The sequence below is a fragment of the Pedococcus sp. P2_D9 genome, assembly GCF_056404275.1.
In genome coordinates this window covers 402,540-516,000 of sequence record NZ_JBFUEI010000004.1, presented here as the reverse complement: position 1 = coordinate 516,000, position 113,461 = coordinate 402,540, and the positions used below count along the sequence as shown (strand labels likewise).

Genomic DNA, 113,461 nt, shown 5'->3' with positions numbered 1-113,461 from the left:
GTGGTGTGGGCCATCGACGGGGACGGGTGCTTCCAGATGACCAACCAGGAGCTGGCGACCTGCGTCATCAACAACATCCCGATCAAGGTCGCGATCATCAACAACAGCAGCCTGGGCATGGTCCGCCAGTGGCAGTCCCTGTTCTACGACAAGCGCTACTCCAACACTGACCTGCACACCTCGGTCGGCCGCCGCATCCCCGACTTCGTCAAGCTGGCTGACGCCTACGGCTGCGTCGGACTCCGGTGCGAGCGTGCGGAAGACGTGGATGCGACCATCAAGAAGGCCATGGAGGTCAACGACGTCCCGGTCATCATCGACTTCGTCGTCCACCGCGACGCGATGGTCTGGCCGATGGTCCCGGCCGGGGTCAGCAACGACGCCATCCAGGTCGCGAAGGACACCGCGCCGCAGTGGGACCGTGAAGAGGACGAGGCCACCGAGCAGCCCGAGGACGCAGACAAGGACGGACGGTAGATGGCGATGAGCAAGCACACCCTGTCGGTCCTCGTCGAGAACAAGCCCGGCGTCCTGGCCAGGATCGCAGCGCTCTTCTCGCGGCGCGGCTTCAACATCGACTCGCTCGCCGTGGGCCCCACCGAGCACCCGGAGATCTCGCGGATGACGGTGGTCGTCGACGTCGACGCCCTGCCGCTGGAGCAGGTCACCAAGCAGCTCAACAAGCTCATCGAGGTCCTCAAGGTCGTCGAGCTCGAGCCCACCGCCTCGGTCCAGCGCGAGATCCTGCTGGTCAAGGTCCGCACCGACGTGCACAGCCGCAGCCACGTGCTCGAGACGGTTCAGCTGTTCCGTGCCAAAGTGGTCGATGTCGCCAGCGACACCCTGACCATCGAGGTCACCGGCAACCGCGACAAGCTCGCCGCTTTCCTCGAGGTCATCGAGCCGTTCGGCGTCAAGGAGCTCGTCCAGTCCGGCATGGTCGCGATCGGACGTGGTACGCGGTCGATCACCGACCGGGCGCTGCGGACGGCCTAGCGCAGGGGAGCAGCGCAGACGGTTCGAAGCCACGCTGCATACCTGAATGTCTTTGCAGTCCAACAGATTTCACTGATCACCCGAAGCAAGCCAGACAACACTAAGGAGTGGCCACCGTGGCCGAGATGTTCTACGACGACGACGCTGACCTGAGCGTGATCCAGGGCAAGAAGGTGGCCGTCATCGGCTACGGCAGCCAGGGCCACGCCCACGCGCTCAACCTTCGCGACTCCGGGGTCGACGTGCGCGTCGGCCTCGCCGAGGGCAGCAAGAGCCGCGCCAAGGCCGAGGCCGAGGGGCTCACCGTGCGATCCGTGGCGGATGCCGTGAAGGAGGCCGACCTCGTCGTCATCCTCACGCCCGACCAGGTGCAGCGCACCGTCTATGCCAACGACATCGCGCCCAACCTCAAGGACGGTGCCGGCCTGCTCTTCGGGCACGGCTTCAACATCCGGTTCGACTACATCAAGCCCGAGGCAGGCTCCGACGTGATCATGGTGGCCCCCAAGGGTCCCGGTCACCTGGTGCGCCGTGAGTACGTCGACGGCCGCGGCGTCCCCGTGCTGCTGGCCGTCGAGCAGGACGCGTCCGGCGACGCCTGGGCGCTGGCCCAGTCCTATGCCAAGGCCATCGGCGGACTGCGTGCCGGCGGCATCAAGACCACCTTCACCGAGGAGTGCGAGACCGACCTGTTCGGTGAGCAGGCCGTCCTCTGCGGGGGTGCATCCCAGCTCGTGCAGTACGGCTTCGAGACGCTTGTTGAAGCCGGCTACCAGCCCGAGGTGGCCTACTTCGAGTGCCTGCACGAGCTCAAGCTGATCGTCGACCTCATGGTCGAGGGCGGCATCGCCAAGCAGCGCTGGTCGGTGTCCGACACGGCCGAGTACGGCGACTACGTCTCCGGTCCCCGGGTCATCGACCCCCGCGTCAAGGAGAACATGCAGGCGGTGCTCGCCGACATCAAGAACGGCGCCTTCGCCAAGCGGTTCATCGACGACCAGGACGCGGGCGGCCCGGAGTTCAAGGCCCTGCGTGAGAAGGGTGCCCAGCACCCGATCGAGGGCACCGGCAAGGAGCTCCGCAAGCTGATGAGCTGGATCAAGGAGACGGACTCCGACTACGTCGAGGGCTCCGCGGCCCGCTGACAGCGCGCCCGCTGACGGTCCCCACCAGGCATGCCGGCCGGCCCCGTTCGCGGGGTCGACCGGCACTGTTGTCCCCAGGTTGTCCCCAACGGTGGACAAACCTTGCACACCAAGCGGGTGCCGGTGATCCGCGTGTCACATGTCGAGCCGGGGCATCCACATGCTGAGCGCGGTCGTATGCTGACCGCGGGCACAGCGCGGTGCCGGACCCCCCATCAGTGACCCATCAGTGGCCGACCACTGACCCACCAAAGGACTGACACGTGAGCAAGCCGATCGTGCTGATCGCCGAGGAACTCTCGCCCGCCACCCTCGACGCCCTAGGGCCCGACTTCGAGGTGCGCCACGTCGACGGCGCCTCCCGCGAGGCCCTCCTCCCGGCTCTCGCCGACGTCGACGCGGTCCTCATCCGTTCCGCCACGAAGATGGACGCCGAGGCCATCGCCGCCGCCAAGAACCTCAAGGTGATCGCGCGAGCGGGCGTCGGCCTCGACAACGTCGACGTGCCGGCCGCCACCCAGGCCGGTGTCATGGTCGTCAACGCCCCGACCTCCAACATCACGTCAGCGGCTGAGCTCGCGGTCGGTCTGCTGCTGTCCACGGCCCGCAACATCGCCCCCGCCAACCAGGCCCTCAAGGAGGGCGCCTGGAAGCGCAGCAAGTACGGCGGCGTCGAGCTGCTCGACAAGAAGGTCGGCGTCGTCGGGTTCGGTCGTATCGGCCAGCTCGTCGCCGAGCGTCTCAAGGGCTTCGGCATGGAGATCCTGGCCTACGACCCCTACGTCTCGGCCCAGCGCGCCGGTCAGCTCGGCGCCCAGCTGGTCACCCTCGACGAGCTGCTCGAGCAGAGCGACTTCATCACCGTGCACCTGCCCAAGAACGCGGAAACCGTGGGCCTGATCGGCAAGGAGGCCCTGACGAAGGTCAAGCCCACCGTGCGCATCATCAACGCAGCCCGCGGGGGCATCGTCGACGAGGAGGCCCTGGCCGAGGCGCTCCGCGAGGGCCGGGTGGCCGGGGCGGGCATCGACGTCTTCGCCACCGAGCCCACGACCCAGAGCCCGCTGTTCGAGCACGAGTCCGTGGTCGTCACGCCGCACCTCGGCGCCTCGACCGACGAGGCCCAGGAGAAGGCAGGCGTCTCCGTCGCGAAGTCCGTGCGGCTCGCTCTCGGCGGCGACCTCGTCCCCGACGCGGTCAACGTGTCCGGTGGTGTGGTGCCCGAGGAGGTGCGGCCCGGCATCGCCCTCGTCGAGAAGCTCGGGCGCATCTTCACCTCGCTCGCTGGCTCGGTGCCGGTGCAGCTGGACGTCGACGTCCAGGGGGAGATCACCCAGCACGACGTGTCGATCTGGAAGCTGGCCGCGCTCAAGGGCCTGTTCACCGACGTGACCGAGGACCCGGTGACCTATGTCAACGCGCCCCTGCTCGCCGAGCAGCGTGGGTGCGAGGTGCGCCTGCTCACGGACCCGACGATGCAGGACTTCCGCAACGTCACGATCCTGCGAGGGACCCTGGCGGACGGTGCGACGATCAGCGTCGCCGGCACGCTCACCGGCCCGCGCCTGATCGAGAAGATCGTGGGCGTCAACGGCTTCGACATCGAGGTGCCGCTCACCGAGCACCTCGCCTTCTTCACCTACGTCGACCGTCCCGGCGTCATCGGCACCGTCGGCCGGCTGCTGGGCGACGCCGACGTCAACATCGCCGGGATGCAGGTGGCCCGCAACGAGAAGGGTGGCCAGGCCCTGGTTGCGCTCACCGTCGACAGCAGCATCCCCGCTGACGTCCTCGCCGCGATCGCCAGCGAGGTCGGTGCCGACGTGAGTGTCGTCGACCTGAGCTGAACCGTCCGCGCCGCACGGCGCGAAAGGACAACCACCAGGTATGCCGGCTGGTCCCCGCTGTGGGGACCAGCCGGCATACCTGTGTCTGGGCATGGTCGGTGTGCAGGCTCAGACCGGCGGTGGGTCGTCGTGGAGCACCAGGTTGAACATGATGTTGTCGCGCCACTCTCCGTCGAGGTACAGGAAGGCCGGGATCCGGCCGCACTCCTCGAAACCACACCGACGCAGCACTCGCTGGGAGACGAGGTTCGAGACGTTCGTGCCTGCCCCGAGTCGGTGCAGGTCCAGGTCCCGTGCTCGCCGGATCAGGAACTCGAGCGCGGCCACGGCAAGGCCCCGGCGCAGGTGGGCGTGGTCGATCCAGTACCCCACGTCCGCCCCGTACATGGCCCCCCTCACGATGTTCTGGAGGGTCGCTGTCCCGACGACCTCGTCACCGTGCCACAACAGCCAGGCGTCGAACAGGCCGAGCTCGACCTGGCGCAGTCGGTCGCGGATGGCCTCGCGCTGGCCCTCCTCGGTGAAGAACGCGTCCGGCCTGACCGGCGCCGGTCGAAGATGTTCGCGGTTGCGGGTGTAGGCGGCCGCGAGGGCGGCGGAGTCGTCGAGCGAGAGTGGGCGCAGGGAGTAGTCGTCGGGCAGCACCTCGTCACCCTAGGCACTGGCATGGTCCGCGACGCGGCAGGGCGTCAGAGGTTGAGGGGAAGCACTGTGGCGGCGCTCACGTCCAGACGTGTCTCACTGCGTGGGAAACGGGTGTCGTTTAGTTGGACGTCCACGTAACCTCGAAGACATGACGCGGCAGGTCGTAATTCTTATCCGCCGCGGCGAGTTCCGGTAGTCAGCCCACTCGCCGCGGAGATCCCGCGTGCGTGGCTGACAGTGGCGCCCCGTTAACCGGAGAGCGCCCAGCGAGACACCGAGAACCCAGACAAACCCGAACCCTGTTGGGACACAGGGGCATCCGCAAAGGAATGAGTGACATGAGCGAAGAGGCCGAGAAGGCACGTCAGGCACTGCAAGAGTCGATGGACCTGCGCGAGCAGGGTCACTCCGACGACTGACGTCGCAGGCATGATCCACCGCACCATCTGGGTGCGACGACGAACGGCTTCGGGCACCCGCCCGGGGCCGTTCGTCAGGTGAGACACCAGTATCAGATCGCAAGACCGTCTTTAGGCTGGAGACATGGCTCCCGACAGCACTGGCAACGACACCGTCAACCTCGCCGTCATCGGCGGCGACGGGATCGGTCCGGAGGTCGTGGCGGAGGGCATCAAGGCCCTCGAAACGGTCACTGCCGGCACGGGGGCCAAGTTCCACACCACCGAGTACGACCTGGGCGCCCGTCGGTGGCACGCCACGGGCGAGACCCTGCCCGACTCGGTGCTCGAGGAGCTCCGCGGCCACGACGCGATCCTCCTCGGGGCGATCGGCGACCCGACCGTCCCCAGCGGCGTGCTCGAGCGCGGTGTGCTCCTGCCGCTGCGCTTCGCCCTCGAGCAGTACGTCAACCTTCGTCCCGCCAGGCTCTACCCCGGCGTCCTGAGCCCGCTGGCCGTGGAACGCGTGGCGCCCGGCGGCATCGACTTCGTGGTGGTCCGTGAGGGCACCGAGGGCCCCTACGTGGGCAACGGTGGTTCGTTGCGCGCGGGCACCCCGCACGAGATCGCGACCGAGGTCAGCGTCAACACCCGATTCGGCGTCGAGCGGGTCGTCCGCGACGCGTTCGCCCGCGCGCAGGCCCGCCCCCGCAGGCACCTCACGCTCGTGCACAAGCACAACGTGCTGACCCACGCCGGTCACCTGTGGCGGCGCACCGTCGACGAGGTGGGCGCCGAGTTCCCCGAGGTCACGACGGCCTACCAGCACGTCGACGCGGCCACGATCTTCCTGGCCACCGACCCCGGTCGGTTCGACGTGATCGTCACCGACAACCTGTTCGGCGACATCATCACCGACATCGCGGCCGCCATCGTCGGCGGGATCGGCCTCGCCGCCAGCGCCAACATCAACCCCGACCGCACGGCACCGAGCATGTTCGAGCCCGTCCACGGGTCCGCACCCGACATCGCAGGTCAGGGCAAGGCCGACCCGACCGCCACCATCCTGTCCGTCGGCATGCTGCTCGAGCACCTGGGGCGCACCGACGAAGCCGCCAGGGTCGAACGCGCGGTCGCCGCCGACCTCGCGACGCGGGGGAGCGCCGTTCGCAGCACGACCCAGGTCGGCGACGCCATCGCGTCCCTCCTGTAGGTCACCGGCTGCATCCGACGTCTCCTGCCCGGGTGGTGTGCCGGACAGGTAATCTCGGCAGGAGCAGCCCCGCCCTGACGGGGGCGACACCCAGGAGGACTTCATGAGCCAGACCACCGCCCCGCTGACCTTCGAGGTCACGCGTCGCACCGACCCGCGGCCGGACGCGGAGCGCGAGGCAGTACTGGCCAACCCGGGGTTCGGCACCACGTTCACCGACCACATGGTCACCGCCGTGTGGCGCAAGGGCGAGGGGTGGAGCGAGGGCAAGGTCACGGCCTACGGACCCATCACCCTGATGCCGTCGGCGGCGGTGCTGCACTATGCCCAGGAGATCTTCGAGGGCATGAAGGCCTACCGGCACGCGGACGGGTCGATCTGGACCTTCCGCCCGGAGGCGAACGCCCAGCGGATGCGGCGCAGTGCCCGTCGGATGACGCTGCCCGAGCTGCCCGAGGAGGACTTCCTCGCCTCGCTGCGGGCACTGGTCGAGGTCGACCAGGCCTGGGTGCCCTCCGGTACCAGTGGTGAGTCGAGCCTCTACCTGCGGCCCTTCATGTACGCCTCGGAGGCCTTCCTCGGGGTGCGACCCGCGACCGAGGTGACCTACTCGGTCATCGCCTCCCCGGCCGGCGCCTACTTCAGCGGCGGCATCAAGCCGGTCACCCTGTGGCTCTCGACCGACTACGCGCGCGCCGGCGAGGGCGGCACCGGCGCGGCGAAGTGTGGCGGCAACTACGCCTCGAGCCTCGCGGGCCAGCTCGAAGGAATCGAGAACGGTTGCGACCAGGCGGTGTTCCTCGATGCGTCGACGCACACCTTCGTCGAGGAGCTCGGCGGCATGAACCTGTTCTTCGTGACCAAGGACAACAAGCTCATCACGCCAGAGCTCACCGGCTCGATCCTCGAGGGTGTCACGCGTTCCTCCGTGCTCGCGCTCGCCAAGGAGATGGGGCTGGAGCCCGAGGAGCGACGCATCCCGATCCAGGAGTGGAAGGACGGAGCGGCCAGCGGGGAGATCGTCGAGATCTTCGCCTGCGGCACCGCGGCCGTCATCACGCCTGTGGGCGAGCTGCGCTGGGCAGGCGGCTCCTGCGACCACCGGGGCGGCGTCGACTACGGCGAGGTGACCCGCACGATCCGTGAGCGGCTCCTCGACATCCAGTACGGCCGCACCGAGGACACCCACGGCTGGTTGACGCGCCTCGTCTGACCCGTCGGGTGACTAGTCAATGGTTTGTGATTGGACCATTGACAGGGTGAGTCTCGTGGGTGAAATATCGGCTCCACTTCGCACCGAAGACTAGGAGCCCGTATGGCCAGCGTCAGCAAACTCTCGGACGACGAACGCCGGTTGGCGGAACTCGGCTACAAGCAGGAGCTCAACCGGTCGTGGTCGGGCTTCTCCAACTTTGCGATCTCGTTCTCCATCATCTCGATCCTCGCGGGCTGCTTCACGACGTTCGGCCAGGGCTTCAACAACGGTGGCCCGATTGCGATCTCGTGGGGCTGGCCCATCGTGTCGCTGTTCATCCTCATCATCGGTTTCACCATGTCCGAGCTCGTGTCGGCCTACCCGACCTCCGGCGGCATCTACTGGTGGGCCAGCAAGATGGGCGGCGCGCGGGCCGGCTTCTTCACGGGCTGGCTCAACCTGATCGGTCTCGTGGCCGTCACGGCCTCGGTGGCCTACGGGTGTGCGACCTTCATCGACCTGACCCTCAGCACGTTCTCCGAGAGCTACGCCGGCAGCTACTCGTTGACGAGGGTGTTCTGGACCTTCCTCATCGTCCTGGTGCTCGCCTCCGTGCTCAACATCTTCAGCGGCCACCTGATGGCACTGATGAACAACGTCTCGGTCTGGTGGCACGTCGTCGGTGCGGCAATCGTCATCCTGATCCTCATCCTCGTGCCTGACCACCACCAGAGCTTCTCCTACGTCTTCACCGAGCGGTTCAACAACTCGGGCTACAGCGGAGGCTCGAACAGCTCGGTGAAGTACTGGTTCCTCGTGGTGCCCTTCGGGCTGCTGCTCACGCAGTACACGATCACCGGGTTCGACGCCTCGGCCCACCTCTCGGAGGAGACCTCTGCCGCCTCACAGGCAGCCGCCAAGGGGATCTGGCAGTCCATCTTCTACTCGGCCATCGGTGGCTGGATCCTGTTGCTGTGCTTCCTGTTCGCCGTGCCCGACAAGGACGGTGCGCCGGACAACGCCGGCGTCGGCGGCGGGGGCGTGGCCTACATCTTCACGAACGCGATGAGCTCCAAGTGGGCCACCGCGATCCTGCTCATCTCCGCGATCGGCCAGTTCTTCTGCACGACGTCCTGCATGACCAGTGCCTCGCGCATGACGTTCGCGTTCAGCCGCGACGGTGCGATCCCGGGCTCGCGGCTGTGGTCCTCGCTCTCTGCCAACAAGGTCCCGGCCAACGCGGTCATGCTGGTTGCCGTGGTGGCCGCGCTGATCACCCTGCCGGCTCTCAAGGAGGTCAACATCGGCACTGCCGACAAGCCCCTCATCGTGCCGGTGGCCTTCTACGCCGTCGTCTCGGTGGCGGTGATCGGCCTCTACCTCGCGTTCCTCATCCCCATCTGGCTGAGGTGGCGGATGGGTGACTCCTTCCAGCCAGGCAGCTGGAACAACGGTGCGAAGTACAAGTGGATGAACCTCATCGCGGTCATCGAGATCGCGATCATCTCGGTGTACTTCATCATGCCGTTCGTCCCCGCCGGGGTGCCGTTCACGGACGACTTCGACTGGAAGTTCGTCAACTACGCACCGATCCTGACGATCGGGTCGCTGATCGTGCTCGCCGTGTGGTGGCAGGTCTCGGCCCGCAAGTGGTTCAAGGGCCCGAAGCACACCATCGACCAGGCGGTCGTCGAGGCCTTCGGCGAGTGAGCCACGGGGTCACCCTCGACCAGGCGCTCGCCCAGCTCCCTGCCCTTGCGGGCGATCGGGAGGTGAGTGAGCTGGCCGGTGGGCTGACCAACCACAACTACCGGGTCCGGACGGCGACGCAGGACGTCGTCGTCCGGATCTCGCCGCCCACGACGGACCTGCTGGCCGTCAACCGCGAACACGAGTGGCTCAACAGCCGTGCCGCGGCGCTGGCCGGAGTCGGCGCTCCCGTCGTCGACTACCTCCCGGGACAGGGGGTGCTCGTCGTCGGCTTCCTCCCGGGGCGGACGTATGCCGCGAGCGACGTCGCGTCCAACCTGCGGCGGATCGCCGCTGCGCTCCGCCTGCTCCACGCCGGGCCCCCCTTCGCCTCCGACTTCGACATCTTCGACATCCAGCGTCGCTACTGGGGCATCGTCACCCAGCGAGGGCTGCGCGTCCCCGACGGGTATGTCGAGCTGCGCGACGTGGCTGCGCGGGTCGAGGCCGCGCTGCGCCGGTTCCCCGAACCCCGGGTGCCGTGCCACAACGACCTGCTGGCGGCCAACTTCCTGGACGACGGCGGCAGCATCCGCATCGTCGACTACGAGTACTCCGGCACCAACGAGGCGTCGTTCGAGCTGGGAAACCTGGTCAACGAGTCGCAGCTCGACCATGAGCACCTCGTGGAGCTGGTCGACTCCTACTACGGGTCGGTGGACGAGCGGCTGTTGGCACGAGCGGAGCTGTGGGGCCTCGCCGGCCGCTACGCGTGGACCCTCTGGGGAGCGATCCAGCACGGCGTGTCCGACGTGGAACACGACTTCTGGGACTTCGCCCTCGAGCGCCACGACCTCGCGGCGGCGCTCTTCACGAGCGCGCGGCTTGACGAGCTCATCGATGCGGCCACCACTGCGGTGTCCGGCGACGTGACGGGCGACCCGGCGTGAACGAGCAGCTGCCGGAGCGGGCCCGGGTCGTCATCATCGGTGGCGGCGTGATCGGGTGCAGTGTCGCCTACCACCTGGCCCATCTCGGCTGGACCGATGTGCTGCTCCTCGAACAGGGTTCGCTCTCGTGCGGCACGACGTGGCACGCTGCGGGGCTGGTCGGCCAGCTGCGGGCCACTGAGGCGAGCACGCGACTCGTGCAGTACTCGACGGACCTGTACTCGCGCCTCGAGGCGGAGACGGGTCTCGGCACGGGATACCGCGTCTGCGGCGGGCTCACCGTGGCCCGCACCGAGGAGCGCATGGTGGCGCTGCGGCGCACGGCTGCCAGCGCCGCGGCATACGACCTGGACTGTGAGCTGCTCACCGCGGGGCAGGCGCACGAGCGCTACCCACTCATGCGCGCCGAGGACCTGGTCGGTGCGATCTGGCTCCCGGGTGACGGGAGAGCGGACCCGACGGACCTCACCCAGGCCCTGGCGAAGGGCGCGCGGATGCGTGGGGTGCACATCGCTGAACGGGTGCGCGTCACGGACGTGCTGACGAAGGGCGGCCGGGCCACGGGCTTGCGGACCGACGAGGGAGACGTCGAGGCGGAGGTCGTCGTCAACTGTGCCGGCCAGTGGGCCAAGGCCGTGGGGGAGCTGGTCGGGGTCACCGTGCCGCTGCACTCCGCCGAGCACTTCTACGTCGTGACCGAGCAGATCGAGGGGGTGCACCGTGACCTGCCGATCCTGCGCGACCCGGACGGCTACACCTACGTCAAGGAGGAGGTCGGGGGTCTCCTCGTGGGCGGGTTCGAGCCGGTGGCCAAGCCGTGGGTYCCCCCGGACCAGATCCCTTACCCGTTCGAGTTCTCCCTGTTGGACGAGGACTGGGAGCACTTCGAGGTCCTCATGGACAGCGCCGTCCACCGGCTGCCTGTGCTCGCGGAAACGGGGATCCGCAAGTTCTACAACGGGCCGGAGAGCTTCACCCCCGACAACCAGTTCATCATCGGCGAGGCGCCCGAGCTGGCCGGCTTCTTCGTCGCGGCGGGCTTCAACTCAGTGGGGATCGCGTCGGCGGGCGGAGCCGGTCGGGCGCTCGCGGAGTGGATCGTCGAAGGCGAGCCGACCACCGACCTGATCAGCGCCGACATCCGCAGGTTCTCCCCGTTGGCGGGCAACAACGACTGGCTGCGCCGCCGCGTGGGCGAGGTGTTGGGGCTCCACTATGCAGTGCCCTGGCCCAACCGTGAGCTCGAGACAGGGCGACCGCTGCGCCGTTCACCCGTCCATGACCTGGTCGTCGCCCAGGGTGCCTGCCTGGGGAGTCGGAACAACTGGGAGCGGCCGAATGTCTTTGCGCCCCATGGTCTCCCGCCTGTCATCGACTACTCCTGGGAACGTCCCACGTGGGTCGACTGGTCGGTCGCCGAGCAGCTGGCGACGCGGGAGGCGGTAGCTGTCTTCGACCAGACCTCCTTCTCGAAGTACCTCGTGGTCGGGGAGGGCGCCGAGCGCGCCCTCCAGTGGGTCTGCACCGCCGACGTGGGTGTGCCCGTTGGTCGCTCGGTCTACACGGGGATGCTCAACTCGCGTGGCACCTACGAGTCCGACGTGACGGTCACGAGGACTGCCGCCGACGAGTTCTTCGTGGTGAGCAGCGCCGCGACGACGGTCCGAGACATCGACTGGATGCGCCGTCACTTCCCGCCCGACGCGTCGGCGCACGTCGTCGACCTCACGAGTGCGTATGCCGTGCTCGGCGTCATGGGACCACGGTCCCGTGAGCTGCTGCAACGGTTGTCGCCCGATGCGTTCGACGACGCGTCGTTCCCCTTTGCGACCAGCAGGGAGGTCAGGGTCGGGCAGGCGACGGTGCGGGCGACTCGCATCACGTATGTCGGTGAGTTGGGCTGGGAGCTGTACGTCCCCACGGATCTCGCCGCCGGCGTCTACGAGGACCTGTTCGACGCGGGCAGCGACCTGGGTGTCGTGCCGGCCGGCTACTCCACGATCGAGTCGATGCGCCTGGAGAAGGGCTATCGCGCCTTTGGCCGCGAGCTGACGACGGAGACCGGGCCGGTCGTCGCCGGTCTCACCTTCGCGTGCAAGCTCCGGACCGACATCGACTTTCTGGGGCGAGCGGCCGTCGAGCAGTCGCGGCTGGTGCCTCCGGCCCGGCGGATCGTCTCGTTCGTGGTCGACGACCCCGCCGCCTACCCATGGGGTGGCGAGCTCGTGCTGCGCGACGGCGAACCGGTCGGCCAGGTCACCAGCGCCGCCTGGGGCGCCAGCCTGGGGAGCGGGGTCGGACTGGCCCTTGTGGGCGACCGGGCCACGGGCAGCGCCACCGCTGACTGGCTGCGCAGCGGCAGCTACGAGATCGACCTCGCGGGGAAGCGCTACGCCGTGGCGGTGGGCCTGCGTCCGCCGTTCGACCCCGACGGGCTGAGGCTCGCGCGCGAGACGGCGACGTGACGAAATGGTTCTTTCGCAGACCATTGACGCGACCCGGTGGGGGGTATTGGATCTGAACGTGAGTCCCGCCCCGCAGACGTCCCTGCCGCACGTCGTGCTGCGGCCTGCATCGGGCAACGCGTTCGAGTCGACCGTCGAGCAGCTCGCGACAGCCATCCGGCTGGGGGTCTTCACCGACGGCGACCAGCTCCCTCCCGAACGCGAGCTCGCCGAGCGCCTCGGCGTCAGCCGCAACACGCTTCGCGAGGCGATCGCGGCGCTGCGCGAGTCCGGGCTCGTCACGACGCGGCGCGGCCGCGGTGGTGGCACTGTCATCACCTACGCCGGACTGGAGCCGGGGACCGGCGCAACGCCGGTCCGCACGGGGGCGGCGCTGGCCGACGCGATCGACTTCCGGCGGGTGGTCGAGCCGGGCGCTGCCGCCCTGGCGGCCACCAAGGCGCTGGCCGCCGACCAGCGGGCCTGGTTGATCGAGAGCGCCAAAGCGGCGCGCGAGGCTCCGGACAACGCCGCCCACCGGCTGGCCGACAGCCGCTTCCACCTGGCCATCGCGACCCTCTCCGGTTCGCCGATGCTCATCGAGGCCGTCACCCGCGCCCAGTCCGCGCTGCACGAGCTGCTGACCGCGATCCCGGTGCTGCCCCTCAAYATCGCCCACTCCAACGACCAGCACGAGGCCATCGTCGCGGCAGTCCTCGGCGGGGACGCCGACACTGCCCGGGCCACCATGGAAGAGCACTGTGACGCCACGGCAGCCCTGCTGCGCGGGTTGCTGGGCTGAGGCAGGACAGGGAGACGCCATGACCACACCACCCCAGCTCACCGTCGACGAGCTCAAGGCGGACATCGCCGCGGGCACCATCGACACGATCATCGTGGCCTTCACGGACATGCAAGGACGGCTGCAGGGCAAGCGGATCCACAGCCAGTTCTTCCTCGACTCGGTCCTCGGGCACGGCACCGAGGGGTGCAACTACCTGCTCGCCGTGGACGTCGACATGAACACCGTCGACGGCTACGCGATCAGCTCCTGGGAACGCGGTTACGGCGACATGATGTTCGACCTCGACCTGTCGACCCTGCGGCGCACGCCAGGTCAGCCCTACTCGGCCACCGTCCAGTGCGACCTGTCCTGGCTCGACGGCAGCGGGCCGGTGCGCCCGTCACCACGGTCGGTCCTCAAGGCCCAGGTCGACGCGGCCGCCGAGCTCGGCTTCGTGGCCCTCACCGGCACCGAGCTCGAGTTCATCGTGTTCGAGGAGAGCTTCGAGCAGGGCTGGGACCGGCGCTACCAGGGCATGACCGGCGCCAACCGCTACAACGTGGACTACTCGATCCTCGGCGGCACCAAGGTCGAGCCGCTGCTGCGCGAGATCCGCAACGAGATGTATGCCGCGGGCGTGACCGTGGAGAGCGCGAAGGGCGAGTGCAACCCAGGACAGCACGAGATCGCCTTCCTCTACGACGAGGTGCTGCGGACCTGCGACAACCACGTCGTCTACAAGACGGCTGCCAAGGAGCTCGCCGCCAAGCACGGGCAGTCGCTGACCTTCATGGCCAAGTTCGACGAGCGCGAGGGCAACTCCTGCCACATCCACCTGTCACTGCGAGGGCTCGGTGGGGAAACGGTCTTCGCCGACGAGGACCGCGAGGGTGGACGCTCACTCGTCTTCGAGCACTTCGTCGCAGGCATCCAGGCCACCATGCGGGACTTCACCCTTCTCTACGCACCGAACATCAACTCCTACAAGCGGTTCCAGCCCGGTTCCTTTGCGCCCACGGCCATCGCCTGGGGCACGGACAACCGGACCTGCGCGCTGCGGGTCGTCGGGCACGGTGCCGGGCTCCGCGTCGAGAACCGGGTCCCCGGGGGCGACGTGAACCCCTACCTCGCGGTGGCGGGCATGCTCGCCGCCGGGCTGCACGGCATACGCGAGGAGCTCCCGCTCGAGCCGGCGTTCGGCGGCAACGCCTATGCCTCCGACAAGGAGCGCGTGCCCTCGCTGCTCAGCGAGGCGCGTGAGCTGTTCGTCGCCTCGCCCGTCGCCCGAGCCGCGCTGGGGGACGACGTGGTCGAGCACTATGCCCACGCCGCCAAGATCGAGCTCACCGCATTCAACGCGGCGGTCACCGACTGGGAGCGGGTCCGGGGGTTCGAGCGGCTGTGAGCGCGACGATCCACGAGGTTCTCAACCCCGCAACAGAGGCGGTGGTGACGGAGGTCAGCCTGGCCTCGGTCGAGGACGCCGACGCGGCGATCGCCGCAGCAGAGGCTGCCGGCCCCGCCTGGCGCGCCCTGGCTCCAGCCGACCGGGGCCGGCTGCTGCGCAGGTTCGCGGAGGTCGTGGACGACCACCTCGAGGAGCTGGCCCGGCTGGAGGTGGCCAACGCCGGCCACACCATCGGCAACGCGCGCTGGGAGGCAGGCAACGTCCGCGACGTCCTGACGTACTACTCCGCCGCACCCGAACGCCACTTCGGCAGGCAGATCCCCGTCGCGGGCGGAATCGACGTGACCTTCAAGGAACCCTTGGGGACGGTCGGGATCATCGTGCCGTGGAACTTCCCGATGCCCATCGCCGGGTGGGGATTCGCCCCGGCGTTGGCAGCAGGGAACACGGTGGTGCTCAAGCCTGCTGAGCTCACCCCGCTGACGGCTCTGCGACTCGGTGAGCTGGCCCTCGAGGCTGGACTGCCCGAGGGCGTGTTCACGGTGGTCGCGGGCAAGGGGTCGGTCGTGGGCGAGCGGTTCGTCACGCACCCCGCGGTGCGCAAGATCTGCTTCACGGGATCGACCGCCGTGGGGCAGCGGATCATGCGTGGCGCGGCCGACCGGGTCAAGCGGATCACCCTGGAGCTCGGTGGCAAGAGCGCCAACATCGTCTTCGCCGACAGCGACCTCGAGAAGGCTGCAGCCACGGCCCCGTATGGCGTCTTCGACAACGCCGGCCAGGACTGCTGCGCACGGAGCCGGATCCTGGTGCAGCGCAGCGTGTTCGACAGGTTCATGGAGCTGTTCGAGCCGGCCGTGGCCGGGGTCGTGGTCGCCGCACCAGGCGACGAGGGCACCGAGATGGGTCCGCTCATCAGCGCGGGTCAGCGCGAGACCGTCCGGTCGTATGTCGAGGAGTCGCCCGAGCCGGTCGAGGTTGCCTTCCGGGGTGGGGCGCCCGAAGGCGCCGGCTACTGGTACCCGCCAACGGTCGTTCTGCCCCGAGCCACGACCGACCGCGTCTGGCAGGAAGAGGTCTTCGGGCCGGTGGTCGCCGTGATGCCGTTCGACGACGAGGCCGACGCGGTCGCGAAGGCGAACGACACGGCATACGGGCTGTCCGGCTCGATCTGGACGCGCGACGTGGGTCGGGCGCTGCGGGTGGCGCGCGGGGTCGAGGCCGGCAACCTGTCGGTCAACTCGCACAGCAGCGTGCGGTACTCCACCCCCTTCGGGGGCTTCAAGCAGTCCGGCCTCGGCCGGGAGCTCGGACCGGACGCCCTCGACTCGTTCAGCGAGGTCAAGAACGTCTTCATCTCCACTGACAGCTGAGAGGACACTTCATGGCAGGCAGGCTCCAGGGCAGGGTGGCCGTCGTCACGGGCGGGTGCAGCGGCATCGGGCTCGCGACGGTGCGACGGTTTGCCGAGGAGGGCGCCACGGTCGTGATCGGCGACCTCGACGACGCCGCGGGGGAGTCGATCGCCGCGGAGCTGGGGGGTGCCTACGTCCACTGCGACGTGACCGACCCCGAGGAGGTCGAGGCGCTGTTCCGCACGGCCAAGGAGAAGTTCGGCAGCGTCGACGTCGCGTTCAACAACGCCGGGATCTCGCCTCCCGACGACGACTCGATCCTCACCACCGGGCTCGACGCGTGGCGCCGGGTGCAGGAGGTCAACCTCACCAGCGTCTACCTGTGCTGCAAGGCTGCCCTGCCCTACATGCTGGAACAGGGACGGGGTTCGATCATCAACACCGCGTCCTTCGTCGCGGTGATGGGTGCCGCCACGAGCCAGATCTCCTACACGGCCAGCAAGGGCGGCGTGCTGTCGATGTCGCGTGAGCTGGGCGTGCAGTTCGCCCGCGAGGGGGTGCGGGTCAACGCCCTCTGCCCCGGGCCGGTCAACACGCCACTGCTGCAGGAGCTGTTCGCCAAGGACCCCGAGCGGGCGGCCAGGCGGATGGTGCACATCCCGGTCGGCCGGTTCGCCGAGCCGGTGGAGATCGCCAACGCGGTCCTCTTCCTCGCCAGTGACGAGTCCAGCTTCATCACGGCCTCGCAGTTCCTCGTCGACGGCGGGATCAGCGGCGCGTACGTCACCCCGCTGTGAGAACGAGCGCCCCTGTGAGCACCCGATGAGGACCCCGTGAGCCGCCGCCCCGTGAGCCGCCCCGTGATCGGGCTGACCTGCTACGTCGAGCCGGTGTCCCGTACTGTCTGGCGGGACGTTCCCAGCGCCACCGTTCCGTACTCCTACATCCGCAAGCTCGAGCAGGCCGGCGGGGTCGTCGTGATCATCCCGCCGCGGGCGGACGGCGACCCTGGCCTTGCCGCGGAGATCCTCTCGCGACTCGACGGCCTCGTCATCGCAGGGGGGGCCGACGTCGATCCCTCGCGATATGCCCGCGAGCGCCACCCAGCGGCCCAGGAGCCCCGGGAGGACCGGGACGCCATGGAGCTGGCCCTGGCAGCGGCCGCCGCCGAGGAGGGAGTGCCACTCCTCGGGATCTGCCGGGGTATGCAGGTCATGGCCGTGGCCGCCGGAGGCGACCTGGAGCAGCACGTGCCGGACCGGGTGGGCCACCAGGACCACTCGCCCCACGTGGGGGCCTACGGTGCCCACGCGGTGACCACCGTGGCCGGGACGCGGGTGAACTCGCTGCTGGGCGACTCCACGGTCGTGCCGAGCTACCACCACCAGTCGGTGCTGACCCATCCCGGGTTCGTCGCCGCCGCCTGGGCGGAAGACGGCACGCTGGAGGCGATGGAGGACCCGGCGGCCGGGTTCCGGCTGGCTGTCCAGTGGCATCCGGAGGAAGGCGACGACCCGCGGTTGTTCGCCGCGCTGGTGGACGCGGCCGCGCGGCACATCTCGTCGACGAGCTGACCATCATCTGGACGGGGGATGCCAACAGGCGGACCGCCCTGTCACTCTTGCACCGTGACGTCCTGGCACATGGCCACCACCATGGTGATTATCGACTAGCGCGACGAGAACTCCCTCGTCGCGCAGACCTCCCACACCCGGGGGGTCTTTTCGTTTGTCAGGCACTGTCTGTCAGCCGCTGCCAGCACCATCCCCGCCCGGCAGCGGGCGCGATGCCGGGGAGAATGACCACCAGGAACTGCTGTACCACCGAGGCGAGACCGAACCGATGAGGACACCGCGATGAGCGACCTGCACGTCTACGACACCACCCTGCGCGATGGTGCGCAGCAGGAGGGGCTCAACCTCTCCGTGTCGGACAAGCTGGCCATTGCCCTGCACCTCGACGAGCTCGGCGTCGGCTTCATCGAGGGTGGCTGGCCGGGCGCCAACCCGAAGGACACCGAGTTCTTCGCGCGCGCCAGGACCGAGCTGACGCTGCGCAACGCGACCCTCGCGGCCTTCGGCGCGACCAGGCGGGTCGGCGGCAACGCGGCCGACGACCCGCTGGTCCGTGCCCTCGTCGACTCCGGTGCCCCCGTCGTCACCCTCGTGGCGAAATCCCATGTGCGCCACGTGGAGTCGGCCCTGCGGACCACCCTCGAGGAGAACCTCGCCATGGTGCGCGACACCGTCTCCTTCCTCCACGGCGAGGGGCGTCGCGTCTTCCTCGACGCCGAGCACTTCTTCGACGGGTATGCCGCCGACCGGGCCTATGCGCTGGAGGTCATCCGTGCCGCCATGGAGTCCGGCGCCGAGGTCGTCGCGCTCTGCGACACCAACGGCGGCATGCTGCCGAACCAGGTCGCCGACGTGGTGGCCGACGTCGTCAGCACCACCGCTGCCCGGGTGGGCATCCACTGCCACAACGACACCGGTTGTGCGGTGGCCAACTCGATGGCGGCGGTCGACGCGGGGGCGACCCACGTGCAGGGGACCATCAACGGCTACGGCGAGCGCACCGGCAACGCCGACCTCCTCACGGTGGTCAGCAACCTGCAGATCAAGCGAGGCCTGCCGATGCTCGACAGCGGACGGCTCCGCGAGGCGACGCGCATCGCCCACGCGATCTCCGAGATCACCAACGTGCCGCCCTACTCGCGTCAGCCCTACGTCGGTGCCAGTGCCTTTGCACACAAGGCCGGGCTGCACGCCAGCGCCATCAAGATCGACCCCGACCTCTACCAGCACACGGACCCGCAGCACGTGGGCAACGACATGCGGATGCTGGTGTCGGACATGGCTGGTCGCGCGAGCATCGAGCTCAAGGGCCGCGAGCTGGGTTACGACCTCTCCGACGACAAGGACCTGCTCACCCGGGTGCTGGCCAAGGTGAAGGACCTCGAGCTGCGCGGCTACACCTTCGACGCGGCCGACGCGTCCTTCGAGCTGCTGTTGCGCCGGGAGGTCGAGGACGCGAGCTACGACTTCTTCGAGGTCGAGTCCTGGCGCGTCATCACCGATGCCCGTGGCGGCGGCGAGACCGCCCTGTCCGAAGCAACGGTCAAGCTCGTCGCGGGCGGCGAGCGGGTCGTGGCGACCGGCGAGGGGAACGGTCCCGTGAACGCTCTCGACCACGCGCTGCGCCGAGCACTGGCCCCGGCCTACCCCGAGCTCGACAAGCTCGAGCTGATCGACTACCGGGTGCGCATCCTCGACGCGGCCCACGGCACCGACGCGGTGACCCGGGTGCTCATCGAGACGTCCGACGGCTCGACGTCGTGGGAGACCATCGGCGTCGCGGGCAACATCATCGAGGCGTCCTGGCAGGCACTCGTGGACGGTGTCACCTACGGACTCGTGCGGGCGGGCGTCCCCGTCAGATAGCCCACCCGACCGCCGGGGTGTCTGTGGTGGTCAGTCGGTGCCGAACTCGATGGCCGCGCGGTCGAGTGCGTCGTCGTCGGAGTCGGCCTGTGCTGCATGGGGATTCGACGAGATGGCCTTGGCACCACCGGGCTCGAGATCGCCCACGAGGTCCTGGTGACGGGCGACGAGCTGGCCCTGCGCGGCATACAGCTCGAGCTTGGCCCGGGAGTCGGCGATGTCGAGGTTGCGCATCGTCAGCTGGCCGATGCGGTCGACGGGGCCGAAGGCCGCTCCCTCGGTGCGCTCCATCGAGAGCTTCTCCGGGTGGTAGCTGAAGGCGGGACCGGTCGTGTTGACGATCGAGTAGTCGTCGCCCCGGCGCAGCCGGACGGTGACCTCTCCGGTGACGACCGAGGCGACCCAGCGCTGGAGCGACTCGCGCAGCATGAGTGACTGCGGGTCGAGCCAGCGGCCTTCGTAGAGCAGCCGACCGAGGCGACGGCCCTCGGCGTGGTAGTTGGCGATGGTGTCCTCGTTGTGGATCGCGTTGAGCAGTCGCTCGTAGGTGATCCACAGCAGGGCCAGGCCGGGGGCCTCGTAGATGCCGCGGCTCTTGGCCTCGATGATGCGGTTCTCGATCTGGTCGGACATCCCGAGCCCGTGGCGTCCGCCGACCTTGTTGGCCTCGTCGACGAGGGACACCGCGTCCGGGAAGGTCTGGCCGTTGATGGCCACCGGGCGCCCCTGCTCGAACCGCACGGTGACGTCCTCGGTGGCGATTGCCACTGACTCGTCCCAGAACGCGACGCCCATGATCGGCTCGACGATCTCCATGCTCTCGTTGAGGAACTCGAGGGTCTTGGCCTCGTGGGTGGCGCCCCAGATGTTGGCGTCGGTGGAGTAGGCCTTCTCGGTGCTCGAGCGGTAGGGGAGGTCACGGGCCTGCAGCCACTCCGACATCTCCTTGCGGCCGCCGAGCTCGCTCACGAAGTCGGCGTCGAGCCACGGCTTGTAGATGCGCAGGGCCGGGTTGGCGAGCAGGCCGTAGCGGTAGAACCGCTCGATGTCGTTGCCCTTGAAGGTGGAGCCGTCGCCCCAGATGTCGACACCGTCGTCCTTCATGGCACGCACCAGCAGCGTCCCGGTGACGACCCGGCCCAGGGGGGTGGTGTTGAAGTAGGTCTTGCCGCCGCTGCGGATGTGGAACGCACCACACGCGATGGCGGACAGTCCCTCCTCCACGAGCGCGGGCCGGCAGTCGACCAGGCGCGCCAGGTCGGCGCCGTACTGCCCGGCGCGGTCGGGGACCGTGTCGATCTCGGGCTCGTCGTACTGGCCCAGGTTCGCGGTGTAGGTGCAGGGGATCGCCCCCTTCTCCCGCATCCAGGCAACGGCGACAGAGGTGTCCAGACCACCCGAGAAGGCGATCCCGACACGCTCACCAACAGGCAGGGACGTCAGAACTTTCGACACGGTAGGTCAGCCTACGGGCCGCCGCAGGAGCGCGCGCACGGGTCCGGTCCGTGGCCCGGAGCCGGGCCGGAGAGGTGGAGGTCGAGGGTGGAGGTCGAGAGTGGGACTTGACATCGATATATCGACGAGTGCATCATTCGATATATCGACGACAGACTGTCGATTGTGCGAGAGAGAGCCGTCCACCAGAGCGACGGCCCCCGCACCCCCATTCGTAGGAGAGAACCCATGAATCGCATGAACCTGAACATCCAGATGTCCCACCCCCGTCGAGGGAGCAGCTCCGGCGAGTCCGGTCACCCCGGTCACGGCCACCACGGGGGACCCCGCCGTGGCCGCGGCGAGTTCGCCGGCTTCGGACCCGGCGCGGGCTTCGGCCCGGGTGCCGGTTTCGGCCCGGGTGCCGGTTCCGGCAGGGGGCTCAGTGGCGAGGGCCGCGGCCCTCGCGGCGGGGGTCGCGGACCACGTCGCGGCCGTCGCGGTGACGTCCGACGCGCGATCCTCGCCCTCCTCGCGGAGGAGCCGATGAACGGCTACGGCATCATCACCGCCATCGCCGAGCGCTCGGACGGCTCGTGGCAGCCGGGTCCCGGGTCGGTCTACCCGGCCCTGCGCGTGCTCGACGAGGAGGGCCTGATCGCCCCCGACGAGTCCGACGACGATCCGCGTCGCAAGGTCTTCGCACTGACCGACGACGGCCGCGCCTACGCGGAAGGCCACGGCGACGAGCTCGCGCAGGCGTTTGTCGACGCGACCACTCCCCGTCGCGGGTTCCGCGAGATGCGCCGTGAGATCGGCCAGCTGGTGGTCGCCGTCGAACAAGTCGTCGTCGCGGGCCAGCCGGCCCAGCTCGACGCCGCACAGCAGGTGCTCGCCGATGCTCGCCGCTCGCTCTACCGCATCCTCGCGGAGGACGAGACGGGCAGCGTCGACGTCACCCCGGTCGACACGCCGACCGACGCCGGCGCCTCAGCCGACTCGAGCACGGCGGCCGAGTAGTCCCCACTGATCGCGTCCAGGGCCTGCAGGAGTCGCTCCCGCAGGCCCTGGCCGCGCGTGGCGAAGTCGCGCTGGGCGGCGGCATACTCCGCTCGGCCTTGCGGTGTCTCGATGGCGACCGGGACGTAGCCGAGGGCGCTCAGGTCGTAGGGCGAGGCGCGCATGTCGAGCTCGCGGATCTCACGGGCGAGGTCGAAGCAGTCCATCACCAGCGAGCTCGGGATGGCGGGCGACAGCTTCATGCACCACTTGTAGAGGTCCATACCGGCGTGCAGGCACCCCGGCTGTTCGAGCGCCACCTGGTCCTCCCTGGTCGGCTGGAGGAGGTTCAGCGACCGGGCCGCGGGAGTGTAGAAGCGAAACGCGTCGTAGTGGGTGCACTTGATCTGCAGGCCGTCGACGACCTCGTCGGTGCCCCTCGGGCCGAGCCGTAGTGGCCAGGCTGCGTGGCGGACCTCCTCGGCGGGCTGCCGGTAGACCATCGCCCACTCGTGCAGGCCGAAGCACCCGAGCTGCGCCGGCCGCGCGTGCGTCGCCGTCACGAGCCGCCGCACGAACTCGACCGTGGCGCCGCGCGCTTCGAGGTATGCCGCGGCGTCCAGCTGGGTGCCACCGTCCACCTCGCGGTAGAACCGCCACGCGCCGCGGTCCAGGTGCGCGGCGCCCTCGAGGACCACGCCGGGTCCGGGGTGCCAGCGACGCAGCTGCGACGGCTTGAACGGGTAGTACGTGAAGAGGAAGTCCTCGACCGGGTGGGCGACGCCGCTCTGGCGACGCTCTCGATGACCCGAGGTGGCCGCGTCGACGCGGTCGGCGTGCTGGGCCTCGAGCGCCAGCCACACCGACGGCTCGAGCACCTTGGCGACCATGGTCACCAAGGCTAGCCGCGCGGCATACGCTTCCGAACTTTCGGCCACTCGCCCGAAAGTCGGCGTTGATCGCGCTGCCAGCCCCGAACTTTCGGCCACTCGCCCGAAGGTGCGGGGCGAGTGGCCTGCGCGTCAGGAACGCGCCTCGGCGTCGTGCAGGACGCGGTCCCAGTCGTGGTCGAGGTCGGTGAAGGCGATGGTTGAGTCGGATCCGTGCGGTGCGTGCGGGAGCGACCAGGTGCGGCGGTGGTGTCGCTCGACGGCGAAGACCAGCGCAGTGACGAATGCCAGGAGCAGGATGATGGTCATGACTGAAATCATGCGCTCAACCGATTCCAGACACGAGTGGCAGAACTGTCGCTGAGGGCAGTTTTTCTGCCATACTGTCGCCCATGGCCCTGTCCACCATTGCAGCGCTCATCACCGACCCCGTCGCGATGTTCGAGACCGCCATCGCGTGCGAGGTCTTCGGGCTCGACCGCACCGACGACGGAGTGCCGCCGTTCACCTTCATGATGTGTGGCGAGACCGCCGGCGTAGCTGTCCCCACGACGAGCGGTGGCGCGCTGACGCCGACGCACCAGTGGCAGGACGCCCTGGATGCCGACCTCGTGGTGATGCCTGCAGGCGGGGTCCGCGACACATATCCGGAGGAGCTGCTCGACGTGATCCGCGGCGCGCACGCCCGCGGCGCCACCATCCTGTCGATTTGCACGGGGTCGTTCATCCTCGGCGAGACCGGGCTGCTCGACGGACTGACCGCGGTGACGCACTGGCGCTACGCCGAGTCGTTCGCCCGTCGGTTCCCCAAGACCACGGTCTCCATGGACGTGCTCTACCTCGACCACGGCCAGATCGTCACCGGGGCCGGGACTGCCGCAGGCATCGACGCCGTGCTCCACCTCGTCCGTCGCGAGCTGGGGTCGACGGTGGCCACCCGCATCGCCCGCCGCATGGTCGTCCCTCCGCAGCGCGACGGCGGCCAGCGCCAGTACGTCGAGGCGCCCCTGCCCGAGACCGACTGCGAGAGCATGCAGCCGGTGCTCAACCACATCACCGATAACCTCGATGCCCCCCACACGGTCCCGGACCTCGCTCGCCTCGCGATGATGTCCGAGCGCACCTTCGCCCGCCGCTTCGTCGCCGAGACCGGCACGACGCCGCACAAGTGGCTCGTCCAGCAACGAGTGCTGCGCGCTCGCGAGCTGCTCGAGTCGACCGACCTCCCCGTGGAGTCGGTGGCGTCGCACAGCGGGTTCGGGTCGGCAGCGTTGCTGCGCACCCACTTCCAGACCGTCGTAGGCACCTCCCCCCAGCGCTACCGTCGCGAGTTCTCGCGGCGCTGAGCCGCACCTCCCCGACCTCTCCCGCGCCCGGGACGACCACGTCGCCCCGATAGGCTCGTCGGGTGCGCATCGCGAGATACACGACAGGTGAGGACCCGGCCTACGGCATCGTCGAGGGGGAGCCGGGTCGCGAGTTCATCGCCCAGGTCCAGGGCGACCCGCTCTACCAGCCCCTGGTGCTCACGGGCGAGCAGGTTGCGCTGGCCGACGCAAGGCTGCTCGCGCCCGTCATCCCGCGCAGCAAGGTGATCGGCATCGGTCGCAACTACGCCGACCACGCCAAGGAGATGGGCGGCGAGCCGCCGGCCCAGCCCATGATGTTTCTCGTTCCCAACACCGCCGTCGTCGGCCCTGGCGACCCGATCGTGATGCCCGCTGGGGCGGAGGAGATCTCCTACGAGGGCGAGCTCGCAGTCGTCATCGGCCGGATCGCCAAGGACGTGCCACGGGAGCGCGTGAAGGAGGTCGTCTACGGCTACACCTGCGCCAACGACGTCACCGCCCGCGACTGGCAGCGCGGCGACGGGCAGTGGGCCCGCGCCAAGGGTTTCGACACGTCCACGCCGCTCGGTCCGTGGATCAGCACCGAGCTCGACGTCAGCGACCTGCGGATCCAGACCCGTCTCGACGGCCAGACCCGCCAGGACGGCACCACGGCGGACATGGTCTTCGACGTCGAGACCCTCGTCTCGTACGTCAGCTCGGCTTTCACGCTCCTGCCCGGAGACGTCATCCTGACCGGCACGCCCGCCGGTGTCGGCCTCGTGGAGGCAGGTCAGCGGGTGGAGGTCGAGATCGAGGGCATCGGCACGCTCAGCAACACCTTCGTGCGCCGCTGAGACGAGGTATGCCGCGGGGCCTGCCACGCGGCATACCTCGCGTGTGCGGTCAGCGGTCCGAGGCGGCGCCCACCGGGGCGCCGGACGGTGAGTCGTCGAGGGCGCGGTCCCTCAGCTCTGCGATGGACGGGGCCGGTCCGCCCACGGGCCCGACCGGGCCGACGGACAGCCGGGCGGCCAGGTCCTGCAGCTCCACCGGGACTGCGGACTCGCCCAACCCCGCCCTCGCCGCCGCCCGCGAGACGTCGTGGAGCAGCGCTTCCGCTTCGGCGTCCGGGCCCTCCGCCAGCGTCGCGATGGCCATCGCAGCAATCGTCTCCAGCTGCCAGCCGAGGTCGCTCGGGTCATAGTGTCGGATGGACTCGGCGAGGACGCCACGGCCGCTCTCGGACTGGCCGTCGCACACCAGGGCGAAGCCGAGGATCTGGAGTGCGTTGGTCAGGGCGTAACCGGTGCTCATGCGACGGCTGCGCCGCACGGCGTCCTGGGCGATGGAGATGGCGAGGGCCGGTGCGTCCGCCATGAGGTGGCCCCGCGCCAGGTCCACGAGGGCCGAGATCGCCTCGGTGTCGTCAAGGGCGAGCTCGAGCCCGATCTGGCCGTGGCGCACGACCTCGGCTGCGTCGTGGCGCTGGGTGGCCGCCCAGGCTGCGGCACTGTGCGCGCGATGTCGCATCCCACGGTGGTCCGCGGCCGTGGCCACCGCGATCGCCAGGTCACTCTCGGCTCGCGCAGCCTCATGGTCGTCGAGCTCCGCGGCGATCACCGCACGGAAGCAGTGCGCCAGGACCCGGTGCACCGTGTCCGAGGGCTCGAGCTGGTCGACGGCCGCGAGCAACGGGGTCGCGAGCTCGGGCCCCTCGACGACATAGGACGCGCTCCCCGCGACGACCCGCGCCCTCGGCAGCCACGGTCCTCGGTGCCGCGACGCGAGGACTGTCCTCATGAGGTCGAGCAGGACGTCCTGGCGTCCCAGGAGTGCAAGTGCCCGACGTCGGCTCCCCAAGAGGGCGGTCGCGCGGTCCGGTCGTGCGGTGGCAACCAGCTCTGCGACCACCTGCCGGAGGATGGGCAGGTCATCATTGGTCGCAGCCAGGAACTCTTCGGGAACGAGCTCCTCGAAGTCCACCCGACCAGCCTCCTCGAGCCACTGGTTGGCCACCGCCAGCAGGACAGCGTGCTGGCGAGCTCGTTCGCCGTCGACACCCTTCGCGCGGTCCGGATCGCCTGCTCCCGGTGCGGCGGCCCCTCCATCGGCCAAGCACACCGCCCGCACCGTGTGCAGAAGTCCGAAACGGCGGCCGGAAGGGGATTCGATGGGCTGCACCAAGGCGTGCCGGACCAGCGCCTCGATGGCGAGGAGCGCATCCTCGTGCGGCGATCCCGAGGGAGCGGCTGCCACGGCTGCCACGGCGGCGGACGCGGTGAGGCGGTCGGGGGAGCCGTCCAGGACGGCGAGAGCCGCGAGGGCCGCCCGCTCGTCGGGACGTAGCAGGTCGAGGCTCCAACGCACGAGGGCTGTGAGGGAGGACTGGCGGCTGCCGGGCTCGGTCACGCCGACCTCTTCGACCAGGGGTAGGCGGGCAAGGAGCTCCTGCGGGGGGAGCGTCGCGACTCGTGCCGCAGCCAGCTCGATCGCGAGGGGCAGTCCGTCGAGACGCTCGCAGAGCTGCACCACCGCCTCGCCGTCCGAAGCACCCGTGTACCCCGCGACGACCGCCCCTGCGCGTTCCACGAACAGCTGCCGCGCCGTGGTCCCGGGATCGAGGAAAGGGACCGTGACGACGTGCTCGCCCGGGATGCCCAACGGCCCCCGCGACGTCGCCAGCACGCTCGTGGAGCCATGACGCTCCAGCAGCTCGCGGATCTCGCCCGGCGCGTCGGCAAGGTGCTCGAGGTTGTCGAGGGCCAGCAGCATCGGCTCGTCGTCGAGCACGTCGCCGAGGTCAGCAGGGGCGACGCCCAGTGTGCGTGAGACCGTGTCGACCACTGATGCGTCCACGGGTTCGTTGGCGAATGACACCCACGTCACGGGTCCCGGGTCCCGGAGGGCGAGGGCCTCCTGGGCCGTGCGGGTCTTGCCGACCCCGCCCGGCCCGGTCAGCACCACGAGACGGCGGGAGCGCAGGGCGTCCGCGGTGCGTGCGATGACTTCGTCCCTCCCGATCGAGGGTGCGAGGGGCACGGGAACCGGCTCCACCCGGATCACGGGAGGTCGGGTGCCCAGCAGCGCCGGGTTCTGGTGCAGCACGCGATCCGCCAGCGATGCCAGGGCTGGGCCGGGGTCCAGTCCCAGCTCGCGAGCCAGGTGATGCCTGGCGCGTCGCAAGGCGTCGAGGGCGTCGGCCTGACGGCCTGCGCGCGCGAGCGCGGTCACCAGCAGCTCCCAGAGGTGTTCGTGGTCGGGGTGCTGCTCGGTCAGTTCCTCGAGGTCGGGAAGCGCCGCCTGGTGCTGGGCCAGGGCCACCTGGGCCTCGGCGAGAAGCTCGCGGCCGAGCAGCCGCTCCCGGTGGAGGGGTTCGAGCCAGTCGGCGGCGAACGGCATCGCCACGAGGTCTGCCAAGGGGTCCCCTCGCCACTCCTGCAGGGCCCGGGAGACGAGCTCCGCCGCAGCCTTCGGACGACCGGCGGCGAGGGCGTCGCCGCCGGTCGCGAGCAGGTCCCGGAAGCGCGAGACGTCGACCTCGTCGGGGGCCGCGCTCAGCTCGTACCCTTCGCCATGGCCGACCAGGCGGCTCGGCGACCCGGCTGGTCGCTGTGGCTCGAGGGCCTTTCGAAGGGTCGAGACGTAGACCTGGAGGTTCTGGCGGTGGTGCTCCGGTACGTGCTCCCCCCACACGCCCTCCGCCAGGCGGTCCACGGAAACGGTGTGGTTCGGCTCGAGGGCCAGCTGGGCCAGAACCGCCCGCTGCTTGGGGCCTCCGCAGTCGATGGGGGATCCGTCCTCTGCGAGGACCCGCATGCTGCCCAGGAGCTTGATCTCCACCGACCCTCCGGCTGCTCAGCCACCCGGCCCGCGCCGGAGGGCCTCATGGTAGGCACCAGCCCCGGTGCCCAGACACCACCAAACAACGCAGAAGGGCCGACAGGCGGGGGCCTGTCGGCGCTTCGGTGGTGGCGAGCTATTGCACGCGGCACCAGGTGGGGGAGGTGGAGACCCAGACCCCGGCGGTCGAGTGGATCTCGGACTGGTACTGGTAGCCCTGGTACACGCCGTTGTAGTACCAGTACATCTCGATGCTGACGTTGTAGGCGTAGCCGGAGCGGGCCGCGAAGGTGAAGACGTCGTTTCCCATGCCCAGACCGCTGCGGGTGGAGAGGTAGCCAGCGGAGGGGTAGACGGTCCGCAGCACCCAGCCGGAGGTGTTGTACTCGAAGACCTTGAACCGGTAGGAGACCGCCCAGCCGGGTCCCCACCAGTGCAGGTCGGGGGCCTCGGCGGAGATCGTGCGGTAGTTGCAGGTCGCCGCGAGCGTGATGCTCGGCGTCGCGGCCGAGGCGGAGGTCGCGGTGACCGTGCCGAGTCCGACGACGCCTGCGAGGACGAGGACGAGGGCGGCGAGGCGTCGACGCAGTCGACGCGGGGTCCGGTGGCTGGATGTCGGGGTCGGGGTGGGCTGGGGGGTGCGGGTGCTGGTCGTGGTGGGCTGGGGGGTGCGGGTGCTGGTCGTGGTGGTCATCGTTCTCTCCTCCTCAGGGAGTCGGTCCGGGTGGTTCTTGCTGACAGGGGAACCGTCCCAAGACCCGCTTCAGGACCACTTCAGCCCGATCGCGCAGGCCCTGAAGCGAGGTATGCCGCGCAGCTGGCCACGCGGCATACGTCCAGTCCGTGGGTGGTCCCTAGAATCGGGGCACCATGACTGAGAAGCCCTCCACCGCACCCCGCCTCCGCGTCGCGCCGTCACCCACGGGCGACCCGCACGTCGGCACGGCCTACATGTCGCTGTTCAACCTCGCCTTCGCGCGCCAGCAGGGCGGCTCGTTCGTGCTGCGCATCGAGGACACCGACCGGGCCCGGTTCCAGGCCGACAGCGAGCAGCAGGTCTTCGACACGCTGCACTGGCTCGGGCTGCGATGGGATGAGGGCCCGGACGTGGGTGGGCCGTTTGCGCCGTACCGCCAGAGCGAGCGGCTGGACACCTACCGTCCCTACGTCGAGCGACTGCTGGAGGAGGGCAAGGCCTATCACTGCTGGTGCTCGACCGAGCGACTGACGCAGATGCGCGAGATGCAGCAGAAGCTCAAGCAGCCGACCGGCTACGACCGGCTGTGCGTCGGCAAGACCCGGGAAGAGCGCGCCGAACTGCCTGGTTTCTCGCAGACCCCCGTCGTCCGCATGCTCATCCCCGAGGACGCCCCGCTGCAGTTCGACGACCTCATCCGCGGCCGCGTCTCGGCGCCCCGCCCGGACGACCAGGTCATCCTCAAGGCAGACGGGTTCCCGACCTACCACCTTGCCGTCGTGGTGGACGACCACGAGATGGGGATCACCCACGTCGTGCGCGGCGAGGAGTGGATCTCGAGCACTCCCAAGCACATCCTGCTCTACCAGTGGCTGGGGCTGGAGCCGCCGGCGTTCGCCCACATGCCGCTGCTGCGCAACACGGACAAGTCCAAGATCTCCAAGCGCAAGAACCCGGCCGCCAGGCTGACCTGGTTCAAGGAGCAGGGCTACCTGCCTGAGGCTCTGGTGAACTTCCTTGCGCTGCTTGCCTATCCACCCGCCATCGGCGCGGACGGCAGTGACGTGGAAGTCTTCACGTTCGAGGAGTTCAGCGCCGACTTCGACTGGGGCAAGGTCAACCCGGTCGGGCCGATCTTCGACCTCAAGAAGCTCGAGTGGCTCAACGGTGTCTACATCCGCGAGCTGGGAACCGGTCAGCTCGCCTCCCGGCTGCTGCCCTACCTCGAGCGTGACGGCGTCCTGTCGGGCAACCCGAGCCTGGGCGAGCTCGCCCGACTGGAGAAGGTCACCGAGCTGATCCAGACCAGGATGGCGCTGCTGTCCGAGGCGAGCGCGCTGGTGGCGCCGTTCTACACCGCCGACGACGCCTTGGAGATCGCCGAGGACGCGCGCGCCCAGCTCAAGGACGACTCGCGTGAGGTGCTCGGGGCGGCGATCAAGGCCATCGAGGACCTCGACGACAGTCGTTCGGGCGTGCTCGGCTCCGAGAGCGGCTGGAAGGCCGCGGTGATCGAGGCGGCACTGCGGTCGGCGATCGTCGAGGGGATGGGCATCAAGCCCAAGTTCGCCTTCGGCCCGCTGCGCACCGCCGTGTCCGGGCAGCGGATCAGCCCGCCGTTGTTCGAGTCGATGGAGATCCTCGGCAAGACCTCGACCCTGGCGCGACTGCACCGGCTGCACGACGAGCTCGCCTCTTCCTGACAAACCCCGGCGAGGGAGCCGATTTGGGAACGCACCCGACGGGCCGGTAGTATCGCGTCTCGGTTCACTCCCATGAAGGCCTTCGGGCGCGCTGGAAGTGATACCCCCTTGGGGTATGGTGTAATTGGCAACACTACGGTTTCTGGTACCGTCATTCTAGGTTCGAGTCCTGGTACCCCAGCTCAGGCGCAAGCCCTTGTGGCACACGCCGATTCGGAGAAATCCACTGCCTGCCGGTATGGTTCTCTCCGCTGCCCGCCGCGCAACTGCGTGCGGGCAACACGCTAGGGCCCCGTTGTGTAGCGGCCTAGCACGCCGCCCTCTCAAGGCGGTAGCGCGGGTTCGAATCCCGTCGGGGCTACCAGCAGAAGCCTCCGTCCACGGACGGGGGCTTCTCCCATGTCCGGCTCCGTCCCGGGCGACCGGGGCCCCGTGCTGCGGAGGTCAGGCGTGGTTCTGCTGCTGCTGCTGCGCGTGGTGCCGCGCGAGCACCTCGGTGAGCTTGTTGGCACCGGCGATCACCGTGGCCGCGTGCAGGCGCCCGGGCTGGCGCGACAGCCGCTCGATCGGACCTGAGATGGAGACGGCGGCGACGACGCGACCGGAGGGGCCACGGACGGGCGCGGACACGGACGCGACGCCGGCCTCGCGCTCGCCGACGCTCTGGGCCCAACCGCGGCGACGGACGCCGGAGAGGGTCGTCGCGGTGAACTTCGCGCCGTGCAGCCCGCGGTGCAGCCGGTCGGGCTCCTCCCAGGCGAGCAGCACCTGGGCGGCGGACCCGGCGAGCATCGACAGGGTCGCGCCGATCGGGATCGAGTCCCGCAGGCCGACCGGACGCTCGGCTGCCGACACGCAGATGCGGTGGTCGCCCTGGCGGCGGAAGAGCTGGGCGCTCTCGTTGGTGTGGTCGCGCAGGGCTCCGAGCACTGGGCCCGCGGCGGCGAGCAGACGGTCCTCACCAGCGGCAGCGGCGAGCTCGGCAAGCCGGGGACCCAGCACGAACCGACCCTGCAGGTCACGCGTGACCAGGCGGTGGTGCTCGAGTGCCACGGCAAGCCGGTGGGCGGTGGGGCGAGCCAGGCCGGTCGCGGTGACGAGCTGGGCGAGGGTCGACGGCCCGGCCTCGAGGGCGCCCAGGACGATGGCTGCCTTGTCGAGAACGCCGACTCCACTGGTTGTGTCCATGGCTTGATATTGACGTCTCATTCGCTGAGACGCAAATCCGTGGGCGTGTCCTGCGTGCGAACCTCGGATGGCAGCACGGCGCCGTGCTCACGAAGGACGCGGCGACGCCCTGCCCACGACGTGACGAAGGCCGTATTCGAAAAGAAGGGTGAAGACGTGTCAGGAACGCTGGCCGAGAAGGTCTGGGATGCGCATGTTGTCCGGCGCGCCGAGGGCGAGCCGGACCTGCTCTACATCGATCTCCACCTCATCCACGAAGTCACCTCGCCGCAAGCCTTCGACGGCCTGAGACTGGCCGGTCGCACGGTCCGCCGCCCCGACCTGACCCTGGCCACCGAGGACCACAACGTCCCGACGACACCCGGCCCGATCACCGACCTGGTGAGCAAGACCCAGGTCGACACGCTGCGGCGCAACTGCGAGGAGTTTGGCGTCCGGCTCTTCCCGATGGGCCACGCAGAGCAGGGAATCGTCCACGTCGTCGGCCCCCAGCGCGGCCTGACCCAGCCGGGCATGACCATCGTCTGTGGCGACTCGCACACCTCGACCCACGGCGCGTTCGGTGCCCTGGCCTTCGGCATCGGCACCTCCGAGGTCGAGCACGTGCTGGCCACCCAGACCTTGCCCCTCAAGCCGTTCCGCACCATGGCGGTCAACGTCGAGGGTGAGCTCCAGCCCGGAGTGACCGCCAAGGACATCACCCTTGCCGTGATCGCCAAGATCGGCACCGGCGGCGGCCAGGGCTACGTCCTGGAGTACCGCGGGAGCGCCATCCGTGCGTTGTCGATGGAAGCCCGGATGACGGTCTGCAACATGTCGATCGAGGCTGGTGCCCGCGCGGGCATGATCGCCCCCGACCAGACCACGTTCGACTACCTCCAGGGGCGCGAGCACGCGCCGACCGGCGCTGACTGGGACGCCGCCGTCGCCGACTGGAGCACCCTGCGCAGCGACGACGACGCGATCTTCGACGCCGAGGTCGACCTCGACGCCAACACGCTCACGCCGTTCGTCACCTGGGGCACCAACCCCGGCCAGGGACTGCCCCTCGGCGAGTCCGTGCCCGACCCGGAGACGATGGGCGACGACAACGAGAAGGCGGCAGCCCAGCACGCCCTCGACTACATGGGCCTGACCGCCGGCACCCCGCTGCGCGAGATCCGCGTCGACACCGTCTTCGTCGGCTCCTGCACCAACGGCCGGATCGAGGACCTGCGGGCCGCCGCCGAGGTGGTCAAGGGGCACAAGGTCGCCGACGGAGTCCGGATGCTCGTCGTCCCCGGTTCGGCGCGGGTGCGCCTCCAGGCCGAGGAGGAGGGCCTCGACAAGGTGTTCACCGCTGCGGGAGCCGAGTGGCGTCTCCCCGGCTGCTCCATGTGCCTGGGCATGAACCCCGACCAGCTCGCCCCCGGGGAGCGCAGCGCCTCCACGTCCAACCGCAACTTCGAGGGCCGGCAGGGCAAGGGTGGTCGCACCCACCTGGTCAGCCCGCTCGTCGCCGCGGCCACCGCGCTGCGCGGCACCCTGTCCAGCCCGGCGGATCTCGTCGACCTCGTCGATGCCGGCACCTTCGAGGGGAGCAAGTGATGGACGCCTTCACGACCCACACCGGCATCGGGGTCCCACTGCGCCGCAGCAACGTCGACACCGACCAGATCATCCCGGCCGTCTACCTCAAGCGGGTGACGCGCACCGGTTTCGAGGACGGCCTGTTCGCCGCCTGGCGCAAGGACGAGACGTTCATCCTCAACAACCCGTCGTATGCCGCGGGGTCGGTCCTCGTGGCCGGCTCCGACTTCGGGACGGGATCGTCTCGCGAGCACGCCGTGTGGGCGTTGATGAACTACGGCTTCCGCGTGGTCCTGTCCTCGCGGTACGCTGACATCTTCCGGGGCAACAGCGGCAAGCAGGGCCTGCTGACCGCCCAGGTCGCCCAGGACGACATCGAGCTGATCTGGAAGTACCTCGAGAACGAACCCGGCGCATCGGTGACCGTCGACCTCGTCTCGCGCACCGTCACCGCCGGAGACATCGTCGCGCCCTTCGAGGTCGACGACTACACCCGCTGGCGGCTGCTCGAAGGGCTCGACGACATCAGCCTCACCCTGCGCCACGAGCAGGACGTGACGGACTTCGAGGCCCGCCGACCGGCATACAAGCCGTCCACGACCGTGGCCTGACGCGCGCGGCGCGCCGAGAGGGCGCAATTTCCCCGAAGTCGCAGGCCGAGGCAGGCGAAGACGGCCCCCGATGCTCCGCGTCGGGGGCCGTTCCGGTCCCCGTGCGGTGTCCTGCAGGTCTTCAGGGGCGCGAATTGCGTTGTTGCGCAACGGGATTGGCGCCAACGGGAATCTCCCCCCCTCGAAACCAGCCACCAGCCCGGGTGGGGGTCCGCGTCCTCCGTGCGGCCCGGCTGAGCGCCGCAATCCGTTGCGACACAACAGATCGGGCGCTCGGGATGGTGGACTCGCACGCACAACCGCCCTAACGTCAGACGCAAGTCGGGCATTGGCTCGGCGGCTCACCTCGTCGGGCTAAGGGGTCCGGCGTCACCAACCCTGTGGAGGGGAAGACGTGAACAAGGCAGAACTGATCAAGGAGCTGGAGAGTCGCTTGGGCAGCCGCAAGGCAGCCAGCGATGCACTGACGGCCGTCGTGGACGTGATCATCCGCGAAGTGGCCAAGGGCGGCAGCGTTGCCATCACCGGCTTCGGAACGTTCGAACAGGCCGCCCGGGCCGCGCGCACCGGCCGCAACCCCCGCACCGGTGCAAGCGTGAAGATCAAGAAGACCGTGGTGCCCAAGTTCCGGGCGGGCTCGGCGTTCAAGGATGTCGTGAAGAACCCGCGCTCCCTGCCCAAGGCCGCTGTCGCCGGGGCTCGCGCCGCCGCAGGCACCGCGACCAAGGCCGCGGTGAGCACCGCCAAGAAGGCAGCGCCGGCCACGAAGGCAGCTCCCGCCAAGAAGGCGGCTCCGGCGAAGAAGGCGGCACCGGCGAAGAAGGCTGTCGTCAAGAAGGCCGCTCCGGCCAAGAAGGCGGCTCCCGCCAAGAAGGCTGTCGTCAAGAAGGCCGCTCCGGCCAAGAAGGCGGCACCGGCGAAGAAGGCTGTCGTCAAGAAGGCCGCTCCGGCCAAGAAGGCGGCACCGGCCAAGAAGGCTGTCGTCAAGAAGGCCGCTCCGGCCAAGAAGGCGGCACCCGCCAAGAAGGCTGTCGTCAAGAAGGCCGCCCCGGCCAAGAAGGCGGCACCGGCGAAGAAGGCGGCACCCGCCAAGAAGGCTGCGACCAAGCGCGCGGCCAAGAAGGCCTAGTTCGACGCGGGGCACCAGCCCCACGAGCCGCACGACAGAGGCCGGCACCCCCTCGGGGTGTCGGCCTCCGTCGAGTGCCGCGATACTTGCCCCATGGCAAACATCCTCACCGTGAATGGCGGCGTACCGCTGGTCGGAGACCTCGAGGTCAGGGGTGCCAAGAACCTGGTCTCGAAAGCCATGGTGGCCGCACTCCTCGCTGAGGGACCGTGCCGGCTCCGCGGGGTTCCCGAGATCTCCGACGTCAAGATCGTCTCCGGCCTGCTGGAGCTGCACGGCGTCAAGATCGACTCCACCGACCGGGACGGTGAGCTGCTGCTCGACCCCACCAACGTCGAGCAGGCCCACGTCGCCGACATCGACGCGCACGCCGGGTCCTCACGCGTGCCGGTGCTGCTGTGCGGCCCGCTGCTGCACCGGCTGGGGGAGGCCTTCATCCCCGACCTCGGTGGCTGCCGCATCGGTGAGCGCCCGATCAACTACCACCTCGACGTGCTGCGCCAGTTCGGTGCCGACGTCCAGAAGCGACCCGAGGGGCTGCGTCTGACCGCCCCGAACGGGCTCAAGGGCACTCGCATCAAGCTGCCGTACCCGTCGGTCGGCACCACCGAGCAGGTGCTGCTGACCGCGGTGCGAGCCCAAGGTGTCACCGAGCTGCGCAACGCCGCAGTCGAGCCCGAGATCCTCGACCTCATCGCCGTGCTGCAGAAGATGGGCGCGATCATCAGCGTCGAGACCGACCGCGTCATCAAGATCGACGGCGTCGACCGGCTCGGAGGCTACGACCACCTGGCCATCCCGGACCGCATCGAGGCCGGCTCCTGGGCGTGTGCGGCTCTGGCGACCAAGGGCGACATCTACGTCCGTGGCGCCCAGCAGCAGGCGATGATGCCCTTCCTCAACGTCTTCCGGAAGATCGGTGGCGACTTCGACATCGACGACGAGGGCATCCGCTTCTGGCACGCCGGTGGGACCCTCAACTCCCTGGTCCTCGAGACCGACGTCCACCCGGGTTTCATGACCGACTGGCAGCAGCCGCTGGTCGTCGCCCTGACCCAGACCAGCGGGCTGTCGATCGTCCACGAGACGGTCTACGAGAACCGCCTGGGCTTCACGGAGGCACTGGGGGAGATGGGTGCGGTCGTCCAGCTCTACAAGGAGTGCCTCGGTGGCTCGCCGTGCCGCTTCGGGCGCGCCAACTTCCGCCACAGTGCGGTGATCTCGGGACCCACGCCGTTGCGCGGTGCCGAGATCACGGTCCCCGACCTGCGAGGTGGCTTCAGCTACCTCATCGCGGCCCTGGCCGCCGAGGGCCAGTCCAAGGTGCACGGGATCGAGCTGATCTACCGCGGCTACGAGCGGTTCTCCGACAAGCTCGACTCGTTGGGTGCGGACTACGAGGTCGGCTGAGCGCGCGGCTGAGTTCAGCCGATCCGCTGGTCGTCGCCGATCCCAACGATCCACAGTCTGCTGATCTCGGTGCTGGCACCGAGATCCAGGCTGAGGCGCTGGCCCACACGCAGGTGCCGCAGCGCGCTGGCGGCGAACACCTCACCGGTGAAGGTCACCTCGCGTCCGTCGTCCAACAGCGCGGATCCCGCACCGGTTGCTTCGTCGAAGGTGTGCACGCTCGCCTGCATGGGCGGCAGCGTAGTCGGCGTCGCGCCGAGGATGCGTCGTGTGGCCGGTCCCACCCCGAGCGCCAGCGCCGCCTGAAGTCCCGCGTCGTCGTCGACGTCGGTCCGCAGGCGCGGCAGGTCGAGCTCGAGGAGGTGGTGACCCGCCGCTTGGTGCCGCAGCGCGGAGCCTGGGCCGAACGCCGGCACGAGGTCCGCACCGGTCAGGGCCGTGAGGAGCACAGTGCCCCCACCCGCCGCATCGGGCACGACCGCCCGAGGGTATGCCGCTGCGGCGCCCAGTGCCGCTGTCAGGTCCCCTTGGCGGAGCGCGGGCAGGTCGCCCAGCAGCACAGCAACAGGGGTGTCGGCTCCCGCGGTCACGACGACGTCCCGCCCTGCTGCCGCAGCCACGTTGAGCCCGCCCCCGGGGTCGGCGGTGACGCGTGCCCCCCGGTCAACCGCCATCTCGGCCACGCGCTCGTCCGAGGTCACCACGACGACCCGACCGGGCGGCATACCGGCGCAGCAGGCGGTGAGGCAGTCGGTGGCGAGGGCGAGCGCGAGCGCCTCGCGGTCGACGCCCGCCGGGGGGTGCAGCCGTGACTTCGCGGTCGCGCCGCCCTTGACGGGGACGACGAGGTGCCAGTCGGGAAAGGAGGTCATCGGGACGATCGTCGCAGTGCTGGCGCGGTTGCTCGACACCGACCCCGGGAGCCGCGAGGATGCTCACTCACACGTTCCCGTCGATCTGGAGACCTGGTGACCGCCAGCGGCACACGCGCTCTGCCCTTCGCCTACCGCTTCACCGTGGCAGTCCTGCGTCCGCTGCTGATGCTCCTGACCAAGCGCGACTGGCAGGGCATGGAGCACCTGCCGACCACCGGCGGGTTCGTCGCCGCACCCAACCACCTCTCGTACTTCGACCCCCTGGCGTTCGCCCACTACCTGGTCGACAACGACCACCCGCCGTACTTCCTCGGCAAGGAGGGTGTCTTCCGGGTCCCGGTCGTGGGGGCGATCCTGCGTGGTGCGCAGCAGATCCCGGTCTACCGCAACACCGGCAAGGCCGCGGACGCCTTCCGCGCCGCCGTCGCGGCGGTCGAGAGCGGCAAGTGCGTTGCGGTCTATCCCGAGGGCACGCTGACCCGCGATCCAGACCTCTGGCCGATGGTCGGCAAGACGGGTGCCGCGCGCATCGCGCTGAGCACGAAGTGCCCCGTCATCCCCGTGGCGCAGTGGGGACCGCAGGACGTCCTCGAGCCCTACGGCAAGCGTCCGAGGCTGCTGCCCCGCAAGACGATGCACCTGCGCGCCGGGCCGCCCGTCGACCTCGGCGACCTCTATGACCAGCCGGTGACCGGGGCCCTCCTGCGCGAGGCGAGCGACCGGATCATGGCTGCCATCACGGCCGAGCTCGAGAAGATCCGCGGCGAGCAGGCCCCTGCCGAGCGGTTCGACTCGCGCAAGCACGGCCTTCCCGAGACCGGGAAGTTCCGCCGACAGCATGGAGAAGACGCATGACGACTGCTGCTGTGTTCGGGACGGGCAGCTGGGGCACTGCGTATGCCGCGATCCTCGCCGATGGTGGGACGACGGTCCGGATGTGGGGTCGCCGGCAGAGCGTGGTCGACCAGATCAATGCCGGCTGCAACGAGGACTACCTCCCCAACCTCGTTCTGCCCTCCTCGGTGTCGGCCACGCACGACCCCGCCGAGGCTGCCGAGGGCGCGGACATCATCGTGCTCGCGGTGCCCTCGCAGACGCTGAGGGCCAACCTTGGCGACTGGGGCTCCGTGCTGGGTGACACCGCGGCCGTCGTCTCGCTCATGAAGGGCGTGGAGCTCGGAACGACCAAGCGGATGAGCGAGGTCATCGCCGAGGCCGGGGGTGTGGCGCACGAGCGCATCGTCGTCGTGTCGGGCCCCAACCTCGCCAAGGAGATCGCCCTGAAGCAGCCCGCAGCCAGTGTGGTCGCCTGCATCGACGAAGCAGTGGCCGGCAGGGTCGCCGAGGCGTCCAACCCGGCCTACTTCCGCCCCTACACCTCGACCGACGTGGTCGGCACCGAGATCAGTGGTGCCGTGAAGAACGTCATCGCCCTCGCGGTCGGCATGGCCGAGGGGCTCGGCATGGGCGACAACTCCAAGGCCTCCATCATCACCCGCGGTCTCGCGGAGACCACCCGCCTCGGCATGGCGCTGGGCGCAGACGTGATGACGTTCGCGGGGCTGGCGGGCGTGGGCGACCTCATCGCGACCTGCATGTCGCCGCTGTCCCGCAACCACACCTTCGGGGTGAACCTCGGCAAGGGCATGAGCGTCGAGGAGGTCATCGCCGTGACCAAGCAGACGGCCGAGGGCGTGAAGTCCTGCGAGTCGATCCTGCAGCTCGCGCAGAAGCACGATGTGCGGGTGCCCATCATCGAGCAGGTCGCCGCGGTCGTGCACGACGGACGACGGGTCGAGGACGTCGTGGGTGCCCTGATGGTGCGGGCGCTCAAGAACGAGACCGACTAGAGGCACGGTCGCAGCGACCGCGTCTCGCACGACCGGAAGGACCGCGTCGGGGTTCGATCCCTGCGTGGCCGAGCTGAGTCGCGGTCGAGTGACCGACGGGTCGGTTCGACGTTCTTGCCCGACTGCGTAACGGTGCGTGCTGCCCCGGGGTCTCTAGGGGGACCACACATCGGATGGGCCGCGGCGGGTACGGCACTCAGTCGGGAAGGACCATCATGAAGAAGTCGACCAAGGGCGCGTACGCCGCCACCGCCGCCGCCGTGCTGTTGCTCGGAGGAGCCGGGACGCTCGCCTACTGGAACGACACGACGACCGTGGCGGGCGGCGAGATCGAAAGTGGCGTGCTGTGGCTCGGGAACCCGGACTGTGGCCAGGGCTGGACGCTCGACGGTGGGGACGTGTTCACCACCCAGCTGCTCGTCCCCGGCGACACCCTGACCAAGGTCTGCACGATCGACCTCGTGGCCGAGGGCGAGCACCTCGGCGCCGACCTCGCCCTGGACACCCCTGCGTGGGAGGCGACGAACCCCCTGACGAACCAGCTGACGGCGTCGGCAACCTTCAGGGTCAACGCCGCGGCCAAGACCCACATCACCTCGGCCGACGACACCGGTGTCGACGAGGTCGAGGCGACGGTCAGCGTGGTGTTCGCCGGACCTGCTGCGACGAACGCGAGCCAGGGCCTGCTGGCGACGCTGGACGAGATCAACCTCGTGGCGACCCAGACCCACGACGGCTGACGGCTGACAGGGCGGTCGCGGACATGGTCCTCCGGTCGAACCCCACCCGCGCACGACGTGCGACGCGGTGGTTGGGGCAGGTGCTGGCCTGGGTGATGATCGGCGGAGTCGCCGGGGTCCTGGCCGTGGCTGTCATCGTCCCGCGCGCGTTCGGTGCCACCCCCTATGCGGTGCTGACGAGCTCGATGCGGCCCTCGCTGCCGGAGGGCACCCTCGCCGTGGTCCGGCCGACGTCGATCGGCATCGGGTCGGTCATCACCTACCAGCTCCGGTCGGGCCAGCCCGCCGTCGTGACCCACCGTGTCGTCGCCCAGGGAGTCGATGGCGCGGGGTCGCCGATCTTCCGGACGCGGGGCGACGCCAACGACGTCGCGGACACGGGATGGGTCAAGCCGGTGCAGGTCAAGGGCAAGGTCTGGTATGCCGTCCCCCACCTCGGGCGGGTCAATGCCGCCTTGAGCGGGCGGGAGCACCGGCTGCTCGTCCACCTCGTGGCAATCGTGTTGCTGGGGTACGCCGCCCACAGGTTCACGGGGGCCCTGCGAGACCGGAGTCGGGCCGCACTGCAACGGGAGGGAAGCCATCCATGACTCGTCCACGCCACCTGGGGTCCACCCGGGTCAGGGCAGCTCTCGCGCTGGGAGCCGTCCTGGCCGCAGGGGTGAGTGGGACCTATGCCCTGTGGTCCGACACCGTGCCGGTCACGGGGGTGACGATCTCGTCAGGGGTCCTGGACCTCAAGGTCAACACCCTCGACTCCGTCCCGGCCTACACCGACCTCAACCTGACCGGGATGGTGCCGGGCAACACTGTGGCGGGCATCCTCACCGTCCGCAACGCCGGAACCATCCCCTTGACGTACTACGCGACCGCAGCCGCCACCAACGCCGACGGCAAGGGCCTCGGTGCCGCCCTCGTCGTCAAGGTCACCGCTGACTCCGCCGTGACCGGGACGGCTCCGGCACGGACCTGTGCCGGAGCCTCCCTCCCGACGACGGGCACCGCGTTTGCCGGGAACCTGGTCGGCGTCCCGGCGACCCAGCGGGCACTGGCCGTGGGGGCGTCCGAGACGCTGTGCATCCAGGCGACCTTGCCGGCCACCGCGGTGAGCACCCTGCAGGGCGCGACGACCAACGTCACGTTGGCCTTCAACGCGAGCCAGTGAGCCCATGACTCCTCGTCGAGCACTCCACCGGGTGGGCCACCTGGCCCTGTCCCTGGGTGCTGCCATCGGGGTGCTGTGCCTGGTCATGACGGTGGCCGGCGTGGCCTTCGGGGTCCGGCCGGTGATCTTCCTCTCCGGTTCGATGTCTCCCACGATCCCGGCCGGAAGCCTCGCCGTGGCCCGCCCCGTGCCAGCCGCAGACCTGCGCGCCGGTGACGTCGTCGCCGTGCGGGCTGGCGACGCACAGGTCACCCACCGCATCGTCGCCATCACCCACCACGACAGGTCGGCAACCCTGCGGCTGCGCGGAGACGCGAACGCCAGGGCCGACGACCAGACCTACGAGGTCGAGGCGGCGCCGCGAGTCCTCCTGTCGGTGCCCCGGGCCGGTGTGCTCCTCGCGTGGCTCTCGCGGACCCCTGGCGTCTTCGTGCTGGCGGGGTATGCCGGCCTCCTCCTTGCGCTCGTCCTGCGAGGAGCGGCCCCGCTGTCGTCGGGGAGTGGGCCCGAGCGTGTCCAGGAGGCCGAGAGGTCGTCGCCCGGTCCCAGGAAGAGGATCCCGCGCCACTCGGCACGGACCTCGCTCCGGGCAGTCGCTGCGGCAGCCGTCCTGGGGTCGGGGACCTTCTCGGCGGCCCCCGCGCGAGCCGCCTGGACTGACCCGGTGGCCGTCTCCGGCAGCACCGTGGGGACCTACACGGTCCCGGCGCCCGCCACGTTCACCTGCGGCGGGTTGGGGGTTCTCTCGGTGACCTTCAACTGGACCGCCGTCGCCGGCGCGACGAACTACACCCTGCACTACGGCGCCGGTGGCGGCCAGACGAAGGCCGTCACAGGGACCTCCACGACCGTCGTCGCAGCGATCTCCGGCGGCACCGCGTGGCTCCAGGCCAACCGGAACTTCGGCGCCACCACGTGGACCTCCGCCGCGTCGGCGACTCGCACCTACACCGTGGCAGCCGTCAGCCTCTGCAGCTGACCGAACGACAGGATGAGCCGATGACGGGACGAGAGCGGGGAGCCCAGCCCCTGATGGGCGCTTTGTCGGTGGCGGAGTCACTTCTGTCGCGCACACGCGTCTCCATAAGTGCCCGGGGCCTCACCGATGCCCAGGGCAGGGATCCCAGCGCTGGCTGGTCGCTGTCGGTGTCGGCGCTGGGATCCCGTCCTCACACTCCAGGCAAGGGATGGCTGATGCCCCGAAGTCAACACCTCGTCGCCGAGCGGGTGGTCACGAGCTACGGCGCCCACAGACATGCCGCGCCGATCGACGGCGCCCGGTCTCCGGGCACCCCGAGCTCGACGTCCGCCCCCACCGGCCCGCAGCAACACGTCTGGACCTGGAGGCCCACCCCGGACACTGGCGGCAGCCTCGACCGGGCCTAGACAGCCGACAGGGCACGAGGCTGGCAGTTGCCAGCCCCGTGCCTTGGGTGTTTGCCCTGAGACGTCTGCTCAGCCGGACCGGTCAGCCGCCGTACGAGATGACCGATGCAGGGTCCAGCACGTCGGCGGGGCCAAGCAGGGTCGCTCCTTGGTCGTCCGGCTGCTGTACGTGCAGCACTGTGGCGACCGCCGAGGTCGCCGCTCCGGCGCCGAGGGCGGCGCACAGCAGAGTGATGATGATGGCGCCGCGGGTACGACTGCGGCGGTCCTCGTCCTGGGCCATGCGGTGGTTCTCCTTTGGTCGACTACCCAAAGGACGCGCAAACGGCGGACTCATGACGCTGGAACGGTCAGGTGGGCTGCCAGAGCTCGATCCGAGTGCCCTCGGGATCGGTGACCCAGCCGAATCGGCCGACTCCCTCCATCTCCTGCGTCTCCGGCGCCACGTCCGCCCCCTTGCTGCGCAGCTGCTCGAGCATGGCGTCCAGGTCACTGACCCGGAAGTTGAGCATCGCCTGCTGGGTGCTGGACCCGAAGTAGTCGGTCCCGGACTCGAACGCCGCGAAAACGGTCGGCCCGGCCCCTTGCTCCCAGACTCCGGTCTCGTCGACCTCGAGGCCAAGGCAGTCTCGGTACCACGCGAAGAGGGACGCCGGGTCCGAGGACCGCACGAAGTAGCCGCCGATTCCCAGGACGCGTTCCATGTCACCGGTCCGTCAGCGCGCGGTCAAGGTCGTGCCAGAGGTCGTCGACGTCCTCGATGCCGACGGACAGCCGGAGCAGGGCGTCGGGGACGGTCGGCGGCTCAGCGGCATACCGACGGCGCCTCTCGATCTGGGACTCGACACCCCCCAGACTGGTGGCGTGCGTCCACAGGGCGGTGCTGGTGGCAACCCGCTCCGCCGCCTCGGCGCCACCCTGTACCTCGATCGCGATGATCGCGCCGAAACCGGGATAGCGCGTCAGGCTCACTGCGGGATGCCCCTCGAGCCGGGCGGCGAGCTCGCGGGCGTTGGCGGTGGCCCGCTCGAGCCGCACGTGCAGGGTGCGCAGACCGCGCAGCGCCAGCCAGGTCTCCATCGGTCCGGCGATGCCACCACCCAGGAGGCGTGCGGTCGACAGACGGGCGTGCAACCCGCGACCAGCTTCCGTGAGCGGGGTGACGAGGGCGCCGAGGATCACGTCGGAATGGCCGGAGAGGTACTTGGTCACCGAGTGGAGGACGACGTCGACGCCGTCGGCGAGCGGCTGCTGCACCAACGGGGTGGCGAACGTGTTGTCGCAGACGGTCAGCGCGCCCGACTCGCGGGCCATCGCGACCAGGGCCCGGATGTCGGACACCTCGAGCATGGGGTTGGTGGGCGACTCGATCCACAACAGTGCCGCGCCCTCGACGGCGACGCGCACGGCTTCCTGGTCGGTGGGGTCGACCCGCCGGACCACGACGGCACCGGAGTCGGCGAGCTGGTCGAGCAGCGTGGTCGTGCCGTTGTAGGCGTGGGCCGGCACCACGACGGCGCCCCCGTGCGGAACGAGCGAGAGTGCCGCCGACACGGCGGCCATCCCGGAGGCGAAGACGAGGGCATCCCCGCCCTCGAGTCCGCCCAGCGCCTCCTCGAAGGCCGACCACGTCGGGTTCCCGGCGCGCGCGTAGTTCACCGGCCCGTCCGCGATGTAGGTCGACGTGAACTCGAGGGGCGCGTTGACCCCGGCACCCGGCATACGGGACTGGCGTCCCAGGGCGACGACGCGGGACGCGGGGGACAGGTGCTCATGGTTCACGCGGCCAGCGTAGAGGCGCCGCCAGGCGAGCCGCGCGGGGTGCCCGGCGGATGGTCGGGATACGCTCGGCGGCGATGACTACGGACCAGCCAGCGACCCACAAGCCTCGAGTCGCCATCGTCTTCGGTGGCCGCTCGTCGGAGCACGCGGTCTCGTGTGCGACCGCGGCTGGGGTGATGCGGGCGATCGACCGCGACGCCTACGAGGTCATCCCGATCGGCATCTCCCGGGACGGGCACTGGGTGCTCTCCGACGGCGACCCGCAGCTGCTCGAGCTGACCGCCGACAGCACGCCCGAGGTCGCGCCGGGAGGCGCTGGCGTGGTCGTGCCGCTGGCCACGACGGATCGCACGCTCACCACCCTGGAGCCCCAGGAGGTCCCGAGGAGCCTCGGCGAGGTCGACGTCGTCTTTCCGTTGCTGCACGGGCCTTTCGGCGAGGACGGCACCATCCAGGGCATGTTCGAGATGGCCGACATCCGCTACGTCGGGTCCGGCGTCTTCGCGTCCGCCGCGGGGATGGACAAGCACTACATGAAGGTCCTGTTTGCCGGCGCCGGACTCCCGGTCGGCCCGTATGCCGTGATCACCGACTCGCAGTGGCGGCGCGACAAGGCCGCGGCGATGGACGCCGTCGGTGCGTTGGACTACCCCGTCTTCGTGAAGCCGTCGCGGGCCGGCTCGAGCATGGGCATCTCGAAGGTGTCGACACCCGAGGCGCTCGAGGCGGCCATCGAGATCGCCCGCGAGCACGACCGCAAGGTCATCGTCGAGCAGGGCATCGTGGGACGCGAGATCGAGTGCGCGGTGCTCCAGGGACGGGGGACCGACGCGCCGCGGGTCTCACACGTCGGCGAGATCGAGGTGACGACCGCGGGCGGTCACGAGTTCTACGACTTCGAGGCCAAGTACCTCGACGACGGTGCGGTGCTGTCGTGCCCGGCCAACGTGCCCGACTCGGTGTCGGCCGAGGTCCAGCGGCTCGCGGGCGCCGCGTTCGAGGCGCTCGGCTGCGAGGGACTGGCGCGGGTGGACTGCTTCTACACCGACACCGGCGACGTCGTCATCAACGAGATCAACACGATGCCCGGTTTCACGCCGCACTCGATGTATCCCCAGATGTGGGAGGCGACGGGGCTGCCGTACCCGGAGTTGATCGACGAGCTCATCCAGCTCGCCCTGACCCGCCCCGTCGGACTCCGCTGAGCGCTCCGTCACCGCTGGGAGTCCACACGCGACGGGCGCCCATGACGGCTGGCTAGCTGCGGAACCACCGCTTCTTCGTGGGCGGGGCATCGGTCTCGACCGGAGGCTGGGTCTCGAAGTCTGCGCTGCCCTCGAAGCCTTCGGCCCTGCCCTCGAAGTCCTCGGCGCTGCCCTCGACTGCTATCAGGTTCAGGCTGAGGAAGTACCCGGACTCCGGGTCTCCCGTCACGGACTCGAGCTCGACCTGCCCGTCCTCGGCGAGAAAGTGGAACACATCCAGACCGGGGAGACGCAGCTCGGAGATCCACACCGCCTCGAGGAAGCTGGACACCTGACGCTCGGGCGTGCCGGGCCGGTAGCGGACCAGGGCGACCAGAAGACGGTCGGGGTCCTCGGTGGCCTCCACCTCGACGTGAGCGAACATGACGCTCGACACCAGTCGTTGACGAAGCCTGGCTGCAGCGGCGTCGATGAGCGCACCAGATGCCGGCGGCAGGTTGGATGTCAGCGCGGTTCTGAGTCGCAGGAATTCCACGCGGTCCACGATGGTGAGACTGCCCGACGACGATCGATTGGGCAAACCGCCTGGCCTGGCTGGCGGGTCGGCGACTGCTCGCGTGGGCGTGGCCGGCAGTCACCACGCGTACGCTGGCCGAACGGTCGACGGCGGCCGCGAGACGAGCCGCGCGAAGGGACCACCGATGAAGGTTCTCGTTGTGGAAGACGATGTCGACATCCAGGATCTCGTCATCAGCTTGCTGAGTCGCGCCGGCTACGACGTGCTCGCCGAGGGCAACGGTGACGCGGGACTGGCCACTGCCCTGACGCAGCAACCCGACCTGGTGATCCTGGACTGGATGATGCCCGGGCTGAGCGGGGTCGAGGTCTGCCGGGCTCTGCGTGCGGACCCTCGGGCGAAGAACATCCCCGTCCTGCTCCTGACGTCTCGAGCCCAGGAGGCCGACATCGACCAAGCCTTCACCGCAGGAGCCGATGACTACATGGTCAAGCCGTTTCGGGGGCGCGAGCTGGTCAGTCGTGTCCAGTCGCTGACAACCAACGGTGTCGGACGTGTCTGACCCACCCCGGCCGTCACCTGCAGGAGCGGCCGTTGGTGGGCAGCGCCTTGGCAGCTGGTCCGAAGGCAGGGAGCAGCAGGGGCTCGGGTTTGTAGGAGTCCGGCACGAGCACCTCGATCGCCGGCGCGCGTCCGAAGGACGTGAACTTCACGCCGTCCCCGAGCCGCTCGACGACCCAGTAGACGCCGTCGACGTCAAGGCACTCCTTGTCGGTGGCGCCGAGCGCCGGCCAGCCGCACGACGCGATGACGGCGGGGTCGCCCCACGCCCTGGCATCCCTGCCTGCGGGGCCCGTGGTGCGCTGCCCACTGTCCACTGTCCGGGGTTCCTTGCCCGCCACCTTCGCCGGCCACAACGCGGTGGCGGACTCACAGGCTGCGTCGTGCGGGGGAGGGATGACCTCGACCGAGTCGGAACACCCTGACAGCAGACCACCGGCCACCCCGAGGACGAGGAGGCCGGTGGTCGTGGTGCGCAGTGGGCGCGCGGCCGCGTGGCGGGCGCCGGGGCACACAGAGGTCGGTGGGACGCTCAGACGTGGACGACGGTGCAGGTCAGGGTGCGGGTGATGCCCGGCACGTCCTGGATCTTGGCGATGACCAGCTTGCCCAGCTCGTCAACGGTGTTGGCCTCGACACGGGCGATCACGTCGTAGGGCCCGGTCACGTCCTCGGCGAGGACTACACCGGAAATTGCGGCAATGGCCTCGGCAACGGACGCCGCCTTGCCGACTTCGGTCTGGATCAGGATGTAAGCCTGGACCACCACGAGACACCTCACACTTTCTGTTGACAACAGGTTGAGCCTGTTTCCTTGTGCACAGCCTGCTCTTGAGACAGAGCCTGTTTCCACGACCCCGGAGAACCGCATGGCCGGGGGCGCACCTCGGCCACGGCAGACGCTACCGTGCCCGTGTCCCGCCCGTCTCCCCCGGGCCGTCACGAGGAGGTCAAGTCATGGTCACGGCCGCGCTGACGCTGGCGGAGGTGTCCGAGTCGGACCTGCTTCAGCGGATCTTCCCGTTCTTCGAGGCTGGTCCGTCATTGGCGGTCGGCCCCGGTGACGACGCCGCGGTCCTTCGCACCGGTTCGACCACCGTGGCGACCACGGACTCGATGGTCCGCGGCCGCGACTGGCTCGACGAGTGGTCGACGGCGGCTGACGTCGCAACCAAGCTGCTCACCCAGAACCTCGCCGACGTCGCGGCCATGGGCGCGCGGTCCACCGCGATCCTGGTGTCGCTCGTCGCCGACCCGGCGACCCCGCTGGACTGGGTGGTCGAGTTCGCGCGCACCCTCGGGGAAGATGCGGCCGCGCTGGGGGTCGTCGTCGCCGGTGGCGACCTGTCATCGGCGCCGGCCGGCGTGCTCATGGTGTCGGTGACGGCGCTCGGTGACCTGGACGGCCGCGAACCGGTGCTGCGCAGCGGTGCTCGGCCGGGCCATGTCGTCGCGGTCCACGGCACCCTGGGCCGCTCCGCCGCCGGCCTGGCCATGCTCGAGGGGGGCGCCGACCCCCGAGCGGCTGCGGCCGGCATACCCGCGGCCTGCCTGGCTCACCACCTGCGACCCAGGGTCCACGTGATCGCCGGGAGGCAGGCGGCCGAAGCCGGCGCGAGCGCCATGATCGACCTGTCCGACGGCTTGCTGCGCGACGGACACCGCATCGCCCAGGCCAGCGGAGCGCGCCTCGCTCTGTCCCCGGCGGCGCTGCACGACGACCTCGCCGCCGTCGAGCAGGCCGTCGGTGACGCTGCCTGGGAGTGCGTGCTCGCGGGCGGCGAGGAGCACAGCCTCCTGGCAACCTTTCCCGTGGGCGTCCCGGACGGCTGGCGCACCATCGGCGTGGTCGAGGCGGGCGAGGGCGTCACGCTCGACGGCGTGGTGCAGCAGCCGCGCGGCTGGGATCACTTCAGGGGTTGAAGCATGAAATCAGACACTTCAGGGACAGGCATGAAAGGAGCCGACCTCCCGGTGGGGAGATCGGCTCGTTTCGGTATGCCGCARGGGCAGGGTCAGCGCTTGACCTTGCCGGCCTTGAGGCACGAGGTGCAGACATTGAGACGCTTCGGGGTCACGCCCGCGTCGCCCACCAGGGCCTTGACGCGCTGGATGTTGGGGTTCCAGCGACGCTTGGTGCGGCGGTGCGAGTGCGAAATGTTGTGACCGAAGCCCGGTCCCTTGCCGCAGACGTCGCAGTTGGCAGCCACGGGTGTTCTCCTGAAATCGATTGGTACAAGAAATGGGGCGCTCCCGGTGTCTCCTCGCGCGGGCACAGGCCAGCGACGCAGAGGTCCATGGGAACCGGTCAAGCGTAGCCGAGGTGTGGCGCAACGGCCAAAACGGGGCTGACGAGGGCGTCTGCGACTAGCCTGCCACCGTGCTCGAAGCCCTCAGTGCCGTGGACGCGAGGCGATGGGCCGTGCTCACGCGCGCCGCCTTCGCCGCGCGACGGGCCGAGATCGACGCGCTCAACGTCTTTCCCGTCCCCGACGGTGACACGGGCACCAATCTCTACCTCAGCCTCGACGCGGCGCTCGACTCGGTCCGCACCGAGCACGAGAGGGCCGGCATCCTCGGTGCCGCCTCGCTCGAGCAGGAGTGCAGCGCCATGGCGCGCTCCCTGCTGCTGACGGCCCGTGGCAACTCCGGCGTGATCCTCAGCCAGCTGGTCCGCGGTTTCGCCGAGGCCATCGCGGAGAGCGGCAAGGACCTCGCCGATGCCGGGACGATTGCGGATGGACTGGAGCGCGCCAGCCAGCGTGCCTACGCGAGTGTGACCAGGCCGGCCGAGGGGACCATCCTCACCGTCGCTCGGGCGGCAGCAAGCGCGGGTGCGGCCGCCGTCGACCGTGGGCTGGTCGCCGTGGCGGAGGACGCCCTCGACGCTGCCACCGAGGCCCTGAAGGCCACGACCGCCCAGCTGCCCGCCCTGGAGCGCGCGGGCGTCGTCGATGCAGGAGCCGCGGGCTACCTCCTGCTCCTCGAGGCTCTCGCGCGGGTCGTGCACCAGGACGGAACCCACGTCGGAGAGCGGATGGAGGTCTTCGCCGACGACACCATGCACCGCCGAGAGGACTGGAGCCAGGCCGGCGGCGTGGTCGCGCCGATGGGCGCCTCTGGCGGCTCGCCCACGGGCGAGGGCGACCTCGTCCCCGGCGGGCCGGCCTACGAGGTCATGTACCTGCTGCGCGACAGCGACGAGGAGCGGGCGGCGGTGCTGCGCGACACCTTGGACGCGCTCGGTGACTCGCTGCTCGTCGTCGGCGGTCCCGACCTGTGGAACGTCCACGTGCACGTCGACGACGTCGGAGCCGCTGTGGAGGCGGGGATCGAGGCAGGGCGTCCCTACCGCGTCCGGGTGACTCACTTTGCCTCTCAGGGTGATCGTGCCACCCACGGTGATCGTGCAGGTCAGGGTGACCGAGCGGACCAGGTCGGCGGTGCCCACCCCGCGGCCGGTGTTGCCGTCGTCGCCTGTGCGGCGGGTCCGGGGCTGGCGGCGGTGCTCGGGCAGGCGGGGGCCAAGGTCGTCGAGAGCGGGCCGGGCCGGCGTGCGTCAGCAGGACAGCTGCTCGACGCGGCCCGCTCGGTGCATGCGCTCGAGGTGATCGTGCTGCCCAACGACGGCGACACCGTCATGGCGGCCGAGGCCGCGGCGAGTGCGGCCGAGCAGGACGGGATCATGCTGCACGTCGTGCGCTCGCGGACAGCTGTCCAGGGCCTGGCGGCGCTGGCGGTCTTCGACCCGACCGCGAGCGGTTCACGCAACGCCGCCCAGATGAGCCACGCGGCGGCTGCGACCCGCCATGGCGCGGTGGCTGTGGCGAGCAAGCAGGCCCTGACCAGCGCGGGCCCGTGCGAGCCCGGAGACGTCCTGGGTGCTGTCGCGGGAGATGTCGTCATCGTGGGCGCCGACCTCGAGGAGGTCGCCATCGACGTGGTGGCCAGGCTGCTGAGCAGTGGCGGCGAGATCGTCACCGTGATCGGTGGCGCCGACGCGCCACCCGGACTCACCGAGTCGCTCGGCGCCCGCATCGAGCGCGGGCACCGGGACGTCGAGGTCAGCCTGATCGACGGCGGCCAGCCGCACTACCCCTTGTTGCTCGGAGTCGAGTAGGCGTGGTCGGTGTGGTCACGCAGTCCACCAAGCTCTCACAGATCGTCTCCACGGCCGCGCCCAAGCTGGCGAAGCACCGAGGGATCAAGGTCGTGGGGGACCTGCTGGAGTTCTGGCCGCGGCGCTACCTCGAACACAGCGCTGACCTCGGCATGCTGCACGTCGGGATGTACGTCGTGGCGGTGGCCACCGTCAAGACCGCAGCGACCCGGTCGATGAAGAACCGCCGTGGCGAGATGCTCACCGTCACCATCACCGATGGCGCACACGAGGTGGACCTGGTCTTCTTCAAGGCGTGGGGGCACAAGGACTCCCTGGTGCCCGGCACGACGGCCTTGTTCGCCGGCACCGTCGGGAAGTACCGCGGGAGATGGCAGCTGGCGCACCCGGCATACCAGCTCATGCACGGCGGACTCGGCGATGCCGCCACCGACCGTGGGCCGATCCCGGTCTACCTCCAGGTCAAAGGCATGCAGAACTGGGCCGTTGCCGAGTGCGTGCGCCTGACGCTTGACCAGCTCGACGCGCTGCCGGATCCGGTCCCCGCCGACCTGCGACAGCGGCGCGGCCTGCCCGGTCGGCTGGAAGCTCTTCGCGGCATCCACGTCCCGAGGGAGATGCCGGAGGTCTATCGCGCCCGTCAGCGGATGCGCTACGAGGAGGCCCTGGTCCTGCAGACGTTGCTGGCGCAGCGTCGTGCCCGGGCAGCCCTCCAGCACACCGCGGTCGCGCGGACGCCCCTCGTGGGTGGGCTGCTCGACGCGTTCGACGCCCGGCTGCCGTTCGAGCTGACGGAGGGTCAGCGGGAGATCGGGGCGACCCTCGCCCGCGAGATGTCCGGCGACACCCCCATGAACCGCCTGCTGCAAGGTGAGGTCGGCTCCGGGAAGACGGTCATCGCGCTGCGGGCCATGCTGGCGGCCGTCGACGCAGGTGGTCAGGCTGCACTGCTTGCCCCCACGGAAGTCCTTGCGGCACAACACCATCGCTCGATCACAGCGATGCTCGGGGAGCTTGCCGAGCGCGGAATGCTCGGAGGCAGCGAGATCGGGACGCAGGTCGCACTGCTCACCGGCAGTCAGTCGGCGGCCGCCCGGAAGAAGTCGCTGCTCGACCTGGCGAGCGGCGACGCCGGCATCGTGATCGGCACACATGCCCTGATCCAGGAGCACGTCCAGTTCTTCGACCTCGCCCTCGTCGTCGTCGACGAGCAGCACCGCTTCGGGGTCGAGCAGCGAGATGCCATGCGGGACAAGGCAAGGCAACCGCCCCATGTGCTCGTGATGACGGCCACCCCGATCCCACGGACCGTGACGATGACGGTGTTCGGCGACATGGAGACCTCGACGCTCACCGAGCTGCCGCGAGGTCGCGCCCCCATCACGACGCACGTCGTCCCGACCGACAACCCCCGATGGGTCGAGCGCACCTGGGAACGCATCGCCGAGGAGGTCCGGACCGGCCGCCAGGCGTACGTCGTGTGCCCGAGGATCGTGGACACCGAGGACTCCAGCGGCGTCTCCGACGAGGAGGTTCCCGACGCGCGCCCGACGGCCGAGGATGCCGAGCTCGACGAAGGGGAGCCCGCGGAGTCGACGGCGCCACGCGTCTGGGCCAGCGTCCTCGCGGTCGTCGAGCAGCTGCGGTCCGACCCTGCGCTCCACGGCATCACCGTCGACGTCCTGCACGGCCGGATGACCCCCGAGGACAAGGACGCCGCGATGGCGCGCTTCACCCGCGGAGAGACCGGAGTCCTCGTCTCGACCACCGTCATCGAGGTAGGCGTCGACGTCGCGAACGCGACCGTGATGGTCGTGATGGACGCAGACCGGTTCGGGGTCTCCCAGCTCCACCAGCTCCGTGGACGCGTGGGTCGTGGGGGACACCCCGGCCTGTGCCTGCTCATGACCGGTGCCGAGGCCGACGGGGGAGCCCGCGAACGACTCGAGGCAGTCGCCGCCACCACCGACGGGTTCGCCCTCGCCCAGCTCGACCTCGAGCTGCGCGGGACCGGTGACGTGCTCAGTGGACGACAGAGCGGTGGTGGCCGGTCCACCAGGGGGATGGGAAGGGGCAGCTTCCGGTTCCTGTCCCTCGTGCGCGACGAAGAGCTCATCCTGCAGGCCCGTGAGGACGCTGCCGAGCTCGTGGCCTCCGACCTCGACCTCACGGCCCACCCCGAGCTCAGCGTGGCGGTCGGCGAACGCCTCGACGAGGAGCAGGCAGCCTTCCTCGAGCGGGGATGACGCGAGGGTTGACCGAAATTGCAGGGGCGCTCACATGCGAGTTCGCCCTAGTCTCGAAGGGTGCTGCTCTCCCATGACGACGAAGGTTCCGGCCCAGCGGTCCTGCTGCTCCATGCGGGAGTCGCCGACCGCCGCATGTGGGACCCCCTGGTCCCGGGGCTGCGCCACACCTTCCGCGTGATCCGTCCCGACCTGCGAGGATTCGGCGACTCGGCGCAACCGGGCGAGGAGTACGCAGACGCCGACGACCTCGACGGGCTGCTCGACTCGCTGGGGGTGGGCAGCGCCGCGGTGGTCGGGTCCTCGTACGGCGGGCGGGTGGCGATGGAGCTCGCGACGGCCCATCCGGCGCGGGTCTCCTCGCTGGTCCTGCTCTGCCCTGGCTATCGCGGGCTGGAGCCCTCCGAAGCAGACGCGCCGGCCTTGGAGGCCTATGGCGACGAGGAGGCACGGCTGCTCGAGGCGGGCGACCTCGCGGGTGCCGCCGCACTCACCGTGGACACCTGGGTGGGACCGGAGGCGGGGCCCGAGGTGCGAGAGCTCGTCGCGACGATGCAACGCCGTGCCTACGAGGTCCAGCTGGCGGCCGACGAACAGGACCCGCCGCCTTCGGCGCGCCGGATCGAGGTCGACCCGACGGCCCTGGCGGTGGACACCTTGGTGGTGTCGGGCGCGCACGACCTGGACCACTTCCGCGCCATTGCCGCTCATCTCGGCAGGCAGATCCCGGGGGCCGAGTGGGTCGAGCTGGACTGGGCCGGCCACCTGCCGTCGATGGAGCGGCCCGACGCCGTGCTGACGCTGCTCCTGGACGTGCTGCGGGACGACCCGACGGTGCACGCGCCCTGAGCGAGGGACCTGGGTCCGGCGGCGCTGCTACGTTGCCGCCGTGACGCGGATCATCAGTGGGCGGGCCGGGGGCATGCGGCTGGCCACCCCGGCAGGCTCGGGCACCCGACCGACGAGCGACCGCGTCCGAGAAGCGCTGTTCTCGCGTCTCGAGCACCTCGAGGTGCTCGTCGGTGCGCGGGTGGTGGACCTGTATGCCGGGTCCGGCGCCCTCGGTCTCGAAGCGGCCAGCCGTGGCGCGGCGACCGTGCTGCTCGTGGAGTCGGACAAGGCCGCCGCGAAGGTGACCCGTCAGAACGCGGGAGCACTCGGCATACCCGGGATCACGGTGCGGCACGCCACCGTGCAGCGGGCTCTGTCTGCGGCTCCGGCGCAGCCACAGACGCTGGTCTTCCTCGATCCGCCGTACGAGCTCGGCGAGGAGGAGCTGGCCGCGGACCTCGTCGCCCTGGTGGAGCAGGAGTGGCTCGATCCCGAGGCGCTGGTGGTGGTCGAACGGTCCGCGAGGTCACCGGAACCGGCCTGGCCCGAGGAGCTCGAGCGCGAGGGGGAGCGACGCTACGGCGAGACGAAGATCTGGTTCGCAGGCCCACGCCTGCCCGACGTCGTGGCCTGAGCGCCGCTCGGCAAGGGATGCGAGCCGGCCCGAACGCGACGGAGCCCGACCGCGCAGTGCGGTCGGGCTCCGTGACGTTGCGGTCGGTCAGACCGCAGGGGAGGAGGGCAGCAGGCTGAACTGCACACCCCCGGTCTCGTCCACCGCGGCGTCGAGCACCTGGTCGCCCAGGGCCACGGCGGCGGTCTCGTCGAGGTAGACCTTGGCGCCGTCCTGCTCGACGACGGCGTCACCAGGCAGGGCCTGCTCGGCGGTGGTCACCGTCAGGCCGCCGGAGTCGACGCCTTCCTGGCTGAAGCGCAGACCCGCGTCCTCGGTGCTGAGGTTCTGGTCCACGAGGGTCTTGACGATCGTGCTGGCGTTCTCGGTCAGGGTGAGCATGTGGCTCCTTCTTTTCCGACAGTGTCAGGCTATGGAGGTCAGGACCCCTCCACCGTGTCGCAACCCGCGTCCCGACTTCAAACCAGGCGTCCGGTGGGTGGGACGTCGTCTCGCCGCGACCCCCGAGGTGTGACATCGCCGCAGGTGGGAGAGGGTATGGACATGACGGACTACGAGATCCCCCGGCCGACCAACGGCGACGTCGTCGAGCTGATCCTCGACGACCACCGATTCTTCGAGGCACTCCTGCGCGACCTGCGCGACGCCACGGCGGACCGCGAGGCGGCCCGGGCCACCCTGGCCGCGGTCCTCATCGCCCATGGTGAGGCGGAAGAGGCGAAGGTCTACGCGAGCCTCAAGCGCAAGGACGCCATCACGGCCCACGAGGCCCAGCACGGCGAGGAGGAACACGCTGAGGGGAACGAGGCCCTGCTGGCGCTCCTGGAGTGCAAGGGCACCGACACCCAGAAGTTCGACGACGCCGTCGAGGACCTCGCCACCGCGCTCAACCACCACATCGGCGAGGAGGAGCAGACGATCCTCAACCCGGCCCGCACCGAGGTGTCGGAGGAGGTCCGCCAGGACCTCGGCGTGAAGTGGGCGACCGAACGCAACCGCCTCCTCGAGGCCGGGGTCRGGACCCTCACCAACGTCCGCRAGATCGTCGCGCGGGCGCACAAGGAAGGCCTCCTCCCGGCCGACGACGAGGGCGAGGACGACAAGGAGTAGCCGGGTGCGCTGCTAGCGTGCCGGTGTGACCAGCCCAGCGACGAGACGGTGTGTGTGCCCCGGCTCCTACGACCCCGTCACGCTCGGCCACGCCGACGTCATCCGGCGCGCCGCAGCGCTCTACGACGAGGTCGTCGTCGCGGTGCTGCACAACCCTGCCAAGCGCGGGACCTTCAGCCCGGAGGAGCGTCGCGACCTCATCCTCGACGGCTGCCGCGACCTCGGAAACGTCCGCGTGGAGCTGTTCGCCGACCGGCTGCTCGTCGACGTCTGCCGCGAGCTGGACGCGACGGCGATCGTGAAGGGTCTGCGGGGCGGCACCGACTTCGCCTACGAGCTGCCGATGGCCCTGATGAACCGGCACCTGACCGGCGTCGAGACCGTCTTCCTCCCCGGTGACCCGAGCCTCGAACACATCTCGAGCTCGCTGGTCAAGGAGGTCGCGCGCTACGGCGGCGACGTCTCCGGGCTGGTCAGCGACCGCGTCCGGGACGCCCTCCTGGCACGCCTGCGGGAGCAGTGACCTGACCGCGAGATCCCCCCGGCCGGAACGCTTTCGGCCCGACATCGAGGGGCTGCGAGCCATCGCCGTCCTGCTGGTGATGGCCTACCACGCCGGTGTCCCGCTGGCGAACGGCTTCCTCGGGGTGGACGTCTTCTTCGTCATCTCGGGCTTCCTCATCACGAGCCTCCTGGTCCGCGAGCTGGTCGCCACCGGCACCATCGACTGGGCCCGCTTCGTGGGTCGCCGGATCCGTCGGCTGCTGCCCGCGGCGATCCTCGTCCTCGTCGTCACTGCGCTCGTGGCCCTGGCGGTGGTTCCCGGCCTGCGCCGCCGCGAGATCGGCACCGATGTCGCTGGTGCGGCCCTGTACGTCGTCAACTGGGTGTTCTCGCACCGGGCCGTCGACTACCTCGCCTCGGACAGCATCCCCTCACCGGTGCAGCACTTCTGGTCGCTCGCGGTCGAGGAGCATTTCTACGTCATCTGGCCGCTCGCGCTGATCGCGCTCGCGCTCGTGCTGCGCCGGCTGGGTCGGCGCCCAACCGTGGGCGCGGTGGGGGTCCTGCTCGCCGCCATCGCCGTGCCCTCCTTCGCGTATGCCGTGTGGCTGGGTGCCGTCGACCCGGCGCGGGTCTACTTCGTCACCACCACGCGGGCGTGGGAGCTCGGGGTCGGTGCGGCGCTCGCGGTCTGGTGTGCAGGCAGAGGCGAGCGGGCGCGGCATACGGGAGAGGGCCCGGCCGCTGCGTCCTCATGGGGCAGGGGGCTGCTCGACGCCGCCATCGGCTGGGTGGGCCTCGCCGCGGTCCTGGGCTCGGCCTGCTGGCTTCCGGCCGACGCGGTCACGCCCGGCGGGTGGACCCTGGTGCCGACGCTGGGGGCCGCCGCGGTCCTCTACGCCGGCTGGACGGGAACGCTGGCCGGCCCGGTCCGCGTCCTCGGCACCGCGCCGATGGTCTGGATCGGTGGGTTGTCCTACTCGCTCTACCTCTGGCACTGGCCGGTCCTCGTCCTGAGCGAGTGGACGTTCGACGGGCTCGGCGCGACGCAGCAGGCGCTGGCCGTCGCCCTCGCCGTCGTGCCCGCCTGGCTGAGTCACCGGTTCCTGGAGAGCCCGATCCACCACAGCCGGACGCTGGCGGCCCGCACCCGGCCCGTGCTCGCCCTGGGACTCGCGCTGTCCGCGGTGGGCGCCCTCGCCGCGCTCCCGCTCGCGCAGGCGTCGTCGCCGTTCCGCACCACGCCGATTGCGGGCCCCCGACCGGCCATCGAGACCCTCGGCGCGGCCACGCTCACCTCGCCGCCCAGCACCGACCCCGCGAACTACGCCGTCGACGACTGGGAGTGGCTGACCCCCGATCCGCAGCTCGCCGGCGAGGACCGCCCCAGGGCCGACGTCGACCGGTGCCAGGTGGACCGTTTGGTCGAGGACCCGGTGACCTGCGAGTTCGGGGTGTCGGGGGGAGCGACCACGGTGGCCCTGGTCGGGGACTCCAAGGCGATGCAGTGGTTGCCGGCCCTCGAACGGCTGGCTCCGGACCGGGGCTGGAGGATCGTGACCTACGGCAAGTCGGCCTGCGCCTTTGCCGCCGGCCGTGCCCAGAACGAGGGCAGGCCCTATCCGGCGTGCGACGAGTGGAACCGCCGTGTCGTGGACCGGCTCCGGGCCGACCCTCCCGACCTGGTCCTCACGTCCGGGTATGCCGCGACGGCCTGGGACGGCGCCCACGCCACGAGTGCCGCGCTGGTGGCCGGGCTGGCAGGCCGCTGGTCGGCGCTGCGTGGCGCCGGGATCCCCGTCGTCGTGCTGGGGGACAGCCCGGTGTCGCCCAACGACCTGGACGTCTGCACTGCCCGCCACGCGCACGAGCTGAGCCGGTGCGCCTTCGCCCGGGACCGCGCCGTGGCGGGGAGCGGGTTGCCCGCCCAGCGCGAGGCCAGCACCGCCTCCGCCACCCCGCTGGTCGACCTCACGGAATGGATCTGCCCGGTGGAACGCTGTCCCGTCGCCATCGGCAACGTCGCCATCCACCGGGCCGGCGACCACCTCACGGCGACCTATGTCCGCACCCTGGCACCTGTCCTTGGGGCGGCGCTGGAGCGTGCGGAGCCCCTTGGTGCGGTCCGGTGAGGGCGGCGGTTCGAGGGTCGGCAGCCACCCGGCATACCCGCGCATTTGGGGGACTGGGCCGTGCTCCGGTAATCTCGTGCGTCGGTCTTGTCCTCGCCCGAGGCGAAGTCCGAGTCACTCGACGTCTGCTGGAGCCATGGAACACCTGAATCCCCGATCGCCGCTGGTCTTCGACACCACGGACCTCGGTCGGCGACCCGGTTCGATGGAACGCCTGCAGCGCACGATCGAGGCACCTGCCGACTTCGGCACGGACGTCATCGCGGTCCCGCAGGGGTCCACGATCGAGCTGGAACTCCGGCTCGAGTCCGTCGTCGAGGGCGTGCTGGTCACCGGCTCGGCCCGCGCCACGGCGACCGGCGCCTGCGTGCGGTGCCTGGACCCCGTCAGCCACGAGGTTGAGGGGAACTTCCAGGAGCTGTTCGCCTACGCCGATCGCGCGGCCCACCACCGTGAGGTGGGAGCGGACGACGACGAGACCGAGGAGCACACCCTCGAGGGCGACCTGTTCGACCTCGAACCCGTGCTCCTGGACACGGTGGTGCCTGCACTGCCGTTCCAGCCCGTGTGCCGTGCCGACTGTCCGGGACTGTGCTCCGAGTGTGGAGCGCGCCTGGCGGACGACCCGGACCACCACCACGATGTGTTCGACCCCCGGTGGGCCGCGCTGAGCGCGCTGTCCCCCGAGAGCACCGACCTCCTGGGCAGCGCCCAGGTCGAAACCCACAGCAACACCGAAGAGAAGAGGAACTGACGTGGCTGTCCCGAAGCGGAAGACGTCGCGCTCCAACACCCGTTCGCGTCGTGCGAACTGGAAGGCGACGGCGACCACGCTCACCACGTGCCCGCAGTGCAAGGCTGCCATGCAGCCGCACATCGCCTGCCCGTCCTGTGGCACCTACAAGGGTCGTCACTACACGCCGGCCGAGCGCACCGAGCACCAGGGCTGAGTCAGTCTGAACCGCGCGTGAGTCCCACTCCGTCCCTCCCGGGGGACAGCGCGATGCAGCGGCCCGTCGACGGCTTCGTCCAGCACCTCACCGAGGTGGTGGGGGGGGCCGTCGACGAGTCGCTGCTCCTGCGTGCCCTCACGCACCGCTCGTACGCCTACGAGAACGGTGGACTGCCCAACAACGAGCGCCTCGAGTTCCTCGGCGACTCGGTTCTCGGGCTCGTGGTCACCGACACCTTGTATGCCACGCACCCCGACCTGCCCGAGGGGCAGCTCGCGAAGCTGCGCGCCGCCGTCGTCAACATGCGCGCCCTGGCTGACGTGGCCCGCACCCTCGGCCTCGGTGACCACGTGATGCTCGGTCGCGGCGAGGAGAGCACCGGGGGACGCGACAAGGCCTCGATCCTCGCCGACACGATGGAAGCCGTCATCGGGACGGTCTACCTGTCCTGCGGCATGGCGGCCGCGGCGAACCTCGTGCACCACCTGCTCGACCCGCTCATGGCTGCCAGCGCCACCCTCGGCGCCGGCCTGGACTGGAAGACCAGCCTCCAGGAACTCGGCGCGTCCACAGCCCAGGGCGTCCCGGAGTACCGCGTCGAGGAAGAGGGCCCCGACCACGAGAAGACCTTCCACGCCCAGGCGGTGGTGGGTGATGAGGTGCTGGGTACCGGCACCGGTCGGTCGAAGAAGGAAGCCGAGCAGCGCGCTGCCGAGCTGGCCTGGCGTGCCCTGAGCGCGCGCGCCGCCGCAGGTGTGGCCGCCGGTTCGTCGGACAACCTGCCCGACTCCGTGGTCCTGGCCGACGAGGACGCCGTGGCGGGCTCGCCCTCCTAGGCGAGCACCCGGCATACCCACGTCCGTGAGGGCCACCCCGCAGGGGTGTCGGCCCCGCATGCTTGAGTTGCCCCATGCCTGAGCTGCCCGAGGTCGAGGTGGTCCGCCGCGGTCTCGCCGACCACGTGGTCGGGCGCACGATCACGGCTGCCGAGTTCCGCGGGCAGCGGGTGGCGCGGCGCCACCTGCCGGGACCGCTCGACCTCGCCTCGCGGCTCGCGGGAAACCACGTCGAAGAGGTCCGTCGGCGGGGCAAGTACCTCTGGCTGGTGCTCCGCGCCCCCGACGGCCACCAGCAGGGCCTCATCGCGCACCTTGGCATGAGCGGGCAGCTGCTCGTCGAGGCGTCGGATGCCCCGGAGGAGAAGCACCTGCACGCGCGATTCACTTTCGCCGATGGCCGTGACGAGCTGCGGTTCGTCGACCAGCGCACCTTCGGCGGGATGGCGCTGGCCGAGCTCACGGACGACCTCGTCCCCGAGACCATCGCCCACATCGCGCCCGACCCGTTCGAGGCGGCCTACGACCAGGTCGCGGTCGTGCGGCGGATGAAGTCCCGCGACTCCGCGGTGAAGCGCGCCCTGCTCGACCAGACACTCGTCGCCGGGATCGGCAACATCTACGCCGACGAGGCGCTCTGGCGGGCGCAGGTGCACGGTGAGCGGCTGTGTTCGTCGCTGACCAAGCCGACCCTTTCGCGGGTGCTCGACCACGCCCACGACGTGATGCTGGCCGCGCTGGGGGAGGGCGGCACGAGCTTCGATGCGTTGTACGTCAACGTGAACGGCGCGTCCGGCTACTTCGACCGGTCGCTGCACGCCTACGGCCAGGAGGGACGGCCCTGCGACCGGTGCGGCACGCTGATCCGGCGCGAGGCCTTCATGAACCGGTCGTCGTTCTCCTGCCCGCGCTGCCAGCCGCGTCCCCGACTGAGGCGCGGCTGACAGGACGGGTCCTGCGGTTGTACAACTGAACCGAGAGGTGGTGCACATGGATCACAACGGTCCCGCCCGGGCGGTCATCTGGGTTCACGGTCGGGTGCAGGGCGTCGGTTTCCGCTGGTGGACCCGCGCGCGGGCCCTCGAGCTGGGTCTGGTCGGCCATGCCCGCAACGCCGGCGACGGCCGGGTCGAGGTCGTCGCCCAGGGTGACGAGGAGCGCATCCGCGAGCTCGTGGAGCTCATCGAGGAGCGACCGTCGCAGCACCTGCGGCCCGGCGAGGTGCACACCTGCGTGACGACCTGGGGGGCGCCGCGCGACGGGCTCGCGGGCTTCGTCGAGAAGTGAGTCCGCGGGCGGTCCTGCCGCATGCGACACCACGAGAATGGACGTGAGCTGACCGAAGCGGCATTGACCCTGCGGAATCCGGATGCCACCCTGAGAGATGCCCGGTTCGGGCACCCGCAGCACGCGACCCCCGACGTCTGCGGAGAAGGAGTCGACATGGCCAAGGCCCTGGTGGGCTATCGCGTGGCGTCCGACCCGCGACTGATGCTCGAGACCGTCGAACTGCGCCGCCGCGTCCGCGACCTCGAGTTCCTCGTCGAACGGCTGCAACGTGACAACGACCAGCTTCGTGAGGATCTGAGACAGCCCGACGTCGTGGCGGCGGGCATGCCTACGATTGCCGGGTGAGTTCGCCCGCACAGACACCCGGTTCCGCACCAGGACCTGGGTCCCGTACTTCCCGTTCGACGCCCGAGGATCTCGTGCGCCTTCGCGCCAGCATCGACAACATCGACGCCGCCCTGATCCACCTGCTGGCCGAGCGGTTCAAGTGCACCCAGGAGGTCGGCGAGCTCAAGGCGCGTGAGGGTATGCCGCCCGCTGACCCCGCGCGCGAAGAGGCCCAGATCGCGCGGTTGCGCGACCTCGCCGACCAGGCCGGGCTCGACCCGACGTTCGCCGAGAAGTTCCTCAACTTCGTGATCGCCGAGGTCATCCACCACCACGAGGCCATCGCCGGCTCCTGACTTCGGAGCGCTCCGCCCGCGACTTGTTGCCACCTCGTGGTCACGTAAGGCCCGAACTGGGGTCCGGTGGGGATCTGCCCGCAACAAGTCCGGGGCCGCTGGGACGTGTTGCCACCTGATGGTCACGGACGCGCCGGATCGCCGTCTCGTGACGATCTGCCGGCAACAAGTCCGGGGCCGCCGCGACACGTTGCCACCTGGTGGTCACGGACGGGCTGAACTGGGGGTCCGGTGGGGATCTGTCGGCAACAAGTCCGGGGGCGCTGGGACGTGTTGCGACCTGGTGGTCACGGACGCGCCGGAATGGCGTCTCGTGACGATCTGCCGGCAACAAGTCGGAGAAGGTGGGGTGGTCCCACGGCGAGGTGCCGGGCTGACGGGGCGGCGCGGCATACCTCTGGCGTCACTCCAGTCTCACGGTGCACAGGCAACGCAGGACGGCGGAAGGTGCCGGGAGCGCCTCCCTCCCGCAGGTAAGGTGGCCCACGCACAGCCAGCCCCGGCAGACCCCGCCAGCCACGAACCAGGAGCCGACCCGCTCGTGTACGTCAAGAGCCTGACCCTGAAGGGCTTCAAGTCCTTCGCCTCGGCGACCACGATGCGCCTCGAACCCGGCATCACCTGCATCGTCGGGCCCAACGGCTCCGGCAAGTCGAACGTCGTGGACGCGCTCGCCTGGGTGATGGGGGAGCAGGGCGCCAAGAGCCTGCGCGGCGGCAAGATGGAGGACGTCATCTTCGCCGGCACCGCCGGACGCGCGCCCCTGGGTCGCGCCGAGGTGGCCCTGACCATCGACAACACCGACGGCGCGCTGCCGATCGACTACACCGAGGTCACGATCGCGCGGACGATGTTCCGCAACGGCGGCTCCGAGTACGCCATCAACGGCACCTCGTGCCGGCTGCTCGACGTGCAGGAGCTGCTCTCCGACTCCGGCATCGGCCGCGAGATGCACGTCATCGTCGGTCAGGGCCAGCTCGATGCCGTGCTGCGCGCTACCCCGGAGGAGCGTCGCGGGTTCATCGAGGAGGCCGCGGGTGTCCTGAAGCACCGCAAGCGCAAGGAGAAGGCACTCCGCAAGCTCGAGTCGATGGAGGCCAACCTCACCCGGGTCAACGACCTGACCGGTGAGATCCGCCGCCAGCTCGGCCCCCTCGGTCGTCAGGCCGAAGCCGCCCGCAAGGCTGCCGTCATCCAGGCCGACGCCCGCGACGCCCGCCTGCGGCTGCTCGCGGACGACCTCGTCCAGCTCACCTCCACGCTGGAGCAGGAGGTGGCTGACGAGACCGCCCTCATCGCCAAACGCACCGAGGTGGAGGAGGGCCTGGCCACCCTGCGGAGCCGCCTGGCCACGCTCGAGCAGCAGGCCCAGGACGCGGCTCCCGAGCTCGCCCGGGCCCAGGAGCGCTGGTTCAGCCTGCAGCAGCTGCGCGACAAGCTCACCTCCACCGAGTCGCTCGCCGCCGAACGCGTCCGCCTGCTGTCGCAGGACACCCAGGACGAGCAGACCTCCGGTCGCGACCCGGAGGAGCTGCGCGCCCAGGCCGTGGAGGCGCGCAAGCAGGAGGAAGCCCTTCTCGCCGAGGTGCGCGAGGCCAGGACCGAGCTCGAGGGGGCCGTCGCCGCCCGCGAGGCCGCCGAGCAGGCGTATGCCGCAGAGCAGCAACGCCTCCAGCGCCTCGCCCGAGCGGCCGCTGACCGCCGCGAAGGGCTGGCGAAGCTCGCCGGTCAGGTCGGTGCCCGCAAGAGCCGTCTCGAAGCCGGCGAGGCGGAGATCGGTCGCCTGCGCGGCGTCATCGAGCAGTCCCTGCAACGAGCCGCAGCCGCCGAACAGGAGTTCAACACCCTCGAGGCTTCCGTCGCCGTCGACGAGGAGGGTGAGGAAGGGCTGGACTCGGCCTACGAGAAGGCCGCCGCCGTCCTCGAGCAGGTCGAGGCCGAGGTCGAGCAGCACCGCGAGGCCGAGCGTCTCGCCGAACGCGACCGAACCAGCGGCACAGCCCGGCTCGAAGCCCTCGAGCTCAGCCTGTCCCGCAAGGACGGAGCCGCCACTCTCCTCGCCGCCGCGGACTCCCGGCACGGCATCGTCGGGTCGGTCGCGTCGCTTCTCCAGGTCAAGGGCGGTCACGAGGCCGCGGTCGCCGCAGCCCTCGGCTGGGCCGGTGACGCCCTCGCCGTGGAGTCCGTCGAGCACGCCGCTCGCGCGTTGACCACGTTGCGTGCCGACGACGCCGGTCGGGCTGCCTTCCTCGTCGGACAGACTGCCTCGTCGAGCGACCCGGCCAGCTGGCCGCGACTCGAGGGTACGGCGGTCTGGGCCCGTGAGGTGGTGGAGGCCCCCGCGACGGTGCGCCCGGCGGTGGAGCAGCTCCTCGACCGGGTCGCCCTCGTGTCCGACCCCGCCCTGGCAGCCGCCCTGGTCGCCCAGGGCGAGGGAATCACCGCGGTCACGACCGATGGGGACGTGTTCGCCCCCGGTTTCGTCCGTGGCGGCAGCAGCCACGCGCCCAGCCTCATCGAGATCCAGTCGGCCGTCGACGAGACGCGCGACCGCGTGGCCGATGCCACCAGGCGCGGGGAGCAGGCGCGGTTCGCACTGACCTCCGCTCAGGAGCGGCACCGCGTCGCCACCGACGACGTCGAGGCGGCCCTCGAGCGGCTGCACGACTCGGACGCGAAGATGGCCGCGGTGGCTGAGCGGCTCGGCCACCTCGGCGCCACCGTTCGGTCGGCCAAGGCCGAGGCCGAGCGCACCGAGCGCTCCATCGCCGACGCGACGGCGGGGCTCGAGAACGACCGCCGCGAGCTTGCCGAGCTGACCGTGCGCCTCGACGAGGCGAGCGCCGAGCCGACCGAGTCGCAGGACCCCAGCACCGACGAGCGTGATCGCCTCGAGCTCGAAGCCAGCCGTGGACGAACGGCCGAGACCGAGCTGCGGCTCACGCTGCGCACCAAGGAGGAGCGGGCCCGGGCGCTCAAGGGCCGCGCCGACTCCCTCGAGGGGGCGGCGCGCAACGAGCTGGCCGCCCGCCAGCGACTGGCCGCGCGCCAGGAACGCCGCAAGCGCGAGGCGACGGTGGCCGAGGCCGTCCGACGCGGCGCGGCGTACGCGAGCACCCTGATCGCCGGCGCCCTCGACACCGCGGCCCTCCGGCGCGCCGTCGCCGAGCAGGAGCGCACCGAGCGAGACCAGGCGCTCACCGTCGTGCGGCGCGACGTCTCCGTCCTGCAGGACGACCTGCGAGAGCTGACCGACACCGTGCACCGCGACGAGGTGGCCCGCACCCAGCAGCGGCTGCGGATCGAGGCCATGCAGGCCAAGGCCGTCGAGGAGCTCGGCATCTCCCCCGAGGCCCTGATGGAGGACTTCGGCCCCCACCAGCTCGTCCCGTTCGTCGTCGGGCCCGACGACGACCCCGACGAGATCCCCGAGCCCGGGCCCTACGTCCGCGAGACCCAGGAGAAGCGGCTGCGCAAGGCTGATCGAGCGCTCAACGCGCTGGGTCGCGTGAACCCGCTGGCGCTCGAGGAGTTCGCGGCGCTGGAGGAGCGGCACAAGTTCCTCACCGAGCAGCTCGAGGACCTGAAGAAGTCCAAGCGCGACCTGCTCGACATCGTGCGCGAGGTCGACGAGCGGGTGGAGCGCGTGTTCACCGAGGCCTTCCACGACACCGCCGCCCAGTTCGAGGGCGTCTTCAGCCGACTGTTCCCCGGCGGTGAGGGCAAGTTGACCCTCACCGACCCGGCCAACATGCTCACGACCGGCATCGAGGTCGAGGCGCGCCCACCCGGCAAGAAGATCAAGCGGCTCTCGCTGCTCTCCGGCGGCGAGCGGTCGCTGGTCGCGGTCGCGCTGCTGGTGTCGATCTTCAAGGCGCGGCCCAGCCCGTTCTACATCATGGACGAGGTGGAGGCGGCGCTCGACGACGCCAACCTCGGCCGCCTGATCACGCTGTTCGAGGAGCTGCGTGACTCCAGCCAGCTCATCGTCATCACCCACCAGAAGCGCACGATGGAGGTCGCGGACGCGCTCTACGGTGTGTCGATGCGTGGTGACGGTGTGACCACTGTGGTTTCGCAGCGGATCCGCGACGTGGCGGCGCAGAGCGCCTGAGCGCGCCGGCCCTGATGGGCCGCGCGGCACGAACGTGCAGTTCAACGGGTATGCCGCCGTGCGGACCTCACAGCGACGGGCTCGGGCGCGCGGCGGGTCGATTTGAGCATTCCCGCCCCGCGGGGCACCCTTGAAGCATGGTCCCCCTCATCATCGGCATGCTGCTCTGCGTCGGACTCGCTGTTGCGGTGGTCGCCGTGGTCGCAATCCCGGCACGCCGCGAGGGCCGCGAGCTCCTGACGCCGCAGGGCGAAGAGCTCATCGCCGTGGTCAAGGAGAAGACCGAGTCGACGCTGGAGAAGACCGGCGACGCCATCACGTCCGCCAAGGACAAGGTCAGCGACACCGTGAGCAGCAGTGCCCCCAGCGACAGCCTGGACGACGCTGGCCGTCACCGCGCCGTCTGACGCCTGACGCACCCGGCCGGCCCCGGCGGTCCCGGCGGTCCCGGCGGTCCCGGCCGCCCCCGGCGGTCCGCGCGTGCCCGGCGTGGCCCGCACGGCATACCTTTCCCTGGGCTGGCGAGGCGGTGCCAAGACACCGCTAGCCGTCCGCGTTTGCGCAGGTCAGCAGGCAACTGACCCTCACCACCCATGACAAATGTCATGGGTGCTTCCCGCGCTGTGGCTGGATGCTGGGGCGGGCCCGATCGGGTCCTATCCCTCCAGGAGGAGATGCGCGGATGGCATCGTTCACACCCCGAGCCCGCAGGCTGATCGCCGGCGGCGCAGGACTGGCACTGGTCGCCGGCGGAGCCGCCGGCTTCCTCGGCCGGCACGAGCTCAACGAAGCATGGCTGAAGTACCAATGGCGCGACCGGCACTACAACGCCGCCGTGATGGAGAAGGCGCTCATGATCGCCGGCGGCAACCCCGCCGAGGCGCAGAACGAGTCCAAGGAAGCCGTCACGATCGCCGAGCAGTTCGACCAGGCTCGCACCGCTCCCTCGGGGATCGTCGCGCCCGGCGCCTATGGTTCGGCTTTCGCCCAGATGCAGGCCATGCAGCACAGCCCCGGCAGCTGGAACGAGGTCACCAAGGTCCCCTACAACGCCGACGACCCGCGCTACCGGGACTGGTACTCCAACTCCTCCGGCGGCGCCGGCCACGTCACCGGTCGCATCACCGGACTCGCGGCTGACGCTGCCAACCACGTGTATGCCGCCGGCGCCGACGGCGGGGTCTGGCGATCCTCCCAGGGTGGGGGCGGCTGGACGCCCATCGCCGACTCGCTGCCCTCGCTGAGCTCGGGCGACCTGCAGCTCGCGGGTGACGGCTCCCTCTGGTTCGCGACCGGGGAGTCCAACACCGGTGCCACCTCCTACGTCGGCGCCGGGGTCTTCCGCCTCGCCAACCCGACGTCCGGTTCCTTCGCCCCGACCGACCGGGTCGGTGGCAAGGAGCTCGAGTCGACCACGATCGGCCGGATCCGCTGGGGCGGCGGCGCGACCGTCTTCGCCGCGACCAACAGGGGGATCTGGTACCACGCTGCGGGCACCAAGGCCGGCGCCTGGACCTTCGGGTTCGCCCCCAACATGAGCTGGATGCCCGAGATCAAGGACAACGCGGGCAACGTGCTCGTGCCGGCAGGCAGCGACTGGGGAGGCAACACGGCCTCGGGACCCACGAACGCGGCATACAAGAACATCGTCAACGACATCGCGGTCGACCCCAAGAACCCCAAGCACGTGATCGCAGCCATCGGCTGGCGCTCGGGTGACACCTACAACGGCTTCTACGAGACCAACGACTTCACGACCGGTCCGTCGGGCTGGCACAAGCTGTCGGTGACCCTCGGCAGCATCACGAACACGAGCGACGTGGGCTACACGACGTTCGCGTTCAGCAAGACCGGTGACCGCCTCTACGCGATGGTCCAGCAGCCGAGCAAGATCAGCGCATCGTCTTCTCTCGCAGGCATTTTCGTCTCCAAGAGTGGCTCACCCAACGGACCATGGAACAAAATCGGCGACCAGGCACAGCTGCACAACAGCGGCTCCGCCCTGGACCGCAAGGGCTACGGCGTCGGTGTGCAGGCCTGGTACAACCAGTTCCTCACCGTCGACCCGGCCAACCGTGACCACGTGTGGGCGGGCCTCGAAGAGGTCTTCGAGACCAAGGACGCGGGTTCGCACTGGTCGGCCGTGTCGCCGTACTGGAACTTCTACTTCCCGTGCTGGAACATCGCCGACGGCAAGAACACCTGTCCGCTGGCGGGTCACCCCGACCAGCACTCCGTGACGGTGGGGACCGCGGGCGGCGCCCCGGTCGTCTTCTTCGGCAACGACGGCGGCGTCTACCGGCGCCCGGTCAACGGCGCGGTCAACGCCAACGGCAACGCCACCGACCTGGTGTCGACGACCACCGACGGCACGATGGACGCCCTCCAGTACTACTCGGTCTCCGTGGGTCGTGACACCAAGAACGGCAGCGGTGTCGTGGTCTCGGGCGGGCTGCAGGACAACGGGGTGTCGAACCTGTTCAAGGTCGCCCCGAACGGCACCAACGCCGACACCGAGATGGGCTCCAACTTCGGCGGTGACGGTGGCGACGGTGCCGCAGACCCGGCGAACGGGTGCAACCAGCTGCAGGAGTACGTCAACCTCGCGGTGAAGATCACCAACAACTGCGCCCTCAACCCAGGGGCGCTCAGCGAGGCCGACGCGAGCTCGTGGTCACTCGACCCGGGTGACCCGTCGCCGCGGTTCATCGCCCCGATCGCGCTCGACGGCGCAGCGTCCGACCACTTCATCTTCGGCGGCCGCTACGTCTACGTCGGCACCAAGGGCTGGACGGCCACGCGCAGCGCCGCCGACCTGACCAAGGCGTTCGACCTCGGAGCGGGGCACTCGGCGACCGCGGTGGCGATGCAGGGCGGCACGGCCTACGTGTCGTGGTGCGGCCCCTGCAACAACGCCGGGTTCGCGCGGGGCATCGCGACCAACGCGGGAGGCACCTGGCACCAGCTCACGCTGGCCGCCAGCTTCCCGCTGCGGTTCGTCCAGGGCCTGGCCATCGATGCCGCCAACGGCAACCACGCGTATGCCGCGATCAACGGCTTCTCGCGCCGGTTCACCGAAGGCCCGGGTGCGGGCGTGGGTCACGTCTACGAGACGACCGACGGCGGTGCCACCTGGACCGACGTGAGCGCCAACCTGCCGGACGTCCCTTCGAGCACGGTCAAGCGGCTGTCCAACGGCGCGCTGGTGGTGGGCACCGACCTGGGCGTCTTCTACCGAGCACCAGGGGCGACCTCCTGGCAGGTGCTGGGTTCAGGGCTGCCGAGCACCGTGGTCATGGACCTGGAGTCAGGTCCTGACGGCAACGTGTACGCCGCCACCCATGGCCGCGGCATCTGGAGCATCCCCGTGCCCCAGTAGCAGCAGCTGCGTCATCCCGGTGCCCCGTCGACCTCGTCGGCGGGGCACCGGCGCGTCCAGCCGCGGCGGTGCCGACGGTGGGTCTGCGGTCGGCGTGCGGTCGGCGCGCGCTCCTCCGGATGAGAGGATGGCGCGCGTGATCGATCAGCTGTGGGAATGGATTGCCGTCGCCGTCGGGCTCCTCGTCGTCCTGGGCGCGGTGTTGCTGGGGCTCGTGCGCGGACGCGGGGGCCGGGGGAAGTCGGCACCCGCCCCGAGGGGCGGCACCAAGGGGCCCACCGATGTGCTGCCCGGTGTCGGTGACGACGCCGAACCGCCACGGGACGCCCCGAAGCGCTCCATCGAGGACGCCGGCTCGGTCGACACCCTGCCGTCGCCGCCCCAGGAGTCCCTGCCCTCACCAGAGCCGACGCCGACGCTCGACCGCCCGGACGCGCCCGCCGGACGGCTCCAGCGGCTCCGCGCCCGACTGGCCCGCTCGAACACCGCCCTCGGTCACGGACTGCTGACCCTGCTGTCCCGCGGCAAGCTCGACGAGGCTGCGTGGGAGGAGGTCGAGGACACCCTCATCGCGTCCGACCTCGGGGTCGAGGCCAGCACTGAGCTCGTCGAGACCCTCCGTGCACGGGTCAAGGTCGAGGGCACGACCGACGAGGCCACCGTTCGCGGCTGGCTCCGCGAGGACCTGCTGCGGCTGGTCGACCCGTCGCTCGACCGCACCGTCGTCAGCTCGCGGGTGGACGGGCGTCCTGCCGTGGTGCTGGTCGTGGGCGTCAACGGCACGGGCAAGACGACCACGGTCGGCAAGCTGGCCCGCGTGCTCGTCGCCGAGGACAAGGACGTCGTGCTCGGCGCTGCGGACACCTTCCGGGCCGCCGCCGCCGACCAGCTCGAGACGTGGGGGGCCCGGGTCGGGGTGCCGACCGTCCGCTCCGAGCGTGACGGTGCCGACCCCGCGGCGGTGGCCTTCGACGCCGTCAGGGCCGGGGCCGAGATGGAGGCCGACGTCGTGCTCATCGACACGGCCGGACGGCTCCACAACAAGGTCGGCCTGATGGACGAGCTGGCCAAGGTCAAGCGAGTCATCGAGAAGCAGAGCCCGATCGACGAGGTGCTGCTCGTGCTCGACGCCACCACCGGACAGAACGGCCTGCGCCAGGCCGAGGTGTTCGCCCAGGTCGTCGATGTCACCGGGATCGTGCTGACCAAGCTGGACGGCACCGCCAAGGGCGGCATCGTGGTCTCGGTGCAGCGCAAGCTCGGTGTACCCGTCAAGCTCGTGGGGCTGGGGGAGGGGCCGGACGACCTCGCGCCGTTCGACCCCGAGGCCTTCGTCGACGCGCTTCTTGCCTAGGGGGTTCGCCCTCACGGGCACCCTGCTCGCCGCAGCGGTGATCGGGGTCCCGGGCGCAGCCCTTGCCGCGCCAGCCGCCCGGCAAGGCGCCGCGACCGCCCTGATCGATCCGGCGCGACCAACCGCCACCTCCGGGTCTCAGGGCCTGGCCATCCGGATCGACGACGACCGGATCCCCGAGTCGTCCGGCCTGGCGCTCAGCCGGAGGCACCCGCACACCGTCTGGACGGTCAACGACTCGGGTGACACGTCCCGGGTCTTCGCAGTGGACACCACGACCGGCAGGACGGTCGGGGTGCACACCTTCGACGCGCCGGTGCGCGACGTCGAAGCCCTGGCGATCACGCCCCAGGGCCGGATGCTGGTGGCGGACATCGGCGACAACGACGGCGCCCGGCCGATGGTGCGGGTGTTCTGGTTCGACGAACCCGAGCTGGGCACGACCTCCGGGCCGTGGGCGTCGTGGGAGCTCACCTATCCGGACGGATCGCACAACGCGGAGGCGATCGCGGTCGACCCCAGGTCGGGTGGGGTTCTCGTCGTGACCAAGGAGCGGCCGGGTGGGATCTACGCCCTCCCCGCCACGCCCAGCCGCCAGGGCGTGAACCGGCTCACCAAGGTCGCGACCGCGCCCGACATCGTGACCGACGCGGTGTTCCTGCCCGACGGCTCCGGGCTGGCGGTCCGGACCTACACCGCACTGGCCGTGCTCGACCCGGCGACCTGGCAGACGAAGACCTCCCAGGTGCTCCCCATGCAGCCCCAGGGCGAGACGCTGTCGATGGCGCCCGGCGGCCAGGACCTCCTCGCAGGCAGTGAGGGCCTGCACTCGCTGATCCAGCGCGTGACCGTCGTGCAGGTGGGCTCGCCCAGCCCGTCCAGGCCATCCGGCTCATCCACCGGCGACGACGACAGCCGCGTCGTCGAGGCCAACCGTGGCGAGCTCATCTCGGGCCTCGGAGCCTGTGCCGGTCTCGTGGCCCTGGCGTACGTCRTCGCGAAACTGGCACGCAGGAGGCACCGGTGAACGCCGACGTGCGCGAGGAGGCGCTGAGCGGCGGCAACACCGGCCACGTCGTCCGCGTCGGCGACACGGTCCGGCGGCAGGCTGGCCACTGGACTCCCGCCGTGCACGCGCTGCTGGACCACCTCGCGGCCGCAGGTTTCGACGCAGCACCCCGCGCGTTGGGCACCGATGCGCTGGGACGCGAGGTCGCGTCATACGTCGAGGGTGTTGCGGGCACGCTGGGCCCGGACCAGCTCGCGCCGGAGTTCCGGACCGTCGAGGCGTGCCGTGCCATCGGCGCCTGGTTGCGGGCGTTCCACGACACCCAGGCCGGCTTCGAACCCGACCCCGCGCAGCCCTGGCACGTGGTGCCGGGCCGACCACTGGGACCCGGCGAGGTGATCGCCCACCATGACGTCGGCACCTACAACACCGTGCTGCGCCCGGACGGGTCGTTCGCCGTCATCGACTTCGACTTCGCCTGCCCGGGGTGGCCGGTCGAAGACCTCGCCTACGTGCTCTGGTCGTGGACGCCGCTCTGGCACGACCAGTCGGCCGTCCGCAGGGAGATGGGTGTGGTGACGATGGCGGACCGCCTGCACAAGTTCGCTGCCGTCCTCGACGGGTATGCCGCCGACGCCGGGCTGCGTGCGCAGGTCCCGGACGCCGTTCTGCGATGCATGCTGGGCCATTCCCGGACGGTGGAGGAGCTTGCAGCGCAAGGCGATCCGGCCTTCGTGCGCATGGTGGCAGCGGGTCATGCCGAGCGACCACTGCGCGATGCGGAGTGGTTTGCGTCCAGCCGTTCGCTCTTCGCCGCCTCCATCGCGGAGGACCGGCCGGCACACCGGATGGCTTAGCCTGAGCGCGTGGAGACGGGGGTGGACCGACTCGGTCGAGTGGCAAAGGCGTGGCGCGTGGCTGTCGTCCTCGCCTTCACCGTCGTGTTCTGCGCGGGCTCGCTCGTGGGCGACGACCACTGGTGGCCGTTCGGGCCGTGGCGGATGTTCTCCACGTCGCAGGCCGCGACCGGCTCGGTGTGGTCGACCGGCATCGAGGTCCAGACCGCCGACGCGCCAGGGACGTGGGTGCGCGCGCCACTCACGCCCGAGAACGTCGGCCTGAACCGCGCCGAGGTCGAGGGTCGCATCCCCCAGATCGAAGCCGACCCGTCCCGCCTCGGCACCCTGACGCGCAGCCATGCCGAGCTGCGCCCGACGGCGGCCGAGTGGACCGCGCTGCGCGTCGTGCGCCGCCTCATCGTCGTGGTCGACCGCAAGCCCACCGGCGAGGTGCGCACCGAGGTGCTCGCGCAGTGGGAGGCGCCATGAGCGCGCGACCGCGTGCCCTGACGGGTTGGCGCCGACGTGGGGCGCAGGGTCTGTCCGGCTGGCTGTTCGCCCCGATGCCGGTGTCCCGGGTGGCGGCGCTGCGGGTGCTCGTCTTCGCGTTCGTCATCGTCGACGTGGTGCTGCTGCACACCTCCGGCTGGTACCACGGCTACGCAGACCCCGTCTGGTACGAACCGCTGGTCATGGGCAGGATCCTGCACCTGCCCGCTGCCTCGGTCCTGCTCGTCCAGGTCCTCAAGTGGGGCTGCGTGCTCGCGGCGCTGGCTGCGATGACCGGCCGGGCGCCACGAGTGCTCGGCTGGACGGTCGCCGTCGGCTGGGTCTGGTACCAGTACGTCGCCTTCTCCTACGGCAAGGTCGACCACGACCGTGCTGACTTCGTGGTCGCCCTCGCGCTGCTGCCGACGGTGGGGCTGGCCCACCTGTCGGACCGCCGTCGCAGCGAGGCGGCAGGCTTCGCGCTGCGGGCCGTCCAGCTGGCGGCCATCGCCACCTACTTCCTCTCGTCCTGGGCGAAGGTCCGGTTCGGTGGCTGGGACTGGGTCAACTCGGCGACCATGGTCCGGGCGGTCGTGCGACGCGGGACCCCGATGGCCCAGTGGCTGCTCGAGGTGCCCTGGACGCTGCACTGGTTCCAGTGGGTGCTGATGGGAGCCGAGCTCACCTCGCCCGTCATCTTCCTGCTCTCCGAGAAGTGGCGGGGGCGGGCGGTGGGCGGGTGGTTCGTCTTCCACGCCATGACCTACGGCGCGATCACCATCGCCTTCTGGCCACACCTCGTGATGATGCTCGCGTTCCTCCCCCTCGAGAGGTATGCCGCGTGGCTGCGTGACCGTTTCGCCCGCGTTCGCGGCGGGTCACCTGCCACTCCACCCGACGCAGGGCCGGAGGACATCGACCGATCGAGCCGCGACCCCGTCGGTGCCGCCGGTTAGGGTCGTCGCGTGAGCAGAGGCGAGCACGTCACCGCGTTCCTGGGGGCCGTCGACCTGTCCCTCGAGCTGGCTGCCCGACCGCAGGTGCGCGATGCCTGGGAGCAGGAGAGCGCCTGCGCGGGCATGACCGTGGGAGGGCTCACCCACCACCTGCTCAAGCAGGCGGGCAACACCGTGCGCGGCCTGCGGGCTGAGCCCGACGACGCGCCGCCGATCGCGCTGCTGGAGCACTACGCCCGGGCTGCGTGGGTGGAGGCCGGTCCGGAGGACGAGGTCAACGTGTCCATCCGTGACGGTGAGAACGACGGCGCCCAGGTCGGCCCCGACGTCGTGCTCGAGCTGGCTGGGGAGTGGGCCGACGACCTCCCGGGGCTGCTCGCTGCACCTCGCGACCCGGACACGATCTTCATCCCGTGGCAGGGCTGGTCGCTGACGACCGAGGACTTCCTGACGACGCGGCTGATGGAGCTCGTCGTCCACGGCGACGACCTGGCCGCCAGTGTCGGGCTCGACACCCCGACCTATCCCGAGGGTGTCATCACTCCCGTGCTCGGGCTGCTCACCGGCGTCGCGGTCCGCCGCCACGGCCAGACCGCGGTGGTTCGCGGTCTCAGCCGCCCGCAACGGGCACCCGCAGTGATCTCGGCGTTCTGACCGCGGCGCGCCCGCGGGATACCCCCCGGCGCCCCTCACGTCAGGCGCTTGTTCGGCGGATCCGCCGTGTCCTGACCCGGTGGATCCTCCGAAGAAGCGGCCTCAGGCGGACGACGCTCCCACGATGTGAGACGTTGCGCGGTCCGAAACCTGATGCTTACCCGCAGACGGTTCCGCTAACACGGCTGTAACAAACTCCGGCACGCCCCGAAACGCCGCCCGGTCAGAGTTCTGCCCATGACTCCAGCACTGCTGCCAGTGGCAGACCCCACGATCAACGAGGCCGCGACCGCCTTCATGCTCGTCGCCGCCTCGATGGTCCTGCTCATGACCCCAGGTCTCGCGCTGTTCTACGGCGGCATGACGCGAGCCAAGTCCGTCCTCAACATGATCATGATGTCGTTCGGGGCCCTCGGCGTCGTCGGCGTCATCTACGTGTTGTGGGGCTACTCCATGTCCTTCGGCAACCTCCAGGACGGCTCGTCAGACATCGCCGGCCTGTTCACCAACCCCTTCCACCTGTTCGGCCTCAAGAACGTCATCGGTGAGGACGGCTCGCGACTGATCGACGTGTTCGGCGTCGACGTGTTCATCCCCGAGACCGTCTTCGTCGGCTTCCAGCTCACCTTCGCCGTCATCACCGTCGCGCTGATCAGCGGCGCCGTCGCTGACCGCGTCAAGTTCAGCACCTGGCTGGTCTTCTCCGGCATCTGGGCGACCATCGTCTACTTCCCGATCTCCCACATGGTGTGGGGCGGCGGCGTCCTGTCCGGCGCGGAGGGCGGCCTGTCGGCCAAGATCTTCGGGGCGACCGACGGCGTGGCCAACGTGCTGCCCATCGACTTCGCCGGTGGCACGGTCGTGCACATCAACGCCGGTATCGCCGGCCTGGTGCTCGCGCTGATCGTCGGCAAGCGGCTCGGCTTCGGTACCCAGGCGATGCGTCCCCACAACGTGCCGGTCGTCATGCTCGGCGCCGGTCTGCTGTGGTTCGGCTGGTTCGGGTTCAACGCGGGCTCCGAGCTCGCGGCGGACGGCCTTGCATCGACGGTGTGGCTCAACACCACCGCTGCCACCTGTGCCGCGATGCTCGGGTGGCTCCTCGTGGAGAAGATCCGCGACGGGCACGCCACCTCGATCGGTGGCGCGTCGGGCGTCGTCGCCGGCCTGGTAGCCATCACCCCGGCCTGTGGCGCGCTGTCGCCCCTCGGCTCCCTGATCCTGGGCGTGGTCGCGGGTGGCCTGTCTGCCCTGGCCGTGGGCCTGAAGTACCGCTTCGGGTACGACGACAGCCTCGACGTGGTCGGTGTCCACCTGGTCGCCGGTCTCTGGGGCACCATCGGTGCCGGTCTGCTCGCCACCGGGTCGGGTCTGTTCTACGGAGGTGGCGCCAAGCAGCTCGTGGTGCAGATCATCATCGCGTTCGCGTCGCTGCTCATCAGTGGCATCCTGACCGCAGTGATCGCGCTGGCCCTGAAGTACACCCTGGGCTGGAGGGTCACCGAGGATGTCGAGTCCGACGGTATCGACCAGAGCGAGCACGGCGAGTCGGCCTACGAGCTCAGCGGATTCACGGGCGGCCGGTTCGGCTCCTCCGGTGCAGTCTCGACCTCGTCCGCCAAGCCTGCCAAGACCCCTGAGGGAGCGTCCGCATGAAGCTCGTGACCGCGATCATCAAGCCCCACCAGCTCGACGAGGTGAAGGAGGCCCTGGAGGCCTACGGCATCTCCGGCATGACCGTCAGCGAGGCGTCCGGATACGGTCGGCAGCGCGGCCACAGCGAGGTCTACCGCGGCGCCGAGTACACCGTCGACTTCGTACCGAAGGTGCGGGTGGAGGTCCTCGTCGACGACATCGATGCCACCTCGGTGGCCGACGTGATCCTCAAGGCGGCCCAGACCGGCCGGATCGGTGACGGCAAGATCTGGACCATCCCCGTCGAGGACGTGGTCCGGGTCCGCACCGGAGAGCGCGGCGTCGACGCCCTCTAGCAGCACACCAACCACTGGGTATGGCGCCCGGTCCCGTTCGCGGGGCCGGGCGCCATCGGCCATGGAACGTCTAACACGGGCGTAACACGACGGCTCACGTTCCGAAACGTCGGAAGGGGAGGGTGGAGCACGTGACCATCGAGCAGACCGACCTGGCGGCCCGCCGCCTCGACCTTGCGGGGGCGAGGGGCTTCGACGCCCCCGGGGCCGGCCCGGTCCGCCGCGACGCGATCGCGTCCCTCACGCGGGGCTGGCTCGGTGAGGTCTGGAAGGTGGCCCTGGACGGCCGCTCGACCGAGGGGATCGCCCTGGCCGCGGTCGGCAGCCTCGCGCGGGGTGACGCCGGGCCGCTCAGCGACGTCGACCTGGTCCTGCTGCACTACGGGCGCTCACTCAGCGGTGACGACCTGCGCGGACTGGCCGACCGGGTCTGGTACCCCGTCTGGGACGCCGGCGTGAAGCTCGACCACGCGGTGCGTACCGTCAACCAGTGCCGGACGGTCGCCTCCGGCGACCTCGCCGCAGCCGTCGGACTGCTCGACCTCCAGTGCGTGGCCGGCGACCCCGAGGTGGTGGCCGCAGCCCGCTCGACCGTCGCGCACGACTGGCGCGCGAACGCCCGGCGCAGGCTGCCGCAGCTGGTCGAGAGCCTCAAGGCCCGGCACGCCCGCCACGGCGAGCTCGCCCAGAGCCTCGAACCCGACCTCAAGGAGGCCCACGGCGGCCTGCGAGACATGACGGTGCTCGGCGCCCTCGTGGCTGCCTGGCTGACCGACCGTCCCCACGTGGGGGTCGACGAGGCCCACCAGACCCTGCTCGACGCGCGTGACGCCGTCCACGTGGTCACTGGCCGTGGCCGCGACCGGCTGACCCGTGAGGACCACGATGCCGTGTCGGCGCTGCTCGGCCACGGCGACTCCGACGAGATGATGACGGCGGTTGCCGACGCCGGCCGGACCATCGCCTACGCCCTCGACGGCACGGTGCGCCGCGCCGGGCAGTCCCAGCGAGCCCGCACCCTGCGCGTCGGACCGCGTCGCCCACAGCTCAACCCGCTCGGGTTCGGCATGTTCGAGCACGACGGCGAGGTGGTCCTCGGACCGCGCAGCACCCTGTCGAGCGACCCGCTGCTGCCCCTGCGCGCGGCAGTCGTCGCCGCCCGCAGCCACCTGCCCATCGCCCCGACCACGCTGGCCAACCTCGCCGGCCAGGCACCCACCCTGCCCGAGCCGTGGCCGGAGATCGCTCGCGACCTCTTTGCCGACCTGCTGGCGACCGGTCCCGGCCTCGTCGCCGTCTGGGAGGGGCTCGACCAGGCCGGCATCATCGACCGCTGGCTGCCCGAGTGGGCAGCCGTGCGCTCTCGCCCGCAGCGAAGCGCCGTGCACCGCCACACCGTCGACCGGCACCTCATCGAGACCGTCGTCCTCGCCGGCGGACTGGTGCGCGGGGTCACCCGGGCCGACCTCCTGCTGCTCTCCGCCCTGCTGCACGACATCGGCAAGATCCGGGGTGCCCACGACCACTCGGCCACCGGAGCTCCCCTCGCCCGGACCATCGCCACGAGGCTGGGGTACCCCGCCGCCGACGTGGAGGTCATCACCACGCTCGTGCGCGAGCACCTCACCCTCATCGACCTCGCCACCCGCCGCGACCACCAGGACGCAGGCACGGTCACCGCGGCGCGGGGTGCGGTGGGCGGCTCGCGCGAGGTGTTCGACCTGCTCGTGGCCCTGACCGAGGCCGACGCGAGCGCCGCCGGCCCGCAGGCCTGGACCGACTGGCGGGCGACCCTGCTGGCCCAGCTCGCCGAAGGAGCCCGCAAGGGCTGGGAGGAAGGCAGCGTGCCACCGCCGGCCGAGACAACCACCGTCGACGAGGCCGACCTCCAGTCGGTGGCGGCCGGGGACCCCCGCGTCATCATCCGTCCGCAGGGCGGGTCCTACCGCATCGACGTCTTCGACCGCGACCGGCTGGGACTGTTCGCTGACACCGCGGGGCTGCTCGCGGCATACGGGCTGGTCGTCCGCACCGCCATCCTGCGCACCATCGACGGCGTCGCCGCCAACGAGTGGCACGTGGAGAACCCGAGTGGAGAGGCTCCGCAGGAGGAGCGGATCGTCCGTGGGCTGGAGCGGCTCGCGCAAGGGGACCGCGGGCCGCTGGGGCTCCTCGAACGCCGGCGCCAGTTCGCCGCGCGACCCAGCGCCGAGTCGGGAACGGGGTCTCCCGGCCAGGCCCGGGCCCTCGTCGTGCCCCGCGCCTCCGAGGAGGCGACCGTGATCGAGGTGCGTGCCCAGGACCGTCCGGGCCTGCTGCACGAGCTCGGTATGGGGTTCGCCAAGGCCGGGCTCTCGGTGCGCTCCGCGCACATCGCCACGTATGCCGGCCAGACCCTGGACACCTTCTACCTCACCGAGTTCGGTGGCCGGCTCCTGTCGCCGGCCAAGGTCGCGCAGACCGTGGCCATGGTGATCGACACCTGCGACGGCGCCGCTCCCGCCTAGGAGCTGCCGCCCCGCGCGTGCAGGTATCCGTCCACTCGGACGGATACCTGCACGCGGACCACCTTCTGGCGCTGCGTCCGGCGCAGGACCCTGGGTCGATTAACCTTGGGCCCGTGTTCACCTCACTCTCCGACCGCCTGACAGCCACCTTCAAGAACCTGCGGGGCAAGGGCCGGCTGTCCGAGTCCGACGTCAACGCGACGGTCCGCGACATCCGGCTCGCGCTGCTCGACGCCGACGTGTCGCTGCCCGTCGTCAAGGCGTTCACCCACGCCGTGCGCGAGCGGGCCCTCGGGGCAGAGGTGTCGGGAGCCCTCAACCCGGGCCAGCAGGTCGTCAAGATCGTCAACGAGGAGCTCATCGGCATCCTCGGTGGCCAGACGCGCACGATCGCGTTCGCCAAGAACCCGCCGACCGTGATCATGCTCGCCGGTCTGCAGGGCGCCGGCAAGACCACCCTCGCCGGCAAGCTCGCCCGGTGGCTCAAGGAGCAGGGCCACACGCCGATCCTCGTGGCCGCCGACCTGCAGCGACCCAACGCCGTCACCCAGCTCGAGGTCGTCGGTGAGCGCGCGGGCGTCCCTGTGTTCGCACCCGAGCGCGGCAACATCGGGGGCCACGACGCCGTCGGTCCGACGGGTGAGGGCACCCGCTCGTTCGGCGACCCGGTCTCGGTCAGCCGAGCCGGAATCGACCAGGCGCGCCGCGCCCAGCACGACGTGGTCATCGTCGACACCGCCGGACGCCTGGCCGTCGACGCCAACCTCATGCAGCAGGCCGCCGACATCCGCACGGCGATCGAGCCCGACGAGGTCCTGTTCGTCATCGACGCGATGATCGGCCAGGCCGCGGTCGAGACGGCCCTGGCGTTCCAGGCTGGCGTCGACTTCACCGGCGTCGTGCTGTCCAAGCTCGACGGCGACGCCCGTGGTGGCGCCGCCCTGTCCGTCGCCTCGGTGACCGGTCGTCCGATCATGTTCGCCAGCACCGGCGAGGGCGTGAAGGACTTCGAGGTCTTCCACCCCGACCGGATGGCCTCGCGCATCCTCGACATGGGTGACGTCCTGACCCTCATCGAGCAGGCCGAGAAGGCGTTCGACCGCAGCCAGGCCGAGGAGATGCAGCGCAAGTTCCTCGCCGAGGAGGACTTCACCTTCGACGACTTCCTGCAGCAGATGTCGGCGCTCAAGAAGATGGGCGGCATGAAGGCGATGCTCGGCATGATGCCGGGCATGGGCCAGATGAAGGCCCAGCTCGACAACCTCGACCCGCGTGAGTTCGACCGCATCGAGGCGATGGTCCGGTCGATGACCCCGTTCGAGCGCACCCACTCCAAGCAGATCAACGGATCGCGCCGGCTGCGCATTGCCAAGGGCTCGGGGGTGCAGGTGTCCGAGGTGAACGGGCTGCTCGAGCGGTTCACCGAGGCGCAGAAGATGATGAAGCAGCTCGCGCGCGGCGGCGGCATCCCCGGGATGCCCGGCATGCCGGGCATGGGTGGCGGCAAGAAGGGCCGCCAGCAGCAGCCACAGCGCAAGAAGTCCAAGTCGGGCAACCCGGCGAAGCGGGCCGCCGAGGAGCGGGCAGCCCTGGAGAAGGGCGCGGCCGCCAAGGCGAGCGGTGGCGGGGCCGCCTTCGGAGGAGGCGCCGGGGACGGCGGCATACCCGCTGACCTCGACCCCAACCAGCTGCCCGCAGGCTTCGAGAAGTTCCTCGGCAGGTGAGCCACGCAGCACCGCTGCACACCCTCTCGGTCGGCACCGCAGGGCCGCGAATCGCCTTTCTCCACGGGCTTTTCGGGCAGGGGCGCAACTGGTCGCAGATCGCCAAGGCGCTCGCCGGACCCGACGGCAGGGGTGCGCGCAGCACCCTGGTCGACCTCCCGGACCACGGCCGGTCCCCGTGGTCACAGGAGTTCTCCTTCGAGGGGTATGCCGCGGCCGTCGCCGACACCCTGCGCGGCATCGACGCCGACGCGTCGTGGGTGGTCGTGGGGCACTCCCTGGGTGGCAAGACCGCGATGCTGCTGGCCCTCGAGCATCCCGAGCTGGTGTCGAGGCTGGTCGTCGTCGACATCGCGCCCAAGAGCTACGGCAGCCTGGAGCGGTTCAGCGGCTACATCGAGGAGATGCAGCGGCTGCCCCTGAGAGAGCTGGCCAGCCGGCGTGACGCCGAGGCGCGTTTCGAGGAACCCGACCCGGGTGTGAAGGCGTTCCTGCTGCAGAACCTCCGGCGCGACGGCGACTCCTGGCGCTGGCAGGCCAACCTCGAGCTGTTCGCGGCGGATGCTGCCCGGGGGGCGGGCTCGGTGATCGCGGACTGGCCCGAGACCACCGCAGAGCTCCCGCCCTTTGCCGGGCCTGTCCTGTGGATCGCCGGCTCGGAGTCGTCCTACATCACCGACGAGGACCTGCCCTCGATGCGGGCGCTGTTCCCGAAGGTGCGCCAGGTGACCGTCAAGGGCGCGACGCACTGGGTCCACACGGATGCGCCGGAGGTCGTCGTCGAGGTGGTTCGCCGCTTCGTCCAGCCACTCACCGAGCCCCACTGACCCCGACGCAGGTATTTCACCCAATTGGACGGATCCCTGCGTGGGCCACGCGTGAATATCGGTCCACTGGGGTGAGTTCCCTGCGCCGGTAGGGTCGGCGACATGACGGCAACGGTGCTGCACCTGCGTGGTGAGGTCCTCGTCGGCCCCGAGGACGTGCGGCCCGAGGCGTGGGTGGTCGGCGGAAGGCTGACCTTCGAACGGCCGAGCGGGAGCGGATCCGACGTCCAGACGCTGCGCGGCTACGTCCTGCCCGGCCTCGTCGACGCGCACTGCCACGTCGGGCTCGACGCCCACGGCGCGGTGGACGACGCGACCGCGGAGGCTCAGGCGCTGGCCGATCGCGAGGCGGGGACGCTGCTCATCCGCGACGCGGGATCGCCCGCCGACACCCGGTGGATCGACGAGCGCGACGACCTGCCCAAGGTCATCCGGGCCGGCCGCCACATCGCGCGCACCCGTCGCTACATCCGCAACTACGCCCACGAGATCGAGCCCGACCAGCTCGTCGAGCGCGTCCGGATCGAGGCTCGCGCAGGGGACGGGTGGGTCAAGCTCGTGGGCGACTGGATCGACCGCGACGCCGGCGACCTCACGCCCTGCTGGCCGGTCGACGTGCTCACCGATGCGATCTCCGCCGCCCACGACGAGGGCGCCAGGGTGACCGCCCACTGCTTCGGCGAGGCCTCGCTCTACGACTTCGCCGCGGCGGGCACCGACTGCATCGAGCACGCGACCGGGTTGGAGGCCGAGACCATCGCGCAGTTCGCGGAGCAGCAGATCGCGATCGTGCCGACCCTGGTCAACATCGCGACCTTCCCATCCGTCGCCGAGCCCGCGAAGGACCGGTTCCCCGACTACCACCGCCGGATGCTCGCGCTCCACGAGCGCCGCTATGCCACGATCGGCGCGGCCCGGGACGCCGGCATACCCATCTATCTGGGCACGGACGCGGGGGGATCCTTGCGGCACGGACTGGTGGCCGACGAGGCCCATGAGCTGACCAAGGCGGGGTTGTCCACCGACGAGGCCCTGTACGCCGCGACCTGGGGCGCTCGCGAATGGCTCGGCCGACCTGGGCTGGAGGAGGGTGCAGACGCCGACCTCGTGGTCTACGCGGCCGATCCGCGACGCGAAATCCGCGCGCTCGCGGCCCCCGAGCACGTCGTCCTGCGCGGTCGCGACTTCTCCTGACCCACGCCCGTCCTGACTTCCGCGCGGTGGCCGGCGCGCGGCATACGTGCCAGTCCCGGCCCTTCCACGATGCGAGACATAAGGTCACGTTATTTGACCGATAACTAATTGCTATCCAAACTCCTAGTTGTCACATAGGAGATGCGCAGGGTGCGCATCCAACGCCTCACGGCAACCAAGGAGCTCCGATGAAGTCGACCCGCCGTCACCCCCGCCTCGCCCTGGCCGCCGCCGCGACCGTCGGCGCGATGGTGATGACCGCCTGTGGCGGCGGCGGAGCCAGCGACACGGTCGGTGCCGCGGCGGACGCCGAGAATGCCGCCGCCAAGACGGGCACGATCAACCTCTTCGCGTATGCCGTGCCGAAGGTCGGCTACGACAAGGTGATCCCCGCGTTCAACAAGACCGAGGCCGGCAAGGGCGTTCAGTTCCAGCAGTCCTACGGCGCCTCGGGAGACCAGTCGCGCAAGGTGGCGGCAGGCGCGACGGCTGACTTCGTGAACTTCTCGGTCGAGCCGGACATCACCCGCCTCGTCGACGCGGGACTGGTCGCCAAGGACTGGAACGCCAACCAGTACAAGGGGATCCCGTTCGGCTCGGTCGTCACCATCGTCGTCCGCAAGGGCAACCCCAAGGGCATCAAGGACTGGGACGACCTGCTGAAGCCAGGCGTCGAGGTCGTCACCCCGAACCCGTTCAGCTCGGGCAGCGCCAAGTGGAACCTCCTGGCGCCGTATGCCGCGAAGAGCGACGGTGGAAAGGACCCCAAGGCCGGCCTCGCCTTCATCGAGCAGCTGGTGACGGATCACGTCAAGGTGCAGCCGAAGTCGGGGCGCGAGGCGACCGAGACGTTCCTGCAGGGCACCGGCGACGTGCTGCTGAGCTATGAGAACGAGGCCTTGTTCGCCGAGCGCAGCGGGGACCCGGTGGAGCACATCACGCCGCCGACCACCTTCAAGATCGAGAACCCCACCGCCGTGCTGAGCAAGAGCCCCAACCTCGCCAAGGCCAAGGCGTTCAACGACTACCTCTTCACCCCGGAGGCCCAGAAGCTGTGGGCCCAGGCAGGCTTCCGCCCCGTCGACCCGGCCGTGGCCAAGGAGTTCGCGGCCGACTTCCCGGCGCCCCAGAAGCTCTGGACCATCGACGACCTGGGTGGCTGGAAGACGGTCGACGGCACGCTCTTCAAGAAGGAGACCGGCTCCATCGCCGTCATCTACGACAAGGCCACGTCGTAGGCCATGACCGCAACCACGCACAGCGCGCGCAGGGACGACATCTCGATCTCCGAGGTGGCGTCCCTGCCGCCGCGCGCAGACACCCCTCGTCGCCGGCTCCAGGGCGCCAGACCGCTCGCCCGACCCCTCGGCATCGGCCTCGTGGGCCTGTGGCTGAGCGTTCTCGTCCTGCTCCCGCTCGCGGCCCTCACGGTCACCTCGCTCGGCGAAGGCGTCGGCGGCTTCTGGGAGGCCGTCACCGCGCCGGTCGCCTTGGCCTCGCTGCGCGTGACCGTTCTGGTCGCCGCCGTCGTCGCGGTGGTCAACGCCGTGATGGGCACGCTCATCGCCTGGGTGCTGGTGCGCGACGACTTCCGGGGCAAGCGCGTCGTCAACGCCCTGATCGACCTGCCCTTCGCCCTGCCCACCATCGTCGCCAGCATCGTGCTGCTGTCGCTCTACGGGCCGAACAGCCCGATCCACGTCCACCTCAACGCCACCCAGCCCGGGCTGCTCGTCGCACTGGCCTTCGTGACGCTGCCGTTCGTCGTCCGGTCCGTCCAGCCGGTGCTCATCGAGGCCGACCGCGAGGTCGAGGAGGCCGCCGCCTCGCTGGGGGCGTCGAACTGGACGACCTTCCGCCGGGTCGTGCTGCCGACCCTGGCTCCGGCCCTGATCAGCGGCACCGGACTGGCGTTCGCGCGGGCGATCGGGGAGTACGGCTCGGTGGTGCTCATCGGCGGGAACATCCCACGCGAGACCCAGGTCGCCTCGCAGTACATCCAGCAGCAGATCGAGATCGACCGGCCGCTGAACGCCGCCGCGGTGTCCGTGGCGCTGCTGGTGATCGCTTTCGCCACGTTGTTCGTGCTGCGGGTGTTCGCCGGCCGCAGCCTGCGCCGGGAGGAGGAGGCCCAGTGAAGACCTCCACCACCGCCCGGATCGGCCTGCGCACCGTCGCGCTCGGCTACCTCGTGCTCCTGCTCGCTGTCCCGATCGTGCTCATCCTCGTGCGCACGTTCGGAGAGGGTGTGGGGGCGTTTCTCGAGTCGATCAGGACTCCCGCGGCGATCTCCGCGCTCAACCTGTCGCTGCTCATCGTGGCGATCGTCGTGCCCCTCAACGTCGTGTTCGGGGTGGGGACGGCGCTGGCCCTGGTGCGCGGACGGTTCCGTGGACGCGGCCTGGTCCAGGCCGTGGTGGACCTGCCGTTCGCGGTGTCGCCGATCGTCGTCGGCGTGTCGCTCATCCTGCTCTGGGGAGCCGACGGCTGGTTCGGTGGTCTCGAACGGCTTGGCTTCAAGGTCATCTTCGGGCTGCCGGGCATGGTCATCGCCACGCTGTTCGTCACCCTGCCGTTCGTGGTGCGCGAGGTGGAGCCGGTGCTCCACGAGATCGGCACCGAGCAGGAGCAAGCCGCCTCCACCCTCGGTGCCAGCACGTGGCAGACGTTCTGGCGGATCACCCTGCCGGCGATCCGCTGGGGGCTGACCTACGGCGCCGTCCTCACGATCGCCCGGGCGCTGGGGGAGTTCGGCGCCGTGATCATGGTCAGCTCCGGCTTCCCCGGGGTCTCCCAGACCCTGACCCTGCTCGTCCACTCCCGCTACATCGACGACCACAACACCTACGGCGCCTACGCCGCCGCCACCCTGCTCATGGGCCTGGCCGTGCTGACGCTGCTCGGCATGACCGCGCTCGACCGCAAGAGGAGAACCACATGATCACCGTCCTTGGCGCCCGCAAGCACTACGGGGCCTTCGCCGCCCTTGACGACGTGACCCTGGACATCCCCGCGGGCTCACTGACCGCCCTGCTGGGGCCGAGCGGGTCCGGCAAGTCGACGCTGCTGCGCTCGATCGCCGGTCTGGAGCAGCTCGACGGCGGTCGCATCGTCATCGGCGGACGGGACGTGACCGGGGTGTCCCCGCAGAAGCGCGGTATTGGGTTCGTGTTCCAGCACTACGCCGCGTTCAAGCACATGACGGTGCGCGACAACGTGGCCTTCGGCCTGACCATCCGCAAGCGGCCCAAGGCCGAGATAGCGCGCAAGGTCGACGACCTGCTCGAGATCGTCGGGCTCGACGGGTTCCAGCACCGCTACCCCGCCCAGCTGTCGGGCGGGCAACGCCAGCGGATGGCACTCGCCCGGGCACTCGCGGTCGACCCCGAGGTGCTGCTGCTCGACGAACCCTTCGGCGCCCTCGACGCCAAGGTGCGCGCCGACCTGCGCCAGTGGCTGCGCAGGCTGCACGACGAGGTCCACGTCACCACCGTCCTGGTCACGCACGACCAGGAGGAGGCCCTCGACGTGGCCGACCGGATCGCCGTGCTCAACAAGGGCCGAATCGAGCAGGTCGGCGACCCCGTGACCCTCTATGACCGGCCCGCCAACGACTTCGTCATGTCGTTCCTCGGCTCGGTGGCCAGGCTCGGGGGGCAGTTGGTACGTCCGCACGACATCGCCCTCGACCGCAGCCGTGAGCGCGCCCAGGCCCAGGACGCCCGCGTCGGCGGCTCGCCGGGCGTCGTCGAGGCTGTCGTCGAACGCGTCGTGCGTCTCGGTTTCGAGGTGCGGGTCGACCTGCGCACCGACGCGGGTGTGCGCTTCGCGGCGCAGGTCACGCGCGCGGAGGCCGATGCCCTGCGGCTCGTCGAGGGTGAGACGGTCTTCGCCCGGGCGACCACGCGGCCCGACGCAGCGGAGGTCGAGCCCGCGCTCGCCATCTGAGCGGCGCAACACGCTTTGGTATGCCGCGCGCAGGGTCCGCTGCGTCCGTCGCCCGCCCGTGCGACACAATGCGCGGGTGGACATCTCGGCACGCACTGAGTACGCGGTCCGGGCCATGCTCATCCTCGCCGAGGCGGCGACGATGTCGGCCGGTCCGGTGAGCGTCGAGACCCTGTCGTACCGGCAGACCCTGCCGCGCAAGTTCCTCGAGGCCATCGTCGCCGACCTGAAGACCGCGGGGCTGGTCAAGAGCACGAGGGGCGCGCGCGGCGGCTACTCCCTCGCCCGCGAACCCCGGGACATCTCCCTCGGTGACGTGTTCCGTGCCGTGGACGGACCACTCGCGGAGGTGAGGGGGCTGCGGCCGCACGAGACGGCATACGAAGGGGTCGCCGAGCACCTGCCCACGGTGTGGGTCGCCCTGCGGGCGAGCCTGCGATCGGTGCTGGACGAGACCAGCCTTGCTGCCGTCCTCTCCGGAAACCTGCCCGAGCGGGTGGGTGCCCTCGCCGCCGACCCCGATGCCTGGCGCAGCCGCTGATGGCGCACGACCAGGCAGACCGGGCGGCGGCGGACATCACGCCCGCTGTCCCGTTGGACGTCGGGCCGGGAATCGACCCGGACGACCTCGCGACAGCGCTGCGCGTGCTGGAGGAGCTGGCCGAGCTCGATGGTGACCACCCCGACATCCAGACCGTCAAGCGAGCCACCGGCCGGATGTACAAGCGGGTGCGCAAGGCCCGTCGTCGCGAGGCGAAGCAGCCCCAGGTCGACCACGACGAGGCGATCCTCGCCCAGACCGCCACCGGGTCCCCGATGCGCATCGACGACGAGACCAAGGGCATCCCACTCGTGTCGACGACCCGGGGCGCACACGCCGGCGAGCTCCTCAAGCCGCGCAACTGCTACATCTGCAAGGCGGAGTACACCCTGGTCGACGCCTTCTACCACTGGCTCTGCCCCGACTGCGCCGCCCTCAGCCACTCCAAGCGCGAGCAGCGCACCGACCTGACCGGCAAGCGAGCCCTGCTCACCGGCGGCCGCGCCAAGATCGGGATGTACATCGCGCTCCTGCTGCTGCGGGACGGCGCCCACCTCACGATCACCACGCGGTTTCCGCACGATGCGGCGAGACGCTTTGCTGCGCAAGAGGATTCGCACCTGTGGATCCACCGGCTCAAGGTCGTCGGCATCGACCTGCGCGACCCCACCCAGGTCGTCGCCCTCGCTGACGAGGTCGCCGCCGCGGGCCCCCTCGACATCCTCATCAACAACGCGGCCCAGACGGTGCGCCGCACGCCGGGCGCCTACTCCCACCTCGTCGAAGGCGAGTCGGTCCCACTCCCCGGGGACATCGCCCTGCCCGAGCTGGTCACCTTCGACAGGATCAGCGAGGCGCACCCCGCCAACCTGCTGGGCACCCTGCGCGAGCACAAGGTGGCCCACCACGAGGGGGAGTCCGAGCGAGAGGCGGCGCAGGCGCTCGCCCAGCGCTCGGCCGCCTCGATGACGTCGATGGCGCTGTCCGCCGGTCACGCCAGCCTGGAGGCGCACCTCGCGGGGACGGCGGTCGACGCGGGCGGGTTGCTGCCCGACACCCAGGTCAACAACTCCTGGACGCAGAAGGTCGAGGAGGTCGACCCGCTCGAGCTCCTCGAGGTGCAGCTGTGCAACGCGACCGCGCCGTTCATCCTCGTCTCGCGGCTCCGGCCGTCGATGCGGGCGGCGGTGGCGGCCGGTGCCAGGCGCGCCTACGTCGTGAACGTGTCGGCCATGGAGGGCCAGTTCTCCCGCCGCTACAAGGGTGCCGGCCACCCGCACACCAACATGGCCAAGGCGGCGTTGAACATGCTGACCCGCACGAGCGCGGGGGAGATGTTCGAGACCGATCGGATCCTGATGACCGCGGTCGACACGGGCTGGATCACCGACGAGCGTCCGCACCATGAGAAGCTGCGGATCGCCGCCGAGGGCTGGCACGCCCCGCTGGACCTCGTCGACGGGGCCGCCCGCGTCTACGACCCGATCGTCCGGGGCGAAGCCGGTGAGGACGTCTACGGCTGCTTCGTCAAGGACTTCGAACCCAGCCCCTGGTGACAGCCCGGTCCAGGGGAGAGGCGACTTGCTGCCGGCTGCTGGTCACGGAGCACCCGGATCGGGGGTCTGGTGACCACCGGAGAGCACCAAGTCGGGGAGGGGTGGGACTTGTTGCCGGCTGCTGGTCACGGGGCACCCGGATCGGGGGTCTGGTGACCACCGGAGAGCACCAAGTCGGGAGCGGCGCAGGCGGGTGAGCAGGCGGCATACCCTCGCGTGTCGCCTGGACCCGTTGGCCGGCGGGGTCGCCGTGGTCGGGAGCACTGTGAGGGTCTGGCAGAATGGTCGGCTGTACCCGTCCAGGCACGGGCTCGGTCTCGCACCGGAGCCTCCTGGCTGGAACGCCTACACCGAGTTCCGGTACCCCGCGTGAATCCTGCGCGGTCTCGCCGTGCTCACAACCAGAAACAGGAGACACCACCACCGTGGCCGTCAAGATTCGTCTGAAGCGCATGGGCAAGATCCATGCTCCGTTCTACCGCGTCGTCGTCATGGACTCGCGCGCCAAGCGCGATGGCCGGGCCATCGAGGAGATCGGCAAGTACCACCCCACCGAGGAGCCCTCGGTCATCGACATCAGCTCGGACCGTGCGCAGTACTGGCTGGGCCAGGGCGCGCAGCCGACCGAGGCCGTCGCCGCGCTGCTCAAGATCACCGGTGACTGGCAGAAGTACAAGGGCGAGCCCGGCACCGAGGGCACCCTGCGTGTCAAGGCTGCCAAGCCGTCCAAGAAGGAGCTGTACGACGCGGCCATCGCCGCGGCGGGCAAGTCCGAGGCCGGCGCCGACGGGGCCACCACCCCGAAGAAGAAGGCCACCAAGAAGGCTGACGAGGCTCCTGCCGAGACCGCCAAGGCCGACGAGACCCCTGCCGAGACCGCCAAGGCCGACGACAAGCCCGCCAAGGCTGAGAAGGCCGACGAGGCCAAGGTCGAGGCCCCGGCCGCAGAGGTCGCCGTCGAGGAGCCCAAGGCTGCTGACGAGGCTCCCAAGGCTGACGACGCGAAGGCTGAGACCGAGGAGGCCCCCGTGGCCGCCGACGCCGACGCCGACGCCGCGGACAAGGCCTGACCGTGCTGGAAGAGGCGCTCGAGCACCTCGTCAAGGGCATCGTCGACCACAAGGACGAGGTGGCCGTGCGACGCAAGGAGCTCCGCCGTGGTGAGGTGCTCGAGGTCCGGGTCCACCCCGAAGACCTCGGTCGCGTGATCGGTCGCTCCGGTCGCACCGCGAGCGCCCTGCGCACCGTCATGGGTGCGCTGGCTGGCGGCCAGAACGTCCGCGTCGACATCGTCGACACCGACCGCGTGCGCTGAGGCTCCGCCGACAGCAGACGCAGTGACGAAGGGCCACCGGGCTTCCCGGTGGCCCTTCGTCGTGCCGGCCCGCAACCCCGTCGTCGTGCCAGCCCACCAACCCCTGAGAGGATCAACCCATGCCTGCCGACTCCAGACTCCTCGTCGCCCGCATCGGCAAGCCGCACGGCCTGCATGGTGAGGTGACGGTCCAGACGCACACCGACGACCCCGAGGTCAGGTACGTCCCTGGCGTTGCCTACGAGACCGAGGCCGTCGCGGGCTCGGGGGTTCCGAGGTCGTTGACGCTGCGCTCGGCCCGCCTGCACCAGAAGACCTGGTTGCTCGCCTTCGAGGAGATCCCCGACCGCACCGGGGCCGAGTCGCTGCGCGGCACCCGCCTGTTCATCGACGCCGAGGCCGCCGTGGCGCAGGACGAGGATGACGCCTGGTACGAGGACGAGCTCGTGGGCCTGGCCGCCGTCGACCCCCACGGCAGCGTCCTCGGCGAGGTCGCCGGACTGCGCACGGGGGCGGTCCAGGACCAGCTCGTGCTGCGACTGACCGGTGGGGCCGAGGCGCTGGTCCCGTTCGTCGAGGCCATCGTGCCCGAGGTGGACGTCGAGGGCGGCCGCGTCGTCGTGGACGCCCCGCCGGGACTGCTCGAGCTCAATGCCGAGTGACGGCCCGGTGACCCCGTGATCATCGATGTCGTCTCCATCTTTCCGGAGTACCTCGCGCCGCTCGACCTCTCGCTGATCGGGAAGGCGCGTCGCGACGGCCTGCTCGACCTGAGGGTGCACGACCTGCGCGAGTACGCCCACGACCGGCACCGCAGCGTCGACGACACGCCGTACGGCGGTGGGGCGGGCATGGTGATGAAGCCGCAGCCGTGGGCCGAGGCGCTCGACCACGTGGTCGCCTCAGCCGACGGCGGCACGCGTCCGCGTCTGGTCGTCCCCGGTCCGGGAGGTATGCCGTTCACGCAGGCCCTGGCGCGCGAGCTCGCCGAGGAGCCGTGGCTGGCCTTCGCCTGCGGCCGCTACGAGGGCATCGACGAACGCGTCTACGAGTACGCGGCGCAGGACCTGGGCCTCGAGGTGTCGGTGATCTCGCTCGGCGACTACGTCCTCAACGGGGGAGAGGTCGCGGTGCTGGCCATGGTCGAGGCCGTCGCCCGCCTGTTGCCGGGTGTCATCGGCAACGCCGAGTCACTGGTCGAGGAGTCCCACGAGGACGGCCTGCTCGAGTACCCCGTCTACACCAAGCCCGCGTCCTGGGAGTCCGCTCCGGGCGTCACCCGCGACGTACCCCCGGTCCTTCTCTCGGGTGACCACGGCGCCATCGCCGCGTGGCGGCACCAGCAGCGGCTCGATCGCACCGCGGCCCGCCGCCCCGACCTGTTGCACGTGTCCCAGACGGTGCACCGGACCGGCACCGGACAGGCAGGGCAGGAAGGGCTGGAAGGGCTGGAGGTCGCCGTCGCCACTGCGGCGGATGCCCCGGAGCTGATGACGCTGGGCCGCGCCTGTTGGCTCAGTGAGGCGCGAGCCAACGACTCGCTCAGCATCCCGCCACTCGTCGAGACCCTGCCAGAGGTCGTGGCCGGCATCGCCGAGTGGCGCACCTGGACCGTTCGCGCCGGCGGGCGCCTGGTCGGGTCGGTGCGCGGCCGCACGGCTCCGACCGAACGAACCCTGTGGCAGATCGGCCGGCTGATGGTGGCGCCCGACCTTCAGGGCCGCGGACTGGGGCGTGCCCTGCTCGCCTTCGCCGAGGCGCAGGCGCCGGCGGGCACGGCGGCATACTGGCTCAACACCGGGATCCGCAGCGACCGCAACCTTCGGATCTACCGCAAGGCGGGCTATCGCGTGCAGCCGGGCGAGGGTGCCTTTCCCGGCACCGTCGACCTGGTCAAGCCGCGCCGCTGACCCGCTCACTGGCGTAGAGCCGGTACACCGCGTAGGCCGCCACCGCGCAGAGCAGGTGCCACGCGGCGTGCCCCTGCAGGAGCGAGTTGGGGTGGCAGAAAGCAGTGCCGTCCTTGGCGAGGTTCCAGATCCCGAAGGCCAGGGCCAGGGCGCCGGCCGACGCGAAGCCCCAGCGGATGTCGCGGTGCGTGCTGCCTCGACGCCAGAGGACCGCTTCGCCCGTGAGGGCCACCAGCAGGAAGGCCCCGAACGCGAGGTTGGCGGCGATGTCGACCACGGGGACGTGCCCAGGGATGCGTTCGACGAGCTCGCAGACGACCACCACGGCGACGAACAGGCCTGCGAAGAAACCGTCACCGCGATGCAGGCAGCGGGTCACGGCGTACGACGAGGCGAACGCCGCCACGAGGTACATGCTGAGCAGGTCGAGGTGGCCTCCGAGGGCGCTCTGGGTGGCATGCATCGCCGCGCTGCCCGCCCCGAGCAGGACGACCACCACGCCGAAGGCGCCCGCGAGGCGTGGGTTGGCCGCGATGGTCGTGCGGGCCGCCCCGGCCCGCCACGCGATGCCGAGGCCGGCGAGGACGAACCCGACGTTGCTGAGCGTGTTGGCGGGTTGCCGCACGATGCCGTCCCGGGCCGCCTCGCAGAACCGGTCACCGCGGCCGACGTCCGGGCCGAGCCAGCCGTGGACCGTCGCCAGTCCGAGCAGGGTGACCGAGACGACCGCCACGGCGGAGGCCAGCGCGAACGGCCGCAGGTCCCGCCGTTCGTCCGGTGGCATGCCGTGAGTATGCCGCCACCGACACCTGCAGGGATGCGGGTCGGCTCAGTCGACGAGGGCCGTGGCGAGGTCGGACGGGACGAGGCGACGGCTGGCGACGAGGCGCTCCGCCACCAGGACGGTCACCGTCTGGGCGGCCATGATCCCGAACAGCACCAGCACCTGCGCCGTGGCGGCCTGCACCGGCGTGCCGCCGCCGAGCATCACGCCGATGAACGCGCCGGGCAGCGTCACGACACCGGTCGTCTTCACCTGGTCGAGCCCCGGCAACAACGCCTCTGGCGCGCGGCGGTGGACGATCTCGAGGACGGCCTGGTGGGGGAGCAGCCCGAGCGACAGGCACGCTTCGTACTGGCTGTGCTCCTCGCGCAGGGCAGCGAAGGCGCGGCGGCCCACGAGGGTGTGCGCTGTCATGGCGTTGCCGACGATGATGCCGACGACAGGGATGAGAGCGATGCCCTCGGGCGGGATGGTTCCCGTGCCGAGGACCACCGCGACCACGGGCAGGACGCCGGCAGCCATGGCCAGCGCCGCCCACCTCCAGGCCCGCGGCGCCTCGACGCGCCGCGAGGTGGTCAGCACACCCATCGCGAACATGACCCCGATCAGCGCGACCGACAGCGGAAGGCTGTCGACGACCGCGGCGATGAGCAGGGCGGCGACCCCGAGCTGGGCGATGGCCCGTACCGCCGCGACCAGCACCGGACGCTCGAGGTCGTAGCCCGCCACCCGGTGGGCCGCCAGCGCGATCGACAGGAGCAGCGCCAAGGCGATGGCGACGGGCCACCCGGGGTCGATGCTCACAGGCGCCACCGTATGCCGCGTGCTGGCGGTGGTGCGCGAGCGGGCCCCTCGCGAAAAGGAGCTGCGCGAGTCGGGAATGTTTTCTGTATCGTTCTTCTTGAACGATTTAGTACATCGATACAGATCGCAGATTCAGGAGGGAGGCCACACATGGGAAACGTCACCTTGAAGTCCGTTGCCGAGGCTGCCGGCGTGTCTGTCTCCACTGTTTCCAACGCCTACAACAAGCCCGACCAGCTGTCGGCCGAGGTGCGCCGGCGGGTGCTCGAGACCGCGAAGGCGCTCGGGTATGCCGGTCCCAACCCGGCCGCACGGAGCCTGCGGTCCCAGCGGGCCAGGGCCATCGGTCTGGTGTTCACCGAGCGGCTCAGCTACGCGTTCTCGGACCCCTACTCGGTCGGAATGCTGGCGGGGCTGGCCGAGGTCGCCGAGCAGTTCCAGACCGGCCTGCTGCTGATCCCGCTGACGCCCTTCGACCCCGAGCGGCCGGAGGAGGTCGAGGCGAGCGCCGAGGCCATGCGGGCCGCGGTCATCGACGGGGTCCTGGCCTACTGCCTCGACATCGGCCACCCGGCCCGCGAGATCGCCGTCGAGCGGGGCCTGCGGATGGTGGCGACCGACGACAAGGACCCGCGGATGGACGGGTTGGTGCTGATCGACGAGCGGGGCGCGGCCCGTGAGGTCGGCGAGCACATCCGACGGCTGGGGCACCGGAACGTCGGCATCGTCGTCGACAGCAAGGTCGACTCCCACCAGGTCGTCGAGGTGGACGACGTGCAGCACCGCTCCATGTCCTTCTCGTGGGACCGCTACGACGGCTTCCGTGAGGGCCTGGGCCCGGACGTGAGCGTGCGCACCGTCGCACCTCCCGGCCACAACTCGGTCGAGGCCGGCCGGGCGGCCGGCGCCCACCTGCTCGACCGCCAGGACCGACCTACGGCGATCATCACCGTGAGCGACGTCCTCGCCCTCGGCGTGCTCGACGCGATGAGGCAGCGCGGCATCACCCCGGGGCGGGACCTGTCCCTCGTCGGTTTCGACGACGTGCCGGCGGCGGCCGACAACGGCCTCACGACCGTGCGGCAGCCCATTGCCGAACGAGGTCGGATCGCCGGCCGCATGCTCCTCGACCCCGACTACACCGAGCGCCGCGTCGTGCTCCCCACCGAGCTCGTCGTGCGGTCCAGCACCGGACCTGCCACGACGCCACAGACGCGCTGACGGACCCGTCAGCGTCCACCGATAGCACCACCGCACCACACATCCCCGGAAGGAGAAGGACATGAGCGACTACATCGCCCTCACCATCAACAGCAACGCAGGCGCCGCCCTGGCCCGGTCGGCCCGCCCGGACGCCCCCGTCGTCGACGACGGCCTCGGAACCCGTCCGACTCGCGGGACCGTGCGCCGTTCGTTCGCGACCACGTTGCGCAGCACGGCGTCGGTCCAGCGTCGCTGGGCCGACCGGATCGACCCGGCCTGGGGTCCGGCGCACGCCAGCGCCTGAGCGCGTGGCCCAGCCACGCGGCATACCGGGATCTCAGGGGCCGCGACGATTTCTGTCGCGGCCCCTGTGCGTGGCAGAATGGCTCCTCGCGCCCGCGTGACCAGCGACCCCTGCCACAGGGGGAGTGTCCGGGCAGTGTCCCGACCACGTGGTCGGTCACGCACCAGGCGCGCACCATCATCAGCAGCACCACCCAACACCCTGGGCGACCTGTGGCGCCGAGAAGAAAGCGAATCCGCCATGCAGCGTTTCGATGCGATCGACAAGGCATCCCTTCGTGACGACATCCCGGCCTTCCGCGCCGGCGACACGATCAACGTGCACGTCAAGGTCGTCGAGGGCACCCGCTCGCGCGTCCAGGTCTTCAAGGGCGTCGTGATCCGTCGCCACGGTGGTGGCATCGGCGAGACGTTCACCGTCCGCAAGGTCTCCTTCGGCGTCGGCGTGGAGCGCACCTTCCCGCTGCACACCCCGATCATCGACCACATCGAGCTCGTCACCCGCGGTGACGTCCGTCGCGCCAAGCTCTACTACCTGCGCGACCTGCGCGGCAAGGCTGCCAAGATCAAGGAGAAGCGCGAGACGGTCACCGCCAAGTAAGGCGGGAACCATCTCTCCCTCGGGTGTCCCGCCACGCGGCGGCACAGCCCCGAGGGTTAGGCTCCGGATGCGATGAACCCCGGACCGGAATCACCCCAGCACGACCCGGCCGCCGCTCCAGTCGAGACTGATGCGGCGGTCGCGTGGGAACGCCCACGTGGCGGCCCGTCGTGGCTGCTCCTGGCGAGCGTCTCCCTGCTGGTGATGGTGCTGGTCCGGGGTTTCCTCGTGCAGTCGTTCTACGTCCCGTCGGGATCGATGGAGCCGACGATCGAGCCCGGCGACCGCATCCTGGTGAACAAGCTGGTCTCCGGCGGTTCGCTGCGGCGGGGGGACGTGGTCGTCTTCGACGGCACCACGAGCTTCGCCGTCGCCGAGCGCGAGCCCCACAAGGACGACGGTCTGATCGGACGGGCACTCGGCGGCGCGGCCTCCCTGGTGGGTCTCGACCTCGGTGAGCAGGACTTCGTCAAGAGGGTCATCGGGCTGCCCGGCGACCACGTCGTCTGTTGTGACGCCCAGCACCGGCTCACCGTCAACGCAGTGCCGCTGGCCGAGCCCTATCTCTTCTCCGGGGACCAGTCGAGCGACCTCACCTTCGACGTCACCGTGCCGGCCGGCCGGGTCTGGGTGATGGGCGACCACCGCAGCGACAGCGCGGACTCCCGCTCCCACCTCGGCGACCGGGGCGGCGGCACGGTGCGGCTGTCCGACGTGATCGGCCGCGCCAGTGCGACCTACTGGCCGCTGTCGCGCGTCGGTGGTTTCGACACCCCCGAGGCGTTGGCCGACATCCCCCGCGTCGGTGCCCCGTGAGTGGCGACGCACGCGACGCGCGGGACGCGCGCCGCGTCGACGCGGGGTGGCTCGGCTACGAGGGAGAGTCCCCGCGATCGTCGGAGCCCGCGCAGGTCGACGGGGTCGACTCGGTCGATCCCGGTGCCGACGAGTCCGCCGAGCCCGAAGGACCGACGGCGTCATCGGCGTCTCGCAAGGGACGTCATGCCGACGATGCGCCGGTGGGCGGTCTGGCGGTGCTCGGTGCTGCCCTCAAGGAGTTCGCGATCGTCGTGGGGATGGCCCTGGTGCTGTCCTTCATCGTCAAGACCTGGCTGCTCCAGGCGTTCTACATCCCGTCAGGCTCCATGGAGGACACCCTCGTCCTCAACGACCGCGTCATCGTCAGCAAGCTGACGCCGGGACCCATCGACCTCGAACGCGGCGACATCGTCGTGTTCGCCGACCCGGGCCAGTGGCTCGACGCGACCACACCGGTCCAGCGCGGACCGCTGGCGACGATCGTCAGCGACACCCTGACCTTCGTCGGACTGCTGCCCGACAACGCCGAGAACCACCTCATCAAGCGTGTCATCGGGCTACCCGGTGACCATGTCGTCTGCTGTGACGAGGGCGGTCGGATCACCATCAACGGCACCGCCATCAAGGAGCCCTACCTCAAGCCGGGCGACGCGGCGAGCGAGCAGGACTTCGACATCACCGTGCCGAGGGGACGCGTCTGGGTGATGGGCGACCACCGCTCCAACTCCGCCGACTCGCGGGCTCACGACGCTCCCGAGAACAACGGCAGCGAGGGCTCGGTCGACGAGCGCCTCATCGTGGGCCGCGCAGTGGCGCTGGTCTGGCCGCTGGACCACCTGACCTGGCTGTCCAACCCCAAGGCCACCTTCGCCACCGTGCCCGCGCCCGCTACCAGCGGCAGCCGTGCGCCCGCCGGCGATCCCCAGGGGGGTTCGACGACGGGCGGGTCCGACGGGGCGACCGACGGCCAGGGTGGTGGCGAGGTGGGAGGCACCGACACCGACGCCCCGACAGGAACGGGCTGACCGGTGGCTCAGGCGCAACCGGCGGGACGCAGCCGCAAACCCAACCTGCGGGTCGAACGCCAGCTCCAGCGAGACGGACACCGCCTCCTCGCGGGCATGGACGAAGTGGGCCGTGGCGCCCTCGCCGGGCCCGTCAGCGTCGGCGTCGTCCTCATCGACGAGACGTGTCGCAGCGCGCCCGCCGGCGTGAAGGACTCCAAGCTGCTCACGCCCGCGGCGCGGGTAGCGATGGTGCCGCGGATCAGGCGGTGGGCCCTGGCGTATGCCGTCGGCCACGCCTCCCCCGAGGAGATCGACGAGATCGGGATCATCGCGGCCCTCCGTCTGGCGGGGTGCCGCGCGCTCGCGGCCCTGGACATCGTGCCCGACCTGGTCATCCTCGACGGCAACCACGACTGGCTCACGGCCCCCGACGAGGTGGGGCTCTTCGCCTTCGCCTCCGACTCCGCCCCCGTTGCCCCGCCGGTCACGACCATGATCAAGGCCGACCTCAAGTGCTCCTCCGTGGCCGCCGCGTCGGTGCTGGCCAAGGTGGAGCGCGACTCGATGATGGTGGCCGCCGCCCCAGACCACCCGGCCTACGGCTGGGACGAGAACAAGGGGTATGCCGCGCCGGAACACCTCGCGGCGCTGGAGGCCTTCGGCGCCACGGACCTGCACCGCAGGTCGTGGCGGCTGCCCGGCATCTCGGGAGATGATGGGACTGGTCTCGGCGATCGGGCAGGGCAGGGTGCGCTGACAGCACCCGACGTGACGCAGGTGGAGATGAGTGCGCGATGAGTTCAGAGGACCTGGAGAAGTACGAGAGCGAGATGGAGCTGCAGCTCTATCGGGAGTACCGCGACGTCGTGGGCCTGTTCTCCCACGTCGTGGAAACCGAACGTCGCTTCTACCTGTGCAACTCCGTCGACGTGAAGGTGCGCTCCGACGGTGGCGAGGTCTACTTCGACGTGACGATGGCCGACGCGTGGGTGTGGGACATCTACCGGCCCGCGCGGTTCGCCAAGCAGGTGCGGGTGGTGACGTTCAAGGACGTCAACGTCGAGGAGCTGGCCAAGTCCGATCTCGAGCTGCCCAAGGGGCAGGGCTTCTAGGTCGGAGTCGCGCGCCACTGGCCGGCCACGGTGGCCCAGGGCGCGACGGCGACAGCAATGGCGCCGTATCGGGAGTCGCCGCGCACAGGGGACCCTGCCGCGTCGTCCTGGTCCACAGCCCGGCGCTTGGCTGCTGTCAGCGGGACGGGCAGGCGGCTTGGCTTGGCGCATGGCACACCAGACAGATCCGCGCCGGGCGCTGGGTGAGTACGGCGAGCGACTGGCCGAGCGCTACCTGAGGGAGCACGGGGTGGCGGTCATCGACCGCAACTGGCGGTGCGCCCGCGGCGAGATCGACCTAGTGGGCAGGGACGGCGACTGCCTGGTCTTCTGTGAGGTGAAGACGCGCCGGACCGAGCGGTTCGGTGCGCCTGTCGAGGCGGTCGACCGGCGCAAGGCTGCCCGACTGCGACGACTCGCGTCCGCCTGGCTGCAGGCCCACGACGAGCACCCCGGGCGGATCCGGATCGACGTGATCGGCATCCTGCGTCCCGTCGCCGGCCCGGCCCGGGTCAGGCACCTCCAGGGGGTCGGCGGATGACCTTCGGGCGGACGCGCTCCGTGACGCTGGAGGGACTTGCCGGTGCCGTGGTGGAGGTCGAGGCCCACCTGTCGGGGGGCCTCCCGGCGTTCATGTTGGGTGGTCTCCCGGACACGGCCTGCGCGCAGTCGCCCAACCGGGTGAAGGCCGCGGCGGCAAGCATCGGCCGGTCCTTGGCTCAGGACCGCATCACGGTCAACCTGTCTCCGGCGTCGATCCCCAAGAACGGCAGTGGGTTCGACCTGCCGATAGCCGTGGCCGTGGTGGCAGCGCTCGCGATGGTGTCTCCGGAGCGGGTGCGAGACATCGTGCACCTGGGTGAGCTGGGACTCGACGGTTCGGTCCGTCCTGTCCGCGGCGTCCTCCCCGCCGTCCTGTCCGCGGCGCGGGCAGGGTGTCGCGACGTCGTCGTGCCCGTGGCCAACGCGGCCGAAGCGCGGCTGGTGCCCGACATCCGGGTGCATGCTGTCAGCCACCTGGCCGATCTCATCGCGGCGTACTCGGGCGGGTCCGAGACGTTGGGCCTCGGCGTTCCGGACTCCGCCATCGCGCCGGCCCTGGCCCGGGCGGATCCGCTGGACCTTGCCGACGTCGTCGGTCAGGACGAGGCCAGGACAGCGCTCGAGCTGGCTGCTGCCGGGGGTCACCACCTGTTCCTGCTCGGCCCGCCCGGCTCGGGGAAGACGATGCTCGCCGAACGCCTCGTCTCGATCCTGCCTCGGCTCAGCCGCGAGCAGTCGATCGACGTGCTGGCGGTCCGCTCGCTCCTGGGCGTGACGGCCGCCGAGCTCGACGTCGAGGGGCTGCCACCGTTCGTCGCCCCGCACCACAGCGCGACCCAGGCAGCCATCATCGGTGGCGGCAGCAGTGCCGTGCGGCCCGGGGCGATCTCGCAGGCCCACCACGGTGTGCTGTTCCTCGACGAGGCTCCCGAGTTCAAGACCCAGGCACTTCAAGCCCTGCGCCAGCCGTTGGAGTCCGGCCACGTCATGGTCTCGAGGGCGCGGGCCACGGTGCGGTTCCCTGCACGGTTCCTGCTGGTCATGGCGGCAAACCCGTGCCCCTGTGGGCTGGGCTTCGGCAAGGGCATCGGCTGCGCGTGCTCCCCCATGGCCAAGCGCGGCTACATCGGCCGACTCTCGGGGCCGCTGCTCGACCGGGTCGACCTGCAGGTGCACGTGCCCGCGGTGACCCGCGCCTCTCTCGCAGGTCTGACCGGAGAGAGCAGCGCCGTCGTGGCCGCGCGGGTCCGGGAGGCCAGGGAGGCGCAGGCGCAGCGATGGGACTCGACCTCGTGGCGCGTCAACAGCGAGGTCCCGGGGTCCGAGCTGCGGCGTGGACGGTGGCGGCTGCCGAAGTCGACCACGGTCGACATCGACCGGGCCCTCGACCGCGCTCAGCTCACCCTGAGGGGCTACGACAGGGTGCTGCGGGTCGGGTGGACCGTCGCCGACCTCGGCGGGCGCAGCACCCCGGTGCGAGACGACCTCGGCGCCGCCCTGGCCCTGCGCAACCAGGGGCCGGTGGCAGCGTGACGGCGCCACGGGCGTTTCGGGGAGAACGTGGGGCACGGGTGGCCTGGGCGCGGCTGGTCGAACCGGGCGACGCCGACGTGGCGGCCCGGATCGCGGCGGCCGGGGCGGAGGAGGCCTGGCACACCGTGGCCCCGGGCACGACCGTCGGCGCGAGGATGGCGGAGCGGCTACCCGGGTTGGATGTCGAGCGGGACTTCCAGATCGCTCAGCGGCTGGGCGCCCGCATCATCATCCCGGGCGACGACGAGTGGCCGCACGGCTTCGACGACCTGGCCGCGCCCCCGCTCTGCCTGTGGCTGCAGGGACCCGCCGACCTCGCGGAGGTGGCGGCCCGCAGCGTCTCGATCGTGGGCGCGCGCGCCGCCACCGGTTACGGCGTCCATGTGGCCAAGGACCTCGCCGCCGGCCTGGCCGAACGCGACTTCGCAGTCGTGTCCGGTGCGGCGTACGGCATCGACGGTGCCGCGCACGAGGGCGCCCTCGCGGTGGACGGCGTGACCATCGCGTTCGTGGCCGGAGGCATCGAACGGCCCTATCCCAGTGGCCATGCCGGGCTCCTGGACCGCATCCGTTCGGCAGGTCTCGTGGTCAGTGAGGTGCCACCGGGATCCGCCCCCACCAAATGGCGCTTCCTCAGCCGCAACCGGCTCATCGCCACGGTCAGCCAGGGCACGGTCGTCGTCGAGGCAGGCCTGCGCAGCGGCTCCCGCAACACCGCGCGGCTGGCGGGTGAGCACCTGAGGGTGGTCTGCGCCGTACCGGGACCGGTTTCCTCGGCGGTGTCGGCCGGCTGCCACGAGCTGGTCCGTGACGGGGCCACCCTGGTCACCGATGCCGCCGAGGTCGCCGAGGAGGTGGGTCCGATCGGGGAGCTGGCACCGCGCAAGCACGGGCCCTCAGAGCGCGACGACGACCTGTCGCTCACCCACCAGGCTGTCCTGGCGGCTCTGCCGACTCGCAACGCCGTCACGACCGAGGACCTGGCTCGCAGGTGCGGGCTCGCAGCCCACGAGGTCCGCAGCGCGTTGGGCGCCCTCGACGTCGCTGGTCTCGCGATCCGCGAGGGGAGTGGTTGGCGCAAACCCGCAGTGCCGCGCTGAGCTGCGGGGTGGCGGCTTGTGCCGCGTCGCTGCGTTTGCGACGGTGACGGCGTGAGTCAGTCCATGGCGCAGACGCTGGCTGCGTTCGAGCGCCACCTGCGCAGCGAGCGAGGCCGGTCGGAGCACACCACTCGGGCCTACCTCGGCGACCTGCGGGGTCTGGTGGAGTTCCTGGACGCCGAGTGCGGGATCACAGACCTCGCCGATGTGGGGCTGCGTGACCTGCGAGGCTGGCTGGCGGCCCAGGCGGAGTCGGGGGCGGCTCGCTCGACGATCGCGCGGCGGTCAGCCGCAGCCCGGACCTTCCTCGGCTGGGCCACGCGCACCGGGCGGGTCGAGCACGATCCCTCCTTGCGGCTGGCCGCGCCGAAACGCGGTGGCCACCTCCCCGAGGTGCTGCGGCAGTCTGACGCCACGGCTCTGATGGACGTCGCGGCGGTGGCCAGCGACGACCAGGACTCGATGCACCTGCGCGACCGGGCTGCCTTGGAGCTTCTCTACGCCAGCGGGATCCGCGTCGGCGAGCTCACTGCCCTCGACATCGACGACCTCGATCTCGACCGCGGTGTGGTGCGCGTGATGGGCAAGGGGGGCAAGGAGCGGACGGTGCCCTTCGGGGCCCCGGCGCGCGACGCCGTTCAGGCCTGGCTCACCCTCGGACGACCCCAGGTCGCCGTGGACGGCAGTGGCCCGGCGCTGCTTCTGGGGCGTCGGGGTCGTCGGGCCGACCCGCGACAGATCAGGGCAGCGGTGCACTCCCTGCTCGAACACGTCCCGAACGCACCGGACCTCGGCCCGCACGGGCTGCGCCACAGCGCGGCCACCCACCTGCTCGAAGGGGGAGCCGACCTGCGGCTCGTCCAGGAACTGCTCGGCCACGCGTCGCTGGCGACCACCCAGATCTACACCCATGTCTCCGTCGACCGGCTCAAGCAGTCCTACCGGCAGGCGCACCCGCGTGCGTGACGACCGATTCGAGCTCTCGGCAGTCGCGACCCGGGCGCGCCGTGGTCTGCGAGCCAGTCGGAAGGGGGAAGATGGATGCCACAGTCGTCGCTCGGACCCCACGGGGTCCGCGTCTCTCGAGAGGAGCAGTGCCAGCGCGTGAGTGAGGACTCGCGGATGACCCGCACGCCGCCTCGGCACCGCCGCCGCCCCAGCCGGCAGGTGCGGCTCCGCCGCACCATCGCAGTCACGGTCATCCTCCTTCTCGTGGCCGTGGTGACCGTGCGACTCACCACCAGGGGCGACACGGCTCCGGTCGGTGCAGCTGCCTCACGGGTCACCACTCCAGCGAAACCCTCCGCGACGGCCACCCGGACGACCAACAACGAGGACGGCTCGGCGGCGACCGAGACGACCGCGGCGGGTGCCACCGAGGTCCCGCAGGAGGGCACCGGCAAGCTCACGGTCGTCTCGGTGCCGCGGGCTCCGGTGGCGACCTCCGGGCGGACCGTCAGGTACACGGTGGAGATCGAGGGTGGGCTCGGTGTCGACCCGGCGCAGGTGGGGACGACGATCCAGTCCGTGCTGCTCGACCCCAAGGGGTGGCAGAAGGTCGACGGTGTCCGCTTCGTCAACGTCACCCCGCAGCAGGAGGCCAAGGGCGCCCACGTGGACGTTCGGGTCACGCTGGCCAGCCCTGGCCTGACCGACAGGTTGTGTGCCCCGATGCGGACCCTGTCCCAGGTGTCGTGCTGGAACGGCGAGCGGTCGGTGCTCAACTTCCGCCGGTGGGCCCTGGGCGACGACAGCTACGGCGCCGACGTGGCGCTCTACCGCGTGTACCAGGTGAACCACGAGGTCGGTCACGGCCTCGGTCACCAGCACCGGACCTGCCCCGGCAAGGGCAAGCGCGCCCCCGTGATGGTCCAGCAGACCCTCGACCTCGGTGGGTGCAGACCCTGGCCCTACCCCTCGGGCGCCTGACCCGCCAACCACGGGCTTCGGCACACGTGGTCCGGAGGGAGTCGGTCCGCGGGCACTGGGACCAGAGGCACTGGGGTCAGGGGCAATCGATCCGGAGCCGGCAGCGGCAACACCTATGGGGCCAGCGGCAGCAGGCGCACTCGCCGGCCGCCCTCCAGGAAGGTCAGGGGGTCGAGGTAGACGTCGCCCCGGATCGCCCCCAGGTGCAGGCACACGGCGGCGCCGCAGTGCGACCCGTGCTCGTCCAGCCGCCCCAGCACAGCTCCCCGCGCCACGGCCGAACCCGCGACCACCGCCGACTCCACCGGCTCGTAGGTCGAACGGATCCCGGAGGCGTGCAGGACGCTGACGGTGCCACGACCCGCGATGCTGCCCACGTGGGTCACCGTGCCCGCCTCGACGGCATGGACCTCCTGCTGCGCCGCCCCGGTGAGATCCGCGCCGCGGTGCCCGGCGCCGTACGTCGTGGCCGGTCGCACGAAGGGCCGGACCAGGGCGGGCTGCGGCTGCAGCGGCCAGGCCCAGCGGCCGCGCAGGGCGGGGGACGGGGCGCGGCTCGAGTCGCGCGGGACCGCTGCGGCCAGCTGGTTCCACGATGGCGCACTGGTCGACGCGGAGGAGGACGGGAGGCCAGGGTGCTCCCGCCCGGTCGGAACCGCCGACAGGGTGGTGCCGGCGAGGACCAACGCAGCGACGGGCAGGAGCGACACGGCTGCTGGATGCATCGGCTCAGGATCGCGGTCCGCTCCTGCGGGCGCCCGGCAGGGGACGGCGACCTGTGGACGGCGCGGTCCTTCACGTGGGCGGTGTGGATGTCGGGCAGCGATACCGCCCGGCTGTCGACCTACAGCCGGCTCAGCCGTTCCACCGCCTCGTGGAGCACCTCGTCCCGTTTGCAGAACGCGAACCGCACCAGGGTCCGGGCGGCCGCGACGTCGTCGTGGAACACCGACACCGGCACGCCCACGACGCCTGCCCGTGCGGGCAGCTCCCGGCAGAACGCGAGGGCGTCTGTTGCGCCCAGGGGAGCTGCGTCGGCGACGACGAAGTAGGTCCCGCCGGGCACCGACACCTCCAGCCCCGCCGACCGGAGCCCTGCGACGAGCAGGTCTCGTTTGGCTTCCAGCGAGCGCGCCAGCCCGGCATACACCTCGTCGTCCAGGGCGAGGGCCAGGGCGACGGCCGGCTGGAAGGGGCCGGACCCCACGAACGTGAGGAACTGCTTGACCGCGCGCACGGCGGCCACCGCGGCTGCGGGCCCCGACACCCAGCCGACCTTCCACCCGGTGGCGGAGAAGGTCTTGCCGGCGGACGAGATCGTCAGGGTCCGCTCCCACATCTCGGGCAGGGTCGCGACAGGCAGGTGCACGGCATCGCCGAAGACCAGGTGCTCGTAGACCTCGTCGGTCACCACCCACGCGTCGAACTCCCTTGCGAGAGAACAGATCAGCTCGAGCTCGGCTCGGCTGAAGACCTTGCCCGTGGGGTTGTGGGGCGTGTTGAGCAGCACCAGCCGGGTGCGTGACGAGAAGGCGGCCCGCAGCGACTCCTCGTCCACCGCGAAGTCCGGGAAGCGCAGCACCGACGTGCGACGCACCGCGCCCGCCAAGGCGATCGACGCGGCATACGAGTCGTAGTAGGGCTCGAAGGTGACGACCTCGTCGCCCGGCTCGCAGAAGGCGAGGATGGTCGCGGCGATGGCTTCGGTGGCGCCGACGGTGACGAGCACCTCGGACTTCGGGTCGACGCCGAGGCCGTAGAAGCGCGCCTGGTGGGCCGCGACGGCATCGAGCAGCTCGGGGACACCGGGGCCAGGCGGGTACTGGTTGCGCCCGCCGTCGATGGCCGCCTTGGCCGCGTCGAGCATTGCCTGGGGCCCGTCGGTGTCGGGGAAGCCCTGGCCGAGGTTGACGGCGCCGTGCTCGGTGGCCAGAGCCGTCATCTCAGCGAAGATCGTGGTGCCGAACGGGGCCAGTGCGGGTTTGCCGGGTGGACGGGCCATGCGCCTGAGGGTATGCCGCGTGACGACCGTGGAGCGGAACCTATCCCTCGGCGCGTGGCGGGCGGGCCCGCGCTTCGTCCTCGTCGGCGTGCGCCTCGTCGGCGTGCGCCTCGTCGGCGTGCGCGATGTGTCCGAGCTGACGCCACACGAGCACCAGGGTCACGCCGGAGCCGATGAAGGCGAACCAGAACGGGGCCGCGGCGCCGAAGTGGCGAGCGAGGAGGCCCCCGAGGAACTGGCCCACGAGCAGCCCGACGATCAGCCCCACCCAGTAGACGCTCCCGACCCGGCCCTGGAACTCGTTCGGCGTGCCTCGCTGGCGGACGGCCGAGGAGAGGGAGCCCCACACGAACGCGTACCCGCCGAACACCACCATGATCCCCATGGCGACCCAGGGCACCGTGGTCAGCGCGAGGGCGAGGTGGGTGAGCACCTCGAGGACCAGACAGATCTTCATGAGGCGGGCCAGCGGCACGCGTCGTTCGAGCCGGTCGTAGAGCAGCACCGAGGTCACGCCGCCCACCGCCGAGGCCGTCGTGAGGAGGCCGAACCCCACCGCGCCGACACCCAGGCGCTCCTGCGCCCAGTAGACGAGGACGCCCCAAGGGGCGCCCCAGGTGATGTTGAAGATGAAGATGACGAGGGTGAGGGTGCGGATCGGCGCGTTGCCGGCGATCCAGCGCAGCCCGTCCAGGATGTCGTGGCCGATGTGTTGCTCCGGACGCTCGCGGGTGTCCTCGCGTGGCAGGCGCACCTTCGCGAACAGCACGGCCGACAGCAGCAGGGCGCTGCCCTGCACCCCGAACGGGACGGCGGACCCCAGGGCGAACAGGCTCGCGCCGACCGCCGGACCGATGAACTGGTTGGCCACGAGGAACCCGGACATCTGCCGGGCGTTGCCGACGCCGAGGTCGGCCTTGGGCACGATCATCGGTAGGACGGCCCGCCAGCCGGTGTCGGCGAAGAGCTCCGCCACACCCACCGCGAACAGGGTCACGAGGAGCAGGGCGATCGAGACCGTGCCCGTGGCGATGGTCACGACCAGGATCGCCAGCACGACCACCCGCACGAGGTTGCCCGTGAGCACGAGCCAGCGGCGATCGACGCGGTCGGCGACGGCGCCGGCATACAGGCCGAGCAGCAGCGTGGGCAGGTTCTGGACCATCGCCGCCGCGGCGATGAGGGCGGGGTCGCGCGTCAGCGAGGCGACGAGCAGGGGACCGGCGGCCAGCGCGATCCCGTCGCCGAGCTGGCCTGTCCAGGAGGACGCCAGGTTCCAGCGGAACGGCACGCCCATGCGTGCAGGTGCGACCCGTTCGCCGAGTCGGGACAGGAGGCTGGTCACAAGAGGGCGAGCCTACCGGCGTCCGTGCGAGAGGTCGTCCGGGTTCTCGGGGGGCTCGAGGGGGCCGGGGAGGGGCACGGGAGGGTCACGTCAGAGGCGCTGGCGATTTCTCGATCACGCCCGTGAGCACGTACGATGGTCGGCGGTCCACGTGTGTTCACACACGCAGACCTACTTCGCGCGTCTTCCGCCCGCTGACTCGGCTCGCCGACGAAACGGGGGCGCACCACAGCAGTCCGGTGAGTATGCCGGTGGGGTGCGTTGCAGGCGCCAGGCAGGTAGTCGCACCCATGCGGCCTACCGACGCAACTGACAACGACACAAGGAGACACGGCATGGCCGTCGTTACCATGCGCCAGCTCCTCGAGAGCGGCGTCCACTTCGGGCACCAGACCCGTCGCTGGAACCCCAAGATGAAGCGCTTCATCATGACCGAGCGCAACGGCATCTACATCATCGACCTGCAGCAGTCGTTGACCTACATCAACAACGCCTTCGAGTTCGTCAAGGAGACGGTCGCCCACGGCGGTTCCATCCTCTTCGTCGGCACGAAGAAGCAGGCCCAGGAGCCCATCGCCGAGCAGGCGACCCGGGTCGGGATGCCCTACGTCAACCACCGTTGGCTCGGTGGCATGCTCACCAACTTCAACACGATCTCCAAGCGCCTCACGCGCCTCAAGGAGCTCGAGGAGCTCGACTACGACAACGTCGCAGGGTCGGGCTACACCAAGAAGGAACTCCTGATCTTCAAGCGGGAGAAGGACAAGCTCGAGAAGACCCTCGGCGGCATCCGCAACATGGCCAAGGTCCCCTCGGCCGTGTGGATCGTGGACACCAAGAAGGAGCACCTCGCCGTCTTCGAGGCGCGCAAGCTCGGCCTGCCGGTCATTGCCATCCTCGACACCAACTGCGACCCCGACGAGGTCGACTACAAGATCCCCGGCAACGACGACGCCATTCGCTCCGTCACCCTGCTGACCCGCGTCATCGCCGACGCCGTGGCCGAGGGCCTCATCGCCCGCAGCTCCGGCAAGTCCGGTGAGCAGGCCGAGGGTGTCGTCGCCGGTGACGAGCCGATGGCCGAGTGGGAGCGCGAGCTGCTCGGTGGCGACGCCGCCGAGACCGCCGAGGCTGCCGCCCCGGAGGCCGGCGCTACCGCTGCCGCCGACGCGACCGAGGCTGCCCCTGTCGAGGCTGCCCCTGTCGAGGTTGCCCCCGTCGAGGCTGCTGCTCCCGTCGAGGCGCCCGTCGCCGAGGCCACCGAGGCGCCCGTCGCCGAGGAGACCGCCGCCCCTGAGGCTGCGGCCGCCACCGAGGAGACCGCCGCCCCCGAGGCGCCGGCCGCCGAGGAGACCGCTGCTGCCGAGGCCAAGGCCTGAGCCCACCCCTTCCGCAGCCCTGCCTGACGGCATGGGCACCTTGTTAGAAATGAGCTGAGAAACATCTATGGCGAACTACACCGCCGCTGACATCAAGGCCCTGCGCGGGTCCACAGGCGCTGGCATGCTCGACGTCAAGAAGGCGCTCGACGAGGCCGACGGCGACCGTGACAAGGCCACCGAGATCCTTCGCGTGAAGGGCCTCAAGGGCGTCACCAAGCGCGAGGGACGCACCACGTCCAACGGACTGGTCGCTGCCCAGTCCGGTGACGGCGTGGGCACTCTCGTCGAGGTCCTGTGCGAGACCGACTTCGTGGCCAAGAGCGAGAAGTTCATCGCCCTGGCTGCCCAGGTCCTCGCCCAGAGCGTCGCCTCCGGCGCCGCTGACGCGGACGCGCTGCTCAAGAGCTCGCTCGAGGACGGTTCCACCGTCCAGGAGCTGCTCGACAACGCCAACGCAACCATCGGCGAGAAGATCGAGGTCAAGCGCGTCTCCCGCGTCGAGGCCCCGGTCGTCGTGTCCTACCTGCACAAGACCAGCCCCGACCTGCCCGCCCAGATCGGTGTGCTCGTCGGCGCCGAGGGTGGCGACGAGCAGATCGCTCGCGACGTGGCCATGCACATCGCGGCGTTCAGCCCGACCGTGCTGACTCGTGACGAGGTCGACCCGGTCACCGTCGAGCAGGAGCGTCGCGTCGCCGAGGCCACGGCCAAGGAGGAGGGCAAGCCCGAGGCTGCCCTGCCCAAGATCGTCGAGGGTCGCGTCAACGGCTTCTTCAAGGAGAACGTCCTGCTCGAGCAGCCGTTCGCCAAGGACGCCAAGAAGACCGTCGAGAAGGTCCTCGCGGAGGCCGGCACGAAGGTCACCTCCTTCGTCCGCTACCGCGTCGGCGGCTGACCCGCTCAGCCACGATCCGGCACCAGACGACGAGGCCCCCCACCGGATGGTGGGGGGCCTCGTCGCGTCGTTGGGGTATGCCGGGTAGCCGGCCGCGACGTCAGCCTGCCGCCTTCTTGACGAGGGCCGCGATCTGCTTCTCGAGGGCCGGCGTCAGCCGCGTGAGGGCGTAGCCGATGGGCCACATGTCGCCGTCGTCCAGCTTGGCGCTGTCGTTGAACTCGAACGTGGCGTAGCGCGCCTTGAACTTGCTGGCGGGCTTGAAGAACGCCACCGCCTTGCCGTCTCGTTTGTACGCGGGCATGCCGTACCAGGTCGAGGGCTCGAGGTCCGGAGCGGCGTTGGTGATGATCTCGTGCAGGCGCTCGGCCAGCTCGCGGTCCTCCGGGGGCATCTCGGCGATCTTGTCGAGCAGGTCCTGCTCGCCGACGGCGCCTTTGGCTTCCTTGGCGCGTTCCTTCATCGCGGCGCGTTCGTCGGCGGTGAACCCGCTCTTGCTGCCGGCGGTCTTCGGCGCGGCCTTCGTGGTGGTCTTCTTCGCGGTGGCCGTCTTGTCGGTGGCCTTCGTCGTGGTCGCCATGGTGTCTCCCCGAGGTCGTGGTGGGCTGTCGAGACCATTCTCCGAGAAGGGGCCGCTGCAGCGCTTCTCGAAAACTGACCACTTCTGCCGCATACTCACGCCATGGGGAGACGAACGAAGCACACGCCGCGTCGTCAGGTGGAGCACGAGCTGCCGGACTTCACCCACCTGCCCGAACGGGTGGCCCCCGAGGACCTGACGACCACGCACGACGTCGACCCCGGGCCGGACCCACGCGGTGGACGCGACACGGACACCGAGTTCATGCTGCGGAACGCGGGGATCTGACCCGGGGATCTGACGCGGGGATCTGACGCGGGGGTCTGACCCGGGAACCTGACCCGGGAACGCGGACCGATGACCGCTCGACGGGTCGGTCAGAAGATGTGGACGCGCTCCTCCGGAGCCAGCCACATGCCGTCGCCCTCGGTCACCCCGAACGCCTCGTGGAACTCGTCGCAGTTGCGGACGGCGTTCGCCCGCACCTCAGTGGGGGAGTGCGGGTCGATCGCGAGCAGCCGCTTGGCCTCCTCGGTGCGCGCCTTGCCGGACCAGACCTGCGCCCACCCGAGGAAGAACCGCTGCGGCCCGGTGTAGCCGTCGAGCTCGGGTGCGTCCTGGCCCTGCGTCGCGATGCGGTAGGCGGAGTAGCCGATGGCCAGCCCGCCGAGGTCGCCGATGTTCTCGCCCACCGTGAGGGCGCCGTTGACCTTCTCGTCGGGGGCAGCCAGCGGGGAGAGCGTGCTGAACTGGGCGATGAGGGCCTGGGTGCGCTCGTCGAAGCGGGACCGGTCCTCCTCGGTCCACCAGTCGCGCAGGGCCCCGGTGGCGTCGTACCGCGACCCCTGGTCGTCGAAGCCGTGCCCGATCTCGTGACCGATGACGGCACCGATCCCGCCGTAGTTGACGGCGTCGTCGGCGTCCATGTCGAAGAACGGCGGCTGAAGGATGCCGGCCGGGAAGACGATCTCGTTCATCAGCGGGTGGTAGTAGGCGTTGACGGTCTGCGGCAGCATCAGCCACTCGTCGCGGTCGATCGGGCCCCCGAGCTTGTCCAGCTGGCGCTGGAGCTCGAACTCGTTGGCTCGGCGCACGTTGCCCACGAGGTCGTCGTCGATCGTCAGCGAGGAGTAGTCGCGCCAGCGGTCGGGGTAGCCGACCTTGGGCGTGAACGAGGCGAGCTTGGCCAGGGCCTGCTCTCGGGTCTGGGGGCCCATCCAGTCGAGCCCCTCGAAGGACTGCCTGAACGCCTCGACGAGGTTGCCGACGAGCTCGAGCATCCCCTTCTTGGCCTCGGGAGGGAAGAACTCCGCGGCATACAGCTGGCCGACCGCCTCGCCGATCGCCCCCTCGACGAGGGAGACGCCGCGCTTCCAGCGCTCGCGGTTCTCCGGGAGGCCCGAGATGACCCGTCCGGTGAAGTCGAACTCGGCGTCGACCAGCTCCTTGCCCAGCAGCGGCGCCGCCGAGGCGACGACGTGGAAGGCCAACCAGTACTTGAAGTCGTCGAGGGCGACTTCGTCGAGCGCGACGGACAGGCCCTCGAGGTAGGACGGCTGACCCACGACGACGTGCTCGAACGCCTCGCGTGCCTCGAGCCCGCCGACGAAGTCACCCCACAGGACGTTGGGGGCCAGGCCCTCGAGGGCCGCGAAGGCGTAGGGGTTGTAGCTCTTCACCGCGTCGCGGGTGGCGACGTTGTCCCAGTGGTGGCCGGCCAGCCGCGTCTCCAGGGCCACCACGCGGGCGGCCGGCGAGCCGTCGTCCGTCGAGCCGTCGCCGATGCCGGCGAATCCGAGCATCCGGGCCACGTGCGGCAGGTATGCCGTGAGGATGGCCGCGTGCCGCTCCTCGCGGTAGTAGGACTCGTCGGGCAGGCCCAGGCCGCCCTGACCGAGGTAGAGGACGTATTCCTCCGGGTTCTTGGCGTCGGGGGCGACGCCGAAGTCGAACAGGCCCGGTCCACCCTGGCGCTGCAGGCGACCGAGGGCCCGGAACAGGTCGTCGGTCCCGCTGATCGCCGCGATGTCGGCAAGGTCCTTCTCGATCGGGGTCAGCCCCAGTGTCTCGGCTCGGGCCTCGTCCATGAACGAGCGGTAGAGGTCGCCGACCTTGCGGGTGGGCGAGTCGGGAGCGGCGCTGTGGTCCGCCGCGGCCCGCTCGATGATCGTGCGCACCCGCTCGTCGGACTGCTCGCGCAGCATGTCGAAGGTCCCGTAGCGGCCCCGGTCGCCGGGGATCTCGGTCGTGCGGACCCAGGTGCCGTTCGCGTGGCCGAACAGGTCGTCCTGCGGGCGAACCGTCTCGTCGCGATGCCCCGGAAGGATGCCTGACCTCATGCGCTTGTCTCCTTTGGTGCATCGATGGACAGTGGTGTGGCCCGTGGTCCGTGGTCCGTGGAGTGCGGACCACGTGATGGTGACACCCTGCCACGCAGGGCTGACGGTGGTGCAACCGACACCATGCCGCTCCCGGGAGTGTGGAAGGATTCGGTGACCGCCCGCACATCTTCAGGAGGATCCCTCGTGACTGCTGTCCCCGAGCAGACCGCCCCAGCCGGATCGTCCGCCCCTGGATCGTCGGCACCGCATCGCCGGGTCCTGCTCAAGCTGTCCGGCGAGGTCTTCGGTGGTGGTCGCGTCGGACTGGCACCCGAGGTCGTGCGGGGCATCGCCCAGCAGATCGCCCAGTCGGTCAACGAGGGCATCCAGGTGGCCGTCGTGATCGGTGGTGGCAACTTCTTCCGGGGCTCAGAGCTCCAGCAGCAGGGGATGGACCGGACGCGTGCCGACTACATGGGCATGCTCGGCACCGTGATGAACTGCCTCGCCCTGCAGGACTTCCTCGAGAAGGAAGGCATCGAGACCCGCGTCCAGACCGCGATCGCGATGGGCCAGGTCGCCGAGCCATACATCCCTCGTCGCGCCATCCGCCACCTCGAGAAGGGCCGCGTGGTCATCTTCGGCGCGGGCGCGGGCATGCCGTTCTTCTCCACCGACACGGTGTCCGCCCAGCGGGCCCTGGAGATCAAGTGCGACGCGGTCCTGATGAGCAAGAACGGCGTGGACGGCGTCTACGACTCCGACCCGCGCACCAACCCGGAGGCCCGCAAGCTCGACGAGATCAGCTACCAGGAAGCCCTCCAACAGGGACTGCGCGTGGTCGACGCGGCGGCGTTCAGCCTGTGCATGGAGAACAAGCTGCCGATGGTCGTGTTCGGCATGGAAGGCGAGGGCAACGTGGTGCGGGCGTTGCGCGGTGAGAAGATCGGCACGCTGGTCACGCCGGGCTGAGTCGGCACCTCACTGACCCACCCACCAGACTGACCACACCACGACTGGCGTGGCCCCGACAGGGGAGCGCCCGAGAAGGAGCAGGACATGATTGAAGAGACTCTCCTCGAGGCCGAAGAGAAGATGGAAAAGGCCGTCGAGGTCGCCAAGGAGGACTTCGCGGGAATCCGCACGGGCCGGGCGACCCCG

General features: G+C 70.4%; 112 protein-coding genes, 2 tRNA genes and 2 pseudogenes (2 of these 116 only partly in view). 93 read left to right on the top strand and 23 right to left on the bottom strand.

Going from position 1 to position 113,461, the window contains the following annotated elements:
• From AC1DXJ_RS09805 to serA, 4 genes are all read left to right on the top strand, one after another.
• Positions 1-477: the final stretch of an acetolactate synthase large subunit gene (locus tag AC1DXJ_RS09805; RefSeq protein WP_477615547.1), read on the top strand. 1,422 nt of this gene lie to the left of the window's left edge; the window shows 477 of its 1,899 coding nt (coding positions 1,423-1,899); its start codon lies off the left edge, out of view; the stop codon is at positions 475-477.
• A gap of 6 nt (positions 478-483) precedes the next feature.
• Positions 484-996, top strand: a complete 513-nt coding sequence (gene ilvN, locus AC1DXJ_RS09800) for an acetolactate synthase small subunit (RefSeq protein WP_140741388.1) — start codon at positions 484-486, stop codon at positions 994-996.
• Positions 997-1,112: 116 nt separating this feature from the next.
• Positions 1,113-2,141 carry a ketol-acid reductoisomerase gene (gene ilvC / locus AC1DXJ_RS09795; RefSeq protein WP_477615546.1) on the top strand — a complete coding sequence of 343 codons (1,029 nt, stop codon included), beginning with the start codon at positions 1,113-1,115 and terminating at the stop codon, positions 2,139-2,141.
• Positions 2,142-2,404: 263 nt separating this feature from the next.
• Complete coding sequence (serA, locus tag AC1DXJ_RS09790) at positions 2,405-3,988, top strand: phosphoglycerate dehydrogenase (protein WP_477615545.1); 1,584 nt, start codon at positions 2,405-2,407, stop codon at positions 3,986-3,988.
• A 108-nt stretch (positions 3,989-4,096) separates the two neighbouring features.
• Here serA and AC1DXJ_RS09785 read toward each other — a convergent pair whose 3' ends face one another.
• The gene (locus AC1DXJ_RS09785) at positions 4,097-4,633 is read right to left on the bottom strand and encodes a GNAT family N-acetyltransferase (protein ID WP_477615544.1); all 537 of its coding nucleotides are present in this window, start codon (positions 4,631-4,633) and stop codon (positions 4,097-4,099) included.
• Positions 4,634-4,962: 329 nt separating this feature from the next.
• Here AC1DXJ_RS09785 and AC1DXJ_RS09780 point away from each other — a divergent pair, with 329 nt between their 5' ends.
• The 12 genes from AC1DXJ_RS09780 (at position 4,963) to cimA (ending at position 19,509) form a co-directional block, all read left to right on the top strand.
• Positions 4,963-5,052: a 3-isopropylmalate dehydrogenase gene (locus tag AC1DXJ_RS09780; protein WP_477615543.1), complete on the top strand. Its 90-nt coding sequence runs from the start codon at positions 4,963-4,965 to the stop codon at positions 5,050-5,052.
• Between the two features lie 124 nt (positions 5,053-5,176).
• Complete coding sequence (locus AC1DXJ_RS09775; protein ID WP_477615542.1) at positions 5,177-6,244, top strand: 3-isopropylmalate dehydrogenase; 1,068 nt, start codon at positions 5,177-5,179, stop codon at positions 6,242-6,244.
• A 103-nt stretch (positions 6,245-6,347) separates the two neighbouring features.
• Entirely contained in the window at positions 6,348-7,457 is a 1,110-nt protein-coding gene (locus AC1DXJ_RS09770) for a branched-chain amino acid aminotransferase (RefSeq protein ID WP_477615541.1), read from the top strand.
• 102 nt (positions 7,458-7,559) lie between these two features.
• Positions 7,560-9,149, top strand: coding sequence for an amino acid permease (locus AC1DXJ_RS09765; protein ID WP_477615540.1), 1,590 nt, complete (start codon positions 7,560-7,562; stop codon positions 9,147-9,149).
• Positions 9,146-10,078, top strand: coding sequence for a phosphotransferase (locus tag AC1DXJ_RS09760; protein WP_477615539.1), 933 nt, complete (start codon positions 9,146-9,148; stop codon positions 10,076-10,078). The genes AC1DXJ_RS09765 and AC1DXJ_RS09760 overlap by 4 nt, the downstream gene beginning before the upstream one ends.
• A complete protein-coding gene (locus tag AC1DXJ_RS09755) occupies positions 10,075-12,543 on the top strand; it encodes a GcvT family protein (protein ID WP_477615538.1) in 2,469 nt (822 codons plus the stop codon). The genes AC1DXJ_RS09760 and AC1DXJ_RS09755 overlap by 4 nt, the downstream gene beginning before the upstream one ends.
• Before the next feature lie 58 nt (positions 12,544-12,601).
• A complete protein-coding gene (locus AC1DXJ_RS09750; RefSeq protein ID WP_477615537.1) occupies positions 12,602-13,324 on the top strand; it encodes a FadR/GntR family transcriptional regulator in 723 nt (240 codons plus the stop codon).
• 19 nt (positions 13,325-13,343) lie between these two features.
• On the top strand, positions 13,344-14,711 hold the full coding sequence (locus AC1DXJ_RS09745) for a glutamine synthetase family protein (protein ID WP_477615536.1): 1,368 nt from the start codon (positions 13,344-13,346) through the stop codon (positions 14,709-14,711).
• The gene (locus AC1DXJ_RS09740; protein ID WP_477615535.1) at positions 14,708-16,087 is read left to right on the top strand and encodes an aldehyde dehydrogenase family protein; all 1,380 of its coding nucleotides are present in this window, start codon (positions 14,708-14,710) and stop codon (positions 16,085-16,087) included. The genes AC1DXJ_RS09745 and AC1DXJ_RS09740 overlap by 4 nt, the downstream gene beginning before the upstream one ends.
• Positions 16,088-16,098: 11 nt before the next feature.
• Positions 16,099-16,866: a 3-oxoacyl-ACP reductase gene (locus AC1DXJ_RS09735; protein WP_477615534.1), complete on the top strand. Its 768-nt coding sequence runs from the start codon at positions 16,099-16,101 to the stop codon at positions 16,864-16,866.
• A 36-nt stretch (positions 16,867-16,902) separates the two neighbouring features.
• Positions 16,903-17,643, top strand: a complete 741-nt coding sequence (locus tag AC1DXJ_RS09730; protein ID WP_477615533.1) for a gamma-glutamyl-gamma-aminobutyrate hydrolase family protein — start codon at positions 16,903-16,905, stop codon at positions 17,641-17,643.
• 282 nt (positions 17,644-17,925) lie between these two features.
• A complete protein-coding gene (cimA, locus tag AC1DXJ_RS09725; protein ID WP_477615532.1) occupies positions 17,926-19,509 on the top strand; it encodes a citramalate synthase in 1,584 nt (527 codons plus the stop codon).
• A 30-nt stretch (positions 19,510-19,539) separates the two neighbouring features.
• Here cimA and argG read toward each other — a convergent pair whose 3' ends face one another.
• Positions 19,540-20,964: an argininosuccinate synthase gene (gene argG, locus AC1DXJ_RS09720; RefSeq protein WP_477615531.1), complete on the bottom strand. Its 1,425-nt coding sequence runs from the start codon at positions 20,962-20,964 to the stop codon at positions 19,540-19,542.
• 228 nt (positions 20,965-21,192) lie between these two features.
• Here argG and AC1DXJ_RS09715 point away from each other — a divergent pair, with 228 nt between their 5' ends.
• Entirely contained in the window at positions 21,193-21,963 is a 771-nt protein-coding gene (locus tag AC1DXJ_RS09715; RefSeq protein ID WP_477636872.1) for a PadR family transcriptional regulator, read from the top strand.
• On the opposite strand, the gene AC1DXJ_RS09710 is transcribed toward AC1DXJ_RS09715, so the two are convergent.
• The gene (locus tag AC1DXJ_RS09710; protein WP_477615529.1) at positions 21,858-22,832 is read right to left on the bottom strand and encodes a 3-methyladenine DNA glycosylase; all 975 of its coding nucleotides are present in this window, start codon (positions 22,830-22,832) and stop codon (positions 21,858-21,860) included. The two genes, AC1DXJ_RS09715 and AC1DXJ_RS09710, sit on opposite strands and share 106 nt — an antisense overlap.
• 132 nt (positions 22,833-22,964) lie before the next feature.
• Positions 22,965-23,141 carry a hypothetical protein gene (locus tag AC1DXJ_RS09705; RefSeq protein ID WP_477615528.1) on the bottom strand — a complete coding sequence of 59 codons (177 nt, stop codon included), beginning with the start codon at positions 23,139-23,141 and terminating at the stop codon, positions 22,965-22,967.
• Positions 23,142-23,224: 83 nt separating this feature from the next.
• Here AC1DXJ_RS09705 and AC1DXJ_RS09700 point away from each other — a divergent pair, with 83 nt between their 5' ends.
• Positions 23,225-24,178: a GlxA family transcriptional regulator gene (locus tag AC1DXJ_RS09700; protein WP_477615527.1), complete on the top strand. Its 954-nt coding sequence runs from the start codon at positions 23,225-23,227 to the stop codon at positions 24,176-24,178.
• A gap of 62 nt (positions 24,179-24,240) precedes the next feature.
• Complete coding sequence (locus AC1DXJ_RS09695; RefSeq protein WP_477615526.1) at positions 24,241-25,017, top strand: fumarylacetoacetate hydrolase family protein; 777 nt, start codon at positions 24,241-24,243, stop codon at positions 25,015-25,017.
• A gap of 49 nt (positions 25,018-25,066) precedes the next feature.
• Here the strand turns inward: AC1DXJ_RS09695 and AC1DXJ_RS09690 are convergent, their stop codons facing one another.
• Positions 25,067-28,003 carry an AfsR/SARP family transcriptional regulator gene (locus tag AC1DXJ_RS09690; RefSeq protein ID WP_477615525.1) on the bottom strand — a complete coding sequence of 979 codons (2,937 nt, stop codon included), beginning with the start codon at positions 28,001-28,003 and terminating at the stop codon, positions 25,067-25,069.
• Positions 28,004-28,139: 136 nt separating this feature from the next.
• Positions 28,140-28,697, bottom strand: a complete 558-nt coding sequence (locus AC1DXJ_RS09685) for a hypothetical protein (RefSeq protein ID WP_477615524.1) — start codon at positions 28,695-28,697, stop codon at positions 28,140-28,142.
• Positions 28,698-28,873: 176 nt separating this feature from the next.
• Between AC1DXJ_RS09685 and gltX the strand changes: the two genes are divergently transcribed.
• From gltX to AC1DXJ_RS09670, 3 genes are all read left to right on the top strand, one after another.
• Complete coding sequence (gene gltX, locus AC1DXJ_RS09680) at positions 28,874-30,403, top strand: glutamate--tRNA ligase (protein ID WP_477615523.1); 1,530 nt, start codon at positions 28,874-28,876, stop codon at positions 30,401-30,403.
• Between the two features lie 109 nt (positions 30,404-30,512).
• Positions 30,513-30,584, top strand: a tRNA-Gln gene (locus tag AC1DXJ_RS09675).
• 107 nt (positions 30,585-30,691) lie between these two features.
• Positions 30,692-30,767: transfer RNA gene (locus AC1DXJ_RS09670), tRNA-Glu, on the top strand.
• Positions 30,768-30,847: 80 nt separating this feature from the next.
• On the opposite strand, the gene AC1DXJ_RS09665 is transcribed toward AC1DXJ_RS09670, so the two are convergent.
• Positions 30,848-31,591, bottom strand: coding sequence for an IclR family transcriptional regulator (locus AC1DXJ_RS09665; protein ID WP_056922488.1), 744 nt, complete (start codon positions 31,589-31,591; stop codon positions 30,848-30,850).
• A 156-nt stretch (positions 31,592-31,747) separates the two neighbouring features.
• Here AC1DXJ_RS09665 and leuC point away from each other — a divergent pair, with 156 nt between their 5' ends.
• The 4 genes from leuC to murA all read left to right on the top strand — a co-directional run bounded on the left by leuC (position 31,748) and on the right by murA (position 36,310).
• The gene (leuC, locus tag AC1DXJ_RS09660) at positions 31,748-33,178 is read left to right on the top strand and encodes a 3-isopropylmalate dehydratase large subunit (RefSeq protein ID WP_477615522.1); all 1,431 of its coding nucleotides are present in this window, start codon (positions 31,748-31,750) and stop codon (positions 33,176-33,178) included.
• The gene (leuD, locus tag AC1DXJ_RS09655; RefSeq protein ID WP_477636871.1) at positions 33,178-33,771 is read left to right on the top strand and encodes a 3-isopropylmalate dehydratase small subunit; all 594 of its coding nucleotides are present in this window, start codon (positions 33,178-33,180) and stop codon (positions 33,769-33,771) included. The genes leuC and leuD overlap by 1 nt, the downstream gene beginning before the upstream one ends.
• A gap of 394 nt (positions 33,772-34,165) precedes the next feature.
• A complete protein-coding gene (locus AC1DXJ_RS09650; RefSeq protein ID WP_477615520.1) occupies positions 34,166-34,900 on the top strand; it encodes an HU family DNA-binding protein in 735 nt (244 codons plus the stop codon).
• A 93-nt stretch (positions 34,901-34,993) separates the two neighbouring features.
• Positions 34,994-36,310: a UDP-N-acetylglucosamine 1-carboxyvinyltransferase gene (gene murA / locus AC1DXJ_RS09645; protein WP_477615519.1), complete on the top strand. Its 1,317-nt coding sequence runs from the start codon at positions 34,994-34,996 to the stop codon at positions 36,308-36,310.
• 14 nt (positions 36,311-36,324) lie between these two features.
• Here murA and cofC read toward each other — a convergent pair whose 3' ends face one another.
• A complete protein-coding gene (cofC, locus tag AC1DXJ_RS09640) occupies positions 36,325-37,182 on the bottom strand; it encodes a 2-phospho-L-lactate guanylyltransferase (protein WP_477615518.1) in 858 nt (285 codons plus the stop codon).
• Between the two features lie 96 nt (positions 37,183-37,278).
• On the opposite strand from cofC, the gene AC1DXJ_RS09635 reads away from it, so the two are divergent.
• The 7 genes from AC1DXJ_RS09635 (at position 37,279) to AC1DXJ_RS09605 (ending at position 42,326) form a co-directional block, all read left to right on the top strand.
• A complete protein-coding gene (locus AC1DXJ_RS09635) occupies positions 37,279-38,040 on the top strand; it encodes a lysophospholipid acyltransferase family protein (RefSeq protein ID WP_477615517.1) in 762 nt (253 codons plus the stop codon).
• The gene (locus tag AC1DXJ_RS09630; RefSeq protein ID WP_477615516.1) at positions 38,037-39,035 is read left to right on the top strand and encodes an NAD(P)H-dependent glycerol-3-phosphate dehydrogenase; all 999 of its coding nucleotides are present in this window, start codon (positions 38,037-38,039) and stop codon (positions 39,033-39,035) included. The genes AC1DXJ_RS09635 and AC1DXJ_RS09630 overlap by 4 nt, the downstream gene beginning before the upstream one ends.
• 215 nt (positions 39,036-39,250) lie before the next feature.
• Positions 39,251-39,775 (top strand): alternate-type signal peptide domain-containing protein, encoded by a 525-nt coding sequence (locus AC1DXJ_RS09625; protein WP_477615515.1) that lies wholly within the window; start codon positions 39,251-39,253, stop codon positions 39,773-39,775.
• An 80-nt stretch (positions 39,776-39,855) separates the two neighbouring features.
• Positions 39,856-40,365 (top strand): signal peptidase I, encoded by a 510-nt coding sequence (locus AC1DXJ_RS09620; protein ID WP_477615514.1) that lies wholly within the window; start codon positions 39,856-39,858, stop codon positions 40,363-40,365.
• A complete protein-coding gene (locus tag AC1DXJ_RS09615; RefSeq protein WP_477615513.1) occupies positions 40,362-40,940 on the top strand; it encodes a TasA family protein in 579 nt (192 codons plus the stop codon). The genes AC1DXJ_RS09620 and AC1DXJ_RS09615 overlap by 4 nt, the downstream gene beginning before the upstream one ends.
• A gap of 4 nt (positions 40,941-40,944) precedes the next feature.
• On the top strand, positions 40,945-41,919 hold the full coding sequence (locus tag AC1DXJ_RS09610) for a signal peptidase I (protein ID WP_477615512.1): 975 nt from the start codon (positions 40,945-40,947) through the stop codon (positions 41,917-41,919).
• A 215-nt stretch (positions 41,920-42,134) separates the two neighbouring features.
• A complete protein-coding gene (locus tag AC1DXJ_RS09605) occupies positions 42,135-42,326 on the top strand; it encodes a hypothetical protein (protein WP_477615511.1) in 192 nt (63 codons plus the stop codon).
• 82 nt (positions 42,327-42,408) lie between these two features.
• On the opposite strand, the gene AC1DXJ_RS09600 is transcribed toward AC1DXJ_RS09605, so the two are convergent.
• The 3 genes from AC1DXJ_RS09600 to AC1DXJ_RS09590 all read right to left on the bottom strand — a co-directional run bounded on the left by AC1DXJ_RS09600 (position 42,409) and on the right by AC1DXJ_RS09590 (position 44,108).
• Entirely contained in the window at positions 42,409-42,609 is a 201-nt protein-coding gene (locus tag AC1DXJ_RS09600; RefSeq protein ID WP_477615510.1) for a hypothetical protein, read from the bottom strand.
• Between the two features lie 67 nt (positions 42,610-42,676).
• Entirely contained in the window at positions 42,677-43,030 is a 354-nt protein-coding gene (locus AC1DXJ_RS09595; protein WP_477615509.1) for a VOC family protein, read from the bottom strand.
• Position 43,031: 1 nt separating this feature from the next.
• On the bottom strand, positions 43,032-44,108 hold the full coding sequence (locus AC1DXJ_RS09590; RefSeq protein ID WP_477615508.1) for a trans-sulfuration enzyme family protein: 1,077 nt from the start codon (positions 44,106-44,108) through the stop codon (positions 43,032-43,034).
• 74 nt (positions 44,109-44,182) lie between these two features.
• On the opposite strand from AC1DXJ_RS09590, the gene AC1DXJ_RS09585 reads away from it, so the two are divergent.
• Positions 44,183-45,313, top strand: a complete 1,131-nt coding sequence (locus AC1DXJ_RS09585; protein ID WP_477615507.1) for a D-alanine--D-alanine ligase family protein — start codon at positions 44,183-44,185, stop codon at positions 45,311-45,313.
• A 52-nt stretch (positions 45,314-45,365) separates the two neighbouring features.
• Here AC1DXJ_RS09585 and AC1DXJ_RS09580 read toward each other — a convergent pair whose 3' ends face one another.
• Positions 45,366-45,857 carry a hypothetical protein gene (locus tag AC1DXJ_RS09580; protein WP_477615506.1) on the bottom strand — a complete coding sequence of 164 codons (492 nt, stop codon included), beginning with the start codon at positions 45,855-45,857 and terminating at the stop codon, positions 45,366-45,368.
• Between the two features lie 157 nt (positions 45,858-46,014).
• On the opposite strand from AC1DXJ_RS09580, the gene AC1DXJ_RS09575 reads away from it, so the two are divergent.
• Positions 46,015-46,392, top strand: a complete 378-nt coding sequence (locus AC1DXJ_RS09575; protein ID WP_477615505.1) for a response regulator transcription factor — start codon at positions 46,015-46,017, stop codon at positions 46,390-46,392.
• A 13-nt stretch (positions 46,393-46,405) separates the two neighbouring features.
• Here AC1DXJ_RS09575 and AC1DXJ_RS09570 read toward each other — a convergent pair whose 3' ends face one another.
• Complete coding sequence (locus AC1DXJ_RS09570) at positions 46,406-46,906, bottom strand: hypothetical protein (protein WP_477615504.1); 501 nt, start codon at positions 46,904-46,906, stop codon at positions 46,406-46,408.
• A gap of 17 nt (positions 46,907-46,923) precedes the next feature.
• Positions 46,924-47,157, bottom strand: a complete 234-nt coding sequence (locus tag AC1DXJ_RS09565) for an Lrp/AsnC ligand binding domain-containing protein (RefSeq protein ID WP_140741828.1) — start codon at positions 47,155-47,157, stop codon at positions 46,924-46,926.
• 191 nt (positions 47,158-47,348) lie between these two features.
• Between AC1DXJ_RS09565 and thiL the strand changes: the two genes are divergently transcribed.
• Entirely contained in the window at positions 47,349-48,314 is a 966-nt protein-coding gene (gene thiL, locus AC1DXJ_RS09560; RefSeq protein ID WP_477615503.1) for a thiamine-phosphate kinase, read from the top strand.
• Positions 48,315-48,406: 92 nt separating this feature from the next.
• On the opposite strand, the gene rpmB is transcribed toward thiL, so the two are convergent.
• Positions 48,407-48,601, bottom strand: a complete 195-nt coding sequence (rpmB, locus tag AC1DXJ_RS09555; RefSeq protein ID WP_056922510.1) for a 50S ribosomal protein L28 — start codon at positions 48,599-48,601, stop codon at positions 48,407-48,409.
• A gap of 170 nt (positions 48,602-48,771) precedes the next feature.
• Here rpmB and AC1DXJ_RS09550 point away from each other — a divergent pair, with 170 nt between their 5' ends.
• Genes AC1DXJ_RS09550 through rsmD form a run of 4 tightly spaced genes read left to right on the top strand, consistent with a single transcriptional unit; the run spans position 48,772 to position 54,222 of the window.
• Complete coding sequence (locus tag AC1DXJ_RS09550) at positions 48,772-50,511, top strand: DAK2 domain-containing protein (protein ID WP_477636870.1); 1,740 nt, start codon at positions 48,772-48,774, stop codon at positions 50,509-50,511.
• Positions 50,512-50,522: 11 nt separating this feature from the next.
• A complete protein-coding gene (locus AC1DXJ_RS09545) occupies positions 50,523-52,757 on the top strand; it encodes an ATP-dependent DNA helicase RecG (protein WP_477615501.1) in 2,235 nt (744 codons plus the stop codon).
• A gap of 60 nt (positions 52,758-52,817) precedes the next feature.
• Positions 52,818-53,606 carry an alpha/beta fold hydrolase gene (locus AC1DXJ_RS09540; protein WP_477615500.1) on the top strand — a complete coding sequence of 263 codons (789 nt, stop codon included), beginning with the start codon at positions 52,818-52,820 and terminating at the stop codon, positions 53,604-53,606.
• 40 nt (positions 53,607-53,646) lie between these two features.
• Positions 53,647-54,222 (top strand): 16S rRNA (guanine(966)-N(2))-methyltransferase RsmD, encoded by a 576-nt coding sequence (gene rsmD, locus AC1DXJ_RS09535; protein WP_477615499.1) that lies wholly within the window; start codon positions 53,647-53,649, stop codon positions 54,220-54,222.
• A gap of 87 nt (positions 54,223-54,309) precedes the next feature.
• Here rsmD and AC1DXJ_RS09530 read toward each other — a convergent pair whose 3' ends face one another.
• Entirely contained in the window at positions 54,310-54,603 is a 294-nt protein-coding gene (locus AC1DXJ_RS09530) for a hypothetical protein (RefSeq protein ID WP_477615498.1), read from the bottom strand.
• Between the two features lie 162 nt (positions 54,604-54,765).
• Between AC1DXJ_RS09530 and AC1DXJ_RS09525 the strand changes: the two genes are divergently transcribed.
• The 36 genes and pseudogenes from AC1DXJ_RS09525 to trmD all read left to right on the top strand — a co-directional run bounded on the left by AC1DXJ_RS09525 (position 54,766) and on the right by trmD (position 92,037).
• The gene (locus AC1DXJ_RS09525) at positions 54,766-55,332 is read left to right on the top strand and encodes a hemerythrin domain-containing protein (protein ID WP_477636869.1); all 567 of its coding nucleotides are present in this window, start codon (positions 54,766-54,768) and stop codon (positions 55,330-55,332) included.
• 25 nt (positions 55,333-55,357) lie between these two features.
• The gene (coaD, locus tag AC1DXJ_RS09520; protein WP_477615496.1) at positions 55,358-55,855 is read left to right on the top strand and encodes a pantetheine-phosphate adenylyltransferase; all 498 of its coding nucleotides are present in this window, start codon (positions 55,358-55,360) and stop codon (positions 55,853-55,855) included.
• Between the two features lies 1 nt (position 55,856).
• The gene (locus AC1DXJ_RS09515; protein ID WP_477615612.1) at positions 55,857-57,968 is read left to right on the top strand and encodes an acyltransferase family protein; all 2,112 of its coding nucleotides are present in this window, start codon (positions 55,857-55,859) and stop codon (positions 57,966-57,968) included.
• 136 nt (positions 57,969-58,104) lie between these two features.
• Positions 58,105-58,722 (top strand): YceD family protein, encoded by a 618-nt coding sequence (locus AC1DXJ_RS09510; RefSeq protein WP_477615495.1) that lies wholly within the window; start codon positions 58,105-58,107, stop codon positions 58,720-58,722.
• 1 nt (position 58,723) lies between these two features.
• Entirely contained in the window at positions 58,724-58,918 is a 195-nt protein-coding gene (gene rpmF, locus AC1DXJ_RS09505; protein WP_056922518.1) for a 50S ribosomal protein L32, read from the top strand.
• A gap of 53 nt (positions 58,919-58,971) precedes the next feature.
• Entirely contained in the window at positions 58,972-59,757 is a 786-nt protein-coding gene (rnc, locus tag AC1DXJ_RS09500) for a ribonuclease III (RefSeq protein ID WP_477636882.1), read from the top strand.
• A 74-nt stretch (positions 59,758-59,831) separates the two neighbouring features.
• On the top strand, positions 59,832-60,701 hold the full coding sequence (gene mutM / locus AC1DXJ_RS09495; RefSeq protein WP_477615494.1) for a bifunctional DNA-formamidopyrimidine glycosylase/DNA-(apurinic or apyrimidinic site) lyase: 870 nt from the start codon (positions 59,832-59,834) through the stop codon (positions 60,699-60,701).
• Positions 60,702-60,747: 46 nt separating this feature from the next.
• Complete coding sequence (locus tag AC1DXJ_RS09490; protein WP_477615493.1) at positions 60,748-61,044, top strand: acylphosphatase; 297 nt, start codon at positions 60,748-60,750, stop codon at positions 61,042-61,044.
• Between the two features lie 156 nt (positions 61,045-61,200).
• Positions 61,201-61,392: a hypothetical protein gene (locus tag AC1DXJ_RS09485; RefSeq protein WP_179420502.1), complete on the top strand. Its 192-nt coding sequence runs from the start codon at positions 61,201-61,203 to the stop codon at positions 61,390-61,392.
• Positions 61,389-61,730 carry a chorismate mutase gene (locus AC1DXJ_RS09480; protein WP_477615492.1) on the top strand — a complete coding sequence of 114 codons (342 nt, stop codon included), beginning with the start codon at positions 61,389-61,391 and terminating at the stop codon, positions 61,728-61,730. Before AC1DXJ_RS09485 ends, AC1DXJ_RS09480 begins: the two co-directional genes overlap by 4 nt.
• A gap of 541 nt (positions 61,731-62,271) precedes the next feature.
• Complete coding sequence (smc, locus tag AC1DXJ_RS09475; protein WP_477636868.1) at positions 62,272-65,844, top strand: chromosome segregation protein SMC; 3,573 nt, start codon at positions 62,272-62,274, stop codon at positions 65,842-65,844.
• Positions 65,845-65,981: 137 nt separating this feature from the next.
• The gene (locus AC1DXJ_RS09470) at positions 65,982-66,251 is read left to right on the top strand and encodes a hypothetical protein (protein WP_477615490.1); all 270 of its coding nucleotides are present in this window, start codon (positions 65,982-65,984) and stop codon (positions 66,249-66,251) included.
• 275 nt (positions 66,252-66,526) lie between these two features.
• The gene (locus AC1DXJ_RS09465; RefSeq protein WP_477615489.1) at positions 66,527-69,223 is read left to right on the top strand and encodes a WD40/YVTN/BNR-like repeat-containing protein; all 2,697 of its coding nucleotides are present in this window, start codon (positions 66,527-66,529) and stop codon (positions 69,221-69,223) included.
• A 127-nt stretch (positions 69,224-69,350) separates the two neighbouring features.
• A complete protein-coding gene (gene ftsY / locus AC1DXJ_RS09460) occupies positions 69,351-70,577 on the top strand; it encodes a signal recognition particle-docking protein FtsY (RefSeq protein ID WP_477615488.1) in 1,227 nt (408 codons plus the stop codon).
• Entirely contained in the window at positions 70,570-71,604 is a 1,035-nt protein-coding gene (locus tag AC1DXJ_RS09455; RefSeq protein WP_477636867.1) for a hypothetical protein, read from the top strand. Before ftsY ends, AC1DXJ_RS09455 begins: the two co-directional genes overlap by 8 nt.
• Entirely contained in the window at positions 71,601-72,443 is an 843-nt protein-coding gene (locus AC1DXJ_RS09450; RefSeq protein ID WP_477615486.1) for a phosphotransferase, read from the top strand. The genes AC1DXJ_RS09455 and AC1DXJ_RS09450 overlap by 4 nt, the downstream gene beginning before the upstream one ends.
• Positions 72,444-72,452: 9 nt before the next feature.
• Positions 72,453-72,914 (top strand): hypothetical protein, encoded by a 462-nt coding sequence (locus AC1DXJ_RS09445; RefSeq protein WP_477615485.1) that lies wholly within the window; start codon positions 72,453-72,455, stop codon positions 72,912-72,914.
• Positions 72,911-73,870, top strand: coding sequence for a hypothetical protein (locus tag AC1DXJ_RS09440; RefSeq protein WP_477615484.1), 960 nt, complete (start codon positions 72,911-72,913; stop codon positions 73,868-73,870). Before AC1DXJ_RS09445 ends, AC1DXJ_RS09440 begins: the two co-directional genes overlap by 4 nt.
• A gap of 9 nt (positions 73,871-73,879) precedes the next feature.
• Positions 73,880-74,524 carry a maleylpyruvate isomerase N-terminal domain-containing protein gene (locus AC1DXJ_RS09435; RefSeq protein ID WP_477615483.1) on the top strand — a complete coding sequence of 215 codons (645 nt, stop codon included), beginning with the start codon at positions 73,880-73,882 and terminating at the stop codon, positions 74,522-74,524.
• Between the two features lie 237 nt (positions 74,525-74,761).
• Positions 74,762-76,180, top strand: a complete 1,419-nt coding sequence (locus AC1DXJ_RS09430; protein WP_477615482.1) for an ammonium transporter — start codon at positions 74,762-74,764, stop codon at positions 76,178-76,180.
• Entirely contained in the window at positions 76,177-76,515 is a 339-nt protein-coding gene (locus tag AC1DXJ_RS09425; protein ID WP_344131170.1) for a P-II family nitrogen regulator, read from the top strand. The genes AC1DXJ_RS09430 and AC1DXJ_RS09425 overlap by 4 nt, the downstream gene beginning before the upstream one ends.
• Before the next feature lie 131 nt (positions 76,516-76,646).
• Positions 76,647-79,022, top strand: coding sequence for a [protein-PII] uridylyltransferase (locus AC1DXJ_RS09420; RefSeq protein ID WP_477615481.1), 2,376 nt, complete (start codon positions 76,647-76,649; stop codon positions 79,020-79,022).
• 113 nt (positions 79,023-79,135) lie between these two features.
• Positions 79,136-80,746, top strand: coding sequence for a signal recognition particle protein (ffh, locus tag AC1DXJ_RS09415; RefSeq protein WP_477615480.1), 1,611 nt, complete (start codon positions 79,136-79,138; stop codon positions 80,744-80,746).
• Complete coding sequence (locus tag AC1DXJ_RS09410) at positions 80,743-81,573, top strand: alpha/beta fold hydrolase (protein ID WP_477615479.1); 831 nt, start codon at positions 80,743-80,745, stop codon at positions 81,571-81,573. Before ffh ends, AC1DXJ_RS09410 begins: the two co-directional genes overlap by 4 nt.
• Before the next feature lie 102 nt (positions 81,574-81,675).
• Entirely contained in the window at positions 81,676-82,767 is a 1,092-nt protein-coding gene (locus tag AC1DXJ_RS09405; protein WP_477636866.1) for an amidohydrolase family protein, read from the top strand.
• Positions 82,768-82,955: 188 nt separating this feature from the next.
• Positions 82,956-84,005 (top strand): sulfate ABC transporter substrate-binding protein, encoded by a 1,050-nt coding sequence (locus tag AC1DXJ_RS09400; protein ID WP_477615477.1) that lies wholly within the window; start codon positions 82,956-82,958, stop codon positions 84,003-84,005.
• Between the two features lie 3 nt (positions 84,006-84,008).
• Entirely contained in the window at positions 84,009-84,905 is an 897-nt protein-coding gene (cysT, locus tag AC1DXJ_RS09395; protein WP_477615476.1) for a sulfate ABC transporter permease subunit CysT, read from the top strand.
• The gene (gene cysW / locus AC1DXJ_RS09390) at positions 84,902-85,708 is read left to right on the top strand and encodes a sulfate ABC transporter permease subunit CysW (RefSeq protein WP_477615475.1); all 807 of its coding nucleotides are present in this window, start codon (positions 84,902-84,904) and stop codon (positions 85,706-85,708) included. Before cysT ends, cysW begins: the two co-directional genes overlap by 4 nt.
• Positions 85,705-86,358 (top strand): annotated as a pseudogene (locus AC1DXJ_RS09385) (sulfate/molybdate ABC transporter ATP-binding protein); the annotation flags it as partial. The gene cysW and the pseudogene AC1DXJ_RS09385, both read left to right, overlap by 4 nt.
• 30 nt (positions 86,359-86,388) lie before the next feature.
• Positions 86,389-86,715, top strand: coding sequence for a TOBE-like domain-containing protein (locus AC1DXJ_RS09380; protein ID WP_477615610.1), 327 nt, complete (start codon positions 86,389-86,391; stop codon positions 86,713-86,715).
• 76 nt (positions 86,716-86,791) lie between these two features.
• Positions 86,792-87,256 (top strand): RrF2 family transcriptional regulator, encoded by a 465-nt coding sequence (locus AC1DXJ_RS09375; protein WP_477615474.1) that lies wholly within the window; start codon positions 86,792-86,794, stop codon positions 87,254-87,256.
• Positions 87,256-88,812 (top strand): SDR family NAD(P)-dependent oxidoreductase, encoded by a 1,557-nt coding sequence (locus AC1DXJ_RS09370; protein WP_477615473.1) that lies wholly within the window; start codon positions 87,256-87,258, stop codon positions 88,810-88,812. The genes AC1DXJ_RS09375 and AC1DXJ_RS09370 overlap by 1 nt, the downstream gene beginning before the upstream one ends.
• A gap of 425 nt (positions 88,813-89,237) precedes the next feature.
• Positions 89,238-89,738, top strand: a pseudogene (gene rpsP, locus AC1DXJ_RS09365) (30S ribosomal protein S16); the annotation flags it as partial.
• Between the two features lie 146 nt (positions 89,739-89,884).
• Positions 89,885-90,127 (top strand): RNA-binding protein, encoded by a 243-nt coding sequence (locus tag AC1DXJ_RS09360; RefSeq protein WP_140741550.1) that lies wholly within the window; start codon positions 89,885-89,887, stop codon positions 90,125-90,127.
• Between the two features lie 119 nt (positions 90,128-90,246).
• Entirely contained in the window at positions 90,247-90,789 is a 543-nt protein-coding gene (rimM, locus tag AC1DXJ_RS09355) for a ribosome maturation factor RimM (RefSeq protein ID WP_477615472.1), read from the top strand.
• Positions 90,790-90,804: 15 nt separating this feature from the next.
• The gene (gene trmD / locus AC1DXJ_RS09350) at positions 90,805-92,037 is read left to right on the top strand and encodes a tRNA (guanosine(37)-N1)-methyltransferase TrmD (RefSeq protein WP_477615471.1); all 1,233 of its coding nucleotides are present in this window, start codon (positions 90,805-90,807) and stop codon (positions 92,035-92,037) included.
• Here trmD and AC1DXJ_RS09345 read toward each other — a convergent pair.
• Both AC1DXJ_RS09345 and AC1DXJ_RS09340 read right to left on the bottom strand, forming a co-directional pair.
• Positions 92,021-92,821 (bottom strand): ceramidase domain-containing protein, encoded by an 801-nt coding sequence (locus tag AC1DXJ_RS09345; RefSeq protein ID WP_477615470.1) that lies wholly within the window; start codon positions 92,819-92,821, stop codon positions 92,021-92,023. The two genes, trmD and AC1DXJ_RS09345, sit on opposite strands and share 17 nt — an antisense overlap.
• 45 nt (positions 92,822-92,866) lie before the next feature.
• Positions 92,867-93,625 carry an ABC transporter permease gene (locus tag AC1DXJ_RS09340; RefSeq protein WP_477636865.1) on the bottom strand — a complete coding sequence of 253 codons (759 nt, stop codon included), beginning with the start codon at positions 93,623-93,625 and terminating at the stop codon, positions 92,867-92,869.
• A gap of 150 nt (positions 93,626-93,775) precedes the next feature.
• On the opposite strand from AC1DXJ_RS09340, the gene AC1DXJ_RS09335 reads away from it, so the two are divergent.
• The 12 genes from AC1DXJ_RS09335 (at position 93,776) to AC1DXJ_RS09280 (ending at position 103,775) form a co-directional block, all read left to right on the top strand.
• Positions 93,776-94,846 carry a LacI family DNA-binding transcriptional regulator gene (locus AC1DXJ_RS09335; protein ID WP_477615468.1) on the top strand — a complete coding sequence of 357 codons (1,071 nt, stop codon included), beginning with the start codon at positions 93,776-93,778 and terminating at the stop codon, positions 94,844-94,846.
• Positions 94,847-94,907: 61 nt separating this feature from the next.
• The gene (locus AC1DXJ_RS09330; RefSeq protein ID WP_477615467.1) at positions 94,908-95,132 is read left to right on the top strand and encodes a hypothetical protein; all 225 of its coding nucleotides are present in this window, start codon (positions 94,908-94,910) and stop codon (positions 95,130-95,132) included.
• 240 nt (positions 95,133-95,372) lie between these two features.
• Complete coding sequence (rplS, locus tag AC1DXJ_RS09325) at positions 95,373-95,732, top strand: 50S ribosomal protein L19 (protein ID WP_477615466.1); 360 nt, start codon at positions 95,373-95,375, stop codon at positions 95,730-95,732.
• A 72-nt stretch (positions 95,733-95,804) separates the two neighbouring features.
• Positions 95,805-96,548, top strand: coding sequence for a signal peptidase I (lepB, locus tag AC1DXJ_RS09320; protein ID WP_477636864.1), 744 nt, complete (start codon positions 95,805-95,807; stop codon positions 96,546-96,548).
• A complete protein-coding gene (gene lepB, locus AC1DXJ_RS09315; RefSeq protein WP_477615464.1) occupies positions 96,545-97,576 on the top strand; it encodes a signal peptidase I in 1,032 nt (343 codons plus the stop codon). Before lepB (AC1DXJ_RS09320) ends, lepB (AC1DXJ_RS09315) begins: the two co-directional genes overlap by 4 nt.
• A gap of 3 nt (positions 97,577-97,579) precedes the next feature.
• Positions 97,580-98,356 (top strand): ribonuclease HII, encoded by a 777-nt coding sequence (locus tag AC1DXJ_RS09310; RefSeq protein WP_477615463.1) that lies wholly within the window; start codon positions 97,580-97,582, stop codon positions 98,354-98,356.
• Complete coding sequence (locus tag AC1DXJ_RS09305; RefSeq protein ID WP_140741572.1) at positions 98,353-98,670, top strand: DUF2469 domain-containing protein; 318 nt, start codon at positions 98,353-98,355, stop codon at positions 98,668-98,670. Before AC1DXJ_RS09310 ends, AC1DXJ_RS09305 begins: the two co-directional genes overlap by 4 nt.
• Before the next feature lie 169 nt (positions 98,671-98,839).
• Positions 98,840-99,211, top strand: a complete 372-nt coding sequence (locus AC1DXJ_RS09300) for a YraN family protein (RefSeq protein WP_477615462.1) — start codon at positions 98,840-98,842, stop codon at positions 99,209-99,211.
• Positions 99,208-100,746, top strand: coding sequence for a YifB family Mg chelatase-like AAA ATPase (locus AC1DXJ_RS09295; RefSeq protein ID WP_477615461.1), 1,539 nt, complete (start codon positions 99,208-99,210; stop codon positions 100,744-100,746). The genes AC1DXJ_RS09300 and AC1DXJ_RS09295 overlap by 4 nt, the downstream gene beginning before the upstream one ends.
• 38 nt (positions 100,747-100,784) lie before the next feature.
• Entirely contained in the window at positions 100,785-101,846 is a 1,062-nt protein-coding gene (gene dprA / locus AC1DXJ_RS09290) for a DNA-processing protein DprA (RefSeq protein WP_477615460.1), read from the top strand.
• Between the two features lie 63 nt (positions 101,847-101,909).
• Positions 101,910-102,812, top strand: coding sequence for a tyrosine recombinase XerC (locus tag AC1DXJ_RS09285; RefSeq protein WP_477615609.1), 903 nt, complete (start codon positions 101,910-101,912; stop codon positions 102,810-102,812).
• 138 nt (positions 102,813-102,950) lie between these two features.
• Positions 102,951-103,775 carry a DUF3152 domain-containing protein gene (locus AC1DXJ_RS09280; RefSeq protein WP_477636863.1) on the top strand — a complete coding sequence of 275 codons (825 nt, stop codon included), beginning with the start codon at positions 102,951-102,953 and terminating at the stop codon, positions 103,773-103,775.
• Between the two features lie 113 nt (positions 103,776-103,888).
• Here the strand turns inward: AC1DXJ_RS09280 and AC1DXJ_RS09275 are convergent, their stop codons facing one another.
• The 3 genes from AC1DXJ_RS09275 to AC1DXJ_RS09265 all read right to left on the bottom strand — a co-directional run bounded on the left by AC1DXJ_RS09275 (position 103,889) and on the right by AC1DXJ_RS09265 (position 107,122).
• The gene (locus tag AC1DXJ_RS09275) at positions 103,889-104,500 is read right to left on the bottom strand and encodes a peptidoglycan DD-metalloendopeptidase family protein (protein WP_477615458.1); all 612 of its coding nucleotides are present in this window, start codon (positions 104,498-104,500) and stop codon (positions 103,889-103,891) included.
• 119 nt (positions 104,501-104,619) lie between these two features.
• Positions 104,620-105,777 (bottom strand): pyridoxal phosphate-dependent aminotransferase, encoded by a 1,158-nt coding sequence (locus tag AC1DXJ_RS09270; protein ID WP_477615457.1) that lies wholly within the window; start codon positions 105,775-105,777, stop codon positions 104,620-104,622.
• 40 nt (positions 105,778-105,817) lie between these two features.
• Positions 105,818-107,122: an MFS transporter gene (locus AC1DXJ_RS09265; RefSeq protein WP_477615456.1), complete on the bottom strand. Its 1,305-nt coding sequence runs from the start codon at positions 107,120-107,122 to the stop codon at positions 105,818-105,820.
• A gap of 335 nt (positions 107,123-107,457) precedes the next feature.
• Here AC1DXJ_RS09265 and rpsB point away from each other — a divergent pair, with 335 nt between their 5' ends.
• Together rpsB and tsf are read left to right on the top strand one after the other, a co-directional pair.
• Complete coding sequence (rpsB, locus tag AC1DXJ_RS09260) at positions 107,458-108,501, top strand: 30S ribosomal protein S2 (RefSeq protein WP_477615455.1); 1,044 nt, start codon at positions 107,458-107,460, stop codon at positions 108,499-108,501.
• A gap of 67 nt (positions 108,502-108,568) precedes the next feature.
• Positions 108,569-109,399, top strand: a complete 831-nt coding sequence (gene tsf / locus AC1DXJ_RS09255) for a translation elongation factor Ts (protein ID WP_477615454.1) — start codon at positions 108,569-108,571, stop codon at positions 109,397-109,399.
• A gap of 100 nt (positions 109,400-109,499) precedes the next feature.
• On the opposite strand, the gene AC1DXJ_RS09250 is transcribed toward tsf, so the two are convergent.
• Positions 109,500-109,979 (bottom strand): iron chaperone, encoded by a 480-nt coding sequence (locus AC1DXJ_RS09250; protein ID WP_477615453.1) that lies wholly within the window; start codon positions 109,977-109,979, stop codon positions 109,500-109,502.
• 102 nt (positions 109,980-110,081) lie between these two features.
• Here AC1DXJ_RS09250 and AC1DXJ_RS09245 point away from each other — a divergent pair, with 102 nt between their 5' ends.
• Positions 110,082-110,267, top strand: a complete 186-nt coding sequence (locus tag AC1DXJ_RS09245; RefSeq protein WP_477615452.1) for a hypothetical protein — start codon at positions 110,082-110,084, stop codon at positions 110,265-110,267.
• An 89-nt stretch (positions 110,268-110,356) separates the two neighbouring features.
• On the opposite strand, the gene AC1DXJ_RS09240 is transcribed toward AC1DXJ_RS09245, so the two are convergent.
• A complete protein-coding gene (locus AC1DXJ_RS09240; RefSeq protein WP_477615451.1) occupies positions 110,357-112,318 on the bottom strand; it encodes a M13 family metallopeptidase in 1,962 nt (653 codons plus the stop codon).
• 186 nt (positions 112,319-112,504) lie between these two features.
• Between AC1DXJ_RS09240 and pyrH the strand changes: the two genes are divergently transcribed.
• Positions 112,505-113,272, top strand: coding sequence for a UMP kinase (gene pyrH / locus AC1DXJ_RS09235; RefSeq protein WP_477615450.1), 768 nt, complete (start codon positions 112,505-112,507; stop codon positions 113,270-113,272).
• A gap of 87 nt (positions 113,273-113,359) precedes the next feature.
• A protein-coding gene (frr, locus tag AC1DXJ_RS09230) for a ribosome recycling factor (RefSeq protein WP_477636862.1) crosses the window boundary here: on the top strand, positions 113,360-113,461 show its 5' portion. The gene runs 456 nt beyond the window's last position; only the first 102 of its 558 coding nucleotides appear in the window; the start codon lies at positions 113,360-113,362; the stop codon falls past the right edge of the window.

Bases quoted from the DNA above. Each gene is read 5' to 3' on its own strand.
- AC1DXJ_RS09715 (WP_477636872.1), top strand. From the start codon at position 21,193: ATGAATCGCATGAACCTGAACATCCAGATGTCCCACCCCCGTCGAGGG.
- AC1DXJ_RS09490 (WP_477615493.1), top strand. From the start codon at position 60,748: ATGGATCACAACGGTCCCGCCCGGGCGGTCATCTGGGTTCACGGTCGG.
- AC1DXJ_RS09585 (WP_477615507.1), top strand. From the start codon at position 44,183: ATGACTACGGACCAGCCAGCGACCCACAAGCCTCGAGTCGCCATCGTC.
- AC1DXJ_RS09465 (WP_477615489.1), top strand. From the start codon at position 66,527: ATGGCATCGTTCACACCCCGAGCCCGCAGGCTGATCGCCGGCGGCGCA.
- AC1DXJ_RS09665 (WP_056922488.1), bottom strand. From the start codon at position 31,591: ATGGACACAACCAGTGGAGTCGGCGTTCTCGACAAGGCAGCCATCGTC.
- AC1DXJ_RS09370 (WP_477615473.1), top strand. From the start codon at position 87,256: ATGGCGCACGACCAGGCAGACCGGGCGGCGGCGGACATCACGCCCGCT.
- rpsB (WP_477615455.1), top strand. From the start codon at position 107,458: ATGGCCGTCGTTACCATGCGCCAGCTCCTCGAGAGCGGCGTCCACTTC.
- AC1DXJ_RS09245 (WP_477615452.1), top strand. From the start codon at position 110,082: ATGGGGAGACGAACGAAGCACACGCCGCGTCGTCAGGTGGAGCACGAG.
- cimA (WP_477615532.1), top strand. From the start codon at position 17,926: ATGAGCGACCTGCACGTCTACGACACCACCCTGCGCGATGGTGCGCAG.
- AC1DXJ_RS09405 (WP_477636866.1), top strand. From the start codon at position 81,676: ATGACGGCAACGGTGCTGCACCTGCGTGGTGAGGTCCTCGTCGGCCCC.
- AC1DXJ_RS09700 (WP_477615527.1), top strand. From the start codon at position 23,225: ATGGCCCTGTCCACCATTGCAGCGCTCATCACCGACCCCGTCGCGATG.
- lepB (WP_477636864.1), top strand. From the start codon at position 95,805: ATGAACCCCGGACCGGAATCACCCCAGCACGACCCGGCCGCCGCTCCA.
- AC1DXJ_RS09625 (WP_477615515.1), top strand. From the start codon at position 39,251: ATGAAGAAGTCGACCAAGGGCGCGTACGCCGCCACCGCCGCCGCCGTG.
- AC1DXJ_RS09330 (WP_477615467.1), top strand. From the start codon at position 94,908: ATGAGCGACTACATCGCCCTCACCATCAACAGCAACGCAGGCGCCGCC.
- AC1DXJ_RS09510 (WP_477615495.1), top strand. From the start codon at position 58,105: ATGGAACACCTGAATCCCCGATCGCCGCTGGTCTTCGACACCACGGAC.
- AC1DXJ_RS09305 (WP_140741572.1), top strand. From the start codon at position 98,353: ATGAGTTCAGAGGACCTGGAGAAGTACGAGAGCGAGATGGAGCTGCAG.
- AC1DXJ_RS09630 (WP_477615516.1), top strand. From the start codon at position 38,037: ATGACGACTGCTGCTGTGTTCGGGACGGGCAGCTGGGGCACTGCGTAT.
- ilvN (WP_140741388.1), top strand. From the start codon at position 484: ATGAGCAAGCACACCCTGTCGGTCCTCGTCGAGAACAAGCCCGGCGTC.
- AC1DXJ_RS09275 (WP_477615458.1), bottom strand. From the start codon at position 104,500: ATGCATCCAGCAGCCGTGTCGCTCCTGCCCGTCGCTGCGTTGGTCCTC.
- AC1DXJ_RS09530 (WP_477615498.1), bottom strand. From the start codon at position 54,603: ATGCTCACCCTGACCGAGAACGCCAGCACGATCGTCAAGACCCTCGTG.
- AC1DXJ_RS09380 (WP_477615610.1), top strand. From the start codon at position 86,389: ATGTCGTTCCTCGGCTCGGTGGCCAGGCTCGGGGGGCAGTTGGTACGT.
- AC1DXJ_RS09485 (WP_179420502.1), top strand. From the start codon at position 61,201: ATGGCCAAGGCCCTGGTGGGCTATCGCGTGGCGTCCGACCCGCGACTG.
- AC1DXJ_RS09710 (WP_477615529.1), bottom strand. From the start codon at position 22,832: ATGGTCGCCAAGGTGCTCGAGCCGTCGGTGTGGCTGGCGCTCGAGGCC.
- AC1DXJ_RS09440 (WP_477615484.1), top strand. From the start codon at position 72,911: ATGAGCGCGCGACCGCGTGCCCTGACGGGTTGGCGCCGACGTGGGGCG.
- AC1DXJ_RS09735 (WP_477615534.1), top strand. From the start codon at position 16,099: ATGGCAGGCAGGCTCCAGGGCAGGGTGGCCGTCGTCACGGGCGGGTGC.
- AC1DXJ_RS09285 (WP_477615609.1), top strand. From the start codon at position 101,910: ATGGCGCAGACGCTGGCTGCGTTCGAGCGCCACCTGCGCAGCGAGCGA.
- rnc (WP_477636882.1), top strand. From the start codon at position 58,972: ATGCAGCGGCCCGTCGACGGCTTCGTCCAGCACCTCACCGAGGTGGTG.
- AC1DXJ_RS09300 (WP_477615462.1), top strand. From the start codon at position 98,840: ATGGCACACCAGACAGATCCGCGCCGGGCGCTGGGTGAGTACGGCGAG.
- AC1DXJ_RS09615 (WP_477615513.1), top strand. From the start codon at position 40,362: ATGACTCGTCCACGCCACCTGGGGTCCACCCGGGTCAGGGCAGCTCTC.
- AC1DXJ_RS09335 (WP_477615468.1), top strand. From the start codon at position 93,776: ATGGGAAACGTCACCTTGAAGTCCGTTGCCGAGGCTGCCGGCGTGTCT.
- thiL (WP_477615503.1), top strand. From the start codon at position 47,349: ATGGTCACGGCCGCGCTGACGCTGGCGGAGGTGTCCGAGTCGGACCTG.
- tsf (WP_477615454.1), top strand. From the start codon at position 108,569: ATGGCGAACTACACCGCCGCTGACATCAAGGCCCTGCGCGGGTCCACA.
- AC1DXJ_RS09400 (WP_477615477.1), top strand. From the start codon at position 82,956: ATGAAGTCGACCCGCCGTCACCCCCGCCTCGCCCTGGCCGCCGCCGCG.
- AC1DXJ_RS09250 (WP_477615453.1), bottom strand. From the start codon at position 109,979: ATGGCGACCACGACGAAGGCCACCGACAAGACGGCCACCGCGAAGAAG.
- mutM (WP_477615494.1), top strand. From the start codon at position 59,832: ATGCCTGAGCTGCCCGAGGTCGAGGTGGTCCGCCGCGGTCTCGCCGAC.
- AC1DXJ_RS09425 (WP_344131170.1), top strand. From the start codon at position 76,177: ATGAAGCTCGTGACCGCGATCATCAAGCCCCACCAGCTCGACGAGGTG.
- AC1DXJ_RS09470 (WP_477615490.1), top strand. From the start codon at position 65,982: ATGGTCCCCCTCATCATCGGCATGCTGCTCTGCGTCGGACTCGCTGTT.
- AC1DXJ_RS09745 (WP_477615536.1), top strand. From the start codon at position 13,344: ATGACCACACCACCCCAGCTCACCGTCGACGAGCTCAAGGCGGACATC.
- rimM (WP_477615472.1), top strand. From the start codon at position 90,247: ATGCCTGCCGACTCCAGACTCCTCGTCGCCCGCATCGGCAAGCCGCAC.
- AC1DXJ_RS09430 (WP_477615482.1), top strand. From the start codon at position 74,762: ATGACTCCAGCACTGCTGCCAGTGGCAGACCCCACGATCAACGAGGCC.
- gltX (WP_477615523.1), top strand. From the start codon at position 28,874: ATGACTGAGAAGCCCTCCACCGCACCCCGCCTCCGCGTCGCGCCGTCA.
- AC1DXJ_RS09270 (WP_477615457.1), bottom strand. From the start codon at position 105,777: ATGGCCCGTCCACCCGGCAAACCCGCACTGGCCCCGTTCGGCACCACG.
- AC1DXJ_RS09705 (WP_477615528.1), bottom strand. From the start codon at position 23,141: ATGACCATCATCCTGCTCCTGGCATTCGTCACTGCGCTGGTCTTCGCC.
- AC1DXJ_RS09765 (WP_477615540.1), top strand. From the start codon at position 7,560: ATGGCCAGCGTCAGCAAACTCTCGGACGACGAACGCCGGTTGGCGGAA.
- AC1DXJ_RS09770 (WP_477615541.1), top strand. From the start codon at position 6,348: ATGAGCCAGACCACCGCCCCGCTGACCTTCGAGGTCACGCGTCGCACC.
- AC1DXJ_RS09595 (WP_477615509.1), bottom strand. From the start codon at position 43,030: ATGGAACGCGTCCTGGGAATCGGCGGCTACTTCGTGCGGTCCTCGGAC.
- AC1DXJ_RS09780 (WP_477615543.1), top strand. From the start codon at position 4,963: ATGAGTGACATGAGCGAAGAGGCCGAGAAGGCACGTCAGGCACTGCAA.
- AC1DXJ_RS09345 (WP_477615470.1), bottom strand. From the start codon at position 92,821: ATGCCACCGGACGAACGGCGGGACCTGCGGCCGTTCGCGCTGGCCTCC.
- murA (WP_477615519.1), top strand. From the start codon at position 34,994: ATGGCAAACATCCTCACCGTGAATGGCGGCGTACCGCTGGTCGGAGAC.
- AC1DXJ_RS09240 (WP_477615451.1), bottom strand. From the start codon at position 112,318: ATGAGGTCAGGCATCCTTCCGGGGCATCGCGACGAGACGGTTCGCCCG.
- AC1DXJ_RS09600 (WP_477615510.1), bottom strand. From the start codon at position 42,609: ATGGCCCAGGACGAGGACCGCCGCAGTCGTACCCGCGGCGCCATCATC.
- AC1DXJ_RS09575 (WP_477615505.1), top strand. From the start codon at position 46,015: ATGAAGGTTCTCGTTGTGGAAGACGATGTCGACATCCAGGATCTCGTC.
- leuD (WP_477636871.1), top strand. From the start codon at position 33,178: ATGGACGCCTTCACGACCCACACCGGCATCGGGGTCCCACTGCGCCGC.
- AC1DXJ_RS09605 (WP_477615511.1), top strand. From the start codon at position 42,135: ATGCCCCGAAGTCAACACCTCGTCGCCGAGCGGGTGGTCACGAGCTAC.
- AC1DXJ_RS09775 (WP_477615542.1), top strand. From the start codon at position 5,177: ATGGCTCCCGACAGCACTGGCAACGACACCGTCAACCTCGCCGTCATC.
- cofC (WP_477615518.1), bottom strand. From the start codon at position 37,182: ATGACCTCCTTTCCCGACTGGCACCTCGTCGTCCCCGTCAAGGGCGGC.
- AC1DXJ_RS09685 (WP_477615524.1), bottom strand. From the start codon at position 28,697: ATGACCACCACGACCAGCACCCGCACCCCCCAGCCCACCACGACCAGC.
- cysT (WP_477615476.1), top strand. From the start codon at position 84,009: ATGACCGCAACCACGCACAGCGCGCGCAGGGACGACATCTCGATCTCC.
- AC1DXJ_RS09610 (WP_477615512.1), top strand. From the start codon at position 40,945: ATGACTCCTCGTCGAGCACTCCACCGGGTGGGCCACCTGGCCCTGTCC.
- ftsY (WP_477615488.1), top strand. From the start codon at position 69,351: ATGGCGCGCGTGATCGATCAGCTGTGGGAATGGATTGCCGTCGCCGTC.
- AC1DXJ_RS09295 (WP_477615461.1), top strand. From the start codon at position 99,208: ATGACCTTCGGGCGGACGCGCTCCGTGACGCTGGAGGGACTTGCCGGT.
- rplS (WP_477615466.1), top strand. From the start codon at position 95,373: ATGCAGCGTTTCGATGCGATCGACAAGGCATCCCTTCGTGACGACATC.